Origin of the sequence: Vibrio fortis (genome assembly GCF_024347475.1) — a bacterium.
Lineage (GTDB): Bacteria > Pseudomonadota > Gammaproteobacteria > Enterobacterales > Vibrionaceae > Vibrio > Vibrio fortis.
The window spans coordinates 3,169,470-3,262,072 of sequence record NZ_AP025487.1; the positions used below are offsets into that span (position 1 = coordinate 3,169,470).

General features: G+C 46.8%; 84 protein-coding genes, 6 tRNA genes, 3 rRNA genes and 1 riboswitch (1 of these 94 only partly in view). Of the genes, 33 read left to right on the plus strand and 60 right to left on the minus strand.

Annotated elements, in window-relative coordinates; genetic code table 11:
• On the plus strand, positions 1–875 hold the 3' portion of the coding sequence (rhlB, locus tag OCV50_RS14130; protein WP_239843133.1) for an ATP-dependent RNA helicase RhlB. It extends 436 nt beyond the left edge of the window; only the last 875 of its 1,311 coding nucleotides appear in the window; the start codon falls outside the window, past its left edge; it ends in the stop codon at positions 873–875.
• 6 nt (positions 876–881) lie between these two features.
• The gene (gppA, locus tag OCV50_RS14135; protein ID WP_261903322.1) at positions 882–2,375 is read left to right on the plus strand and encodes a guanosine-5'-triphosphate,3'-diphosphate diphosphatase; all 1,494 of its coding nucleotides are present in this window, start codon (positions 882–884) and stop codon (positions 2,373–2,375) included.
• Positions 2,376–2,457: 82 nt separating this feature from the next.
• Here the strand turns inward: gppA and OCV50_RS14140 are convergent, their stop codons facing one another.
• The 3 genes from OCV50_RS14140 to recQ all read right to left on the minus strand — a co-directional run bounded on the left by OCV50_RS14140 (position 2,458) and on the right by recQ (position 5,518).
• On the minus strand, positions 2,458–3,129 hold the full coding sequence (locus OCV50_RS14140) for a 7-cyano-7-deazaguanine/7-aminomethyl-7-deazaguanine transporter (RefSeq protein ID WP_239843131.1): 672 nt from the start codon (positions 3,127–3,129) through the stop codon (positions 2,458–2,460).
• 231 nt (positions 3,130–3,360) lie between these two features.
• Complete coding sequence (locus OCV50_RS14145) at positions 3,361–3,660, minus strand: DUF3630 family protein (RefSeq protein ID WP_261903323.1); 300 nt, start codon at positions 3,658–3,660, stop codon at positions 3,361–3,363.
• 19 nt (positions 3,661–3,679) lie between these two features.
• Positions 3,680–5,518, minus strand: a complete 1,839-nt coding sequence (gene recQ / locus OCV50_RS14150) for an ATP-dependent DNA helicase RecQ (RefSeq protein WP_261903324.1) — start codon at positions 5,516–5,518, stop codon at positions 3,680–3,682.
• Positions 5,519–5,698: 180 nt separating this feature from the next.
• On the opposite strand from recQ, the gene rarD reads away from it, so the two are divergent.
• From rarD to ggt, 4 genes are all read left to right on the plus strand, one after another.
• Positions 5,699–6,607 (plus strand): EamA family transporter RarD, encoded by a 909-nt coding sequence (gene rarD, locus OCV50_RS14155; RefSeq protein ID WP_261903325.1) that lies wholly within the window; start codon positions 5,699–5,701, stop codon positions 6,605–6,607.
• Between the two features lie 85 nt (positions 6,608–6,692).
• On the plus strand, positions 6,693–7,487 hold the full coding sequence (locus OCV50_RS14160; RefSeq protein WP_261903326.1) for a helix-turn-helix transcriptional regulator: 795 nt from the start codon (positions 6,693–6,695) through the stop codon (positions 7,485–7,487).
• 98 nt (positions 7,488–7,585) lie between these two features.
• Positions 7,586–8,248, plus strand: coding sequence for a LysE family translocator (locus OCV50_RS14165; protein WP_239843126.1), 663 nt, complete (start codon positions 7,586–7,588; stop codon positions 8,246–8,248).
• 91 nt (positions 8,249–8,339) lie between these two features.
• Positions 8,340–10,097: a gamma-glutamyltransferase gene (gene ggt / locus OCV50_RS14170; protein WP_261903327.1), complete on the plus strand. Its 1,758-nt coding sequence runs from the start codon at positions 8,340–8,342 to the stop codon at positions 10,095–10,097.
• Positions 10,098–10,835: 738 nt separating this feature from the next.
• Here ggt and uvrD read toward each other — a convergent pair.
• Complete coding sequence (gene uvrD / locus OCV50_RS14175) at positions 10,836–13,013, minus strand: DNA helicase II (RefSeq protein WP_032552259.1); 2,178 nt, start codon at positions 13,011–13,013, stop codon at positions 10,836–10,838.
• Positions 13,014–13,278: 265 nt separating this feature from the next.
• Here uvrD and OCV50_RS14180 point away from each other — a divergent pair, with 265 nt between their 5' ends.
• From OCV50_RS14180 to OCV50_RS14195, 4 genes are all read left to right on the plus strand, one after another.
• Positions 13,279–13,539 carry a BufA1 family periplasmic bufferin-type metallophore gene (locus OCV50_RS14180; RefSeq protein ID WP_032552258.1) on the plus strand — a complete coding sequence of 87 codons (261 nt, stop codon included), beginning with the start codon at positions 13,279–13,281 and terminating at the stop codon, positions 13,537–13,539.
• Positions 13,540–13,611: 72 nt separating this feature from the next.
• Positions 13,612–14,475, plus strand: a complete 864-nt coding sequence (bufB, locus tag OCV50_RS14185; protein ID WP_261903328.1) for an MNIO family bufferin maturase — start codon at positions 13,612–13,614, stop codon at positions 14,473–14,475.
• Positions 14,469–15,230, plus strand: a complete 762-nt coding sequence (locus tag OCV50_RS14190) for an HvfC/BufC N-terminal domain-containing protein (protein WP_261904164.1) — start codon at positions 14,469–14,471, stop codon at positions 15,228–15,230. Before bufB ends, OCV50_RS14190 begins: the two co-directional genes overlap by 7 nt.
• A gap of 10 nt (positions 15,231–15,240) precedes the next feature.
• Positions 15,241–15,699, plus strand: a complete 459-nt coding sequence (locus OCV50_RS14195) for a DoxX family protein (protein WP_261903329.1) — start codon at positions 15,241–15,243, stop codon at positions 15,697–15,699.
• A 69-nt stretch (positions 15,700–15,768) separates the two neighbouring features.
• Here the strand turns inward: OCV50_RS14195 and tsrA are convergent, their stop codons facing one another.
• On the minus strand, positions 15,769–16,050 hold the full coding sequence (gene tsrA, locus OCV50_RS14200; protein WP_032552254.1) for an H-NS-like global regulator TsrA: 282 nt from the start codon (positions 16,048–16,050) through the stop codon (positions 15,769–15,771).
• A 104-nt stretch (positions 16,051–16,154) separates the two neighbouring features.
• Entirely contained in the window at positions 16,155–17,300 is a 1,146-nt protein-coding gene (locus OCV50_RS14205; RefSeq protein ID WP_261904165.1) for a multidrug effflux MFS transporter, read from the minus strand.
• 151 nt (positions 17,301–17,451) lie between these two features.
• Between OCV50_RS14205 and OCV50_RS14210 the strand changes: the two genes are divergently transcribed.
• Positions 17,452–18,393 (plus strand): LysR substrate-binding domain-containing protein, encoded by a 942-nt coding sequence (locus tag OCV50_RS14210; protein ID WP_239843122.1) that lies wholly within the window; start codon positions 17,452–17,454, stop codon positions 18,391–18,393.
• Between the two features lie 204 nt (positions 18,394–18,597).
• Positions 18,598–20,388 carry an aminopeptidase P family protein gene (locus tag OCV50_RS14215; RefSeq protein WP_261903330.1) on the plus strand — a complete coding sequence of 597 codons (1,791 nt, stop codon included), beginning with the start codon at positions 18,598–18,600 and terminating at the stop codon, positions 20,386–20,388.
• A gap of 125 nt (positions 20,389–20,513) precedes the next feature.
• On the opposite strand, the gene thiH is transcribed toward OCV50_RS14215, so the two are convergent.
• The 18 genes from thiH to OCV50_RS14305 all read right to left on the minus strand — a co-directional run bounded on the left by thiH (position 20,514) and on the right by OCV50_RS14305 (position 37,199).
• Complete coding sequence (thiH, locus tag OCV50_RS14220; RefSeq protein ID WP_261903331.1) at positions 20,514–21,626, minus strand: 2-iminoacetate synthase ThiH; 1,113 nt, start codon at positions 21,624–21,626, stop codon at positions 20,514–20,516.
• Positions 21,627–21,646: 20 nt separating this feature from the next.
• Positions 21,647–22,414, minus strand: coding sequence for a thiazole synthase (locus tag OCV50_RS14225; protein WP_261903332.1), 768 nt, complete (start codon positions 22,412–22,414; stop codon positions 21,647–21,649).
• Positions 22,415–22,418: 4 nt separating this feature from the next.
• Entirely contained in the window at positions 22,419–22,673 is a 255-nt protein-coding gene (thiS, locus tag OCV50_RS14230) for a sulfur carrier protein ThiS (protein ID WP_261903333.1), read from the minus strand.
• 35 nt (positions 22,674–22,708) lie between these two features.
• Positions 22,709–23,464, minus strand: coding sequence for a HesA/MoeB/ThiF family protein (locus tag OCV50_RS14235; RefSeq protein ID WP_261904166.1), 756 nt, complete (start codon positions 23,462–23,464; stop codon positions 22,709–22,711).
• Complete coding sequence (locus OCV50_RS14240) at positions 23,454–24,836, minus strand: thiamine phosphate synthase (RefSeq protein WP_261903334.1); 1,383 nt, start codon at positions 24,834–24,836, stop codon at positions 23,454–23,456. Before OCV50_RS14240 ends, OCV50_RS14235 begins: the two co-directional genes overlap by 11 nt.
• A complete protein-coding gene (gene thiC, locus OCV50_RS14245; protein ID WP_261903335.1) occupies positions 24,836–26,776 on the minus strand; it encodes a phosphomethylpyrimidine synthase ThiC in 1,941 nt (646 codons plus the stop codon). The genes OCV50_RS14240 and thiC overlap by 1 nt, the downstream gene beginning before the upstream one ends.
• Positions 26,777–26,934: 158 nt before the next feature.
• A riboswitch (TPP riboswitch) is annotated at positions 26,935–27,033 on the minus strand.
• A gap of 66 nt (positions 27,034–27,099) precedes the next feature.
• Complete coding sequence (gene crcB, locus OCV50_RS14250) at positions 27,100–27,483, minus strand: fluoride efflux transporter CrcB (RefSeq protein ID WP_032552243.1); 384 nt, start codon at positions 27,481–27,483, stop codon at positions 27,100–27,102.
• A 109-nt stretch (positions 27,484–27,592) separates the two neighbouring features.
• Positions 27,593–28,975, minus strand: coding sequence for a multicopper oxidase family protein (locus OCV50_RS14255; protein ID WP_261903336.1), 1,383 nt, complete (start codon positions 28,973–28,975; stop codon positions 27,593–27,595).
• A 175-nt stretch (positions 28,976–29,150) separates the two neighbouring features.
• Positions 29,151–31,064 (minus strand): methyl-accepting chemotaxis protein, encoded by a 1,914-nt coding sequence (locus OCV50_RS14260; RefSeq protein WP_261903337.1) that lies wholly within the window; start codon positions 31,062–31,064, stop codon positions 29,151–29,153.
• Positions 31,065–31,489: 425 nt separating this feature from the next.
• A tRNA-Trp gene (locus OCV50_RS14265) sits at positions 31,490–31,566 on the minus strand.
• A gap of 58 nt (positions 31,567–31,624) precedes the next feature.
• Positions 31,625–31,701, minus strand: a tRNA-Asp gene (locus tag OCV50_RS14270).
• A 41-nt stretch (positions 31,702–31,742) separates the two neighbouring features.
• Positions 31,743–31,858, minus strand: a 5S ribosomal RNA gene (gene rrf / locus OCV50_RS14275).
• Between the two features lie 119 nt (positions 31,859–31,977).
• Positions 31,978–34,869, minus strand: a 23S ribosomal RNA gene (locus OCV50_RS14280).
• A gap of 313 nt (positions 34,870–35,182) precedes the next feature.
• Positions 35,183–35,258: transfer RNA gene (locus tag OCV50_RS14285), tRNA-Val, on the minus strand.
• A 41-nt stretch (positions 35,259–35,299) separates the two neighbouring features.
• Positions 35,300–35,375 (minus strand) — tRNA-Ala (locus tag OCV50_RS14290).
• Between the two features lie 29 nt (positions 35,376–35,404).
• Positions 35,405–35,480: transfer RNA gene (locus OCV50_RS14295), tRNA-Lys, on the minus strand.
• 2 nt (positions 35,481–35,482) lie between these two features.
• Positions 35,483–35,558 (minus strand) — tRNA-Glu (locus tag OCV50_RS14300).
• 88 nt (positions 35,559–35,646) lie between these two features.
• Positions 35,647–37,199: ribosomal RNA gene (locus OCV50_RS14305) — 16S ribosomal RNA — on the minus strand.
• The 16S, 23S and 5S rRNA genes sit together here with 6 tRNA genes alongside, the layout of an rRNA operon.
• 503 nt (positions 37,200–37,702) lie before the next feature.
• On the opposite strand from OCV50_RS14305, the gene OCV50_RS14310 reads away from it, so the two are divergent.
• A complete protein-coding gene (locus tag OCV50_RS14310) occupies positions 37,703–38,248 on the plus strand; it encodes a gamma carbonic anhydrase family protein (RefSeq protein WP_261903338.1) in 546 nt (181 codons plus the stop codon).
• Here the strand turns inward: OCV50_RS14310 and OCV50_RS14315 are convergent.
• The 4 genes from OCV50_RS14315 to OCV50_RS14330 all read right to left on the minus strand — a co-directional run bounded on the left by OCV50_RS14315 (position 38,245) and on the right by OCV50_RS14330 (position 40,917).
• Entirely contained in the window at positions 38,245–38,511 is a 267-nt protein-coding gene (locus OCV50_RS14315; protein ID WP_032548677.1) for a DUF1488 family protein, read from the minus strand. The genes OCV50_RS14310 and OCV50_RS14315 overlap by 4 nt on opposite strands.
• A 2-nt stretch (positions 38,512–38,513) precedes the next feature.
• Positions 38,514–39,344, minus strand: coding sequence for a shikimate dehydrogenase (aroE, locus tag OCV50_RS14320; protein ID WP_261903339.1), 831 nt, complete (start codon positions 39,342–39,344; stop codon positions 38,514–38,516).
• A gap of 76 nt (positions 39,345–39,420) precedes the next feature.
• Positions 39,421–40,338, minus strand: coding sequence for an oxygen-dependent coproporphyrinogen oxidase (gene hemF / locus OCV50_RS14325; protein ID WP_261903340.1), 918 nt, complete (start codon positions 40,336–40,338; stop codon positions 39,421–39,423).
• 21 nt (positions 40,339–40,359) lie between these two features.
• A complete protein-coding gene (locus OCV50_RS14330; RefSeq protein ID WP_261903341.1) occupies positions 40,360–40,917 on the minus strand; it encodes an L-threonylcarbamoyladenylate synthase in 558 nt (185 codons plus the stop codon).
• A 198-nt stretch (positions 40,918–41,115) separates the two neighbouring features.
• On the opposite strand from OCV50_RS14330, the gene purE reads away from it, so the two are divergent.
• Positions 41,116–41,601: a 5-(carboxyamino)imidazole ribonucleotide mutase gene (gene purE, locus OCV50_RS14335; protein ID WP_004739348.1), complete on the plus strand. Its 486-nt coding sequence runs from the start codon at positions 41,116–41,118 to the stop codon at positions 41,599–41,601.
• A 5-nt stretch (positions 41,602–41,606) separates the two neighbouring features.
• A complete protein-coding gene (locus OCV50_RS14340) occupies positions 41,607–42,737 on the plus strand; it encodes a 5-(carboxyamino)imidazole ribonucleotide synthase (RefSeq protein ID WP_261903342.1) in 1,131 nt (376 codons plus the stop codon).
• A 41-nt stretch (positions 42,738–42,778) separates the two neighbouring features.
• Here the strand turns inward: OCV50_RS14340 and OCV50_RS14345 are convergent, their stop codons facing one another.
• From OCV50_RS14345 to OCV50_RS14360, 4 genes are read right to left on the minus strand one after another with little or no spacing between them, the layout of a single operon-like run.
• Positions 42,779–43,351, minus strand: coding sequence for a DNA topoisomerase family protein (locus OCV50_RS14345; RefSeq protein ID WP_261903343.1), 573 nt, complete (start codon positions 43,349–43,351; stop codon positions 42,779–42,781).
• A 12-nt stretch (positions 43,352–43,363) separates the two neighbouring features.
• Complete coding sequence (locus OCV50_RS14350; RefSeq protein ID WP_275665802.1) at positions 43,364–43,840, minus strand: DUF494 family protein; 477 nt, start codon at positions 43,838–43,840, stop codon at positions 43,364–43,366.
• A gap of 2 nt (positions 43,841–43,842) precedes the next feature.
• A complete protein-coding gene (dprA, locus tag OCV50_RS14355; RefSeq protein WP_261903344.1) occupies positions 43,843–44,955 on the minus strand; it encodes a DNA-processing protein DprA in 1,113 nt (370 codons plus the stop codon).
• 9 nt (positions 44,956–44,964) lie between these two features.
• Positions 44,965–46,041: a LysM peptidoglycan-binding domain-containing protein gene (locus tag OCV50_RS14360; RefSeq protein ID WP_261903345.1), complete on the minus strand. Its 1,077-nt coding sequence runs from the start codon at positions 46,039–46,041 to the stop codon at positions 44,965–44,967.
• 140 nt (positions 46,042–46,181) lie between these two features.
• Between OCV50_RS14360 and def the strand changes: the two genes are divergently transcribed.
• The 6 genes from def (at position 46,182) to OCV50_RS14390 (ending at position 52,569) form a co-directional block, all read left to right on the plus strand.
• Positions 46,182–46,697, plus strand: coding sequence for a peptide deformylase (gene def / locus OCV50_RS14365; protein ID WP_032548665.1), 516 nt, complete (start codon positions 46,182–46,184; stop codon positions 46,695–46,697).
• 33 nt (positions 46,698–46,730) lie between these two features.
• Positions 46,731–47,678: a methionyl-tRNA formyltransferase gene (fmt, locus tag OCV50_RS14370; RefSeq protein ID WP_261903346.1), complete on the plus strand. Its 948-nt coding sequence runs from the start codon at positions 46,731–46,733 to the stop codon at positions 47,676–47,678.
• 88 nt (positions 47,679–47,766) lie between these two features.
• Positions 47,767–49,047, plus strand: a complete 1,281-nt coding sequence (gene rsmB, locus OCV50_RS14375) for a 16S rRNA (cytosine(967)-C(5))-methyltransferase RsmB (RefSeq protein ID WP_261903347.1) — start codon at positions 47,767–47,769, stop codon at positions 49,045–49,047.
• Between the two features lie 91 nt (positions 49,048–49,138).
• Positions 49,139–50,515, plus strand: a complete 1,377-nt coding sequence (gene trkA, locus OCV50_RS14380; RefSeq protein ID WP_032548662.1) for a Trk system potassium transporter TrkA — start codon at positions 49,139–49,141, stop codon at positions 50,513–50,515.
• 20 nt (positions 50,516–50,535) lie between these two features.
• Positions 50,536–51,981, plus strand: a complete 1,446-nt coding sequence (locus OCV50_RS14385; protein ID WP_261903348.1) for a TrkH family potassium uptake protein — start codon at positions 50,536–50,538, stop codon at positions 51,979–51,981.
• A 24-nt stretch (positions 51,982–52,005) separates the two neighbouring features.
• Entirely contained in the window at positions 52,006–52,569 is a 564-nt protein-coding gene (locus tag OCV50_RS14390) for a DUF3157 family protein (protein ID WP_261903349.1), read from the plus strand.
• On the opposite strand, the gene trhA is transcribed toward OCV50_RS14390, so the two are convergent.
• Both trhA and OCV50_RS14400 read right to left on the minus strand, forming a co-directional pair.
• Entirely contained in the window at positions 52,566–53,219 is a 654-nt protein-coding gene (gene trhA, locus OCV50_RS14395) for a PAQR family membrane homeostasis protein TrhA (RefSeq protein ID WP_261903350.1), read from the minus strand. The two genes, OCV50_RS14390 and trhA, sit on opposite strands and share 4 nt — an antisense overlap.
• Positions 53,220–53,323: 104 nt before the next feature.
• Entirely contained in the window at positions 53,324–54,115 is a 792-nt protein-coding gene (locus tag OCV50_RS14400) for a sporulation protein (RefSeq protein WP_261903351.1), read from the minus strand.
• 282 nt (positions 54,116–54,397) lie between these two features.
• On the opposite strand from OCV50_RS14400, the gene OCV50_RS14405 reads away from it, so the two are divergent.
• From OCV50_RS14405 to OCV50_RS14430, 6 genes are all read left to right on the plus strand, one after another.
• Positions 54,398–54,565 (plus strand): hypothetical protein, encoded by a 168-nt coding sequence (locus OCV50_RS14405; protein ID WP_239842978.1) that lies wholly within the window; start codon positions 54,398–54,400, stop codon positions 54,563–54,565.
• 109 nt (positions 54,566–54,674) lie between these two features.
• Positions 54,675–54,938 (plus strand): YihD family protein, encoded by a 264-nt coding sequence (locus OCV50_RS14410; RefSeq protein ID WP_032548658.1) that lies wholly within the window; start codon positions 54,675–54,677, stop codon positions 54,936–54,938.
• Positions 54,939–55,245: 307 nt separating this feature from the next.
• Positions 55,246–56,664, plus strand: a complete 1,419-nt coding sequence (gene ccoG / locus OCV50_RS14415) for a cytochrome c oxidase accessory protein CcoG (protein ID WP_261903352.1) — start codon at positions 55,246–55,248, stop codon at positions 56,662–56,664.
• Between the two features lie 74 nt (positions 56,665–56,738).
• Complete coding sequence (locus tag OCV50_RS14420) at positions 56,739–57,725, plus strand: serine/threonine protein kinase (RefSeq protein WP_261903353.1); 987 nt, start codon at positions 56,739–56,741, stop codon at positions 57,723–57,725.
• A 50-nt stretch (positions 57,726–57,775) separates the two neighbouring features.
• On the plus strand, positions 57,776–58,375 hold the full coding sequence (locus tag OCV50_RS14425) for a thiol:disulfide interchange protein DsbA/DsbL (protein WP_032548655.1): 600 nt from the start codon (positions 57,776–57,778) through the stop codon (positions 58,373–58,375).
• Between the two features lie 147 nt (positions 58,376–58,522).
• Complete coding sequence (locus OCV50_RS14430) at positions 58,523–59,479, plus strand: DUF2860 domain-containing protein (protein ID WP_261903354.1); 957 nt, start codon at positions 58,523–58,525, stop codon at positions 59,477–59,479.
• A 31-nt stretch (positions 59,480–59,510) separates the two neighbouring features.
• Here OCV50_RS14430 and OCV50_RS14435 read toward each other — a convergent pair whose 3' ends face one another.
• Entirely contained in the window at positions 59,511–61,034 is a 1,524-nt protein-coding gene (locus tag OCV50_RS14435) for a YifB family Mg chelatase-like AAA ATPase (RefSeq protein ID WP_261903355.1), read from the minus strand.
• A gap of 471 nt (positions 61,035–61,505) precedes the next feature.
• On the opposite strand from OCV50_RS14435, the gene ilvG reads away from it, so the two are divergent.
• From ilvG to ilvA, 5 genes are read left to right on the plus strand one after another with little or no spacing between them, the layout of a single operon-like run.
• Positions 61,506–63,152, plus strand: a complete 1,647-nt coding sequence (ilvG, locus tag OCV50_RS14440; RefSeq protein WP_261903356.1) for an acetolactate synthase 2 catalytic subunit — start codon at positions 61,506–61,508, stop codon at positions 63,150–63,152.
• A 1-nt stretch (position 63,153) separates the two neighbouring features.
• The gene (gene ilvM / locus OCV50_RS14445; RefSeq protein WP_032548651.1) at positions 63,154–63,438 is read left to right on the plus strand and encodes an acetolactate synthase 2 small subunit; all 285 of its coding nucleotides are present in this window, start codon (positions 63,154–63,156) and stop codon (positions 63,436–63,438) included.
• Between the two features lie 12 nt (positions 63,439–63,450).
• Positions 63,451–64,401: a branched-chain amino acid transaminase gene (locus tag OCV50_RS14450; protein ID WP_239842984.1), complete on the plus strand. Its 951-nt coding sequence runs from the start codon at positions 63,451–63,453 to the stop codon at positions 64,399–64,401.
• Between the two features lie 18 nt (positions 64,402–64,419).
• On the plus strand, positions 64,420–66,276 hold the full coding sequence (ilvD, locus tag OCV50_RS14455) for a dihydroxy-acid dehydratase (protein WP_239842985.1): 1,857 nt from the start codon (positions 64,420–64,422) through the stop codon (positions 66,274–66,276).
• A gap of 3 nt (positions 66,277–66,279) precedes the next feature.
• Positions 66,280–67,824: a threonine ammonia-lyase, biosynthetic gene (gene ilvA, locus OCV50_RS14460; RefSeq protein ID WP_239842986.1), complete on the plus strand. Its 1,545-nt coding sequence runs from the start codon at positions 66,280–66,282 to the stop codon at positions 67,822–67,824.
• Between the two features lie 72 nt (positions 67,825–67,896).
• Here the strand turns inward: ilvA and punR are convergent, their stop codons facing one another.
• On the minus strand, positions 67,897–68,811 hold the full coding sequence (gene punR / locus OCV50_RS14465) for a DNA-binding transcriptional activator PunR (protein WP_239842987.1): 915 nt from the start codon (positions 68,809–68,811) through the stop codon (positions 67,897–67,899).
• A 162-nt stretch (positions 68,812–68,973) separates the two neighbouring features.
• On the opposite strand from punR, the gene punC reads away from it, so the two are divergent.
• Entirely contained in the window at positions 68,974–70,185 is a 1,212-nt protein-coding gene (gene punC, locus OCV50_RS14470) for a purine nucleoside transporter PunC (RefSeq protein WP_239842988.1), read from the plus strand.
• A gap of 92 nt (positions 70,186–70,277) precedes the next feature.
• On the opposite strand, the gene OCV50_RS14475 is transcribed toward punC, so the two are convergent.
• The 24 genes from OCV50_RS14475 to OCV50_RS14590 form a co-directional block, all read right to left on the minus strand.
• Positions 70,278–71,888 carry a diguanylate cyclase gene (locus OCV50_RS14475; protein WP_261904167.1) on the minus strand — a complete coding sequence of 537 codons (1,611 nt, stop codon included), beginning with the start codon at positions 71,886–71,888 and terminating at the stop codon, positions 70,278–70,280.
• A 224-nt stretch (positions 71,889–72,112) separates the two neighbouring features.
• Entirely contained in the window at positions 72,113–73,474 is a 1,362-nt protein-coding gene (glmU, locus tag OCV50_RS14480; RefSeq protein WP_261903357.1) for a bifunctional UDP-N-acetylglucosamine diphosphorylase/glucosamine-1-phosphate N-acetyltransferase GlmU, read from the minus strand.
• 160 nt (positions 73,475–73,634) lie between these two features.
• A complete protein-coding gene (locus tag OCV50_RS14485; RefSeq protein ID WP_032548643.1) occupies positions 73,635–74,057 on the minus strand; it encodes a F0F1 ATP synthase subunit epsilon in 423 nt (140 codons plus the stop codon).
• An 18-nt stretch (positions 74,058–74,075) separates the two neighbouring features.
• On the minus strand, positions 74,076–75,479 hold the full coding sequence (gene atpD / locus OCV50_RS14490) for a F0F1 ATP synthase subunit beta (RefSeq protein WP_150870625.1): 1,404 nt from the start codon (positions 75,477–75,479) through the stop codon (positions 74,076–74,078).
• A 51-nt stretch (positions 75,480–75,530) separates the two neighbouring features.
• Positions 75,531–76,397, minus strand: a complete 867-nt coding sequence (atpG, locus tag OCV50_RS14495) for a F0F1 ATP synthase subunit gamma (RefSeq protein ID WP_032548641.1) — start codon at positions 76,395–76,397, stop codon at positions 75,531–75,533.
• Between the two features lie 48 nt (positions 76,398–76,445).
• Positions 76,446–77,987: a F0F1 ATP synthase subunit alpha gene (gene atpA / locus OCV50_RS14500; protein ID WP_032548640.1), complete on the minus strand. Its 1,542-nt coding sequence runs from the start codon at positions 77,985–77,987 to the stop codon at positions 76,446–76,448.
• Between the two features lie 13 nt (positions 77,988–78,000).
• Positions 78,001–78,534: a F0F1 ATP synthase subunit delta gene (atpH, locus tag OCV50_RS14505; protein WP_261903358.1), complete on the minus strand. Its 534-nt coding sequence runs from the start codon at positions 78,532–78,534 to the stop codon at positions 78,001–78,003.
• Positions 78,535–78,549: 15 nt separating this feature from the next.
• A complete protein-coding gene (gene atpF, locus OCV50_RS14510) occupies positions 78,550–79,020 on the minus strand; it encodes a F0F1 ATP synthase subunit B (RefSeq protein ID WP_239842990.1) in 471 nt (156 codons plus the stop codon).
• Between the two features lie 71 nt (positions 79,021–79,091).
• The gene (gene atpE, locus OCV50_RS14515) at positions 79,092–79,346 is read right to left on the minus strand and encodes a F0F1 ATP synthase subunit C (protein ID WP_010319963.1); all 255 of its coding nucleotides are present in this window, start codon (positions 79,344–79,346) and stop codon (positions 79,092–79,094) included.
• Positions 79,347–79,397: 51 nt separating this feature from the next.
• Positions 79,398–80,195: a F0F1 ATP synthase subunit A gene (gene atpB / locus OCV50_RS14520; protein WP_032548636.1), complete on the minus strand. Its 798-nt coding sequence runs from the start codon at positions 80,193–80,195 to the stop codon at positions 79,398–79,400.
• Between the two features lie 8 nt (positions 80,196–80,203).
• Positions 80,204–80,593, minus strand: a complete 390-nt coding sequence (locus tag OCV50_RS14525) for a F0F1 ATP synthase subunit I (protein WP_032548635.1) — start codon at positions 80,591–80,593, stop codon at positions 80,204–80,206.
• A gap of 190 nt (positions 80,594–80,783) precedes the next feature.
• Positions 80,784–81,665 carry a ParB/RepB/Spo0J family partition protein gene (locus tag OCV50_RS14530; RefSeq protein WP_261903359.1) on the minus strand — a complete coding sequence of 294 codons (882 nt, stop codon included), beginning with the start codon at positions 81,663–81,665 and terminating at the stop codon, positions 80,784–80,786.
• Positions 81,666–81,688: 23 nt separating this feature from the next.
• Positions 81,689–82,462 (minus strand): ParA family protein, encoded by a 774-nt coding sequence (locus tag OCV50_RS14535; protein WP_239842992.1) that lies wholly within the window; start codon positions 82,460–82,462, stop codon positions 81,689–81,691.
• Positions 82,463–82,476: 14 nt separating this feature from the next.
• The gene (rsmG, locus tag OCV50_RS14540; protein ID WP_239842993.1) at positions 82,477–83,109 is read right to left on the minus strand and encodes a 16S rRNA (guanine(527)-N(7))-methyltransferase RsmG; all 633 of its coding nucleotides are present in this window, start codon (positions 83,107–83,109) and stop codon (positions 82,477–82,479) included.
• The gene (gene mnmG, locus OCV50_RS14545) at positions 83,109–85,004 is read right to left on the minus strand and encodes a tRNA uridine-5-carboxymethylaminomethyl(34) synthesis enzyme MnmG (RefSeq protein ID WP_261903360.1); all 1,896 of its coding nucleotides are present in this window, start codon (positions 85,002–85,004) and stop codon (positions 83,109–83,111) included. Before mnmG ends, rsmG begins: the two co-directional genes overlap by 1 nt.
• Positions 85,005–85,486: 482 nt before the next feature.
• Positions 85,487–85,921: an FMN-binding protein MioC gene (gene mioC / locus OCV50_RS14550; protein WP_261903361.1), complete on the minus strand. Its 435-nt coding sequence runs from the start codon at positions 85,919–85,921 to the stop codon at positions 85,487–85,489.
• Between the two features lie 44 nt (positions 85,922–85,965).
• Positions 85,966–87,327, minus strand: a complete 1,362-nt coding sequence (mnmE, locus tag OCV50_RS14555; protein WP_239842996.1) for a tRNA uridine-5-carboxymethylaminomethyl(34) synthesis GTPase MnmE — start codon at positions 87,325–87,327, stop codon at positions 85,966–85,968.
• Between the two features lie 138 nt (positions 87,328–87,465).
• Positions 87,466–89,085: a membrane protein insertase YidC gene (gene yidC / locus OCV50_RS14560; protein WP_239842997.1), complete on the minus strand. Its 1,620-nt coding sequence runs from the start codon at positions 89,083–89,085 to the stop codon at positions 87,466–87,468.
• Between the two features lie 2 nt (positions 89,086–89,087).
• Positions 89,088–89,345: a membrane protein insertion efficiency factor YidD gene (gene yidD, locus OCV50_RS14565; protein WP_004735802.1), complete on the minus strand. Its 258-nt coding sequence runs from the start codon at positions 89,343–89,345 to the stop codon at positions 89,088–89,090.
• Positions 89,312–89,635, minus strand: coding sequence for a ribonuclease P protein component (gene rnpA / locus OCV50_RS14570; RefSeq protein WP_032548627.1), 324 nt, complete (start codon positions 89,633–89,635; stop codon positions 89,312–89,314). Before rnpA ends, yidD begins: the two co-directional genes overlap by 34 nt.
• A 45-nt stretch (positions 89,636–89,680) precedes the next feature.
• On the minus strand, positions 89,681–89,815 hold the full coding sequence (gene rpmH / locus OCV50_RS14575; RefSeq protein WP_004735800.1) for a 50S ribosomal protein L34: 135 nt from the start codon (positions 89,813–89,815) through the stop codon (positions 89,681–89,683).
• Between the two features lie 206 nt (positions 89,816–90,021).
• Positions 90,022–90,759: an amino acid ABC transporter ATP-binding protein gene (locus tag OCV50_RS14580; protein ID WP_239842998.1), complete on the minus strand. Its 738-nt coding sequence runs from the start codon at positions 90,757–90,759 to the stop codon at positions 90,022–90,024.
• Positions 90,756–91,427, minus strand: coding sequence for an amino acid ABC transporter permease (locus OCV50_RS14585; protein WP_004739268.1), 672 nt, complete (start codon positions 91,425–91,427; stop codon positions 90,756–90,758). The genes OCV50_RS14580 and OCV50_RS14585 overlap by 4 nt, the downstream gene beginning before the upstream one ends.
• Positions 91,428–91,546: 119 nt before the next feature.
• Entirely contained in the window at positions 91,547–92,293 is a 747-nt protein-coding gene (locus OCV50_RS14590; protein ID WP_239842999.1) for an amino acid ABC transporter substrate-binding protein, read from the minus strand.
• Positions 92,294–92,603 lie beyond the last annotated feature (310 nt).

Below are 92,603 nucleotides of genomic sequence, written 5' to 3' on the forward strand. Positions count from 1 at the left end.
TCGATTTCTACAAGCAGAAGGTATTTAACCTTAACCACATTCAAGCCGTTGTACTTGATGAAGCGGATCGTATGTTCGACCTTGGTTTCATTAAAGACATTCGTTTCTTGTTCCGTCGTATGCCTGAGCCAAAAGATCGCCTGAACATGCTGTTCTCTGCGACGCTGTCTTACCGCGTACAAGAATTGGCGTTTGAGCACATGCACAACCCTGAGCATGTTGTAGTTGAACCTGAGCGTAAAACCGGTCACCGCATCCAAGAAGAGTTGTTCTATCCATCAAACGAACACAAGATGGCTCTGCTACAAACTCTAATCGAAGAAGAATGGCCTGAGCGCGCTATCATCTTTGCTAACACTAAGCACAAATGTGAGTCAGTTTGGGGACACCTTGCTGCTGACGGACACCGCGTTGGCCTATTGACCGGTGATGTTCCGCAGAAGAAACGCGAGAAAATCCTTGAGCAATTCACTAAAGGTGAAGTTGATCTACTGGTTGCAACCGACGTTGCGGCACGTGGCCTACACATTCCTCAAGTAACCCACGTATTCAACTTCGACCTACCGGACGATTGTGAAGATTACGTTCACCGAATTGGTCGTACAGGCCGTGCTGGTGCAAGTGGTCACTCGATCAGCTTTGCTTGTGAAGATTACGCAATCAACCTTCCAACAATCGAAGAGTACATTGAGCACGCAATCCCAGTATCTGACTACGATGCTTCGGCACTTATTGAAGATCTGCCAGCGCCATTGCGCCTGCGCACGCGTAACCCGCAACAGCGCCGCTCAAACAACGGTGGTTCTCGTAACGGCAACCGTAAGCCGAACCAAAACCGTCGTCCACGCCAGCCGCGTCATAACAAGGAAGCTTAAACGCCTATGACTCAAACAGTGTCACCCCCGCTATACGCTGCTATCGACCTCGGGTCGAACAGTTTTCATATGCTCGTTGTGCGTCATATCGATGGCAGCGTCCAAACCATGGCCAAGATTAAGCGCAAAGTTCGTTTAGCTGCCGGCTTAGATGAAAATAATGCTCTTAGCTTAGAGGCTATGCAGCGAGGTTGGGATTGTTTGAGTCTCTTTGCTGAGCGACTTCAAGATATTCCTACTGAAAACATCCGCATTGTCGGTACAGCTACCCTGCGTACCGCAACCAATGTGGATATTTTCTTAGAGAAAGCGAACCAGATTCTTGGTCACGACATTAATGTTATCTCTGGTGAAGAAGAAGCTGCGACTATCTATAGAGGCGTAGCGCACACCTCGGGTGGCAGCGGCCGTCGTTTAGTGGTCGACATTGGTGGCGCAAGTACCGAGATGATCATCGGTGAAGGCTTCTCAGCCAAAGCACTAACCAGTCTGAAAATGGGTTGTGTGACTTGGCTAGAGCGCCACTTTAAAGATCGCCAACTAACGGCAAGCAACTTTGAGCACGCAATTGACGCTGCAAAAGCAACATTAGAGCCAATCCTAGAGAGCTACACCAAACTGGGTTGGGATGTTTGTGTTGGTGCGAGTGGCACAGTACAAGCACTTCAAGAGATCATGCTAGCGCAAGGTATGGATGAGGTTATCACCCATGCCAAACTTAAGCGTCTGCAAAAGCAAGCGATGATCGCCGAACGTTTAGAAGAGCTAGAGATCGAAGGGCTAACCCTAGAGCGCGCTTTGGTATTCCCAAGTGGCCTGTCGATTCTGATTGCAATTTTCGAGCTACTTGAGATCGACTCAATGACTCTAGCCGGTGGCGCACTGCGCGAAGGCTTAGCATATGAGATGGTAGATGAGCTGCGCCAAGATGATATTCGTGCGCGCACAATTGGTAGCGTTCAATCTCGCTACCAAATGGATACTCAGTACGCTGAGCAAGTCTCTCAGTTAGCTGAATCTCTCTATCAACAAGTTGGCAGTAGTGAGTGGATTTCAGAGCCACAAGCTCTTGTTATGCTGCAAACCGCCGCCAAGTTGCACGAGATTGGTCTCACTATCGACTTTAAAAAGGGTGGTGAGCATAGTGCTTACTTACTTCAGCACCTCGATTTGCCAGGTTTTACACGCGCGCAGAAGCACTTTCTTGGTGAGCTAAGCCGTCGTTACCGCGAACAGCTAACATCATTGCCAGAGCAACATGCCATTTCAGGCACAAGCGCCAAACGTGTACTGCGCTTGTTAAGACTTGCCATCCTGTTGACTCACCGTCGTAACCCAGACCTTGAGCCACAAGTGACGCTTTCTGCCGATGGCGACAACTTAACAGTAACTATCGATAAGCAATGGCTTGAGAGTAACCCTCTGACAGCTGCTGAGCTAGAGATTGAAGCCAACCGCCAAACGGATATCGGCTGGCCTTTACACATCATCGCAAGCTAGGCCCAAAGTTTCGCTTACAGAAAATAAAAAGGTCCCAAACAAGTGATTGTTTGGGACCTTTTCTATTCTTACTGATAGTGCGTTATGCGCTGACACCCGTCGCTTTAAAGTCAGGGTTTACTGCTGTCAGCTTTTTCACAATATAGTTAAGTAACACACCGTACATTGGTACGAACAAGCCAAGACTGATAACCAACTTAAAGCCATAGTCCACCAGCGCGATCTCAGTCCAGTGTTCTGCCATGAATGGATCTGGGCTTTGGTAGAAAGCAATCGCAAAGAAAGCGATAGTATCAATCGCATTACCAAACAACGTTGAGCATGTTGGTGCAATCCACCACTGCTTCAATTGGCGCAGACGGTTGAACACGTGGACATCAAGAATCTGACCTAACAGGTATGCCATAAAGCTCGCCGCCGCGATACGCGCAACAAACAAGTTAAACTCACCAAGCTGTGCAAAGCCTTGGAATTGGCCTTCAAAAAAGACAACCGATAAGAAATACGAGACTGCTAAAGCAGGCAACATCACTAAGAAGATGATCTTACGCGCCAACTGAGCACCAAAAATACGTACTGTCAGATCGGTCGCTAGGAAAATAAATGGGAAAGTGAACGCGCCCCATGTGGTATGCATACCGAAGATGGTGAAAGGCAGCTGAACAAGGTAGTTACTAGATGCAATAATGATCAGGTGGAATAGAACTAGCAGGGCTAGAGCTTTGCGCTGTTGCGCAGGCGTAAAGTTACTCATGCGGTACCTTTTTAGTTTGGTTTGGGGGTGAGGGAACCCAAATCGAGTGACTTATTCATTTATCATGAACAAGGCTCTTACCAATAATGTGAATAAAAAATCTGTTTTATTTTGCTCTATTGAGCGGCGGGCGATTATACATTAATCAATTTTGACTGCAATGAGAGGAATAAACGCAAACGTTTATCCCTAACATTTCTTTATTTCAATAACGATTCTGCGGGAGTTAAACTAGAAGCCGCGCTTAAACAGAGACGCGAGATAGTCGAACTCTTCACGACTCGCCTCAGGGCTCAGAGATTCAAACCACACTGACTCACTATAGTGCTCAGACTTCAGGAATAGCTGACACCCTTCAAAATCCACCAGCCAAGAGTGCATATCCGCATCCCACTGCTTTTCAACCACGCTAGCAGAAAGCAGTGCGACAAGCTTTTCTCCTAGCTCTGGAAAGGTATCAAAGTCAAAGCTTGGCGTGGTAATCAGCAGTCGACCTTCTTCAGCTAGGTACTCTCTTAGTCCAAATTCCATTTTACTTCTCTATTTATAATTAACCGTGGGTGGTAATGTGCTCTTGAATCAAGTCTAAGAACGGATCAGCATACTTATCGAGTTTGCGCTGACCTACCCCATTCACTGCCAGCATCTCACCGTAGGACGTTGGCAGAATTTCCGCCATGTCTATTAGGGTCGCATCACTGAAAACAACGTAAGGCGGTAAACCATCTTCATCAGCGATCGACTTACGCAGCTTACGTAACTTGGCAAACAGCTTCTTATCGTAGTTCTTGCTACTGAGCTTGTCGGACTTCGCGCTACGCGCCGCGGTATCCAGACGAGGCACGGCTAGCTCAAGCGTCATTTCACCACGCAGCAATGGGCGCGCTTCTTCAGTCAGCTGCAACGTCGAGTTACGGGTGATGTTTTGAAACAACAACCCTTTATGAATTAACTGACGGAAGATACTGATCCAGTAGTCATGGCTATGGTCACGGCCAATACCGTAGGTAGAAAGCTTGTCATGCCCGTTATCACGAACACGGATATTCTGCATACCGCGCATCACTTCTACTACATAACCCATACCAAAGGATTGGTTTACTCGATACACGCATGAAAGGGCTTTTTGCGCCTCTTCTGTAGCATCAAAGTGCTTTGGTGGATCAAGGCAGATATCGCAGTTGCCACATGGCTTTTCACGATACTCACCAAAGTAGTTAAGCAGTACCTGACGACGACAGGTTTGTGCCTCAGCAAAGGCACTCATCGCATTAAGCTTGTGGGTCTCTACCTGCTTTTGAGGACCGTCATCTTTATCATCGAGCATTCGACGCAGCCAGCCCATATCGGCTGGGTCATACAACATCATCGCTTCAGCAGGTAGACCATCACGCCCTGCTCGACCTGTCTCTTGATAGTAAGACTCGATGTTTCTTGGGATATCAAAGTGCACCACAAAACGCACGTTGGGCTTGTTGATACCCATACCAAACGCCACAGTTGCGACAACGATCTGAATATCATCGCGCTGAAATGCTTCTTGCACATAAGCACGCTCGTCTGTGTCCATGCCAGCGTGATAACCCGCAGCACGAATGCCGTTGTTACACAGCTTCTCGGTCACCATCTCCACTTTCTTTCGGCTACCACAATAGATGATGCCGCAGTTGCCACGTTGAGTTTCCAGGTAGCGCACCACTTGAGAAACCGGTTTGTGCTTCTCTACTAAGTTATAGCGAATGTTTGGACGGTCAAAACTGCCTAAGTAGGTGTGAGGATCCACCAGCTGCAAGCGCTGAATAATGTCTTTACGTGTCGCATCGTCAGCGGTTGCCGTCAACGCCATATAAGGGACATGCGGAAAATACTGCTTAAGCTGACCAAGGGATGCGTATTCTGGGCGGAAGTCATGACCCCATTGTGAGATACAGTGCGCTTCATCCACTGCGATCATCGACAGCGGCAAACCTTGCAGGCGCTCAATGAAATCACGCATCAACACGCGTTCAGGTGAAACGTAGACCATCTTTAATTGGCCTGAGTTCATACGATTGAAGACTGAAATCAGCTCTTCACGTGGCATTGAGGAGTTGATGCACTCCGCCGCCACACCATTGGCCTTAAGCTGATCGACTTGGTCTTTCATGAGCGAAATCAGTGGCGAGATAACTAATGTGAGCCCCTCACGCACTAACGCCGGAATTTGATAACAAAGCGACTTACCACCGCCAGTTGGCATGATCACCAGGCTATCTTGCCCGGACACAGCCATATCGATCACCTCTTGCTGACCATCTCTGAACTCTTGATAGCCGAACACCTCCTCAAGCACGCTTTGAGCGCTGATGGTGGTATTGGTGGTTTGTTCTGCAATCAAAGTAGCGGTCATTGGGTATCCTAATCGCGGGGTTAAATAAGCTCGCTCAGCAGTAAAGCGAGGCGACACATTGTAGAGGGGAATGGTGGTGAATAAAACCGCAAATTATTAGGTGAAACGGTCTAACGCTCCTATACTGACCAACTCTCTTTATAAATCTTATTCATAAGCACTCTGTGCCAGAGATAATTCATGACACCAGAACAACAACAGCGTACACGCCAAGGTATTTTGCTTGCAGTTGGGGCGTATACGATGTGGGGTATTGCGCCCATCTATTTCAAGTCGTTAAGTGAGGTTTCTCCGTTAGAGATCCTGAGTCACCGTGTAGTTTGGTCCTTTTTCTTACTTGCTTTCCTACTACACCTTGGCCGCAGCTGGCGAAATGTTCGCGACACACTGACTTCCAAGCCTAAAATGACTTACTTAGTTGCCACCTCTCTGTTAGTTGGTGCTAATTGGCTAATCTTTATCTGGGCGGTCAACGCTAACCACATGCTCGATGCCAGTCTAGGGTATTACATCAACCCGTTAATTAATGTGGTACTTGGTATGATCTTTCTAGGCGAGCGTCTCAGAAAACTGCAGTGGTTTGCAGTTGGCTTAGCCGCAATTGGTGTGCTGATTCAGATTGTCGCGTTCGGTTCCATCCCGGTAGTGGCGATTGCCCTCGCATTCTCATTTGGTTTCTATGGCTTGTTAAGAAAGAAGGTCAGCCTTGAAGCGCAGACAGGCCTATTTATTGAGACCTTAGTAATGTTGCCTGCTGCAGCCATCTACCTACTGTTTATCGCAGATAGCGCCACATCGGACTTGGCGGCGAACCCAATGTCGCTCAACCTTCTGCTGATCGCGGCAGGTATCGTTACCACCCTACCTCTGCTGTGCTTTACTGGTGCGGCAACGCGACTCAAGCTGTCGACATTAGGGTTCTTCCAATACATTGGCCCAAGCCTAATGTTCTTATTAGCGGTTCTCATTTATGGCGAAGCCTTTACGACAGATAAAGCCGTTACCTTTGCCTTTATTTGGGGCGCACTGGTGATCTTCAGCTTTGATGGACTGCGCCACAACAAAAAAAGCAAACGCACTCAGCAGTAATGTGATCGTTTTTTACAAGACAATTTAGAAAGACAGAGATAAGCTTGGTTAGATTGACGATAATTTAACCAAGCTTTTTTATACCATGGATAAAGTCCACTACTACTCAACGCCCACTGAAGATATCAGCCTGATCCAAGCTCAATACCAAGAGTTTGCTTTTCAGCGCCACTATCATTTGGACTTTCACATTGGTTTGATTACCCAAGGGCAGCAAAAATTCGTCTACAAAGGCACTAGCCACCATGTTGGCGCAGGTCAGGTCGTGATTATGCCACCGGATGAGCTGCATGATGGCCACTCAAAACTGGATTCAGGCTACCAGGTAAGCGTGTTCTCTGTATCTCCTCAATGGTTTCAAGATCTTGCGGATCCCGAGCAAAACGGTCACACAATGAGCTTTTCGGAGCTGATCCTCTCTGATCACGCCGCTTTTTCACAACTGCGCAACCTACATGGCTCGCTCATCAGTCAAAATATCAGCCAACTCGCCCAAGACTGCCTTCCTTTTGAAGGATTTTCGACGATTGTGGATCGTTACGCTAAGTTTGGATCCAAAACCGAGACTCAGCTAGGTAATCAATCTATCGAAACACTGAAAGAGTATTTAATGGCAAACCTTGACCAGCCAGTACGTTTAGAACAGCTCTCTGAACTTTGTGACCTATCAACCACTCAGTTCCAGCGCCACTTTAAGAACAAAATGGGCATAACACCTTACGCTTGGCTAAGTCGTCTACGTATGGAGCAGAGCATGAGACTCATCAAATCAGGCGTGTGTGGTACTGACGTTGCGCATCAAGTTGGTTTCTACGATCAAGCGCATTTCTCAAAGGCGTTCAAAACAACCTTTGGCGTCCCGCCCTCACAAATCAACTAAGTGTTGATTATTTACAATTGCTCTGTGTGAGATCTAGGTAAGCTACCCCTTATACCAACACCAGTTAGAATATAGCTAAGCGTTATCGAGATTAGACAATGAACGAAATCACCATCCTTATCACCCTAGCCTCTATCCATTTTATCGCCTTAATGAGCCCCGGCCCTGACTTTGCGCTCGTGGTCCAAAACGCCACTCGTCACGGAAGACAAACAGGCCTATACATCGCGCTAGGTTTATCGTGTGGGATCTTACTTCACTCATTACTGAGTTTGACGGGCATCAGCTACCTGGTCCACCAGCAACCAACCCTATTTGCGATAATCCAGTTAGCCGGTGGTAGCTACTTACTTTACTTGGGCTATGGTGCGCTTAAAGCAACGTGGGCAACGATTCAAAGCCATGATGACGACAATCAAGCACTCAACGCTAAAGATCTTATTCTGAGCAACAAACGTGAGGCTTTCTCTAAAGGCTTTGCAACCAACATCCTCAATCCAAAGGCGTTAGTGTTCTTTATCAGCTTGATGTCGAGCTTAGTCCCTGCAGATATGTCTCTGTCGGGCAAAGGCTTTGCGCTACTTATCCTGTTTGGTCTCTCGCTATTTTGGTTCTCACTACTGGCTTGGATGCTTTCAACCAAAACACTTCAGAAAAAACTGCATGAAGCGACCGTTTATATCGATGGCTTGTGTGGCGCGCTGTTTAGCATGATAGGTTTAAGTATCTTATGGCAATCGGCTTCATCATTGATCGCCTAAATTAGAATCAAGATTACAATTCGTTAACAACGTACTGGCTAAATGTTCCTTCCACTGCCAATCTAACTCTGCATATGAAAAGGAGAAGATCATGCAGTGGAAAACAAAACTAACAACCCTTGCCACTTCTACCCTACTTTTTGCCTCTCATGTCAGTTGGGCAAATCAAGCTGCCGATTCCGTCGCTCCAGAACAAAGTAGTGGTTTAGAAGCTAAGCAACTCGTCAAAGCCAGTGATTGGATGGTCACAGCAGCCAACCCATTAGCAACGCAGGCAGGCGCTGACGTACTTGCACGTGGCGGTAATGCCATTGACGCCATGGTTGCGGTGCAGCTAATGCTTGGCTTGGTTGAACCACAATCATCTGGTATTGGCGGCGGTGCCTTCCTTGTCTATTTCGATAATGAAGCCAAACAGCTAAAGACCTACGATGGACGCGAGACAGCACCACTTGACGCGACACCTCGCCTGTTCCAAGACGAAAACGGAAAGCCACTTAAGTTCTACGATGCCGTAGTTGGTGGGCGTTCAGTTGGTACTCCAGGTACCGTTCAATTGCTATGGGATACTCATCAGAAATACGGAAAGTTAGACTGGGCATCTCTGATAAAACCCGTAGCTCAACTCGCTAAAGATGGCTTTACCATCAGCCCGCGATTGGCAACATTGATTGCCAATGATCAACAGCGCCTTAGTCGCTTTGCCACCACTAAAGCCTACTTCTTTAATACTGACGGCAGCCCAAAAGCCGCAGGGACTCTTCTTAAAAACCCTGAGTACGCAGCAACACTGGAGGCGATTGCTAAAGACGGTGCTATAGCCTTTTATCAGGGTGAGATCTCCACTGATATCATCAACACCGTACAAACCGCTAAGGGCAACCCCGGTGTCTTGGCGCAAAAAGACTTCGATGCTTACTCAATCAAGCAACGTCAGCCTGTATGTTCCGCTTACGAAAGCTACGATATCTGTGGCATGGGACCACCAAGCTCGGGCGCACTCACTGTCGGTCAAATCTTAGCGATGACCGAGCAGTTTGATCTCAAATCCTGGGGGCCAAGCGATGCAAAATCTTGGCAGGTGTTAGCAGACGCTTCTCGTCTAGCCTTTGCAGACCGTGGTATGTACATGGCAGACCAAGATTACGTACCAATGCCAACACAAGGGTTAGTAAACACTGACTACCTTAAAGAGCGAACGCAGCTTATTACTGCAGGAAAGGCATTGGAAAGCGCGCCATCAGGAACCCCACCTTGGGATCACGCGATGCAAAGGAGCCAAGATATCTCGATTGAGCTCCCTTCCACCAGCCACTTCAATATTGTCGATGGCGATGGCAATGTCGTATCCATGACCACCACGATTGAGAATGCGTTTGGCTCGCGCTTGATGGTGAGAGGCTTCCTGCTTAATAATGAACTCACCGATTTCTCATTCAAAACTCATAACGATGGTAAGCCTATTGCTAACCGCCTAGAGCCGGGCAAACGTCCACGCTCTTCTATGGCTCCAACCATCATCATGCAAGACGACAAACCTTACATGGCGATTGGCTCTCCGGGTGGTAGTCGCATCATTGGTTATGTCGCACAGGCAATCATCGCTCATACACAATGGGATATGGATATTCAGCAAGCGATCAACCAACCACACTTCCTAAATCGATTTGGTACCTTGGACCTAGAAAAAGGCACCTCAGCCGAAACCTTCAAACCTGAGCTAGAAAAGATGGGATTTGAGGTCAATATTCGCGATCTTAACTCGGGTTTACATGCCATTCGCATCACTAAAGATGGCTTAGAGGGCGCTGCAGACCCTCGTCGCGAAGGTGCAGCGATAGGTAAATAGTCGATTGTCGTGCCTTTTTACTCACTGCCTTGTGAGAGATCTCTTACAAAGCAGTGAGTATATATCGATATTTAACTAAGAAAACTAGCAACAAGACAACCTAAACCATTGAAATAAAACAACACGTCTATTTTGACACCAATATTACTGTGAGAAATTTGAGTTTCGGCCATTGCTGATAAATTGGGGTTCGGTAATATGAATGGTGTCGGAAGGATGCTGACACGGAACAGGAAAACACCAAGGACTTGGTTATCTTCAGGATGAAGATTCGATTACTCAGGATGAATAATCGGCACGGATAGCGAAATTGGACATTGAATGGACGCAATAGTAACTAGGATGGTTGCTACTAAGGAAAGACAATGGACACCTCTGGATGAGGAAAGGACTGAACATCAGGATGATGTAAGGGACACCGCTCAAGGAACAAGTGACGCGCGCTAACGAGGATTGTTGGCAGATCAGGATAAGATCAAGGACACCGCTAGGAAGGCGACGAAAGGAATACGCTGAAGGATAACAGCACACTATCATGGATTAGATGCATGGAGCACACTTAGTAGCCGGATTGCTGCGAGTAAGACTATAGACCCCGATGAGCGCAAGCTCTCGGGGTTTTTCTTTATCTGCTGTTTATAACGTTTCTAGGTATTTCACCTGGGTATCACCCAACAAAAAAGCCGCCCGGAGGCAGCTTTTCATTAAATCTTTCAAGTCACTCTAGCTTTCTAGCGCTTAACCTAGCTTCTCTAAACGAGCGTAAGCAGTCACCAACCATTTGATGCCCTCCCCATTGAAGGCCACCTGAACTCGGCTCTGTGGACCACTGCCCTCAAAGTTGATAATGGTACCTTCACCAAACTTAGGGTGCTTAACGCGTGAGCCTAAACTGAAGCCGGTTTCATTAAAGTTCTCTTTAACTGCAGTTTGTCCAAAGCGACCGCTACTTGCCGGACGACTTACTTGTGCTTTCATTCGTACTTCGTCGAGACAGGTTTCTGGCAGCTCACGAATAAATCGTGATGGCTTGTGGTACTTATCTTGGCCATATAGACGACGCATTTCTGCGTAGGTGATGTAGAGCTTCTCCATCGCACGCGTCATACCTACGTAACAAAGACGACGTTCCTCTTCCAGGCGCATTGCATCTTCGGCAGACATCTGGCTCGGGAACATTCCCTCTTCGACACCAACCATGAACACCATTGGGAATTCGAGACCTTTGGCACTGTGCAGAGTCATCAATTGAACAGCATCATCAAACTCATCCGCCTGACCTTCACCCGCTTCTAGCGCGGCGTGAGTCAAGAATGCGGTTAACAGGCTCATCTCTTCGGCTTCTTCCGGCTTCTCGAATTGACGAGTCGCCGTCACTAGCTCTTCCAAGTTTTCAATACGTGCCTTCGACTTCTCGCCTTTTTCTTGCTCATACATAGCAAACAAGCCAGACGACTTAATAACATGGTCGGTCTGTTCATGCAGGCTCATCTCATGGGTATCATCTTCGAGTGCGTTGATAAGCTCGATAAATCGACTCAATGCACCCGCAGCTCTGCCTGCTAACACCTGTTCTTCAAGAAGCGCAATACTTGCCTGCCACATCGTGGCACCACGATCGCGTGCTGCAAAGCGGATTGTCTCTAGGGTCTTGTCACCCATTCCACGGGTTGGCGTATTCACCACACGTTCAAAAGCGGCATCATCATTGCGGTTAGACATCAATCGCAGATAGCTCAACGCATCTTTAATCTCCTGACGTTCGAAGAATCGCATGCCACCGTAGATACGGTAAGGCAGTCCACCTTGAATCAAAGCTTCTTCGAGTACACGAGACTGGGCATTATTACGATACAGCATCGCCGTATCATTCAGAGCACCGCCCTTATCTTGCCACTCTTTGATTTTGCTCACCGTAAAGCGCGCTTCGTCGAGCTCGTTGTAAGCCGAATAAACAGAGATAGGCTCACCGTCATTACCGTCCGTCCACAGCTCTTTGCCCATACGCTCAGTGTTATTTGAGATCAGTTCGTTTGATGCTTGCAGAATGGTCTTGGTTGAACGGTAGTTCTGCTCCAAACGAATGGTGGATGCACCCGGGAACTCATCTAAGAACTTTTGGATATTCTCAATTTTAGCGCCACGCCAGCCATAGATTGATTGGTCATCATCGCCTACGATCATCACTCGACAATCAGGGCCGGCCATCATGCGTAGCCATGCGTATTGAATGTTATTGGTATCTTGGAATTCGTCGACCAAGATATGCTTAAAGCGCGCTTGGTAGTGTTCGCGAATGTGCTTTTTATCACGCAGGAGTTCATGACAACGCAGTAAGATTTCTGCAAAGTCGACCAAGCCCGCGCGATCACACGCCTCTTGATAGGCGGCGTAGATCTTAAGCCAGGTCTTAGTAACTGGGTCATTGTAGGTATCGATGTGGCTTGGACGTAACCCTTCATCTTTTTTGCCATTGATCCACCAAGACGCCTGTTTCGCTGGCCACTGCTTCTCATCTAGGTTTTGTGCTTTAATCAAGCGACGCAATAGACGAATTTGATCATCAGAATCAATGATCTGGAAATCTTCTGGCAATTTCGCATCTAAGTAGTGAGCGCGTAAAACACGGTGACAAATACCGTGAAAGGTGCCGTTCCACATACCTGAAGAGCTACCCATCATCAGCTCATCAATACGACCGCGCATTTCAGCAGCCGCTTTGTTGGTAAAGGTTACAGACATGATAGAGAACGGCGAAGCCTGCTCTACGGTTTGTAGCCATGCGATACGGTGAACCAGTACTCGCGTTTTACCACTGCCTGCTCCCGCTAAGATCAGCAAGTTTTCTAAGGGTGCAGCCACTGCCTCACGCTGCTTGTCGTTGAGGCCATCGAGTAAAAGCGAAGGATCAATCATTTGGGTTTGCTCACTACTGGGTATTTATACATAAAAGTTGATTATAACCTAAACACAGAGCTCAGTTTAGGAGAATAAGAAGAAAAAATATCCAAAAATAAATTATTAATAATCATAACCTTACGTATCGATATATCATTTATTTCTATAAATCTTCAGTTCTTTTGAAATTATTTCTTAGTTCTTCCTATCCTTTTTACTAAGCAAGTTAACAAAACCTTAACCTGCTCAATGTAAATAACAATTAAGTCTAGAGGGAATGACTATGAAAAATTCTAATCTTGCTGTAACTGCTGCAATCACAAGTGTACTAGCGTTTGGTGGTACTGTTCTAACTTCGGCTCCTGCAGAAGCGGCAGCAAAAGAAAAGTGTTATGGCGTGTCTAAAGCTGGCCAAAACGACTGTGCAACTAAAACAAGCTCATGTGCTGGTACAGCAAAAGAAGATAACCAAAGTGATGCATTCGTTGTCGTACCTAAAGGCCTTTGTGGCAAGCTTACTGGCGGTAGCACTCAATCTTCATAATATCCGCAGTAAACCAGGTGAGCATGCCTATCAGCTCACCTGGATTGTTCCACCCATCGAAGGAGAATAATTGTGGCTCATCCTCTACACCCGCTGGCAGGCGTGGGTTTAAGAACACCTCACTTAGATTATTTTAGCCACAACTCTAATAAGGTCGACTGGTTAGAGATCCACAGTGAGAATTACTTCTCCCCACACGCAAAAGCAACGGAACAACTTAGAGCAATTCGACAAGACCATGAGATTAGCTGTCACGGCGTAGGTTTATCACTGGGTTCTGTGGAGCGTATCAGTCAAGAGCACTTGTTCCAGCTCAAACGCCTCATTAGCGACATTCAGCCGTTTTTGGTATCAGACCATCTAAGTTGGAGTCAAACTGGCGGGCACCATTTCAATGACCTGTTGCCACTGCCTTATACCGAAGAGGCGCTCGAGGTATTTTGTCGCAATGTACTGGAAGTTCAGGATGCCCTGCAAAGACCACTATTGATCGAAAACCCGTCGAGTTACCTCGCATTCAAACACTCGACTATTCCAGAATGGCAATTCCTTGCAGAAGTTCAAAAACGGACTGAGTGCCGATTATTGTTGGACTTCAATAATATTTTTGTCTCTTCATTCAATCATCAATTCAGTTGTGATGACTACCTAGAGGGAATCCCGGCCGATGCAGTAGACGAGATCCACCTTGCTGGTTTTACTAAAAAGCAACTAGAAGATGGTGAAATCTGGATAGACACCCACAGTAAACCAGTTTGTGATGAAGTGTGGCAGCTCTATACGCAGTGGCTTATGACACACGGCGCGCGGCACACACTGATTGAATGGGACTTAGACATCCCAGAACCTGAGGTGTTACTTAACGAAGCTGAAAAAGCCAGTCATCTACTGCATCAACATCAAAATGCAGAGGTATTGCGAGGCCAAGCATCATGAGTTCTTTAGCAGAAATACAACAAGCATTTGGTGATGCGCTCCGTTATCAGGGTGATGATTCACTCTGTCAGGTCGTTAGCGGTCACTTCTCCGATAGTCAGAGGTTACAAATCTATCGCAATAACTTTGTGATTAGCGTTAGTGATGTACTTGCCGCGACTTACCCACTTGCTCAAGCTCTAGTCGGTGAAGAGTGCTTCGCCCAATTGGCGCGTCATCATGTACTGACTACACCGCCTCAGTCTGGAGATATTACAGAGTACGGAGAAGGTTTTGATAAGGCCATTGAACACTTTCCTGCTGTGGTAGAAGCCGCTCCCTATTTGGCGAGCATGATTCAATACGAGTGGCACAAAGATGCACTAATGCGTGCCGAGCCAAAGCCAATGATGACAGAACAGTATCCACTGGCTGCACTCTCTTCGATTCCAGAGCATCAACATGGTGAGTTGGTCTTTCACTTGCTTCCAGACCTTGTCTTGCTCAACTTTGATTATCAGGTGCTGACTTTAGAACAAGCCATCATCAATAACCAACTCGACGGACTTAATATTGCCCAAGCTGAGTTTGGTGCCTTACAGAAAATAAATAACCATGCCTTGGAGCCTCATATCGTGACGCCAGAAGTCTTTCAACTTCTGCAAGCCTTCCAAGCCCAACAAATGCTCGCTGATATCGACCCAACGCTGCTAGCCCATCTTAATGATGTCTTGGCGCTCAATATCATCTCTGGATTTTCTATTAGCGGCGAATAGGAGAAATAAAATGGATAACAATACCGTGACCAACATGATGGCTCAGTACGATAACCTCGTTGATAAGTTCCAGGCCCTGTTTGTACCAGCGCTACTGCTGTTTTGTCGTTTATGGGTTGCTTGGGTTTTCTTCAACTCGGGACTGACCAAGATAGCGACTTGGGACAGCACACTCTTTCTATTCGAGCTTGAATATCAAGTCCCGCTTATCCCATGGGAAATGGCGGCTTATATGGGCACAGCCGCTGAATTGATTCTGCCGGTGTTTATTGCATTGGGCTTGTTGAGTCGACCTATGGCTGTGGTCTTGTTCGCCTTCAACGTGATAGCCGTTGTCTCTTACCCAGTGCTTTGGGAACAAGGTTTCTACGATCACCAACTTTGGGGATTAATGATACTGATTGTGATTGTGTGGGGGGCTGGCCCTTTCTCACTTGACCATATCCTAAAACGACAATTCCGAGGCTAACCACTACTTCTCAAGATCAAAAAAACCACTCATTCGAGTGGTTTTTATTTACCAAGTAACATCACACCATTACTTGTTTAGAAATGCCTGTAGATCTTCTGCAGAAATGCCTTGCTCTACCATCTCTTTTGCTAACAATTGAACTTGCTCACCTTTACGGTCTTCAATCACGCTTTGAAATTGAAAAACAATATCGCGTAGTGTGTTAATTGGAACCTGCTTTGCGGCACTGCGAATGCGCTCGCCACTTTGGTTACCAAGCTCGTTCAGCAATTTTCCAAACATGACCTTTTCAGGAGCGTCTTCCATTTGTTCTAAGACGCGTGCCATTTCGTAGGTTGTTAATGACATTACAGTATTATCCGTTGTGATGTTCACATATTAATGAACGACAAATATACCATGTTTTAACGACGGAAAAACTGTCCATCTGTATAATTTGTCACCCAGTTGACTTATGCCTGCTTAAGAACGCCATGCCAGGATTTTCCAGCCTTACCAAACAGTACAAATAGTGCTGGAACAATCAGGAACATCTGCAATGCGATCATCACTTGCGGCTCTAGTTGTAGGCGCTGCATAGTACCAACCAACAAACCTGAGCCACTCATTTGGAACAGGCCTAATAGTGCAGCAGCTGTACCCGCTCGGTCACCAAATGGCTCTAGCGCTTTACCAGCAGATGCACCCAGAATCCACGCAAAACCAACGGAAGATAAGAAGATTGGGAACATGAACGCTAGTGCTGTTGCTTGGTTCACCAGCACCAACATAAGTGCACCCGCTAAACCCAGCAGTAGAATACCAACGACTAATGTCTTGTAAGTACCAAAGCGATCCATGAACTTAGGTGCCGTGAATGCAGCAACGATATTGAAAGCTGCGTTAATACCAAACCAGAAAGTAAACTCATTCATGCTCAAGCCGAGATTTTCCATCAGTACCACTGGAGCCGAGGTTACATAAGCTAATATGACTGCCATTGCCATCAAACACAGCGATGCGTGGAAGATAAAAGATGGCGTTTTCAGTACCGACCAGTAACGCTCCAACTTAAATACCGCAACCTTCTCTGTTGCAGGGTTGGTCTCTTTCATTTGGAAAAACAAGATTGCGCCAACAATCACAGCAAACCCAGCCATGAAGCTGAAGTTCGAGCGCCAACCAAACTCTTGAGTTAGCCAACTACCTAAAATAGGTGCCAGCGCTGGGATGAAACAGATCGCACCATTGAGGTAGCTGATCATCTTGCCACTTTTTTCGGGACCAAATAGATCGCGAACTGTTGCGAACGCAGCAACGGATGTTGCACACGCTCCTAATCCTTGAAGCAGTCGAGCCATCAACATCATATCAATCGATTGAGCGGCCCACGCCAAGCAAGCGCTCACTGCATAGATGCTGATACCGCCAAGGGCAACAGTTCGGCGACCTAATTTGTCCGCTAGAGGGCCAGCAAATAGTTGGCCGACACCCATCGCGAATAGAAACCAGGTGATGGTGTCTTGCGCTAATGCATGTTCCACGTGGAACGTCTCAGAGATTTGAGGCAAAGCTGGTAAGTAGATATCGATTGCTAATGGGCTAAATAGAACAAGCATTGCCAATAATGCTACTTGCAACTTACTCGGGGATGAATGCACAGACACACGACTTTCCTAGTTGATAAATGATGTTGCGAATCATAACCAACTAAAGATATGAACAAAAATGGCTTATACTCATTACCATTATTCCCATATGGAAAATCTCATGAATCTCGAAAAATTATCTCGAATCGACCTCAATTTGTTGGTCTGCTTGCAGGTTCTCCTTGAAGAGCTCAGTGTCACTCGTACAGCCCATAGACTCTGCTTGAGCCAGTCGGCAGTGAGTAAGTCGTTGGCAAAACTTAGGGAGCAATTTGATGACCCCCTGTTCACAAGGAGTGCTCATGGTTTGCGACCAACGCCTAAAGCCGTATTCCTCAAACCAAGGTTAGAAAATTTAATTAACCAACTTGAAGTGCTGACACAGCCGGAAACATTCACGCCTTACAATAGTGATCACAGCTTCCACATTGCTGCCGTTGAGAGTGTTTATCCACTTATCCTACCGCACTTTCTGCCTGCGATTTTCCAGCAAGCACCGCACGTCAATATCAATACTCACGCGTGGTCGGAGCAAACCTTTAAAAAGCTGCAACTTGGTGAGATCGATATCGGTTTAACCGGCAAAGACATCGATATCAATGATGCACGTCTTACCATGTTGCCCCCTGACGATATCTGCGAACAAGAGATCTACCGAGACGCACAAATGTGTGTGTTAAGACGCAATCACCCCGCCCTCGAACGCAACTGGGATTTAGAGACATACCTGTCACAGCGACATGTTCAAGTGAGATGCGACGGCAACGACCGCTGGTTACTCGACTATAAGCTTGCTGACATAGGTAGACAGCGTGATATCGCCATTTCGGTGCCTGATTTCAATAGTGCTGCGAGCTTATGTACCTACACCGATTTTGTGTTCACTGCGCCAAGTCATTTTACTTATCTTGTTGCAAAACAGATGGATCTCGTTGTTGTACCTTTGCCGCTGGAATTCCCACCGATGGCATACACTCTGTTCTGGCATAGAGACAGAGAGAATGACCCAGCACTGACATGGTTGCGAGATATCATCAAAGAAAAAACCCTACACCTTAGATAAAAATGACGTACGCCGTTTGCTCTCTTGCGATAAAATGAGTAGCTTAACTGTCGATAGTCCTTTTTGGCTCATCTATGGCCAGTTGTATTCCAGCTCAATTGAAATATCGTCCTTGTTCAGTTGACCCATATCTAGCTTTAAGCAGATGGACACAGCGCCCACACCTGAGCATCAAGGAGCGGTAATTTGAAGGAATAAACACAGATGCATAACGATACTCAAAGCCGCGTGAATGCAATTCGCGAATGGCTAGCACAACACAATATTGATGCCCTACTTGTCCCACACGAAGACGAGTACTTGGGCGAATACGTACCGGCTCACAATGAGCGTCTACATTGGTTAACAGGCTTCACTGGTTCAGCCGGAGCTGCTGTGATCACTAAAGACAAAGCAGCAATGTTTGTCGATGGCCGCTACACAGTCCAAGTGACCAAACAGGTGCCAGCGGAGCTTTTCGAATATCGTCACCTGATTGAAGAGCCAGCTCTTGATTGGATCAAAGAGCACCTTGCTCAGGGTGCATCTGTTGCTATCGACCCTCGTATGCACAATTCAGCGTGGCTAGACGTTGCACACGCAAAACTTACGGGTGACATTGAACTTAAGATCTTAGAAAGCAACCCTATCGATGAGTTGTGGAGCGACCGCCCTGCACCTGTTGTTTCCGACGTGCGCCTAATGCCAACAGACGCTGTTGGTCAATCAAGCGAAAGTAAACGTCAAGAGATCGCGGAGCTTGTTAAAAAGGCTGGCGCTGATAGCGCAGTTATCACTGCGTTAGATTCTGTTTGTTGGCTGCTCAATGTACGTGGTTTAGATGTGTCACGTTTACCTGTTCTGCTCTCTCACGCAATTCTGCATTCAGACTCTAGCGTTGAGTTCTTCTTAGACCCAGCACGCATCCCTGCTCAGTTTGATGCACACGTTGGTGCTGGTGTTACTGTTCATCACCCAGAAGCACTTCAATCTCGTTTAGAAGTGCTTACTGGTAAAAACGTACTTGTGGATCCTGCAACCAGCAACGCATGGTTTAAACTAGTGCTGCAAAATTCAGGCGCGAACGTAGTCAGCAAAGCAGACCCGTGTCTTATGCCAAAAGCGGCGAAAAATGCTATCGAAATTGCAGGTATGAAGGCGTGTCATGTTCGCGATGGTGTAGCGATGACTCAGTTCTTATGTTGGTTAGATGCTGAAGTTACAGCAGGTAACCTACACGATGAAGCGACACTATCTGATAAGTTAGAAGCTTTCCGTCAGCAAGACCCAACACTCATGGACCTTAGCTTTGATACTATTTCTGCCGCCGGTGGTAACGCAGCAATGTGTCACTACAACCATGAGAATCAACCTGAGCCAGGTAAGCTTGAGCTTAATACCCTTTACCTTGTCGATTCAGGCGGTCAGTACCTAGATGGTACAACTGATATCACTCGTACCATTGCGATTGGCCAACCATCACAAGAGATGATCAAACAGTTCACCTTAGCACTGAAAGGTCACATTGGTGTTGCTCGTGCTCGTTTCCCAAAAGGCACACGTGGTTACCAGATCGATACCCTAGCTCGTCAGCACCTTTGGGCTGAAGGCTACGACTACGATCACGGCACAGGTCACGGCGTAGGTCACTTCCTAAGTGTTCATGAAGGCCCTGCGAGTATTTCTAAAAAGCAAATTGATGTACCGCTAACCGAAGGTATGGTGCTATCTAATGAGCCTGGTTACTACCGAGCGGATGCCTTTGGTATTCGTATCGAGAACCTAGAGCTTGTAGTTGAAACATCAACACAAGGTGACTTCCCTGTTCTGTCATTTGAATCACTCACACGCTGTCCAATCGACAAACGCAACATCAATGTTGATATGCTAACGCGTCCGGAGCTAGCATGGCTAAACGACTACCACCAGAAAGTATGGAATGACATCAGTCCGTTAGTTGAAGGTGATGTTAAAGAGTGGCTACGTGCAGCGACCCTGCCAGTAGCACACTCATAAACAGCTAACACCACCGTTGCTAAATATATAAAAAGGCTCTCCGTTGGAGAGCTTTTTTTTTGGGGTAACCTAACAAATTTTGTTTGTTCTGATTTATGTTTCACGTGAAACACTATCAGCATTGATTAACCAGAATAAGCTGAGTGCCAATCACGCCACACAGGGTCAAATCCCTTAGCACGGATCATATCCTCTATCGATGCAGCACTGCGCTCATCACTAATCTCAAACTGCTCCAGTTCAACATCCTCCATCGCATAGCCCCCGGGTTGAGTTTTCGATGCGGCAGACATTGACGTAATACCTAGCGGTAACACGTTATCCCTAAACGCCGGCGATTCTCGTGTCGATAACGATAGTTCAACCTCAGGGTTCAGCAAGCGATAAGCACAAATCAACTGCACTAGCTGCTTATCCGTCATCACTGACTTAGGTTGTAAAGCTCCTTCACATGGGCGTAAACGTGGAAATGAGATCGAGTAACGCGTTTGCCAATACGTTCGCTCAAGGTAATCCAAATGCGCAGCAACAAAGAAACAGTCAGTGCGCCACTCCTCCAACCCTATCAAAGCTCCGATACCAATTTTGTCGATGCCCGCTTTGGCCAAACGATCAGGTGTATCTAGGCGATACTCAAAGTCTGTTTTATTGCCACGCAGGTGGTGTTCGCCATAGGTGGATGGATGATAGGTTTCTTGGTAAACCATTACAGCATCGAGACCTAGCGTTTTAAGTTCTGCATATTGCTCTTGGTCGAGAGGCTGCACTTCCATCGCAAGGTAGTTAAACTGTTCCTTAATCATCGGAACCATTTCACGGAAGTATTTCATCCCGACTTTAGTTTCATGCTCACCGGTCACCAGCAACACGCTATCAAACTTCATCGCCTTAATAGCATTGATTTCAGCAGTAATCTCATTACGGTCAAGTGTTTTGCGCTTAATTCGATTCTCCATCGAAAAGCCACAATAGGTACACGCATTGGCACATAGGTTTGACAGATACAGTGGTATGTACAAAGACATCGTATTGCCAAAACGCTTACGTGTCAGTGAATACGACAGCTGTGCCATCTGCTCAAGATAAGGCTCTGCAGCAGGAGAAATGAGAGCCTTAAAATCTTCCAAGTCGCGCTTGGGTTTGTTCAACGCACGTTCAACATCACTCGCTGTTTTGGCATAGATCGACATCGAAATGTCATCCCAATTGAGCTTGTTAAACTGATCCACAAAACTCATGGTTAGTCCTCGTCGATTCCTTAAAGCTCATCTAAGAAAGAAGTGAGCGGACTTGAAGCCACAGCATGCGACACCTTGCCAGCTAAACCAGCCTCGTAAGCCATTCGACCAGATTCAACAGCCAGTTTGAATGCTCTCGCCATCGCAACCGGATTGCTCGATGCAGCGATTGCCGTATTGACTAGTACTGCATCGGCTCCCATCTCCATAGCACGGGCCGCGTGAGAAGGTGCACCGATACCAGCATCAACCACAACTGGTACGTTTGCTTGGTCGATAATAATCTCTAAGAAGTCATGAGATACAATCCCTTTATTAGAACCAATTGGAGCACCAAGCGGCATCACTGCAGCACAACCAACCTCTTCGAGTCGCTTGCACAATACTGGGTCGGCGTGGCAATAAGGCAGAACAATAAAGCCTTCACGTACCAGTTGTTCAGCAGCTGCCAGTGTTTCAATAGGATCAGGCATCAGGTATTTTGGGTCTGGGTGAATCTCTAGTTTTAACCAATTAGTACCTAATGCCTCACGAGCTAACTGCGCAGCAAACACAGCATCTTTCGCATTCTTCGCCCCTGAAGTGTTTGGCAATAAACTGACTCCAGCTTCAACCAAGGGTTTTAAGATGTCGTCTTGCTGGTCGTTTACATCTACACGCTTGAGGGCCATAGTCGCTAGTTGAGAGCCAGAGACTTGTATCGCTTCAGCCATTAACTGGCTGTTGGCGAACTTCCCAGTACCTGTAAATAGCCTTGATTCAAATTGTTTATCTCCGATATTTAGCATCTCATTATCCCCCTGCTATTGCTTGAAATAGGGAGATGCTATCCCCCTCACTAAGTAAAGTGCTGCCCCATTCACTGCGAGGTATCACTGTATTATTGATAGCAAAAACACAGCCCATTTCAGGTAACTCAAATTGATGGATGATTTGCTGAAGATCGCTTTGATTTGCAATTTGTTGCGGCTGTTCATTGATGACGATTTTTATCATTTCATCACGTTCAGCTACGCCCTGTTTGCTTATTTGTTCTAATAATGTCATTGCTCTTAATTCTCTATATTGCGTATAACCCAGTCCTAACTGCAAACCTGACAACTGTTATCTTTTGTAATCGCTAACGTCTGCCACTTCATCTTTAAACCGTCAAAGAGGTGCAGCTCTCCTGCCTTAACGTAGAACTTACCCGTCGCCAGCTTTTGAATGGCAGCCAAGGCTTGGTAATTTCCCATTGTCCCGACAACGGGGCCGACAACACCAGACTCGCTGCATTTTTGTGTCTGTTTTAGTTCATCAAATGGATACAAGCATCGATAACAAGCAGCTGACTGTTGTGACGCTTGGTTTTCAAATACGGCAAACTGACCCTGCCACCCAATAGCGGCAGCCGATACAAGTGGGGTGTTTTGCTCGAAGCAGGTTTGGTTTATCAGCTGCCTTGTCGGCATGTTGTCGCTGCAATCCAAAACCACATCAGCCAACATAACCTCAAGTGAAAGCTGACCGGGATCTAAACGCTTATTGATGGTACGTACCTGCACCATAGGATTGAGCTGCGCTAACTGCTTTGCTGTCGCACTGGTTTTAGGCGTGCCTAGGTCTCGTTCTCGGTATATGACTTGTCTTTGTAGGTTACTGCTCTCAACGGCATCATCATCCACAACCACAAGCTTGCCGATGCCTGCTGATGCTAAATACAAACAAGCAGCACTGCCTAAGCCTCCACAACCAATCACCAAAACATGAGATTGGCCAAGCTGAACTTGCCCATTCTCACCCACTTCAGGTAATGAAACCTGACGTTGATAACGTAGGAACTCTTTATCATTCAGCACAGACTGCCCTCTGCTCATTCCGATTTTTTCTAACAAGCACGTCCTGGCTTGCCCCCATCAAGTTGGCAAAGAAATCAATCACCAACTGTGGGTCACTGGATAAAGTAATCGCTCGAACAACCGCGAGGCTCGATACACCACACTGCCAAACCTGGTCAGCATTACTTTGATCAATGCCGCCGATTGCAACGGTTGGAAAGCCTAATTGTTGGTTGTTGCTGCTTTTAGTTATGCCATATGGAATGGTATCGATAAGCTTCTGATACAGAGCTAACCGAACCAACCCTTGTGGCTTGGAGGGCATCTCTTTGGTAGTCGTTGGGAAGATATGCCCTAAGGCAATATAGCTTGGATGAATCTGTACGATTCTCAGCAACTCGTAATAACCGTGCGTCGACAAACCAAGATGTACCCCTGCTTTACTTAACTGCGCAAGGTTTGACTCTTCGATGTCTTCTTGGCCAAGGTGAACACCATAAGCACCATGCTTAATGGCAAGTTGCCAGTAATCGTTAATGAAGACTTGCGCATCGTATTGATGCCCCAATTCGATCGCTTTCTCTATTTGTTGCTCTAGATCGCTTTGTTGTGGGTTTTTAATCCGAAGCTGAATGGTTTTAATACCCATCGGCAATAGACGTTCAATCCACGATACATCATCGACAACCGGATAAAGCCCGAGACTAGCCTTGGCTAATGTTGGAAAACCGACGCTCTCACCATTAGCAGACCAGCCAACTTGTATGCCTAAGCGGTCATCCTCAAGAACAGGAGTAGGAAAAGCACTAAACTCGAATGCCCACACCTTCAAAACATGATTTGACGATATTGTGCGAATATCAAAAGCCGATGTTTCACGTGAAACACTCCCTGTTGGCGACATCATCGCTCGTGCTAAAGTTAGTACATCCTCGATCGGAAAATCGAGTATCGACAGAGTCACGAACCAAGCCAAATGCAATTCTGGATACAAATGCTTGGCTAGGTGTGGAGCAACAGAAAGCGCTCTGGCTTCATTATTTATAGGGTGACGCCAGATATCTAACTGAGAGGAATTTGGAGCCTCGTTCAACGGTCGGTCTGGAATACCAATGAAGATGTCGGTTGGCTCTTGATGGCGACACTCTCCAACGCTCAATTCTGAACGATAGTGGAGTATGTAATCCGAACCTTGAGAACAATCAATACTAGAGAGAATATCGGTCGATAGGCTTGTGATATGTTGGTCGTGAATGAGCTGTATCGATTGAGTTGGGCTCACACCCAACTCAACATTTTCGATAATAAAACCCTGCTCTTTCGCCAACAACAAACATTGTTGAACCAAGCCAGTTAGCTCAATCAATGATGACGGAATAAGGATTTTATTCATTAATCAGCCGCCTCTATGGTAGCAGCCGGATGATAGAGCTCAGATCCCGTTTCACGGAACTCTTGCGATTTTTGACGCATCCCCTCTAGTGGATCATCAAGCATTTTGATCGATATCGCTTGGTCAGCAGCAACCTGCTCTGTGTCTTTGGCGTATTCGCGCACCTCTTGCGAGATCTTCATTGAACAGAATTTAGGTCCACACATAGAGCAGAAGTGAGCAACCTTACCTGACTCTTGTGGCAAGGTTTCATCATGGAAAGCTCGGGCCGTTTCAGGATCAAGAGAAAGGTTGAATTGGTCTTCCCAACGGAACTCAAAACGCGCTTTTGATAGAGCGTTATCACGTACTTGCGCACCAGGGTGACCTTTCGCTAAATCGCCTGCATGAGCAGCAAGCTTGTAGGTAATCAGGCCGGTTTTAACGTCTTCTTTGTTGGGCAAACCAAGGTGCTCTTTTGGTGTTACGTAACAGAGCATCGCACAGCCGTACCAACCGATCATCGCAGCACCTATTCCTGAGGTAATATGGTCATAGCCGGGTGCAATATCTGTTGTGAGTGGGCCTAGCGTATAAAACGGCGCTTCATGACAATGTTCAAGCTGCTCGTCCATATTCTTTTTGATCATATGCATAGGCACGTGACCAGGACCTTCAATAATCACCTGAACATCATATTCCCAAGCAATCTTAGTCAACTCACCCAGTGTGCGAAGTTCGGCAAACTGAGCTTCATCATTAGCGTCAGCGACAGAACCTGGACGTAAACCATCACCTAGTGATAGAGCGACATCGTACTTAGCACAGATCTCACAGATCTCTCTGAAGTTCGTATATAGGAAGCTTTCTTGGTGATGAGCCAAACACCACTTAGCGATGATTGAACCGCCTCGCGAAACGATACCCGTCACACGCTTCGCCGTCATCGGCACATAACGAAGTAATAAGCCTGCATGGATCGTAAAGTAGTCAACGCCCTGCTCAGCTTGCTCAATCAAGGTGTCTCGCATCACTTCCCAGTTTAGGTTCTCAGCAACGCCATTAACCTTCTCTAGTGCTTGATACATAGGAACCGTACCGATCGGCACTGGGCTATTGCGCAAGATCCATTCGCGTGTCTCATGGATATTACGCCCAGTAGATAGATCCATTACTGTGTCGCCGCCCCAGCGAGTTGCCCATACCAACTTTTCAACTTCCTCTTCAATAGAAGATGACACGGAAGAGTTACCGATATTTGCGTTAACCTTTACAAGGAAATTTCGGCCAATAATCATTGGTTCCGATTCTGGGTGGTTAATATTGGAAGGGATAATCGCGCGCCCCTCAGCGACCTCTTTGCGAACAAATTCTGGTGTAATGTCTTTAGGCAGGTTAGCCCCAAAACTCTGGCCTGGGTGCTGCTGTGTGAGCACTTCGTCGCGATACTGGGCTCTACCCATATTTTCACGCAGGGCAATGTATTCCATTTCTGGAGTAATGACTCCCTGACGAGCATAGTGCATTTGAGTTACACATTGGCCATCTCTAGCACGTCGAATACGTGGTAGATTGCCGTAACGAAGCTCATCTAAGGTTTCATCTTCAAGGCGTTCTTTGGTGTAAACCGAACTCACGTCATCGAGTAGTTCGGTATCTGAACGTTCCTCAATCCAACTCTCTCGCAGCTTCGGTAAGCCGTGATGAAGATCGATTTCATGTTGTGGGTCAGTGTAAACACCCGATGTGTCATAAACGCGAATAGGCTCATTTGGCTCAAAGATTGGCGCTTCTTTGGTACCACCGATCAAGCTATCCGCAAGAGATATCTCACGCATTGGAACACGAATATCGGCTCGAGAGCCTTCAACGTAAACCTTGGTTGAATTTGGATACGGTTGTACCGAGAGAGTTTCTATAAACTGTTTTGCTTCCAGTCTCGCTTGCTTGCGATTCGACATAGCATTTTTCCTTGCTTCGTTATTCTAGATAATAAATTCGGATAAAAATGCTTGGCGGAAAGATGCGACAAGAGGAGCTGAACATAGGTATACCCAGGGCGGGCAAAAACGGCCTAATGCTTAGCTTAATGATAGGTCTGCTAGAGAGAATTCCAGCAAGGATATCTTCTCTTGTTCCCTTCGCAGGTATTAACCTGATCAGGTTCAACGGATCCCGAATGAACGGTCTCAGCCTTATGGCACTCCGACAAGTGAATTCAGTATATAAAATCGGCTTGGTTAAACCAAGCCGACCTGTGTGATTTTGATACGAATCTAGAGAACTAACTCTTAATTAGCAACTGAAAACCAATCCAGGCTGCCGAAATGCTCAATACCACATTAAGTAGCACGTTGAGTCCCATCTTGAAAAAAGCACCCTGCTGCATCAATAACACGTTATCCATAGAGAAAGTGGAAAACGTTGTTAATGCACCTAAAAAGCCTAACCCAATGATCTGACGCCACGGTTCAGTTGCGAGCATCTCATTTTCGAATGCGGCGATGAGTAGACCCATAATAAACGAACCGACGACATTCACCGTCAGGGTGCCATATGGAAAACCACGACCCAATAACACAACACATAACTCAGAAATTAGATAACGAGAGCACGCACCAAATGCACCGCCGATGGCAATAAACCCCAAAATTGAAAACTGACCCATAATTCCCCCACATAAGACTTAAGGATATTCTAGCCTTACTCGATTTTTTTTCGAGATAATTAGTGAATAAATTACTTGGATAAATTTCAAGATTAAAAAGTTACAGGTGTCACTTTACTTCGATATAACCCATCAAGCCCGTCTTCATGTGTTCAATCACATGACAGTGGTACATCCAACGGCCAGGATTATCAGCAACAAACGCTGCTTTCGCACTGCCATTCTTACCAAGCAGAACCGTATCAGTATGGAATGGCTCTTCAACTTTCTTTCCATCCAGCTCAAGTACAGTGAATGTATGACCATGGATATGGATCGGATGGTGATACTGAGTTACGTTTTTGAGATCGAATATATATGTCTTTCCTAGCTCTAATGTCGCAAGCGGTTGAGGAATATTATCCTTACTCATCCCTTCCCATGCGCGCTTGTTCGTCAGCCAGAATTTTGGCATCGACTTGCCATCTTTTCCTGTCGGACTGATCGCCCCCTCCCACTCAAATAGAAAATCGATCTCGGTGGCATTTTCGAGGTCTAGATTAGGAACCGGGTTGAGTGGTAAAGCAGGTAATGTCTGCTCAGATGGCAAGTTTGAGTCCACGACTTCTAATGAACATAATGAGAATGGAAAGCGTCCTTTCATCTGTAAGACATTTATAGTGGTGCCCTTAGTCGGAGCCACAAATCCAATATCCACTCGCATGCCCGGGCCAATCTTATGTTGTGTTAGTCGATAAGGGGTTTTGACAGGGTTACCATCGATAGCAATAACCCAAGCCTCTACCCCCTCGACCGCAATAGGATAGGTAATCGTATTATCGACATTTGCGATTCGCAGGCGTGTTGTCGCATATTGCTTAATCTGGTAGTTCGGTTCATGAACACCATTTACGCTGCTCCACTCGCCAGGAGTACCCATACGAGCACTCATTCGTGGAATCATCAGGTCCTTCCACTGCCCTTGCTTATCAAGATGCCAATGTTTAAGCATCAGCGGTAACTCTTCATCAAAAGCAACGGGCTGAGACTCTTCAACAATGATCAGCCCTACTAACCCCATTCCTAACTGCTTAACGCTATTCATATGTGGGTGATACCAGAAAGTACCCGCATCTGGTGGAGTAAACTCATAAACAAAGGTCTCTCCAGGCATGATAGGAGGCTGACTTAGGAACGGCACGCCATCCATTTCGATTGGGATTCTTAAGCCATGCCAGTGGATTGTGGTTGGCTCTGCGAGCTTATTAGTAAAACGGATGACAACCTTCTCACCTTGACGACAGCGAATGGTAGGTGCAGGTATTTGCCCATCAAAACCAAGTACTTTAGTCGTGTATCCTGGTACTAACTCGGCTGTGGCCGGCTCAGCCGTTAGGTCGTATACGTATCGTCCTTTTTCATCGACAGATTGAGTAACACTACAAGCGGGTAAAATGGACAGTGCTGATATAGCAATAGAAGACTTAATAAACTGACGACGAGAAATATCCATACTGTTCTACTCTTAAATTAACCTGCTTAAAATGTAACAGATTATTAATAACAATTCTCATTACGGATCTAATTTTTAGTCTTAGGTAGCCTTGAGCAGATCGCTTTTTCTTTGAATGGTGCAAATAAAAAGGAGACGTCTCCGTCTCCTTTACAAGCAACAATCGAGTTATAAGTTATTGAAGCTTAAAGCGACCAACAATCGCGAGCAGCTGCTTGTTGCTATTGGTCAATTGAACGGTGCCTGCTGTAGCTTGAGCACCATTATCTGTAAGTTCATTCACCATCCCCTGAATCGTTGTCATGTTACGACTAACCTCATCAGTTACTGCACTTTGTTGGCTCGCTGCCGTAGCGATCTCAAGGCCAAGATCATTAATCCGCACAATCGAGTTAACCATTACGTCTAAGCTCTGATTAACATTTTCTGTGGTGTGTGCTGTTTCTTCACAGCGCACTTTGGTGTCATCCATGGCTTTAACAACGGTCTTAGTTCCCTCATTTAAGTTCGCCAACATGCTGTTGATCTCTGAAGTACTTTGCTGAGTTCTCGCAGCAAGCGCACGAACTTCATCAGCAACCACCGCAAAGCCACGCCCTTGCTCTCCTGCTCGCGCTGCTTCAATCGCTGCATTGAGTGCGAGTAAGTTAGTTTGGTCTGCAATCTCACCAATAACCGTTAGAACAGAGCCAATCTTTTGCGAGTCTTCGTTCATCGATTGAATGCTATGAGCCATAGCTTCAACCTCATCAACTAATTCAGCTACGCTACGAACAGCGCTTGCAACAACCTCTTTGGACTGACTAGCCTCATCATTAGTCATCTTAGTAAATTCAGCTGTCTTAGAAGCGCTCTCAGCGACACTATCAGCCGTTGAACTCATCTCTGTCATAGCAGTGACTACCTGTGTAGTCTCCATTGCATGATTGGTCAGTACGGCTTCATTATTATGAGTTTGCTCTTCGAGTAAATGGATGTTTTGCGATATCTGGTTTGAAGCACTGGTCACTTCAAGCATCATTGCCTGTAGGTTACTAATAAACGTATTTACTGCCTCTGCTATCTGACCAAGGTCATCCTGAGAATGAACCTCTAATCGACGTGTCAGGTCACCATGTCCTTGTGATAAATCTAATATCGTACTCTTCAACGCTAGGATTGGTCGGTATGCGTAGTTGAGAATCACTAGGAAAATCGCACAAGAGATCGTAAGTAGAATAATGGCAGAATAGAGGGCTGCTTCTAATGCTTCATCCATCTCGGCATAGGCGATAGATTTGTCGACGCCTACAAGTAAATGCCAAGTCACTCCATCATCAATTCGGATCGTTTGGAAGAAAGCCACTTTGTCCACTCCTCCCAGGCTATAGTCTTGCATACCAGATGGAATAGACAACAGAGAATCAGTCAGTGGCTTGAGATCGGCAAAGTCATAGAGTTTTGTCTCACCTGGAACATCAACTTCTCCATTAGAGGCAATCGTTAGACTGGTCTGGTCATATAGGCCCATCATAGCCCCAGGGAAAGGCGCTTTTCTTACCAGTTCATCAAGCAGAGTAAGCTCGATATCTGCAAGCAATACACCTTGTAGTTGACCTTGTGCATAAAACGGTTCTGCAATGCTGACCATTAAACTCTTCGTCAACGCATCACTGTAAATATCTGTCACGATAGTGCTGCGCTTAGCAACTGCCTGTTTATACCAATCTCGTGTTCTTGGGTCATACTGTGACAGGTCGCGTTTGCCACTATTGTTCCCGTAAGAACGCCCATCTTCATAACCAACCAAAATATCAGAAGCTGGAGAAGTATTCGCGATCTGTCTGATCATCAATAAAATTTGCTGGTCATTATCAACAGAAACGAAGTCAGGTGCATTCGATACTAAGCCCGATTTAATGGTATCTAACCAAGTGGTAATAGTGTCGCTCGTGGTCTCAATCTTCAGCATCGAATATTCATTAATCCGTTCTTCAATAGACGCTGAAAGTTGTTGATAGGATAGGTAACTAGATACCGTTAATGACATTGTAATTAAGAGAATGACAACGGTAACCACTCTTCCCTTAAAGCTACTTAACACATTCATTTTTAAGCTCTATTTTATAAATTTGAACAAATGTATCATTATTGAGACTTAACTTAATTACATTGCAATAAAGTTAATATATCGATCACACTTTTATTGCACAAAATGCATTCACCCAATAAATGCGATCAGTATTAAACCTATAATTAGATTGATTAAATAGTGGAAGGGTTTAGTTGTGTACAGGAAGATGGTAGTTGTCGGCTAAGCCTAGCAGTGCATGGTTGAGGTTCCAAAGATCGGCAACGTTGGTAAGTCGGTTCCAAATACGTTTGGACCTATTTCGGCGACATTAGCGATGAGACAGACACTGCAGTATAACGTAAAGGCTCATATTGAAAGACACGAGCCTTTGAATAACAACTTTGCTTCGCAGAAGCAATAGACGCAAAAAAGCCCCAGCATTTCTGCTGAGGCTTCATATATGGCAGGGGTGGAGAGATTCGAACTCCCAACACGCGGATTTGGAATCCGCTGCTCTGCCAATTGGAGCTACACCCCTAAAATTTCAATACTGTAGATTCGAAAAAACCTCGCACTAGGCGAGGCTCTCGAATAAGTGGCGGAGTGGACGGGACTCGAACCCGCGACCCCCGGCGTGACAGGCCGGTATTCTAACCAACTGAACTACCACTCCGCAGTGGTAAACACGTCTTTAGACGTGGTTCCAAAATTAAAGCCTGGCGATGTCCTACTCTCACATGGGGAAGCCCCACACTACCATCGGCGCTATTGCGTTTCACTTCTGAGTTCGGCATGGAATCAGGTGGGTCCACAACGCTATGGTCGCCAAGCAAATTCTTAAAATTCGGAAAGCTGTTTATTCTCTAAACTCATTCAAGTGCTCTTGTTTGCCTCTGCTTTTTAAAGCGGAAACAATGTTTTGAGTCCATCAAAACCCCTTGGGTGTTGTATGGTTAAGCCTCACGGGCAATTAGTACAGGTTAGCTCAACGCCTCACAGCGCTTACACACCCTGCCTATCAACGTTCTAGTCTTGAACAACCCTTTAGGACGCTTAAAGCGCCAGGGAAGACTCATCTCAGGGCTCGCTTCCCGCTTAGATGCTTTCAGCGGTTATCGATTCCGAACTTAGCTACCGGGCAATGCCATTGGCATGACAACCCGAACACCAGAGGTTCGTCCACTCCGGTCCTCTCGTACTAGGAGCAGCCCCCTTCAATCTTCCAACGCCCACGGCAGATAGGGACCGAACTGTCTCACGACGTTCTAAACCCAGCTCGCGTACCACTTTAAATGGCGAACAGCCATACCCTTGGGACCGACTTCAGCCCCAGGATGTGATGAGCCGACATCGAGGTGCCAAACACCGCCGTCGATATGAACTCTTGGGCGGTATCAGCCTGTTATCCCCGGAGTACCTTTTATCCGTTGAGCGATGGCCCTTCCATTCAGAACCACCGGATCACTATGACCTGCTTTCGCACCTGCTCGAATTGTCATTCTCGCAGTCAAGCGGGCTTATGCCATTGCACTAACCTCACGATGTCCAACCGTGATTAGCCCACCTTCGTGCTCCTCCGTTACTCTTTGGGAGGAGACCGCCCCAGTCAAACTACCCACCAGGCACTGTCCGTAATCCCGATTCAGGGACCAACGTTAGAACATCAACACTACAAGGGTGGTATTTCAAGGACGACTCCACCACATCTAGCGACGCGGTTTCAAAGTCTCCCACCTATCCTACACATGTAGGGTCAATGTTCAGTGCCAAGCTGTAGTAAAGGTTCACGGGGTCTTTCCGTCTAGCCGCGGGTACACTGCATCTTCACAGCGATTTCAATTTCACTGAGTCTCGGGTGGAGACAGCGTGGCCATCATTACGCCATTCGTGCAGGTCGGAACTTACCCGACAAGGAATTTCGCTACCTTAGGACCGTTATAGTTACGGCCGCCGTTTACCGGGGCTTCGATCAAGAGCTTCGACCGAAGTCTAACCCCATCAATTAACCTTCCGGCACCGGGCAGGCGTCACACCGTATACGTCATCTTACGATTTTGCACAGTGCTGTGTTTTTAATAAACAGTTGCAGCCACCTGGTATCTGCGACTCTCGTCAGCTCCATCCGCGAGGGACTTCACCGATAAGAGCGTACCTTCTCCCGAAGTTACGGTACCATTTTGCCTAGTTCCTTCACCCGAGTTCTCTCAAGCGCCTTGGTATTCTCTACCCGACCACCTGTGTCGGTTTGGGGTACGATTCCTTACAATCTGAAGCTTAGAGGCTTTTCCTGGAAGCATGGCATCAATGACTTCACCACCGTAGTGGCTCGACATCGTATCTCAGCGTTAAGAAAGTCCGGATTTACCTAAACTTTCCGCCTACGTACTTGAACCTGGACAACCGTCGCCAGGCCCACCTAGCCTTCTCCGTCCCCCCATCGCAATTGTAAGAAGTACGGGAATATTAACCCGTTTCCCATCGACTACGCCTTTCGGCCTCGCCTTAGGGGTCGACTTACCCTGCCCCGATTAACGTTGGACAGGAACCCTTGGTCTTCCGGCGAGGGAGTTTTTCACTCCCTTTATCGTTACTCATGTCAGCATTCGCACTTCTGATACCTCCAGCAGCCCTTACAGACCACCTTCAACGGCTTACAGAACGCTCCCCTACCCCGCACACTAAAGTGTGCAGCCGCAGCTTCGGTGTATAGCTTAGCCCCGTTACATCTTCCGCGCAGGCCGACTCGACCAGTGAGCTATTACGCTTTCTTTAAATGATGGCTGCTTCTAAGCCAACATCCTGGCTGTCTGAGCCTTCCCACATCGTTTCCCACTTAGCTATACTTTGGGACCTTAGCTGGCGGTCTGGGTTGTTTCCCTCTCCACGACGGACGTTAGCACCCGCCGTGTGTCTCCCGGATAGTACTTACTGGTATTCGGAGTTTGCAAAGGGTTGGTAAGTCGGGATGACCCCCTAGCCTTAACAGTGCTCTACCCCCAGTAGTATTCGTCCGAGGCGCTACCTAAATAGCTTTCGGGGAGAACCAGCTATCTCCAGGTTTGATTGGCCTTTCACCCCTAGCCACAAGTCATCCGCTAATTTTTCAACATTAGTCGGTTCGGTCCTCCAGTTGATGTTACTCAACCTTCAACCTGCCCATGGCTAGATCACCTGGTTTCGGGTCTATATCCAGAGACTGAACGCCCAGTTAAGACTCGGTTTCCCTACGGCTCCCCTAAACGGTTAACCTTGCCACTGAATATAAGTCGCTGACCCATTATACAAAAGGTACGCAGTCACGGGACAATGCCCGCTCCTACTGCTTGTACGTACACGGTTTCAGGTTCTATTTCACTCCCCTCACAGGGGTTCTTTTCGCCTTTCCCTCACGGTACTGGTTCACTATCGGTCAGTCAGTAGTATTTAGCCTTGGAGGATGGTCCCCCCATATTCAGACAGGATATCACGTGTCCCGCCCTACTCGATTTCACTGATTATGATGTGTCGGTTACGGGGCTATCACCCTTTATTGCGAGACTTTCCAGACTCTTCACCTGCATCATTAAAAGCTTAAGGGCTAATCCAATTTCGCTCGCCGCTACTTTCGGAATCTCGGTTGATTTCTCTTCCTCGGGGTACTTAGATGTTTCAGTTCCCCCGGTTTGCCTCTTGCTGCTATGTATTCACAACAAGATACTTACTTATGTAAGTGGGTTTCCCCATTCGGAAATCCCAGACTCAAAAGGTTTTTACTACCTAATCTGGGCTTATCGCAAGTTAATACGTCCTTCATCGCCTCTGACTGCCAAGGCATCCACCGTGTACGCTTAGTCACTTAACCATACAACCCGAAAGGGTCTTAGTGTATGGCAACTAACCAAGGTTTTTGGTTGTAATAAGAAGGGTTAGTTCTTATTACGTGTTTGCCGGACTCAATGGTGAATCAAACTAAGTTTGATTCGAATACAAGACACTTGAATGTGTTTGTGTTGTGTTTATCCAAAGGATAAACATTGAGAACTTTTAATTTGATTTAAATAACTGTGTTATTTAAATCAGTCAGCTTTCCAAATTGTTAAAGAGCAAGTTTCTTTCGCTAATGACTAGCTAATGAAAACCATTTTTAAAAGCACTATTGCTAATGCGCTTAAAGATGGTGGGCGATACCGGGCTCGAACCAGTGACCCCCTGCTTGTAAGGCAGGTGCTCTCCCAACTGAGCTAATCGCCCACATTAGTTTTAATTCCTCGTGGAGAAGAATTTCTCAAGAATGGTGGAGCTAAGCAGGATCGAACTGCTGACCTCCTGCGTGCAAGGCAGGCGCTCTCCCAGCTGAGCTATAGCCCCATCTTGAGAGTCATTTCTAAAAGAAGAAATGGTGGGTCGTGCAGGATTCGAACCTGCGACCAATTGATTAAAAGTCAACTGCTCTACCAACTGAGCTAACGACCCAATGGTATCCCGTAGGGGAGTCGAACCCCTGTTACCGCCGTGAAAGGGCGGTGTCCTAGGCCTCTAGACGAACGGGACACTGCATGAAGATATTGGGATATCTTCGTCTCTTTTACTTTCTAAACCGTATCAATCTGTGTGGACACTTATCGTGAATATCTTCGTATAAGGAGGTGATCCAGCCCCAGGTTCCCCTAGGGCTACCTTGTTACGACTTCACCCCAGTCATGAACCACAAAGTGGTGAGCGTCCTCCCGAAGGTTAAACTACCCACTTCTTTTGCAGCCCACTCCCATGGTGTGACGGGCGGTGTGTACAAGGCCCGGGAACGTATTCACCGTAGCATTCTGATCTACGATTACTAGCGATTCCGACTTCATGGAGTCGAGTTGCAGACTCCAATCCGGACTACGACGCACTTTTTGGGATTCGCTCACTCTCGCGAGTTGGCCGCCCTCTGTATGCGCCATTGTAGCACGTGTGTAGCCCTACTCGTAAGGGCCATGATGACTTGACGTCGTCCCCACCTTCCTCCGGTTTATCACCGGCAGTCTCCCTGGAGTTCCCGACATTACTCGCTGGCAAACAAGGATAAGGGTTGCGCTCGTTGCGGGACTTAACCCAACATTTCACAACACGAGCTGACGACAGCCATGCAGCACCTGTCTCAGAGTTCCCGAAGGCACCAAAGCATCTCTGCTAAGTTCTCTGGATGTCAAGAGTAGGTAAGGTTCTTCGCGTTGCATCGAATTAAACCACATGCTCCACCGCTTGTGCGGGCCCCCGTCAATTCATTTGAGTTTTAATCTTGCGACCGTACTCCCCAGGCGGTCTACTTAACGCGTTAGCTCCGAAAGCCACGGCTCAAGGCCACAACCTCCAAGTAGACATCGTTTACGGCGTGGACTACCAGGGTATCTAATCCTGTTTGCTCCCCACGCTTTCGCATCTGAGTGTCAGTATCTGTCCAGGGGGCCGCCTTCGCCACTGGTATTCCTTCAGATCTCTACGCATTTCACCGCTACACCTGAAATTCTACCCCCCTCTACAGTACTCTAGTTTGCCAGTTTCAAATGCAGTTCCGAGGTTGAGCCCCGGGCTTTCACATCTGACTTAACAAACCACCTGCATGCGCTTTACGCCCAGTAATTCCGATTAACGCTCGCACCCTCCGTATTACCGCGGCTGCTGGCACGGAGTTAGCCGGTGCTTCTTCTGCAGCTAACGTCAAGAGATGCCGCTATTAACGACACCCCCTTCCTCACTGCTGAAAGTACTTTACAACCCGAAGGCCTTCTTCATACACGCGGCATGGCTGCATCAGGCTTGCGCCCATTGTGCAATATTCCCCACTGCTGCCTCCCGTAGGAGTCTGGACCGTGTCTCAGTTCCAGTGTGGCTGATCATCCTCTCAGACCAGCTAGGGATCGTCGCCTTGGTGAGCCATTACCTCACCAACTAGCTAATCCCACCTAGGCATATCTTGACGCGAGAGGCCCGAAGGTCCCCCTCTTTGGCCCGTAGGCATTATGCGGTATTAGCCATCGTTTCCAATGGTTATCCCCCACATCAAGGCAATTTCCTAGGCATTACTCACCCGTCCGCCGCTCGACGCCGTTATCGTTCCCCGAAGGTTCAGATAACTCGTTTCCGCTCGACTTGCATGTGTTAGGCCTGCCGCCAGCGTTCAATCTGAGCCATGATCAAACTCTTCAATTTAAGATTTTGTGACTCAACGAATACTGATTACATTCCCTATTCTTACGAATAGTGAATGTGAATTGACTGTGCCGAATCTTACGATTCGAATTGGTCACTCAGTTCATTGAAATCAAGTTGAAACCGAAGTTTCATTTTTGATATTCATCAACGAGTGCCCACACAGATTGATAGGTTTAAATTGTTAAAGAGCTTTCCTTTTTGAGCTTCGCTCAAATCGGACGGCCATTTTAGCGATTTAAGTTTTAGTGTCAACCACTTTTTTCAAAACTTTTTTCAAGCGCTTAGCTTGGCTAATTTGGCTTGCTGATTCGTTTTGGTTTCCTAAGAAGCCATCCCGTGTCAGCGAGGTGGCATTATAGAGATTGCGATCACATTGGCAAGCCCTTTTTTACGTTTTTTTTAGTTTTTTGATTGTTCGGATAAAAAACACCCAAAAACGGCCATTTATCCTAGTCAGAGACCCAATAATACTCTTAAGCTAGCTATATAAAGGAGGATTTATGAGTTCTATACGCAGTTATAAAGGTATCGCACCGGAAATAGGCCAAGGTGTCTATATAGATGAAACCGCAGTATTAGTTGGTGATATCAAGATTGGTGACGACTCTAGCGTTTGGCCTTTAGTTGCCGCAAGAGGTGATGTCAATCATATCCATATAGGTCAACGCACAAACATCCAAGATGGTTCAGTTCTTCATGTCACCCATAAGAACAAGGAGAACCCTGAAGGCTACCCTTTGATTATTGGTGATGATGTCACAATTGGCCATAAGGTAATGCTGCATGGTTGTACCATTCAGGATCGGGTATTGGTTGGAATGGGAGCGATCATTCTAGACAATGTTATTGTCGAGCAAGAGGTGATGATAGGCGCAGGCAGCTTAGTTCCGCCAAACAAGGTTTTGGAGAGTGGTTATTTATATGTGGGAAGCCCAGTAAAACAAGCACGCCCTTTAACGAATAAAGAGCTCGCGTTTCTCCAGAAGTCTGCCGACAACTATGTGCAGAACAAAAATGACTATTTAGATTCAGTTCGCCCTGTTTAAGACGCTTGAATCTCAATTTGACCAGAGGAGTTAAACTCCTCTTCTTCTATTAGCTCTTCTGCTAGTTCTTCTAAGTCAAAACGCAGCTCACTGAACACCTCAATAGCTTGTTCATTTGTTACTTCACGTCCTGCTAGTTTTCCTAGCTCTTCTAAAGTAATAGTGCACTCGATGAGTGCGCCACTTTGTTGAGCCGGGAAAACGACGCATTGATTCTCTGCATCCCAGGTTTGGATGTCAGGAAACAAAATTGACTGATTCATTATTAAGCCTCTAGGTTCTTTCTCAATTCTCTGAGGATTTGCTTTGTACCCGGTCTTAGACCTCGCCACAACATAAAGCTTTCAGCCGCCTGACCCACTAGCATGCCTAGGCCATCATAAGCAGCGTGGACACCATTATCCAATGCCCAGCGATTAAAGACCGTGTGTCCCGAACCATAGACCATGTCATAAACGGTACTTGTTGGTGTGAATATCTCGGCGGACACTTTTGGAAGTTCACCGCTCAACCCTGAAGAAGTAGAGTTAATGATCACATCAAAGCCTTCATTCACCTCATCAAGCCCAATGCCTGAGAGATGACCAAAGGAAGTAAACATTTCTGCAAGTAGTTGTGCTTTAGAGGCTGTACGGTTGGCAATCACTAACTGGCGAGGAGTGTGGTCAAGCAATGGCTTAATCACACCTCTTGCTGCACCGCCAGCTCCAAGCAGTAAAATACGAGCGTCTTTTAATACCACTTGGTGTTGCAATAAATCTTGGACAAGCCCCTCACCATCGGTGTTATCACCAATGATCTCACCGTCATCAAGCTTTTTAAGGGTGTTCACGGCGCCAGCTAGTTGAGCTCGCTCGGTTAGGCGATCCGCAAATTGGTATGCGTCTTCTTTAAATGGTGCTGTGACGTTACAGCCTTTACCACCATTGCCAAAGAAATCTTTCGCCGCAATGAGAAAATCACCAGGCTCAGGCTGTTGAGATGTATAGGTAAGTTGCTGGTTCGTTTGGCGGGCAAATAGCGTATGAATAAATGGTGATTTACTTTGACTAATTGGGTTTCCAAAAACGGCATAGCGATCTATGTACTGTGTCATATCCTTACCTAACAGAGCTTATGAAAAAGGGTCATCGAATAACGACCCTATCACTATACCTATAAGGAAGGAAGTCTTACCAAACTCTAGGTTTTAAATAGTCTGTATACAGTAACGCCTCTGGTGAACCCTCTTGAGGTTCGTATCGATACTCCCATCGTGCCAGTGGTGGCATCGACATCAAGATCGACTCAGTACGCCCACCACTTTGTAAACCAAATAGGGTGCCACGGTCATAGACTAGATTGAACTCTACGTAGCGACCACGACGATAGAGCTGGAAATCACGCTCGCGCTCACCGTAAGGGGTTTCTTTACGTCGCTCAACAATTGGTAAATAAGCTTGTGCGTAACCTTCACCAACCGCTTGCATGTAAGCGAAACTCTTCTCAAAGCCCCACTCATTTAAATCATCAAAGAACAAGCCGCCTACACCACGAGTTTCATCACGATGAGGCAAGTAGAAATACTTATCACACCACTCTTTATGTTGCTGATAAACATCATCGCCAAATGGAGCACATAGATCTTTCGCTGTTTGGTGCCAAGATTGGCAATCTTCAGCAAATGGGTAGAACGGGGTCAAGTCGAAGCCACCACCAAACCACCAGATAGGCGCTTCACCCTCTTTCTCTGCAATGAAAAATCGTACATTGGCATGAGAGGTTGGGATATATGGGTTCTTAGGATGGATCACCAAGGAAACACCCATAGCCTCAAATTTTCGGCCGGCAAGCTCTGGTCGATGTGCAGTCGCTGATGCTGGCATCTCTTTGCCTGCGACGTGGGAAAAGTTCACTCCACCCTGTTCAAATACGGCACCATTAGTCATAACACGCGTACGCCCACCACCGCCAAGACGCTCACCAGGCTCACGTTGCCATGCGTCTTCTTCAAACGCCGCAACACCATCGGCTTGTTCTAGCTGTTGGCAAATCGAATCTTGTAAGTTGAGCAAGAACTGCTTTACCGCATCTTTATCAATTGCTGACATGTTTCTTCCTTTGTGCAGGGTTTAGCCCTGTCTTAATATTTGAGAAGTCTTGGCATCACGGATTTCACTTGGCTTATCACGGCCTCCCGTTTCACCCTCAAGTATTGCCACCAGCTTATGACCAAGCTGTTGTTTCACTTCTTCTGTGGTCATACACGGCGGCTCACCCGACAGGTTTGCGCTGGTAGAGGTTAACGGCTTTCCAAGCGCATTACACATCTTCTGTACCAAAGGGTGATCGGTTACACGTACCGCTATTGAATCGAATTGACCACTCACCCAATCCGTCACTTGGCTACTAGCTGGCATGATCCAAGTAACTGGCCCTGGCCATGTCGCTTTCACACTGGCCAGTTGTTCGGCTGTGAGTTGGCTTTCATCTATATAGGGAAGCAGCTGTTCATAGCTAGCAGCAATCAAGATAAGACCCTTTTCCACCGGGCGCTGTTTAAGTTCAAGTAATTTTTGGATGGCTTGCGGGTTATCAGGGTCGCAGCCCACACCAAATACACCTTCAGTTGGGTAAGCGATGACTTCACCTTGTTGTAATGCCTGTAAAGTATTCTGAAAGTTGTCCACGGGTTGCCTCACCTATTTCTGCTATTAAACTCGTTAAGTGTACAAATAATCACTAACTGTGACTAAAGCTATTTGTTTATAAAATGTATCAAATGGCAACTTTGACTGACGCAAACGTTTTCCTTAAGCAATTTTCCCCGTATAATGCGCGCAAATTATCTAAATCACTTAATCAAATCGTACCTGAAGGAGTTTGAGATGACTGTCGGTATTATCATGGGTTCTAAATCTGATTGGCCAACAATGAAGCTAGCAGCAGATATGTTGGATCAATTTGGCGTAGCGTACGAAACAAAAGTGGTTTCTGCTCACCGCACTCCTCAACTATTAGCAGATTACGCAACTAGCGCAAAAGAGCGTGGTATTAAGGTGATCATTGCAGGTGCGGGCGGTGCAGCTCATCTACCAGGTATGGCTGCGGCGTTTACGAGTGTTCCAGTTCTTGGTGTACCTGTTCAGTCGAAGGCGCTGAAGGGTATGGATTCTCTGCTTTCTATCGTGCAAATGCCAAAAGGTATCGCGGTAGGCACGCTAGCTATCGGTGAAGCAGGTGCAGCGAACGCGGGTATTCTAGCGGCACAAATCATTGGTACACACAATGAAGAAGTAATGGCAAAAGTAGAAGCATTCCGCTCTGAACAAACAGAAACGGTACTTGCTAATCCAAACCCTGCAGAGGACTAATTCCCATGCATGTTCTTGTGTTAGGCGCGGGCCAGCTTGCTCGTATGATGTCCCTAGCTGGGGCACCGCTGAATATTGAAATTTCTGCTTTTGATGTTGGCAGCAAAAATATTGTTCATCCATTAACGCAAGCGATTCTAGGTAACGGCTTAGAAAATGCGATAGAGCGCGCGGACGTCATTACTGCTGAGTTCGAACACATCCCTCATGATGTACTTGAAGTGTGTGAGCGCAGTGGCAAGTTCCTACCGACAACCGAAGCGATCAAAGCGGGCGGCGATCGTCGTCTTGAAAAAGCTCTGCTCGACCAAGCAGGTGTGAAGAACGCTAAATACGCGGTGATCAACGCTCGCGAAGACTTTGACCAAGCGATCTCGCATGTTGGCCTACCTATGGTGCTTAAAAGCACACTAGGTGGCTACGATGGCAAAGGCCAATGGCGTCTTAAATCATTAGACGCAGTGGAAAGTGTTTGGGCGGAGATGGCAGAGTGCATCGCGGCGACCGACAACCAAGCGATTGTTGCAGAAGAGTTTGTCCCATTTGATCGTGAGGTTTCTTTAATTGGTGCTCGTGGTAAAGATGGCGAAATTCAGGTTTACCCATTGGCTGAAAACGTTCATACCAATGGAGTGCTGAGTCTATCGACAGCGATTGATGACATTGAGCTACAGGAACAAGCTAAGACGATGTTCACTGCGGTTGCTGAGCGCTTGGATTACGTTGGTGTGCTAGCGCTTGAGTTCTTTGATGTTCAAGGTGCACTACTCGTTAACGAGATTGCGCCACGTGTTCATAACTCTGGTCACTGGACGCAACAAGGTGCTGAGACTTGTCAGTTTGAGAATCACCTTCGTGCCGTATGTGGTATGCCGTTAGGTAGCACTAAGCTGATTCGCCCGACTGCAATGATCAATATCCTTGGTGAAGACACACTACCAAATGAGATCCTAGCGCAAGCAGGGTGCCACGTTCACTGGTATGGCAAAGAAAAACGTGCAGGTCGTAAGATGGGTCACATCAACGTCAGTGCTGACTACACTGCAGAACTGCAACGCACGCTTTGCGGTCTAGCGAATATTCTGGATAAAGCAGCCTACCCTGCAATCCATGATTTTGCCGAGCAGATGCAGTAAGTTAAAATCAATTAAAAACGGCGCTCAATGAGCGCCGTTTTTTATGCTTGTTCTTGAATGTGGTGACACTTTCGATCAGCACACTGCTTTTTAACGCCATGTGCTGTTTTCTTCTCGACCAACAATGGGAATCGGCAAACTTCACAACGACCAATAATCGGTGGCTGATTTACTGCAAACTTGCACTTTGGGTAGTTATCACATGCAAAGAACAGTTTTCCGTAGCGAGACTTACGCTCAACAAGATGGCCTTTTCCACACTCTGGGCAGGCGACTTGTGGCGCTTGCGTCTGTTCTTCTTTCGGTTGATCGAGTGACTCTATGTGATGGCACTCTGGATAGCTGCTGCAGCCGATAAACATACCGTAGCGCCCCTGTCTTAATACCAACTCACTTTGGCATTTAGGACAAGGCACACCGAGCTCTTTGACGATATGTCCATCGTTTTGATGCAGCGGCTTGATGTAGTCGCATGCTGGGTAATGAGTACACCCCATAAACGGGCCGTGCTTACCGTGACGAAGCTGTAACTCACCATCACACTGAGGACACGCTTCATGTTCGAGCGCATGCTCATGGGCGGAAAAAAGCTGATGATCGATCTTACTACTCATGACAAGCCTGTATTAATGCAAGATACCTTGCTCTTTGGTGTACAACAGCTCTTCCATTTGCGTGTAAGCACTCTCATTACCTGGTACGTTAAACAGCACCATTAAGATAATCCATTTGAGATCATCCAACTCAAACTCATTGGTTTCTAACCCCATCACTCGGTCGATCACCATCTCACGAATTTCAGTGGTCAGCACATTAATTTGCTCTAAGAATAGAAGAAAGCCGCGACACTCTAGATTGATTCGTGCCATTTCTCGCTTGGTATACACACGCATGGAGGTATTCGAAGAGACCGAAATCGCCGCTTGGCTGTCGGTTTCTTGCAATGCAGCGAGATCTTCTAACCAGTGAAGCGCCTTATAAATATCGTCTTGGTGAAACCCTGCTCGAAGTAATTCTTCTTCAAGCTCGTCTTGATCCACCTGCAATTCAGAATCGCTATGGATGTAGGTTTCAAACAGGTACATCAGAATGTCCATCATCATAGCTAGCCTCTCCCCTTTCGAATATAGCCACCAGAAACTGCAACAACATGCCCTAAAAGTTCTAACTCTAAGAGCTGCATCATGACCTCATGCACAGGTATATGGGTTCGCTGTGCCAAAATATCAACGGGTGTCGCCTCTAACCCTACGTTAGCTAACAGATGTGGAAATGGCAATTGTTCATTTGCATTGTCAGTTGTTGGCGCATCAAACAGACTGGGTTGTACTTCAATAGACCAATCTAATAGGCTTTTTATTTCAACAAGGACATCTTGAGCACTCTGCACTAGGCAAGCGCCCGACTTGATTAAACTGTTTCCTCCACGACTGGTAGGGCTGTGTATTGAACCTGGCAAAGCAAAGACTTCACGCCCTTGTTCTAATGCGTAGCGAGCCGTAATCAAGGAACCGCTCTTTTCCGCCGCTTCAACCACCAATGTACCTAGCGACAAGCCACTAATAATGCGATTACGACGCGGGAAGTTTTCAGGACGCGGCTTAGCAGAAGGGCGAAACTCAGAGATTAACGCCCCTTGTTCTGCGACTCGTTCCGCGAGTTTACGATGACGAGCCGGATAAACCGCATTCAACCCAGAGCCTAATACAGCAAAGGTTTCTCCTCCACCCGACAAGGCTCCATCATGGGCATAACCATCAATACCGAGCGCCAGGCCACTAGTAACAATCAAACCACTCTGGGCGAATTCTCGAGCGAAGGCTTTGGCTGTTTGCAAGCCTTCCAAGCTCGCATTGCGACTGCCGACCATCGCGATCTGAGGGTCACTCAGTGTTTTAATATTGCCGCGCACAAATAAGGCGCTCGGCGCACTGGCTATCTGTCGCAAGCAAGGTGGATACGCTGCACATTGGTGAGTAACGATATGATGTGTCGAATCTTGTGCTTGCCATGCTAAGCACTCTTCAATTAGAGGCTCAGTTTTGAATTTGAGGTAGGTTATTTGCGAATCTGAAAAACCAAGAGCCGACAGCTGTTCGTGGGTGTAATCAACAAGATTTTGAGGTGAATCGATAGCCAGCAAGCGCTTAAGACGCTTCATACCCAACTTAGGGACAAAACTTAACCTCAACCACGCCGCTAGCTCTTGCTCTGTCATGAGAGAACCCTACTCGCCTGAGCCATCACTTAGGAGCGGTGACACAGCCAAGGTGTCCTGACTAATAGGTTTACTGCTTTGAGTGACTAAAGCCAAACTGAAATACTGATAGGGCCTTATTACCATCAGATTCCCTATCTCAGTATTTGGCAATTGGATCTTATCGCCCAATGTCTCACTGTCGTAACTGTAGTCACCCTGCTGACCATAGACCACAGCGCCAGACTGACTAAGTGAAAACATCGAACCTTGGCGAAGGTTGTCGTGTGTACCTCTATCAATCACCACCACCTGATTCTTGGCACTGAATTTCCCGCCCTCCAAGGACCCTACGATATGTGCAAACTGCCCTGCAGCAGTCGGAGTCGGGTAAAAGGTCGTCGTCAGTGTGGCTTGATCGATATTCAATACAGGCAGCACTACATCATTCACTAAAATCTCTTGCTGCTGAGAATCGACCTGCAAACTACTAAAAGAGGTTTCTACGGAATGAAGGCGAGCATTAGCCACTAAACGCAGCGATATCATCGAAGACTGAGGGTTACTGCGTTGATACTCCGCAACCGCTCGGTAAATACCCCACTTTTGATGTTGCTGTTGTCCTGAGATAAACAGTCGATCTTGAGCCGTTAAAAACTTGCGCCCATCGCTGGTTCCCAATACACGCTCAGCTGCGTCGACCTCCGATTGAGTCACGAGTCGGTCCGATTGAAGATACGGAAGAACAAGCCCCTCATCGACCGTCGGTACTGCTTTTTTGTCTCTAACTCGAATCTTAGGGCTCAATTTAATAACGGGTTTAAGGCTTAAGACGGGCTGGCCATTCAACCAAACTAGGGAGAGCTTATCCCCTGGATAAATCAGATGGGGATTATCTATCTCTGGGTTCACCTGCCATAAACGCGGCCATAACCAAGGGCTGTCGAGGTACATCTCTGAAATATCCCACAAGGTATCACCTTTCTCCACGATGTACGTCTTGGGCGCGTCTTGTTTTATGTTCAGAGGAGTTGGGGGTTGCTGGGCCAGTGTCGCGGCTGAAAATGGTAGAAAAACTAGCGATAACCTTGTTAAAAAATGGCGCATGACCTCGGTTCCTTGGTCTGGATATATGACATCTAATCGTAGAATTACCTTCAGGATGCTGTCATTTGGCCTATAAAATGTCTAGAATTGAGCCAACAAGGTTTAAGCTGTTTCGGCACAGTTCAATATTTCGAGTGTATATGTCTGTATTACAAGTATTAACATTACCAGATGATCGTCTACGTACCGTGGCGAAACCGGTAAAAGAAGTTACCCCAGAGATTCAAAAGTTCGTTGATGACATGATTGAAACCATGTACGACGAAGAGGGCATTGGCCTTGCAGCAACGCAGGTTGATTTCCACCAACGTATTGTAGTTATCGATATTTCAGAGACACGTGATGAGCCAATGGTGCTGATCAACCCTGAAATCATCGAGAAGCGCGGTGAAGATGGCATCGAAGAAGGTTGTCTATCTGTTCCTGGTGCTCGCGCACTTGTGCCTCGTGCGGCAGAAGTTACCGTGAAAGCACTAGACCGCGATGGTAAAGAGTACACCTTCGACGCTGACGACCTACTGGCTATCTGTGTTCAACATGAGCTTGATCACCTAGAAGGTAAGTTGTTTGTTGATTACCTATCGCCACTAAAGCGCAAACGTATTCAAGATAAACTAGCTAAGATCAAACGTTTCAACGAGAAACAAGCAAAATAAGCGCTAGTTAAACTAATTAGAAGGAAGCCTACCTTGAGTCAGTCTTTAAGAATTGTCTTCGCAGGTACTCCGGATTTCGCCGCCCGTCACTTGGCGGCGTTGTTGTCTTCGGAGCATGAAGTTATTGCGGTTTACACCCAACCGGATCGCCCTGCAGGTCGTGGTAAGAAGCTAACGGCAAGCCCAGTTAAAAACATCGCCCTTGAACATGATATTCCGGTTTACCAACCTGAGAACTTCAAGTCAGACGAAGCGAAGCAAGAGTTGGCTGATCTTAATGCCGACATCATGGTTGTAGTCGCTTATGGCCTGCTGCTACCTCAAGTGGTGCTAGACACTCCTCGCTTGGGTTGTATCAATGTTCACGGCTCTATCCTACCGCGCTGGCGTGGTGCTGCGCCTATCCAACGCTCTATCTGGGCAGGTGATGCAGAGACAGGCGTAACTATCATGCAGATGGATATCGGCTTAGATACGGGTGATATGCTCAGCATTGCTACGCTACCAATCGAAGCAACCGACACCAGTGCTTCAATGTACGAGAAGCTCGCTGGTCTTGGCCCTGATGCTCTTGTTGAGTGTTTAGCTGACATCGCTGCAGGTAAAGCTGTTGCAGAGAAGCAAGACGACGAACTTGCTAACTACGCGAAGAAGCTGAGCAAAGAAGAGGCGCGCATCAACTGGAGTGACGACGCAGCACATATTGAGCGCTGTGTTCGCGCCTTCAACCCATGGCCAATGAGTCACTTTGAAGCCGCAGAAAACAGCATCAAGGTATGGCAAAGCCGTGTGGCAGAGCAAACCACTGATAAGCCAGCAGGTACCATTCTGCAAGCGGATAAAACCGGCATCTATGTAGCAACCGGACAAGGTGTCCTTGTTCTTGAACAACTACAAGTACCGGGCAAAAAAGCGATGTCAGTACAAGATATCTTGAACTCTCGCGCAAGTTGGTTTGAGGTGGGCACGCAGCTCATCTAACCCTTGCAAGACTGCACTCAATGTAGTCTATAACCTTTACGAGGGCAGAGATGTCCTCATGTATTCAATATAATAGTCGGTACTCCCCATGAATGTTCGCGCTGCTGCTGCCAATGTCCTGTTTCAAGTTGTCGATAAAGGCCACTCTCTTTCACACGCACTACCTGCGGCTCAAAAAACGATCCGCCCACGTGACCATGCTCTACTGCAAGAGATCTGTTATGGCGCTCTGCGCTACTTGCCTCGCCTAGAATCTATCGCCAACCAATTAATGGACAACCCGTTAAAAGGCAAGAAACGTGTTTTCCATCACCTGATCCTGGTTGGTATTTACCAACTGAGCTTCATGCGTATCCCTTCGCACGCAGCCGTCGGTGAGACAGTAGAAGCGACCAAAACGCTGCGCGGGCAGAACCTAAGTGGCTTAATCAACGCGGTACTACGCAATTACCTACGCGATCAAGAAGCTCTGGATGAGGCTGCGGTAAGTCACAACGCTGGCAAGTACGGCCACCCAAGCTGGATCCTAAAAATGCTACAAGAAAGCTACCCAGATCAATGGGAGCAACTTGTCGAAGCGAATAACAGCAAGGCACCAATGTGGCTGCGCGTGAACCGCCAGCATCACACCCGTGATGAATACGCTGAGCTACTTAAAAACGAAAACATTGAATACAGTCTGCACTCACAAGCTGCAGATGCCATAAAATTAGCTGCGCCGTGCGATGTCACTCTGCTTCCAGGCTTTGATAAAGGTTGGATTTCGGTACAAGATGCTGCTGCACAATTGTCGGTTGATTACTTGACGCCAAAAGATGGCGAACTGATTCTGGATTGCTGTGCCGCTCCGGGTGGTAAAACTGCACATATCCTTGAGCACACTAACGACACAGAAGTGGTTGCGATCGATGCAGACCCGAAACGTCTAGACCGCGTCTATGACAACCTAGAGCGCCTCCAATTGCGTGCTGATGTCATTTGTGGTGATGCTCGATACCCACAAGAGTGGTGGAGTGGTGAACAATTTGATCGTATTCTGCTTGATGCCCCTTGTTCGGCAACTGGTGTAATTCGCCGCCACCCAGACATCAAGTGGTTACGCCGAGCGTCAGACATTCAAGCACTCGCAGAGCTGCAAAGCGAAATCATGGACGCAATGTGGGGACAATTAAAAGCTGGCGGCACTATGGTGTATGCGACCTGCTCTATCACACCACAAGAGAACGTACTTCAAGTGAAAGCGTTCCTTGAGCGTACGACGGATGCAACACTTGTCGGCTCCGATATCGAACAACCAGGTCGTCAAATATTACCTGGTGAAGAAGATATGGATGGTTTCTACTACGCAGTGTTAGTGAAACAAGCATAATTATACAGCGGCTAAGAAGGGGTTCTTAGCCGCTGTTTCGTTGTGGTGAATATCACCAAGGCGTTAAATAACAAAAAATAAGAGATAGGCTATGAAGATCATTATCCTAGGTGCTGGACAAGTAGGCGGTACCCTTGCTGAGAACTTGGTAGGTGAAAACAATGACATCACTATTGTCGATCGCGATGGCGACCGACTGCGTGAACTTCAGGACAAATATGACCTTAGGGTAGTCAATGGCTATGCCAGCCACCCGAATACACTGCGCGAAGCCGGTGCTCAAGATGCCGATATGTTGGTTGCGGTAACCAATATGGATGAGACAAACATGGCCGCGTGTCAGGTCGCCTTTTCTCTGTTTAATACTCCGAACCGAATTGCCCGTATTCGCTCTCCTGAATACTTGGAAGAGAAAGAAGCACTGTTCAAGTCTGGTGCTATCCCTGTTGACCACCTTATTGCTCCAGAAGAGCTGGTGACCAGCTACATTGAACGCCTAATCCAATACCCGGGCGCACTTCAAGTCGTCAGCTTCGCTGAGCAAAAAGTAAGCCTAGTAGCGGTAAAAGCCTACTATGGTGGCCCACTAGTGGGTAACGCACTGTCAGCGCTGCGCGAGCACATGCCACACATCGATACCCGCGTAGCTGCTATTTTCCGTCAAGGTCGTCCAATTCGACCACAAGGTACTACCATCATTGAAGCCGATGATGAGGTGTTCTTCGTTGCGGCAAGTAACCATATCCGCTCTGTCATGAGTGAGCTACAACGCCTTGAGAAGCCTTATCGCCGCGTCATGATTGTTGGTGGTGGTAACATCGGTGCCAGCTTAGCGAAGCGCCTAGAGCAGAGCTACAGCATCAAGCTGATTGAACGCAGCTACACCCGTGCCGAGAAGTTGTCTGAAGAGCTTGAAAACACCATCGTCTTCTGTGGTGATGCGGCAGACCAAGAACTACTGACCGAAGAAAATATCGACCAAGTAGACGTGTTCATCGCGCTCACCAATGAAGACGAAACCAACATCATGTCAGCAATGTTGGCGAAACGAATGGGTGCTAAGAAGGTAATGGTGCTGATTCAGCGCGGTGCTTACGTCGACCTAGTACAAGGTGGTGTGATTGATATTGCGATATCTCCACAGCAAGCCACAATTTCTGCGCTACTGACGCACGTTCGTCGTGCCGATATCGTCAACGTATCATCTCTACGTCGCGGTGCTGCCGAGGCAATCGAAGCCATTGCTCACGGTGACGAAACCACTTCAAAGGTTGTCGGCCGAGCGATTGGCGACATAAAACTGCCACCAGGTACCACTATTGGTGCGATTGTGCGTGGTGAAGAGGTTCTTATCGCGCACGATAGAACTGTGATCGAACAAGATGACCACGTTGTGATGTTCTTGGTTGATAAAAAATACGTCCCGGACGTTGAGTCGCTATTCCAACCGAGTCCGTTCTTCCTATAAGAACGCACCAGTAAAACATCATGGTTAACTTACGCCCCATTCTATTGGTTATTGGGTTGGTGCTCTCCAAGCTCGCCCTGTTCATGTATGTGCCAACTCTGGTGGCATTCTTTACGGGAACGGGTGGCTTTCTAGAGTTTGGTCAATCGGTGGTGATCACCCATGTGATCGCCTTTATCTGCCTGAGCTTAGGCCGAACCGCACACTTCCGCCTTGGGGTCAGGGACATGTTCCTTATTACCTCACTAGTTTGGACCATCGCCAGCGCCTTTGCCGCATTGCCATTTGTGTTCATCAACCATATTAGCTTTACCGATGCCTACTTTGAGACCATGTCCGGTATCACCACTACCGGTTCTACCGTTCTCAGTGGTCTAGATAACATGGCGCCTAGTATCCTGCTGTGGCGCTCTATCTTGCAGTGGCTAGGTGGGGTCGGCTTCATTGTGATGGCGGTAGCCGTACTACCAATGCTCAATGTTGGTGGTATGCGCTTATTCCAAACCGAATCGTCGGATTGGTCTGATAAAAGTAGTCCACGCGCTAAAACGGTAGCCAAGAACATTGTTGCCGTGTATCTGGTACTAACAGGGCTGTGCTTTATCAGCTATCTGTTTGCCGGTATGGGGATGTTTGATGCCATCAACCACGCCTTTACTACGCTCTCTACAGGCGGTTACTCCACCTCTGATGGCTCGATGAACCACTTCTCCAACAGTGCGCACTGGGTTGGCACCCTATTTATGTTCCTAGGTGGACTACCTTTCCTACTGTTTGTTAGCGCCCTGCGCGGACGTAAACTCGCCCCGCTTTACAAAGACGCTCAGGTTCGAGGTTTCACTTACCTCTTTCTCGCCTCAAGTGTTGTGATTTCAATGTGGTTAGTGATACGCGACGGCTACTCCGTAATGGATGCTCTGCGTGTGTCGATGTTTAATATCGTCTCTGTGGTCACCACCACAGGGTTTGGCTTAGAAGACTTCACCGCTTGGGGGGCTCTGCCAACAACTCTGTTTGCATTCTTGATGATGGCAGGAGCATGTTCAGGCTCAACCTCTGGTGGCATCAAAATATTCCGTTTCCAGATCGCAATGACCATGCTGCACAAACAGATGATGAAACTGATTCACCCTTCAGGCGTATTTGTTCAGCGTTACAACCAACGGCCAGTCAACGACGACATCGTTCGCTCTTTAGTGGCCTTTGGTTTGATGTTCTTTATTACTATTATCTTAATTGCAGGTGGCTTAAGTGCGATGGGACTCGATCCAATCACCAGCATTTCCGGTGCAATCACCGCGGTGGCCAACGTGGGCCCAGGCATGGGTAGTGTGATTGGTCCAACAGGAAACTTTGCACCACTTCCAGATGCAGCAAAATGGTTGCTAAGTTTTGGTATGCTGATGGGAAGGCTTGAGATCTTGACCCTGTTGGTACTGTTCTTCCCAGCCTTCTGGCGTCGTTAATTAAGCATTAAAAAGGAAACCATTATGCGATCTTACCTATTGATGGCTAGCGTACTACTCAGCGGTACTGCATTCGCTGATCAACTGATCACCCTACCTGATGGCAAACAGGTCAATCTCAAAGATGACTTTACATGGGAGTACGTAACGACCAAAGCTGAATCGGAAGTCACTACTTCGGATGCATCAGCGAAGCCAAGCATCGCTGCGATTCCTGTTGCGACAGCCATTACAGGTACCACGATTAAGCTTAACGATACTAAGCCGAGCTTGCAGTTGTCGAAGTCTGGTGTAGATATTCTACTTGGCGCTGCAAGCTATCAAGATGGTGAACTCATCATTCCAACAGCAATCACTAACCAAGGCACTCAGCCAATCATCTTGGTTTCACTGAAGGTTAAAGTGCTCTCGACAGACGGTAAGGTGCTCGCAGAACAACAGGTTGATACTTGGAAATCCATCAAACGTATGGCTGATACCTACCTTCGCCCACAAAGCAGCGCCGAAGGTAAGTCGATTAAGCTAGCACTGGATAAACAAGACAAGTACCAACTCCAAGCTGAAGTGATTGAGGTTTTGGCTCGCTAAACTGGCGTAACGTATAGATAGATAGCAAAGAAATGACAAGCGCATCCCGCCAATACAAACAGGTGCCAAATAGCATGGTTGTATGGGATGCGTTTTGCGACATAGAAAATCACACCCAGAGAATAGATAACTCCGCCCGCAGCCAGCAAGATCAAGCCGCCTAAATCCACACTCTTCGCCAGTTGATAAATCACTATCAATGATAGCCACCCCATTGCTAGATACGTAACTAAAGACAAGCGCTTAAAGCGATACACAAAGGCAATTTTCATGACGATACCGACCAAGGCTATCGCCCAAATCACGCCCATTAACCCAAAAGCCAACGGCGTTCTCAAGCTGACCAATAAGAACGGGGTGTAGCTGCCAGCGATCAACAAATAGATCGCACAGTGATCGAGGGTTTTCAGTAACCGCTTAGTTTTTTCGGTGGTAATCGAATGATAGAGAGTGGAAGCCAAAAACAACAAGATAATACTGCTGCCGTAGGTCGCCATACTTGCCACGGTAAGTAAATCCGCATTGAACTGATCGGCTTTGATGAGCAGTAAGATTAAACCAACAACACCCAACACCACCCCAAGGCCGTGTGTGATCGCATTGGCTCGCTCTTCTATTTCACTATATTCACTGACGTTGGCTTCAGACATGGGCATCCTACTAGAGTAATCGAACAATTACTCTAGTATTACACATTAAGCTTACACGTGTAAGCTTAAATTTTTATGCACCGTATCATAGTCGGATTAAGGAGCTAAGAGACGCTCTCCAAATACTCTATCACCATCTCACCGGCTTGCTGTGGTGAGGTATCAAGAGGAATGCTTAGCTGGCGTTTGAGTTTGCCGACACCAAGTAGGCTCGCCAACATACCTTTAGCACCATCACGATTGCGGTCGATCTCAAACCACATCTTTAGCTCTTGCTCATCTCTATGGGCCACGACCTCTAACTCACGCCAACGGCCATGATAGGGCCCAGTCGTTGGTACAAACTCAAACTCTTGAACAAACGGTAACTCAAAGCCATCTACCGCTTCACACTCAACTTGTCGAATGCGTAAGCCTTGGGCTTCAAGCTTGTTAAAGATGCCATCAAGCAACTCGTCAGGACGAACCGTGAGCACATCTTTATCAGATGGGTCGATTGCCATCGCGATGTCTAATCCGGTTTCCAACCACACTTTCGCATCACCAATGGTGACCGGCGTATTGAGTGGAACATCAAACTCGCACTCGAAATCACGCGTTTCGCCCGGCTCAATCGTGAAGGCATAAGGCAGGCTCCACTTCGCCAGTGAGTATGTTTGATGAACGCGACGCGTCTGACCTCGATCTTGCTTATCGGGGTTAATAGGAACTTCCTTGATGTAACGGCAGCACAAGTTGAGGTCGATGTTATCGATCTCTTGAGGTTGAGAGCCACCGTAAACGTGCACAATAATGTTGGCTTTACGGCCAGGGTAAAGCACTTCTTGCTGCAGTACTGAATCTACTTTCGCCGATCCAATACCAAAACTTGCTAGCGTTTTCTTTAAGAACGACATATGCACCTCCTTTAAAGCACCATCTTAAGCCTGAAAGAGGTTCAAACTCAAATATACTGCTCACACAATTTTAGCTGTTATTGGCGGGTATTTTTCCAACAAGCATCGATCGTTCAACCAGATGATGATAATCTGTTATTGATATGCACGCATATCATTATCCTGATTCATGATTGGATTGGCGAAAGCCAGACGAGCCTAACTTTAAGCAATTAAAGCGCAGCTCATTTTGGATCAGGCCATTAAATTGGCAATGGATATGCCTGACCGTTAGGTAACTCAATGCGACCAACAGCTGTCAGGTTTTCGCACACCAACCGTAGTGCGATGCGTCGTCGTAGTGGCTTTGTAGCTGCTCCAACGGCAAAGAAAGTGGCACCAACAATGACTCTTGTCGAGAAGACTGCTCTGCTTACGTCTAGCTCTGCAAAAGTAATTAAAGCCGCATAACAAAAAGCGCAGTTTTTACTGCGCTTTTTTCTTGCCTGTTGGATTGGTATTCCGTATCCGATTTGATACCTTTACTGCAAATCATTATAAAATTTGTGGAGAATAAAAAATGAAATGCCATCGCATTGAAGAGCTGATCGAGCTAATGGAGCCTGAGTGGCAAAAAGACCAAGAGCTAAACCTGCTCGAATTCATTATTAAGCTATCTAAAGAAGCAGGCTACGAAGGTAAATTGGAAGATCTCACCGATGACGTACTGATCTACCACCTTAAGATGCGCAACAGCCAAAAAGACGAGATGATCCCTGGCCTGAAAAAAGACCAAGAAGACGATTTCAAAACTGCAATCCTAAAAGCACGCGGCATCATCTAGTTCCACTCAGTTTCAGCTCAACTCATTTAAAGGCGACCATTCGGTCGCTTTTTTGTTTCTGTTCGCTATTTTTTCGTCACAACTGTTATGAGTTTTGTTGCTAAAGGTTGATAGCGTTAAAGAAATGAGAACAGTATTGTCGCTATAATCGCCTCCCATAAGAATCTTCTAAAATAAGAGTAGCGTGTATAGGGTCCAGTGATATACCAAAGCTACGGTATGCAAGATTCTCCCGCAGAGTTATTAAAGCAATGTCATAAAGTGCCCACACCAAGAAAGGGTACCTATACCATCAAAAGGATAGTCCATGAGTCAGGATAAAATCGATATCAAAGATGTGACTCCTAAAACCTTTAATCCCAAGACACATAAAGGTAATGGAGATCGATTTAACCCCAATAACCGCATCTACGTGCGTGAAAGCAAGGGTAAGTTCCAACAACTGCGCCGCTATGGTGGCTGGTTCCTACTGCTATTGTTTGCGCTGATCCCGTGGATACCGTTTGGAGAGCGACAAGCCATACTGCTCGATATTGGTAATCAGCAGTTTAATTTCTTTGGTACCACGCTCTACCCTCAGGACCTCACCCTGCTGGCGATTCTATTCATGATCGCGGCCTTCGGCCTGTTCTTTATTACCACCTTTTTAGGCCGGGTTTGGTGTGGCTATTTGTGTCCGCAAACCGTTTGGACCTTTATGTACATCTGGTTTGAAGAGAAACTCGAGGGTTCTGCCAACAAACGTAAGAAGCAAGACTCAGGCAAACTCACACCGAATCTAATGATGCGTAAGACCATTAAGCACATCGCTTGGTGGGCAATTGCCTTAGCAACAGGTCTCACCTTTGTTGGTTACTTTATTCCTGTTAAAGAACTAGTCGTTGGTTTCTTCACCTTTGACGCTTCGTTCTGGCCTGTATTTTGGGTGCTGTTCTTCGCTGGCTGTACCTACGCCAATGCGGGTTGGATGCGTTCAATCGTATGTCTACACATGTGTCCGTATGCTCGTTTCCAATCTGCGATGTTTGATAAAGATACCTTTATCGTTGGCTATGACACAGAGCGTGGTGAAAGCCGTGGCCCTCGTTCACGCAAAGCCGACCCTAAAGCACTGGGCTTGGGTGACTGTATCGACTGTAACTTGTGTGTTCAGGTATGTCCGACTGGTATCGATATCCGTGATGGCCTGCAATATGAGTGTATTAACTGTGGCGCTTGTATCGATGCCTGTGACCAAACTATGGATCGCATGGGATATGAGAAAGGGCTGATCAACTACACGACAGAACACCGCCTGGAAGGTCACAATACTAAAGTAATGCGACCGAAACTATTGGGTTACGGTGGCGTGCTACTACTGATGATTGGTTTGTTCTTTGTTCAGGTCGCAAGTGTCGATCCAGCTGGTTTAACTGTGCTTCGTGACCGCAACCAACTATTCAGAATCAACACTCAAGGCTTTGTTGAGAACACCTACACGCTCAAAATCATCAACAAAACCCAACAGGTTCAAGAGTACGATTTAAGTGTTAGCGGGTTACCTGAAGCTATCTGGTATGGTAAGCAGACTGTTGCTGTCGACCCAGGCGAAGTATTGAACCTGCCAATCAGCTTGGGAGCCGATCCAGAAAAACTCAGCTCACCAGTTTCGACAATTCAGTTTATACTCTCGGATAATGAAGAGTTTACGATGGAAGTTGAAAGCCGCTTTATCAAGAAGCTCTAATATCTAGTGGGTGACCACTCGGTATTTCAACCAATCAATGGAAAAAGGCTCAGTAATGAGCCTTTTTTATTTTTATGACCGAACAAGCTTTTAACTTTGACAACCTGACGCCTGATTTCATGTGGTACGCCCTCGAAAGTATTGGAGTTCGTGCCGAGTCAGGCCTATTGGCGCTCAATAGCTACGAAAACCGCGTCTATCAATTTAGCGATGAAGACCGTAAGCGCTATGTTGTGAAGTTCTACCGCCCACAACGCTGGACTAAAGAGCAGATCCAAGAAGAGCATGATTTCGCGCTCGATCTCATTGAACAGGAGATCCCTGTCGCACCACCGATTAAGATCAACGGTCAAACCCTGCATGAGTATCAAGGCTATCTGTTTGCGTTGTTTGATAGTGTCGGAGGGCGTCAATACGAAGTGGATAACCTGGATCAGTTGGAAGGCGTAGGTCGCTTTCTCGGGCGTATCCATAAAGCGAGTTCTGAAAAGCTATTTCAACACCGGCCAACCATCAGCCTCAAGGAATACCTACATCAACCACGCAAGATCTTAGAGAATTCACGCTTTATCCCAACACACATCGAATCGGCTTTCTTCAATGATCTCGACATGTTGATTAAGGCACTCGAAGAACAGTGGTCTGACTCAAGTAAAATTATTCGCCTACATGGCGATTGTCATCCAGGCAATATTTTATGGCGTGATGGGCCGATGTTTGTCGATCTTGACGATGCGCGTAATGGTCCAGCGGTTCAAGACCTATGGATGCTCCTCAGTGGTGAACGCCAAGATAAACTGATGCAGCTCGATATTCTTTTAGAGGCTTATCAAGAGTTCTGCGACTTTAACAGCGCAGAATTGAAACTTATTGAACCACTGCGCGGTCTACGTATGGTGCATTACATGGCATGGCTAGCTAAGCGGTGGGACGATCCAGCGTTTCCTCTGGCCTTCCCATGGTTTAACGACCCGAAATACTGGGAGCAACAAGTACTTGCTTGTAAAGAGCAGATTGCTACCCTACAGGAGCCACCACTTTCGTTAATGCCTCAGTGGTAAGGCAACACTGATAGCAAACAAAAAATTCAAACATAATGGAGATTGAATAAATGAAAAAGCTATTCGCATTTTTCTCATTAGTTATGCTGAGCTTATCAGCTCATGCAGCGCAGTTTAACGAAGGTGAGCACTACAAAGTTCTAGATCTAGAGCCTTCAAAAAAACCTGTGGTTACTGAGTTTTTCTCATTCTACTGCCCACACTGTAATAGCTTCGAACCAATTATTCAGCAGCTAAAAAAACAGCTGCCTGAAGGCGTTAAGCTTCAGAAGAACCACGTATCCTTTATGGGTGGTGCGATGGGTAAACCAATGAGTAAAGCATACGCGACTATGATTGCTCTAAAAGTTGAAGACAAAATGGTCCCAGTGATGTTTAACCGCATCCACAACATGAACAAAGCACCGCGTGATGAAGAAGAGTTGCGTCAAATCTTCCTAGACGAAGGTGTTGATGCGAAGAAATTTGATGCTGCATATAAAGGCTTCGCCGTTGACTCTATGGTTCGTCGCTTTGACAAAGCATTCAAAGACAGCGGCCTATCGGGTGTACCAGCAGTCGTGGTTAACAACCGCTACCTAGTCGATGCGCAAGGTATCAACTCTTTAGATGAGTACTTTGCATTGGTTAACTTCTTATTGAAGAAGTAAATCATTGATAAAAGGGAGCTTCGGCTTCCTTTTTTTTGCTATGCTCAAAAAGCATCATTGATAAAAAATTAATCAGGAACCTTTTAGTATTTGGGTTATCTATAGCTTTTCACTACACACTAACAGGTTGGGCAAGGAGCCCCGCGAATGAAATTCAAGATTACGTTAATAGCGTTGAGCATTGCAGCAACCCCTGCTTTTGCCAAATTGGCCGATGAACAAGGCTTCAGCGGTGAAGTCTCCATCAATGCCGGAGTTACCTCGTCTACTTCAAACTTTAATACCGATGGCGATAGCACTATCACCTCGAATACACAAGAAGCCTCCTCTGAAAGCTCCTTCTTGGTGGCACCACTGGGCAACATTGCTTACACCTTTGGTGAACGCCTAAATCATCAAGTTTATACAGGTACTGCGCGAGATGACGTAGCGACAGGTACCGTTGTACTCGAAGTCGGCTATAAATATCAGCTGCAATCGGGAATGGTGATTGATGCTTCAGTTCTGCCAACCATAATGTCCGGAGAAACCTGGGCTAACCCTTATGACACCAATGTATCTCGTACTGAAACCGATGAGACAGGTAACGCCTTTCGTCTGAAACTAAGCAGTATTGCCGGCTCACCATTTTCACTGGATATGGCCTACGCGACCAGGGATGTTAAGCAAGATAACGTGTCTGATGAGCTCAAACGTGATGGCAATGCTCTCTACTTAAAAGGTCAGTATCGACAACCTCTTAGTCGCAGCCTAATGCTTGTTCCATCCATCATCTACCAAACCCGAGATGCTGATGGTAGTGCTGAGTCTTATGATCAAATTGGTGCTGAGGTTAGCCTATTTGGCGTAGCAGGACGCCATCAATACGTACTTACAGCAGGCTATAACCAACGAGATTACGACGGTGGTAATTCCCTGTACAACAACACCGTCCGTAGTGACGACAACATCAACCTGTTTGCTGCTTATGAATACGAAAAATTCATGAACTGGGACAACTGGTCATTCATTTCATTGGCAGGCTATGGCACCAGTGATTCCAACATTACTTTCTACGATGAGTCTCAATACATCGTTTCTGTTGGTATGAACTACAAGTTCTAATCCATGTACTTCGGTATAGCCAATTTAGTGGCTATACCGCTTGTGCCGTCAACTGCTTCAACAACCTATCCATCGCTCGATACCCCAGCGCCTCTGAAAGGTGCTTCTTGTGAATTTGTTCGCTCCCTTCAAGATCCGCTATTGTACGCGCGACTTTGATGATGCGATGGTAAGCACGAATCGATAAACCCAGCCGATGCAGCGCCGTCTCCAAAAATTGAGCATCTTGTTTATCGAGCGGGCAATGCTTTTCAATTTCTCGACTGCCCAGCAATGCATTGGGTTTTCCCCCTCGCGCTACCATCACTGACCTTGCCTGAACCACACGCTGCTTAACAACCTGTGTCCCTTCACCTCGTTCGCCTCCCTCAGCGAGCATACCTTTGGGCAAAAGCGGGATCTCCAACGACATGTCGAAACGGTCTAAGAGCGGACCAGAGAGCCGATTCAAATAACGCAAAATAATCTGTGGATTCGCTCGTGCTTGATTACCTTCATAGTATCCCGTCGGGCTTGGATTCAACGCGCCAACTAGCTGAAAACGCGCAGGGAAACGAGTCTTTCCCGCCGCACGTGAGATGATGATCTCTCCCGACTCCAATGGCTCTCGCAATGAATCAAGGACCTTTCGCTCAAACTCCGGCATCTCATCAAGGAACAACAACCCATTATGCGCCAGCGAGATCTCTCCCGGCCTTGGGACCGAGCCGCCTCCTACTAAAGCTGCCATAGAGCTGGAGTGATGAGGGGAACGAAACGGGCGCAGCTTCCAGTTGTGCTGATTGATCTCTTGTTGGGTAAGTGACGCCACCGAAGCCGTCTCCATTGCCTCATCATCACTCATCTCAGGCAACAAATCACACAGGCGTGAAGCAAGCATGGTTTTCCCCGTGCCGGGTGGGCCTAAAAACAGTAAGTTATGATTGCCAGCAGCCGCAATCTCTAGAGCTCGCTTCCCTTGTTGTTGACCAATAATATCTTGCAGATCTCGAGTCATGTGCTTTTGAGATCGAGGCTCAGATACATCATTTAAGTTCAATGTGCTTTGACCACAAAGATAACCACACACCTCCAGTAATGTTTGAGCTGACTTGTGTTCCCCTTGCCCAACCAAAGCTGCTTGCTCACCGTTATCATGGGGCACCACCAGCGCACGACTCGCCTTATCGCACGCCAATGTTGCGGGCAGTACTCCTTTAACCCTACGCAATTCACCAGACAAGGCGAGCTCTCCTATGAACTCATGGCTCAATACTTTGGTTTCAGGCAACTGCTCAGAGGCGACTAAAATACCCAACGCAATTGGCAAGTCAAACCGCCCTCCCTCTTTGGGCAGATCAGCGGGAGCAAGATTGACTGTGATACGCTTTGCTGGAAATTCGAACCGTGAGTTGATGATCGCACTGCGTACACGGTCTTTAGACTCTTTCACCGTGGTCTCTGGTAATCCCACTAAAGAGAACCCCGGCATTCCGTTACTAATATGTACCTCAACAGTGACCGCAGGCGCTTCCACTCCTACGCTGGCGCGACTATGAATAATTGCGAGTCCCATAGCTTTCCTTTGTTATTGATTTAAAAGTATTCAGCTTGGGTATTAGTTCCTCACCAAAGCTATAAGGATGTTATATAGCTTGGTGGAATGAGTTTTTAATGTGAAAAAAGAATGACATTTTGCTTGTCATGAAACAGTTTTATGTGATAACACTAGAGATAGATGGTTTTACATACGACAATCGACGAGAAAGCTCGGATTTTATGACACTAAACACACGCCTTTACGCACTGATTAACCTGATTATCGTGGTCATTATTATGACGACGCGGGGGCGTGTGGATAAAAAATAGCCACAAATTTTTAAAACCCCCGCACTGACAAGTCCGGGGGTTTTTTCTAATTTATAGATTCGATTTTTATATTTTGAAGCATTTTCGGCTACGCCGATAGACAGGAAGAATGGGAGCACACGATGTGCAGCAACAAAAGAAATAGTTACCAAAATACCGGTAACCAGGGGGATTTACGATGAAAGGTGCAGAATTAGTCGTATCCGCTTTGAAGCAGCAAGGTATAGACACGGTATTTGGTTATCCAGGCGGTGCCATAATGCCAATCTACGATGCATTGTACGACGGTGGAGTGGAACACATCCTATGTCGTCACGAGCAAGGTGCTGCAATGGCTGCCATAGGAATGGCAAGAGCCACTCAGGATGTTGCAGTATGTATGGCGACCTCTGGTCCAGGCGCCACTAACCTAGTCACCGGCCTTGCCGATGCATTTATGGACTCAATCCCCCTCGTCGCCATTACTGGCCAAGTCGCTAGCTCCCACATTGGTACTGATGCCTTCCAAGAAATGGATGTGATTGGTATGTCTCTCTCTTGTACCAAGCACAGCTACCTCGTTACCGATATTGAAGACCTAGCCCCAACCTTGGCAGAGGCCTTTGAAGTGGCGAAAACTGGTCGTCCTGGTCCAGTTATCGTTGATATCGCTAAAGATGTACAACTTGCTGAAGCGCCAGTCGAAATTCTCCCTTCTTTCACGCCACCAGCAATACCAGTAGCGCCACAAGAAGCAATCGAGACCGCACAACAAGTACTTTCTCAAGCGACCCGCCCTGTACTTTACGTAGGTGGTGGCGTTCAGCTGGCAAAAGCAACCGACTCCGTTCGTGAGTTCTTGCGCCTTAATCCAATGCCAGCAGTGAGTACACTGAAAGGCTTGGGGACTATTGAGCGCAATGACCCACACTATTTAGGCATGCTAGGCATGCACGGCACCAAAGCGGCAAACTTAGTCGTTCAAGAATCCGACCTACTTATCGTAGTCGGTGCACGCTTTGATGATCGAGTAACAGGCAAGCTGGATACCTTTGCACCGCATGCTAAGGTGATTCACATCGATATCGATGCGGCAGAGATCCATAAGCTGCGTCATGCACACGCACCACTGCGCGGTGACATCAACACCATTCTTCCACAGTTAGAGTTAACTCAAGACATCAGCCCTTGGGTTCATCACTCAGAGAGCTTACGCAGTACATTCAAATGGCGCTATGACCATCCAGGCGATCCAATCTTCGCACCACTGCTACTTAAACAGCTTTCCGATATGATGCCAGATAGCTCAATTGTCTCGACCGACGTTGGTCAGCACCAGATGTGGGCGGCTCAGCACATTCAACCGCGTGACCCACAGAACTTCATCACCTCAGCGGGCTTAGGCACAATGGGCTTTGGCCTACCTGCAGCGATGGGAGCAGCCGTTGCTCGGCCTGATGACCAATCGATTCTGATCTCTGGTGATGGTTCATTCATGATGAACGTTCAGGAGCTAGGTACGCTTAAACGCCGTCAGATCCCAGTGAAGATGGTGCTACTCAACAACTCGCGTCTCGGTATGGTACGTCAGTGGCAATCCCTGTTCTTTGATGGTCGCCACAGTGAAACCATTCTTGATGACAACCCAGATTTCGTAATGCTAGCGAAAGCCTTCGATATTCCGGGCAAAACCATCACCAAAAAGGAAGAGGTTGAGCCTGCGATTAAAGAGATGCTTGAGAGCAAAACCGCTTACCTTCTGCATGTCCTGATCGACGAAGAAGAAAACGTATGGCCACTTGTACCACCTGGTGCATCAAATAGTGATATGTTGGAGAACACGTAACATGGAAAGATATTTACTAGACATCAAAGCCGACGATAAACCGGTACTGTTAGAGCGTGTTCTTCGTGTCATTCGCCACCGCGGCTTCATTGTTAAGCAGGTTGCAGGTACGCAAAACCACGAAAGCAAAATCGCGAGCGTTGAGATCATCGTAGATAGCGACCGCCCTATCTCTTTCTTGGTTAATCAGATTGAAAAGCTATGGGATGTACGCACGGTAGATGTGATTTCCATTAGCCGTAACGAACTACCAAACAACAATTTACAACAAAAGATTGGTGCATAAGGAAGCGCAAACATGACAGCAAAAACAGCAGACTACATTTGGTTTAATGGCGAGATGGTTCCTTGGGCTGAGGCGAACGTTCACGTCTTAACTCATGCTATGCACTACGGTACTTCAGTATTTGAAGGCGTTCGTTGCTACAACACACCAAATGGCCCAATCATTTTCCGTCACCCAGAGCACGCTAAGCGACTAAAAGACTCGGCGAAGATCTACCGCTTCCCAATTCCTTACACGGAAGAGCAGATCATGGAAGCAACACGCGAAACACTGCGTCAGAACAAACTAGAATCTGCCTACATCCGCCCTCTTGGCTTTGTCGGTAACGTTGGCCTAGGCGTATGTCCACCAGAAAACACGGAAATGGACCTCATCATCGCGGCCTTCCCATGGGGGTCATACCTAGGCGAAGAAGCACTAGAAAACGGCGTAGATGCGATGATTTCAAGCTGGAATCGTGCAGCGCCTAACACCATCCCAACAGCAGCAAAAGCGGGCGGTAACTACCTATCATCACTACTGGTTGGTGGTGAAGCTCGTCGCCACGGCTACGATGAGGGTATCGCACTGAGTGTTGATGGTTACCTTTCAGAAGGTGCCGGTGAGAACATCTTTGTCGTGAAAGATGGCGTGATCACAACGCCACCAGCGACCAGCGCGATCCTGCCTGGTATTACACGCGACAGCATCATGACTCTAGCACGCGATCGCGGCTATGAAGTTCGTGAAGCAAATATTGCACGTGAAGCGCTTTACCTAGCGGATGAAATATTCATGACGGGTACAGCAGCTGAAATCGTGCCAGTACGTACAGTTGATAAGATTGAAGTCGGTTGTGGTAAACGCGGCCCAATCACTAAAGTAATGCAAGACCTTTACTTTGGCCTATTCAACGGCACCACCGAAGATAAGTGGGGCTGGTTGGATTACGTTTACCCAGAACAAGCACCTTCAGCTCAATAATTTATAAGGAAGTAGCAAATGTCTTCGGCTCCAAAAATCAAATATCGCAGCGCAACTACCACTCACGGCCGCAACATGGCGGGTGCTCGTGCCCTTTGGCGTGCAACGGGTGTAAAAGATGATGACTTCGGTAAGCCAATCATCGCGGTTGTAAACTCATTCACTCAATTTGTTCCAGGCCACGTTCACCTAAAAGACATGGGTCAGCTGGTCGCGGGTGAAATCGAAAAAGCGGGCGGTATCGCTAAAGAATTCAATACCATTGCGGTTGATGACGGCATCGCGATGGGTCACGGCGGCATGCTTTACTCACTGCCTTCACGTGAATTGATCGCGGACTCTGTAGAGTACATGGTTAATGCACACTGTGCCGATGCGATGGTATGTATCTCTAACTGTGACAAAATCACGCCGGGAATGATGATGGCTGCTATGCGCCTCAACATCCCTGTAATCTTTGTTTCAGGAGGCCCAATGGAAGCAGGTAAAACCAAGCTTTCTGATCAGATCATCAAGCTAGACCTTGTTGATGCGATGATCCAAGGTGCCGATCCAACGGTTTCAGATGAGCAGAGCGAACAGATCGAGCGTTCGGCTTGTCCAACTTGTGGCTCTTGTTCGGGCATGTTCACAGCAAACTCAATGAACTGTCTAACTGAAGCTCTAGGTCTCTCTCAGCCAGGTAACGGCTCAATGCTAGCCACCCACGCTGACCGTGAGCAGCTGTTCATCAACGCGGGTAAGCGTGTTGTTGAACTGACTAAGCGCTACTACGATCAAGGCGACGAATCAGCACTGCCGCGCAATATCGCTAACCGTGCAGCCTTTGAAAACGCGATGGCACTAGATATCGCTATGGGTGGCTCTAGTAACACGGTTCTCCACCTTCTCGCAGCAGCGCAAGAAGGCGAAGTCGACTTTGATATGAACGATATCGATGAAATGTCACGTCGCGTTCCTCACCTATGTAAAGTGGCGCCATCAACGCAGAAATACCACATGGAAGACGTACACCGCGCAGGTGGTGTGATGGCGATTCTGGGTGAGCTAGACCGTGCAGGCCTACTCAATGGTTCAACAAGTACTGTTCTTGGTATGACAATGCAAGAGCAGTTGGCTGAATACGACATCATGCAAACCGAGAATGAAGACGTTCTTAAATTCTTCCGTGCGGGCCCTGCAGGTATCCGTACAACCCAAGCCTTCTCTCAAGATTGCCGCTGGGATCGCCTTGATGACGATCGCACCGATGGTTGTATCCGTTCAAAAGAGAACGCATTTAGCCAAGAGGGTGGCCTAGCCGTTCTTTCAGGTAACATCGCGGTTGACGGCTGTATCGTTAAAACAGCAGGTGTCGATGAAGAAAACCTCAAGTTCCAGGGTCCAGCTATCGTATTCGAAAGCCAAGATACTGCGGTAGAAGGCATCCTAGGTGGCAAAGTGAAAGCCGGTGAAGTGGTTGTTATCCGCTACGAAGGCCCTAAAGGTGGCCCAGGTATGCAAGAGATGCTATACCCAACGACTTACCTGAAGTCTATGGGTCTAGGCAAGTCTTGTGCACTGCTAACGGACGGTCGTTTCTCTGGTGGTACGTCTGGTCTATCTATTGGTCACGCCTCTCCGGAAGCCGCAAGTGGCGGTACCATCGGCCTTGTCCAAGATGGCGACATCATCACGATCGATATCCCTAGCCGTTCAATCTCATTAGACGTGTCAGAAGAAGAACTTGCTGCTCGTCGTGCGAAACAGGATGAACTAGGTTGGAAACCAGCCGATCGCCAACGTGAAGTGTCATTCGCACTTAAAGCATACGCAAGCATGGCAACCAGTGCAGACAAAGGCGCAGTGCGCGATAAGTCGAAGCTTGAGGGCTAATCTATGAGTGATGACACCTCAACGCCCCATCTACAATCTGGTGCAGACTATCTGCGCCAGATATTAAGAGCGCCGGTTTATGAAGCGGCTATCGTTACTCCGCTGCAAGAGATGCCACGCCTGAGTGCGCGTATTGGTAATCAGGTTCAGCTTAAGCGTGAAGACCGCCAGCCGGTACACTCATTCAAGCTACGCGGTGCCTATAACATGGTATCTAGCCTGTCGGAGCAGCAGAAAGCCTCTGGCGTGATTGCAGCCTCGGCGGGTAACCACGCTCAAGGTATGGCGCTATCTGGCTCTAAGCTAGGTATCCAGACCACGATTGTGATGCCAAAAACCACCCCAGACATTAAGGTCGATGCGGTACGTGGTTTCGGTGGCAACGTGGTTCTGCACGGCAGCAACTTTGACGAAGCTAAAGCAGAAGCAGAACGCCTTTCCGCTGAACATGGCTATACCTTTGTGCCTCCATTCGATCACCCGTTGGTGATCGCGGGACAAGGCACTATGGGCATGGAGATGCTGCAGCAGAATGGTCACCTAGATTACATCTTTGTACCTGTCGGTGGTGGTGGTCTAGCGGCAGGTGTTGCTGTGCTGGTTAAACAGCTAATGCCAGAGATTAAAGTTATCGCAGTAGAACCAGAAGACTCTTCTTGTCTCAAAGCAGCACTAGATGCCGGTGAACCCGTGGTACTGGATCAAGTTAGCATGTTTGCCGATGGCGTTGCGGTTAAACGTATTGGTGAAGAGACCTTCCGTCTGTGCCAGCAATACATCGATGGCCACATTGCTGTTTCTAGTGATGAGATCTGCTCTGCGGTAAAAGACATCTTTGAAGACACGCGTGCGATTGCCGAACCCTCAGGTGCATTGGCACTGGCAGGTTTGAAGAAGTTTGCTGAACAGAACCAATTGCAAGACAAACAGTTGGCGACGGTACTGTCTGGCGCTAACACCAACTTCCATGGTCTACGTTACGTGTCGGAGCGTTGTGAGCTAGGTGAGAAGCGAGAAGGCTTGCTTGCCGTGACCATACCTGAACGCCAAGGTGCATTCCTAGAGTTCTGTAATATTATTGGTGGCCGCGCTGTCACTGAGTTCAACTACCGTCATAACGATGACAGCCTAGCCAATATCTTCGTAGGTGTTCGTCTCAATGGCGGACAGGAAGAGCTGGATAATATCATCTCAGATCTTCGTGAAGGGGGTTACCCAGTGGTTGACCTTTCTGATGATGAGATGGCGAAACTGCATATCCGTTATATGATTGGTGGTAAGCCCTCAAAACCAATAAAAGAACGCTTGTATAGCTTTGAATTCCCGGAATACCCAGGCGCTCTGATCAAGTTCCTAGATACGCTTGGGACACACTGGAACATCAGCCTGTTCAACTACCGTAACCACGGTGCTGATTACGGTCGCGTTCTATGTGGGTTTGAGTTGAGTGATGACGACCTCGCACAATTCTCAACTCATCTGCGTGAGTTAGGCTACCAATGCAAAGACGAGACAGATAACCCTTCATACAAGTTCTTCTTGTCCTAATTGGTTGTTATCGAATAGAAAAGAGCGAGTATTCACTCGCTCTTTTTGATCTTACCTAGAAAGATCCTTTCACTAGATCGCCTTACGATGATCCAGCCAATCTCGATGCAGTTGATCACTGGATCCTAAGTAATTGACCATCCACTCGATCAACTTATGGTTATCATCTTTTCGCCATACCAGACAGCACTGACTTAGAGGGCTAGGCTCAGGCAAAATCTTTTCCACCAGCAATCCTTGCTCAATGATAGGGGCTGCAATGTGACGTGGCATATAGCCCACCCCTACTCCATTCTTGAGGCATTCAATGGCACTGTACCAGTTGGGGAGCAGCAAGCGCCTCTGGTTTGCGTAATGACCCGTATGACGCTTTGGCAATACACTCGAGGTATCGTCTAAACAGATAGCGGGGAACTGACTGACAAAGGCCTCATCAAGGTACTGTTCTCGCACACATGGGTGGCTGGGCGACATAACAAATGCCCAATCGAGCGGTCCCATCTCTTTAACCTCAAAGTCACCGCCAACAGGGATCGCAGAGGTTGCGCCAATCACAATATCGGCACGACCTTGGGCTATGGCTTCCCAAGAGCCATTGAACACCTCCATATTGATCTGCAATTCTGCAAAATCAAAAGTCTCATAGAACTCTTCAATCATCGGCTTCATTTTGTCGAGCTTAACCACGTTATCTAAGGTTAAGCGCAAGGTCTTTTTCCACCCTCGAGCCGCTCGCTTAGTCTGGGCACTAACCTCTTCCATCTGGCGCAACAGAGATCGAGCTTCGTCGATAAATACCTCTCCTGCAGGTGTCAACTCAACCTTTCTTGGTAAGCGCTTAAACAGCAGTACGCCAAGTTCTTGCTCTATCTGGCGAACCCCGTAGCTGATCGCCGATGGCACCTTGTGCAATTGCTCAGCAGCAGCAGTGAAGCTCCCTAGCCTCGCTACTGTATCAAGCATTTCTAACGATGATTTTGAGAACATAAGCCTTCAAATTTTTTGATTGATAACTACATATTTTAGCGTTTTATTTTAACAGAACAGAAAAATAGAATGTCAGCGTACATAAAACGGGCATGACGTCACCCAACAACTAACAATAATTTTGATGATAAATACATCACTACAACAGCTTAATGGCATTTTATGAATATTTCTAAGTTTCAGCTGACCTACCTTGCGGTTCTATCCATGCTAGGTTTTATTGCGACCGATATGTATCTACCTGCATTTAAGGCAATGGAGATCGACTTTGCAACCGGTCCAGAGCAGATTGCTCTATCTCTAACGGTATTCCTTGGCGGCATGGCTATGGGTCAGCTTCTTTGGGGTCTTGCGAGTGATAAGTATGGCCACCGCAACACACTGGCTGTCGGTCTCGTTCTGTTTACGGCAGCCTCATTTGGTTTGGCGTTCAGTACCGAGGTTTGGCAGCTACTGACACTGCGCTTTATCCAAGCAATCGGGGTGTGTGCACCTGCTGTGATCTGGCAAGCAATGGTTATCAAGCGCTACTCACAAAGCAGCAGCCAACAAATTTTTGCCACCATCATGCCTTTAGTGGCGCTATCTCCAGCGCTGGCGCCTCAACTGGGTGTGCTTCTAGCGGATAACTTTGGTTGGCACAGCATCTTCATTACTCTAACTCTAATGGGCGCGCTATTGGTTGCAACCACCATGGCTCAACCAAAAGAGCAACCTGAGGTAAAACAGACCTCTGTGAAGTCTGATATTAAGGCGTTGGTGAAATCAAAACCTTACATGGGTAACGTATTGATGTTTGCTTCGGCATCGGCAGCCTTCTTTGCTTACCTTACAGGTATGCCAGAGATCATGTCTCAATTAGGCTATGAAGCTAAAGACATTGGCTTGAGCTTTATCCCACAGACGATTGCATTCATGGCAGGTGGTTACTTTGGTAAACAAGCGGTGAAGAAATACGGTGATGGTGTTGTGTTGCGTAATCTAGTGGGTCTGTTCAGCGTTGCGGCAATGCTGATCTTTATTGCCTCACAATGGGAGCTCACATCAATTTGGCCTCTACTAGCACCATTCTGTCTGATTGCTGTAGCGAACGGCGCGATGTACCCGATTGTAGTCAACCGCGCCCTATCCAGTGCTAAACAGAGCCCTGCAACCGCAGCTGGTCTGCAGAACAGCCTTCAAATCTGCATCAGTAGTTTAGCAAGTGCATTGGTTGCAGCAATGGCAAGCCAAGCACTGAGCGTGACTGGCGTGGCGATTGTTATCTGTTTGGGTAGTCTATGGTTTGGTTATATCTACTCAAACAAAGAGTTATCTCAGCACTTCTCTGCGCCAGATAACTCTCGTGTGGTTGCGGAAGAGAATCAAGACTAGTCAGAGACTCTATTTGTAATCCTCAAATAGTCTCTGTAAAACCCAAAAGAGCGAGTATTGAACTCGCTCTTTTATCATCTAACTAAATTCTATTAGCGCTCATTCTCAACCACTTCCAGTGCCGGTGCTTTATGTCGGCTGTACTCTTCATAGTTAATCACTCGACTGCGCCCCATATCTTTGGCCATGTACAGTGCGTTATCTGCCATCTTAACTAGAGATTCAGTATCTGAAGCTGGCTTAGGATAAGTCGCCACACCAATAGAAACCCCTAACTGACCTAAAGATAAACCTTTGTGTTCAAGGTGCATCGAGCGCACTGCATCACATAGGACTTGGGCGAACTCTGTGGCTTGTTCCATTGAGTAATGTGGCAGCAGAACGGCGAGCTCTTCTCCACCGAGACGACATGCAATCTCATCTTCACTGACACTCTGCTTCAGCAGTGCACTGATCTCTTTTAATACAAAATCACCCGCATCATGACCAAAGTTGTCGTTAAAGCGTTTGAAGTGATCCAAATCGAGCATTAACAATGATAAGGGCTGCTCGCTGGTGGCTGAATTCATCGAGTGCTCTTCCAATTTCTGCTCGAAGAAACGACGATTGAATAGACCGGTGAGTGGATCGCTTAAGGCCTGCGAGCGCAGCTTCTCTTGCAGGCTGAGGTTAGCCAGAGCCAAGCCTAGGTGTTCTGAAACACTAAAAGCAAGCTGCTCGGTGATAGGGTCAATCTTGATATGACCTTGACCAAAATAGAGGTGCATGATGCCAATGGTATTGCCGTGAGCAGTTAATGGGATGCACAAGGTTTGATTGTTTTCCATATCGTGCATGTGTCCGCAGGTTAACGAGTGGAAATCATCATTAGATTGATGCGGACGTCCCTTACGTAGCGACCAACACTCCTCTGGCGCAAAGCTGGAGCTCCCCGGCCAGGTATCTCCCCAGTCTAACTGAGTAATCAATTGGTTACGTGAGGCACGCATCAATGAAACACTACCGTTAATTTTACCAAGAATTCTTGGCAGGATATCCGAAACGATCTGCTGCGCTTCGACCATGTTGTTACACGCTGCCAGCATATTTGCTAGACGGTGCATCAATTCTATTTCATGAGTACGCTGACGAATGCGTTCATCCTGCTTCTTCTGCTCTTCTTCCACACGATGAGTGATCTGGCGGTTGCTGACATAAGAAGTACCAATCAAAAAGCTCAAACTCAGCAACACCATACCAATCAGAATTCCCATCAACTGGAAGTTCATCTGTTTAAGCTGATGCATTGGTGAGGAGATCACCACCACAAAGTCTTTGCCCCGCACACTCTCTTTCTGTGAGTAGTAGATTCGGTCAATAGAGGTAACGGTGCTAAAACGCACATCACTGCCATTTCCATGCTTGAGAGCCTGCTGAAACTCGGGGCGATCGCTATGGTTTTCAACCCGAGCAAGTGCATGATCAGAAAGGTCGGTATCACCAATCACAACCCCCTGTGGGTCGATGACTTGAATCCTCAGTCGCGTATTGGCTTGGGTGAGATCACCAATGTAGTCATCGATATCGGTATCAGCGGTAAACGAGTCGCTATCCTCGCGAATCTCATAGATTACATCTGACATTAACGAGACCAAATGCTCGCGCTCGTTCTCAACCACCAGCTTTTCCAACGTTACGTAAAAGCCGTACAGCCCAATCAGCATTGAAAAAGATAAGATGATGATCGGCATGGTCTGCCATTTTTTCTCAACCAATCTCATTGTCTCTGTTTTACCTTTATTTTACAGAACCCCAACCCGAATAATAACAATACAACAACAAAATACAATTAGAGCGCTGATGAATTTATTAGCAACGCACAATAAAAAGAGCCAGCTACTCGCGTAACTGGCTCTTGCATATCATTATAATTCAGTAATCAGTGTGATTATTTTTTCTTTACTGGACGCTGCCAGTTAGCAATCTTGCGCTCTTTTGCACGACTGATCACTAGCTCACTCTCAGCAACATCACGAGTCACCGTTGAGCCAGCACCAACCGTTGCACCATTAGCAATCGTCACAGGAGCAATCAATTGACTGTCAGAGCCGACAAACACGTCATCGCCAATGATAGTCTTAAATTTGTTCGCACCGTCGTAATTACAAGTGATAGCACCTGCACCAACGTTAACGCGCTGACCAATCTCTGCATCGCCAAGATACGTTAGGTGGTTTGCCTTAGAGCCTTCACCTAGACGCGTATTCTTCACTTCCACGAAGTTACCTACGTGTGAGTCATTACGCATGTCTGCACCCGGGCGCAGACGCGTGAAAGGACCAACTGTACAGTCTTCACCAACGGTTGCACCTTCAATAACGCTGTATGGACGAATCACTGTGTTGTCATCGATTTCACAATCTTTAAGTACACAACCAGCGCCGATCGTCACGTTATCACCAATGCTTACGCTACCTTCGATGATCACGTTAACATCGATCTCTACGTCTATACCACATTGCAGTTCACCACGTAGGTCAAAACGGCTTGGGTCACGTAGCATAACACCCTGCTTCAACAGTTTGTCTGCTTGTTCTGCTTGGTACGCGCGCTCTAGACGAGCCAGTTGAGAGCGATCGTTAACGCCTTCAACTTCAATTGGGCTGTTTGGGTGTACCGCTTCTACCGCACGACCTTCATCGTGAGCTGCAGCAATAACATCTGTTAGGTAGTATTCGCCCTGTGCGTTGTCATTGCTTAAGCCAGACAACCAACGCTTAAGATCACCACCTGTCGCAACCATAACGCCAGTGTTGATCTCTTTAATCAGTTTCTGTTCGTCTGTCGCATCTTTTTGCTCAACGATTGCCACTACAGGACCGTTACGACGAATAATACGGCCATAACCTGTTGGGTTATCTAGCACAACAGTCAACAGCGCAATACCGCCTGTTGGTTGTGCGTCTAATAGATTTTCAATGGTTTCAGCTGAGATCAGTGGAACATCACCGTACAGAATCAGCACTTTCTCATCATCAGCAAAGTGCGCTGACGCTTGGTCAACCGCGTGACCTGTGCCTAACTGCTCCGCTTGCAGCGCCCAGTTTACCGATTCTTCAGCCAAAGTAGCCTTCATCTGATCGCCACCGTGGCCGTATACAAGGTGGATGTTTTGTGCACCCAAACCGTTACAGGTATCGATAACGTGTTTCACCATCGGCTTACCAGCAAGCGTGTGCAGCACCTTTGGTGTGTTTGAGTACATGCGAGTGCCTTTACCCGCCGCGAGGATAACCGCGCTGAAATTCATGGAACAACCTATCTGACGTTATTTTAGTTAAGACGATATTGTAACCGTTTTTGGCTAACAAATTAAATAATCTGATGATTTAACGCATATGCTTTATCCAAAAATGCAAAAAGGCGACCCTTAGGTCGCCTTTATCTCAGTATCGATAATTTCTATAAAATTAACGACGCTGTTTTGTCAGTTCGATAACTCGTAACTGAGCAATGGCTTTAGCCAGTTCACCGGCCGCTTGTGCGAAGTCCATGTCGCCATGCTGATTTTGGATATTCTCCACAGCCTTGCGCTTAGCTTCTTCCGCCTTTGCTGCGTCTAGCTCTTCACCACGGATAGCTGTATCAGCCAGTACAGTCGCTGTACCAGGCTGAACTTCTACCATACCACCAGAAACATAAATGATTTCTTCGTGGCCGTGCTGCTTAACAATACGCACCATACCAGGCTTGATAGCGGTCAGCAGCGGTGTGTGACCATGGAAAATACCAAGTTCACCTTCGCTACCGGTCACCTGAAACGTCTCAACAAGACCAGAGAAAAGCTTTTTCTCTGCGCTTACTACGTCTAGGTGAAAGGTTATTGCTGCCATATCGCCTCCTAGTTAGCCTTATAGCTTCTTAGCATTCTCAATAGCTTCGTCGATAGTACCGCAGTACATGAACGCTTGCTCTGGAATGTCATCGTATTCACCGTCTAGTAGACCTTTGAAGCCACGTAGAGTCTCTTTAAGAGGTACGTAAACGCCTGGGTCACCTGTAAATACTTCCGCTACGTGGTAAGGCTGAGTTAGGAACTTCTCAATCTTACGAGCACGAGATACAACTTGCTTATCTTCTTCAGATAGCTCGTCCATACCTAGAATAGCAATGATGTCTTTAAGCTCTTTGTAGCGCTGAAGTGTACGTTGTACACCTTGAGCGATATCGTAGTGCTCTTGACCAACTACTAGTGGATCTAGTTGACGTGAAGTTGAATCTAGCGGGTCGATCGCTGGGTATAGACCCATAGCTGCGATGTTACGGTTAAGTACAACCGTTGCATCCAAGTGCGCGAACGTTGTTGCTGGAGATGGGTCAGTCAAGTCATCCGCAGGTACGTATACCGCCTGTACAGACGTGATAGAGCCTTGCTTAGTTGACGTGATACGCTCTTGTAGAACACCCATTTCTTCCGCTAGCGTAGGTTGGTAACCTACCGCAGAAGGCATACGGCCTAGAAGTGCTGATACCTCAGTACCTGCAAGCGTGTAACGGTAGATGTTATCTACGAATAGTAGAACGTCACGACCTTCGTCACGGAAACGCTCTGCCATTGTTAGACCAGTCAGTGCAACACGTAGACGGTTACCTGGTGGCTCGTTCATCTGACCGTAAACCATCGCTACTTTAGATTCTTCAGGTTTTTCGACGTTTACAACGCCTGCTTCCTGCATCTCAAAGTAGAAATCGTTACCTTCACGAGTACGCTCACCTACACCTGCAAATACAGATAGGCCAGAGTGCTGAAGTGCGATGTTGTTGATAAGTTCCATCATGTTAACGGTCTTACCTACACCTGCACCACCGAATAGACCGATTTTACCACCCTTAGCGAATGGACAAACCAAGTCGATTACTTTAACGCCAGTCTCTAGAAGTGCTGTCTCGTTAGACTGCTCTTCGTAACTAGGCGCTTCGCGGTGAATTGCGTAGTGCTCTTCTGCACCGATTTCACCACACTCATCAATCGCGTCACCTAGAACGTTCATGATACGACCTAGGGTCTTAGTACCTACTGGTACTGAGATTGGCGCGCCAGTATTTTCTACTGTCAAACCACGACGTAAACCATCAGAGCTACCCATTACGATTGCGCGAACTACGCCACCGCCAAGTTGTTGCTGAACTTCAAGAACTAGACGTTCTTTAGCTTCAGTAACGTTCAGAGCGTCGTATACACGTGGTACTTCACCCTGTGGGAACTCTACGTCGACTACTGCACCGATGATCTGTACGATCTTACCTGTAGCCATCGTTAATCCTCTAACTATTTAGTTTTACCTAAGCTTTAACCGAAAAAGCGATTAAACCGCTGATGCGCCTGAAACGATCTCAGAAAGTTCTTGTGTGATTGCCGCTTGACGGGCTTTGTTATACACAAGTTCTAAGTCATCAATTAGGTCGCTAGCGTTGTCTGTTGCAGCTTTCATAGCAATCATTCGAGCCGCTTGCTCACAAGCAAGGTTCTCTACCACACCTTGGTACACTTGAGATTCGACGTAACGAACCAATAGTGCATCTAGTAGTGGTTTTGGCTCAGGCTCATAAATGTAGTCCCAAGCATGATTGCGCTGCATGTCTTCGCTATCCGATTTTGGCAAAGGAAGTAATTGATCGATCGTTGGTTCTTGTACCATAGTGTTTTCAAACTTGTTGAACACTACGAACAGGCGATCCAATTCACCTTCATCATATTTCTTCAGCATTACGCTTACAGAACCGATCAAGTCTTCAAGGCTTGGGCTATCGCCTAGGCCAGAAACTTGAGCTGCTACTTTCGCGCCGCTGTTGTTGAAAAATGCTGTTGCTTTTGAACCGATAATTGCCAGTTCAACGTCAGCACCTTTCTCAGACCAGTCTTTCATGTCTAACATAGCTTTCTTGAACAAGTTAATGTTCAAGCCGCCACATAGACCGCGGTCTGTAGAAACGATGATGTAACCAACACGTTTGGCTTCACGTTCCTCAAGATAAGGATGCTTATACTCAAGGCTACCGTTAGCCAAATGACCGATCACTTTACGCATTGTTTCTGCATATGGACGAGTAGCTTCCATTGCGTCTTGAGAACGACGCATTTTTGAAGCTGCTACCATTTCCATTGCTTTCGTAATCTTCTGTGTGCTTTTAACACTACCGATTTTATTACGTATCTCTTTTGCGCCGGCCATCGTTACTCTCCGTTAATGGTATGAGGTGACCCTAAGGCCACCCACCAATTACCAGGTCTGGGTTGCTTTGAAATCATCAGCAAGCTTCTTCAGCTCAGCTTCGATATCATTGTTGTACACACCCGTTTTGTCGATCTGCGTTGCAAGATCGGCATAGTGACTGCGAGCATACGATAGTAAAGCAGCTTCAAAGTCTAGAAGCTTAGAAAGCTCTACGTCTTGAAGGTAACCACGCTCTGCAGCGAAGATTACTAGTGCTTGGTCAAATACAGACATTGGAGCGTACTGCTTCTGCTTCATTAGTTCTGTAACTTTTTGACCGTGGTCTAGCTGCTTCTTAGTCGCTTCATCAAGGTCAGACGAGAACTGTGCGAATGCCGCAAGTTCACGGTACTGTGCTAGAGCTGTACGGATACCGCCAGATAGCTTCTTGATGATTTTCGTCTGCGCTGAACCACCTACACGAGATACTGAGATACCTGGGTCAACAGCTGGACGTACGCCCGCGTTGAATAGCTCAGTTTGTAGGAAGATCTGACCATCGGTAATCGAGATTACGTTCGTCGGTACGAATGCAGATACGTCACCAGCTTGTGTTTCGATGATAGGAAGAGCAGTTAGAGAACCTGTCTTACCTTTCACTTCACCGTTAGTGAACTTTTCTACGTACTCTTCGCTTACACGAGCAGCACGCTCTAGTAGACGAGAGTGAAGGTAGAATACATCACCCGGGAATGCTTCACGGCCTGGTGGACGCTTAAGTAGTAGCGAGATCTGACGGTAAGCTACCGCTTGCTTAGATAGATCATCATAAACAATCAGTGCATCTTCACCGCGATCACGGAAGTATTCACCCATCGCACAACCTGCGTATGGCGCTAGGTATTGTAGCGCTGCAGATTCAGAAGCAGATGCAACAACAACGATAGTGTTTTCTAGCGCGCCGTGCTCTTCTAGTTTGCGAACCACGTTAGCGATAGTCGATGCTTTCTGACCGATTGCTACGTAGATAGAGAAAATACCAGAATCTTTTTGGTTGATAATCGCATCGATCGCCATCGCTGTTTTACCAGTCTGACGGTCACCGATTACTAGCTCACGCTGACCACGACCGATTGGGATCATAGAGTCAACAGACTTGTAACCAGTTTGTACAGGTTGGTCTACCGATTTACGGTCGATTACACCTGGTGCAATTACTTCTACAGGCGAAGTCAGTTTCGCTTCGATAGGACCTTTACCATCAATTGGCTCACCTAGTGTGTTTACAACACGACCAAGTAGTTCTGGACCTACTGGCACTTCAAGAATGCGGCCAGTACCTGTAACTTTCATGCCTTCCTGAAGGTCAGCATATGGGCCCATTACAACAGCACCAACCGAATCACGGTTCAAGTTAAGTGCTAGTGCGTAGCGGCCACCCGGTAGTTCAATCATTTCACCTTGCATCACGTCCGTTAGGCCGTGAATGCTAAGAATACCATCGCTTACCGATACGATAGTACCCTCGTTGCGAGCTTCACTAACAACGTCGAAAGATTCGATACGTTGTTTAATTAGATCGCTAATTTCCGTGGAATTAAGTTGCATGCTCCAATCCCCATTAAGACTGCAATGCATCGCTCAGGCGGTCTAGTCGACCACGAGCTGAGTTATCGATGACTAGGTCTCCGGCTCGAATAATAACTCCACTAAGTAGAGTCTCATCTATACTGCAATTCAGCTGAACTTTGCGCTCTAGGCGCTGTTCCAATTTGCTGCTGATGTCTGCCAGTTGTTCTTTAGAAAGTTCTACTGCTGAAATTACTTCAACGTCGATCTCTTTCTCGTGCTCTTTTTTCAGAGCGAAGAACTCGTGACATACATCTGGAAGAGCCTTAAGTCGGCCATTCTCTGCCATCACTTTGATAAAGTTTTGGCCATGTGCATCAAATTGTTCGCCGCAGATTACAATGAAAATTTCAGCTAGCTTGCTGGCAGTTGTTGAACTGTTCAGTAGGCTAACAATATCATCGTTTTGTGCGACCTCGGCTGCGAAAGTAAGCATTTGACCCCATTGGTCTAGCTCGCCCTTCTCAACCGCAAAGTCAAAGGCTGCTTTAGCATAGGGGCGTGCGATTGTAGTCAAATCAGACATATTCAGCCCCTTGCATTAAAGTTTTGCAGTAATGTTGTCAAGAACATCTTTGTGTACATCTTGGTCGATAGTACGTTCAAGGATTTTCTCAGCACCAGCAATTGCCAGAGTTGCGACTTGTTTGCGCAGGTCATCACGTGCACGTTTACGTTCAGCTTCAAGTTCAGCTTCTGCTTGAGCAAGAATCTTCTGGCGTTCTGCCTGAGCTTCTTCACGAGCTTCGTCTAGAATTTGTGCTTTACGCTTATTTGCCTGATCAATAACCTCAGTTGCAGTGCGCTTCGCTTCTTTCAGTTGTTCAGAAGCGTTGGCTTGTGCCAGGTTCAAATCTTTAGCAGCACGTTCAGCTGCTTGTAGACCGTCAGCAATTTTCTTCTGACGCTCTTCAATTGCTTGCATGATTGGTGGCCATACATATTTCATGCAGAACCAAACAAACATAGAAAAAGCAATCGCTTGACCTAGCAGAGTTGCGTTCATATTCACAACAGCTACCCCTCTATTCGGACTTAGTGTTAATCAATGACAAACCTGAGTTTGTCTGAAGTTAAAAGTGATTAACCTAGTTGACCAACGAATGGGTTTGCGAAAGTGAATAGAAGTGCGATTACGATACCGATCATTGGAACCGCATCCAGTAGACCCGCGATGATGAACATCTTAACTTGAAGCATAGGAGCCATTTCAGGTTGACGTGCAGCACCTTCTAGGAATTTACCACCAAGAATTGCAAAACCAATTGCAGTACCTACGGCACAAAGACCAACAATAATAGCAACAGCAATTGCTGAAAAACTTAGTACAGTTTCCATTTACGTTCTCCGATTAACATTAATAGTTAGAATAAAGCTTAAAAATTTTTTTTAGTGATCACTATCTTCATGGGCCATTGATAGGTAAACAATTGTCAACATCATGAAAACAAATGCTTGAATCAAAATAACCAAGATGTGGAAGATAGCCCAAGGTAGAGCACCTACCCATTGTAAGTACCACGGTAGCATCGCTGCGATAAGAATGAATACAACCTCACCCGCAAACATGTTACCAAACAAACGCATACCTAGAGATAGTGGCTTCGCTAGTAACGAAATTACCTCAAGTACCAAGTTGAATGGAATCATAATTGGGTGATTGAATGGGTGTAATGCCAATTCTTTAGCAAACCCGCCAAGCCCTTTCACTTTGATGCTGTAGTAGATCATCAGAGCGAAAACGCCCAAAGCCATTGCCATGGTGATGTTAACATCAGCTGTAGGAACCACTTTCAAGTAAGGGATACCTAGCCAATGCTCTGCAGGATATGGTAAGAAATCAATAGGCACTAGGTCCATCAAGTTCATTAAGATAATCCAGCAGAATATAGTCAGTGCTAGTGGAGCGATCAGCGGGTTGCGACCATGGAAAGTTTCTTTAACGTTGTCACCAACGAATTCCACTACCATTTCGACAAAACACTGAAGCTTACCAGGTACACCTGCTGTTGCTTGCTTTGCTACTGAGCGAAATACCCAAAGGAATAACGCACCAGTTAGTACAGAGAAGAACAGACTGTCTATATGTACGTTCCAGAAACTTGTCTCCTCTACAAAACCTAGCTTGGCTAAAGACAGGTTCTGTAAGTGGTGTTCAATGTATCCGGATGCTGTTGCCGCAGCCATAACTCGTCCTATTTCTTATTGTTAATGAAAAGCACTGGCGCAAAGATATTAATACCGAGAGCCAGTAAATAGGTCAGTTTGAGGGGAATTAATTCCACCTGCATATACATGTAGACAATAGAGAATAGTAAAACTGTGATTAAGATTTTTAATGCTTCGCCTGCATAGAACGACGCTGCAACCAGTTTCGTTGCACGCGCCCCACAAAAAAGAAAAGCACACACACAAAACACCACATTGGCAATGACAAAAATACCGCCACCCACCAGTGAAGCAAAACCCCAATCAGGATTAACAGCTAAACCTAACCCCACCGCCACTAATATAACCGCGCTAAGCTCGATCAATAACATTTGCTTTGCAAGCACTCGTCCTGGTCTTGCTAACGCCGCTACCATGTATTCGTTCCTCTTTTAAGCCCACTTACCACCGCTTAAAAGCGTGCTGAGAAATTGGCGAAAATTATACGTTCAGCCAAACTGATTGCAATAAAAACGCAGCAATCATTTACATTTTTGTATACAAACCGACAACTTTCGTACGAAAATTATTGTTTATTACATTATTGACCTATGTCAATTATCTCATTTAGTCCTCTAGCTTGGCAATAAGTTGCTCTAATTTGTGAGGCTCATCAAGTGTAATCGTCACTTTTGACTTTCCTGTACCAGTTCGGACAATTGTAACGTTTGCTTGCAATTTTTCCGTCAGTCTTCGTGAAAGTTCGATGGCTTCTTGGTCTTGCGGCTGAGTTTCCGCTTCAAACTCTGGTTTTAGACACTTTTTGACAAGTTGTTCTGTCTGGCGAACCGTCAGCTGCTTGCGTGCAGCGGTATTCGCTGTCTCTACTTGCAGCTCACCTTCGAGCGCCAATAATGCGCGAGCGTGACCCATTTCAAGTTGTTTAGTCACCACCAACTCTTTGACTGGTGCAGCGAGCTGATTGAGACGTAGAAGGTTACTCACGGTAGTACGTGACTTACCAATCACTTCAGCGACCTTCTGATGCGTCAACTCAAACTCGTTCTGAAGGCGCTCTAAAGCTTGCGCTTCTTCAATCACGTTCAAGTCTTCACGTTGAATGTTCTCAATCAAAGCCATCGCAATTGCCGCGCGATCCTCAACCTTTTTAACCAAACATGGCACCTGTTTTAGGCCAGCTTGGCGAGCCGCACGCCAACGACGTTCACCGGCGATGATCTCATAGTGATCTTGCGACAATGGGCGAACAACAATCGGCTGGATAATGCCTTGAGATTGGATCGACGCCGCTAACTCTTCAAGCGCGTCTGGCGCCATGTCTTTACGTGGCTGATAAACACCTGGCTTCAAGCTACCAATCGCAAGCTCGGTTAACTCACCGTCGGCCGATAGTGCCTGACTATGAGAAGCGACTTGCTGTTTTTCACGAGCCATTGAGCTAGTTGCAAGTAATGCATCTAGCCCTTTTCCTAAACCACGTTTAGACATTGAGCGAATTCCTTTGGTTTGATTTAAACTGGGACTTCTTCACGACGTAACATTTCACCCGCGAGTGCCAAATAGGCTTTCGCTCCGGCGGAGTATTTGTCGTAGTACATCGCTGGTTTGCCGTGGCTTGGAGCCTCAGCAAGACGTACATTTCTAGGGATCACAGTTCGGTAGACCTTGCTACCAAAATGCTTCTTGAGTTGATCAGATACTTCATTCGACAAGCGGTTGCGAGGATCATACATAGTACGAAGTAGGCCTTCGATCTTCAGATTCTCATTCACAACTGCTGCCAATTTGCTGATGGTATCCATCAAGGCAGTTAAACCCTCTAACGCAAAGTATTCACACTGCATCGGAACCAAAACAGAATCCGCCGCAGCCATCGCATTAATTGTAAGAAGGTTTAGAGAAGGGGGGCAATCAATAAAGATGAAATCATAGTTATCGCGAACTGATGCGAGAGCGTTTTTAAGCCTCACTTCACGAGCAAACACTTCCATCAGCTTGATTTCAGCCGCGGTAACATCACCGTTGGCTGCGATGAGATCGTAATTTCCCGACGTACTTCGGCAAACTACCTCATCAAAAGGTGTGTCTTCAACCAGTAAATCGTAAGCAGTTGCTTCAACCTGATATTTATCGACACCGCTTGCCATAGTGGCATTACCCTGTGGATCGAGATCGACAACCAAAATCTTGCGCTTTGTCGCGGCCATAGAGGCTGCTAAATTAATGCAAGTTGTTGTTTTTCCTACACCACCTTTCTGGTTGGCAATTGCTACAATTCTACCCACTATGGCCTCGCTGATTATCCCTGACGCGATAACGTTACTAGATGACGTTCTCCATCAAGCTCTGGAACTTGCAAAACTTTGATGTCAGTTACTGAACACCAGTTCGGTAACTGGTCCATTTCGTCTCTAGGATGTTGTCCTTTAAGAGCCAAAAATACACCGGATTGCTCTTTAGGTAAATGATGACACCACTCAACCATGTCTGTCATTGATGCAAATGCACGACTGAGCACAGCGTCAAACTTTTCTTCTGGTTGGAACTCTTCAACACGACTTTGAACAGGTGTCACGTTGTCGATACCCAACTCATGTACGACTTGTTTGATGAAACGAATACGCTTTCCAAGGCTATCCAACAAGAAAAACTCACAATCAGGATTCATAATTGAGAGCGGGATACCAGGAAGGCCAGGGCCGGTACCTACATCAATAAAACGCTTACCCTGTAAGTGAGTGCTGACAATGATACTATCTAAGATATGTTTCACCATCATGTCCATAGGATCGCGAACTGAGGTCAGGTTATAGGCCTTGTTCCACTTGTTGAGCAATTCAACGTAGCCAACCAATTGGCCACGTTGTTTATCTGATACTTCTAGGTCTGTCTGGCTGATCAGGTGATCCAGTTTTTCGCGTAGTGCGCTCATTATGCTTCCTCACCTTTTTTCAGTAGGCCATGTTTCTTCAAGTAAACCAGTAGGATAGAGATTGCAGCTGGTGTGATGCCAGAGATTCGAGAGGCAATACCAATAGACTCTGGTTTCGCAGTCGACAGCTTAAGTACGACTTCGTTTGATAGGCCTTTCACTTGGCTGTAATCAAGATCAACAGGTAGCTTGGTGTTTTCGTGGCGTAGCGATTTTTCGATCTCATCTTGCTGACGCTGGATGTAACCCTCGTATTTCACTTGGATTTCTACCTGTTCTGCCGCTTGTTGATCGTCCAGTGCCGGAGCAAAACGATCCAGAGCAGTCAGCTGTGAATACGTAATCTCTGGACGACGCAGAAGATCCTCACCGCTCGCTTCACGCGACATTGGTGTTTTTAGGATCTGGTTAAGCGCATCAATGTCTTCAGATTTCGGGTTAATCCAAGTCTCTTTCAGACGCTGACGCTCTTTTTCCATGTTCTCGATTTTCTCGTTGAAGCGAGCCCAGCGTGCATCGTCAATTAGACCAAGTTCACGAGACTTCTCCGTCAAACGAATATCAGCGTTGTCCTCACGCAGTAACAGACGATACTCAGCACGAGAGGTGAACATGCGGTACGGTTCTTTAGTACCCATGGTTGATAGGTCGTCAATCAATACGCCCATGTATGCCTGATCGCGACGTGGGCTCCAACCCTCTTTACCCTGAGTAAACAGACTCGCGTTCAAACCCGCCATCAAACCTTGTGCTGCCGCTTCTTCGTAACCGGTTGTACCGTTGATTTGACCCGCAAAGAACAAGCCCTTGATGAACTTAGTCTCGTAAGTCTGCTTCAAATCACGAGGATCAAAGAAATCGTACTCAATCGCGTAACCTGGACGAACGATATGCGCATTCTCGAAGCCTTTCATTGAACGAACAATCTGAACCTGTACATCGAATGGCAAGCTGGTAGAGATACCATTTGGGTATAGCTCGTGTGTGGTTAGGCCTTCTGGCTCAATGAATATCTGGTGGCTGTTCTTATCAGCAAAGCGCATCACCTTGTCTTCGATTGAAGGACAGTAACGAGGACCAATACCTTCAATCACGCCAGCGTACATTGGGCTGCGATCAAGGTTATTACGAATGACTTCATGAGTAGATTCGTTAGTGTGCGTGATGTAACACGGGATTTGACGCGGCTGTTGCGCACGGTTACCCATGAATGAGAAAACCGGTGTTGGGTTATCACCGTGCTGAACCTCAAGTTCAGAAAAATCAACACTACGCGCATCGATACGTGGTGGAGTACCTGTTTTTAGGCGATCAACACGGAATGGAAGATCACGAAGACGCTGAGCCAATGCGATCGATGGTGGATCACCTGCGCGGCCACCCGAAGAGCTTTCCATACCAATGTGGATCTTACCGCCTAGGAAGGTTCCAACTGTCAATACCACAGCCTTCGCATGGAATTTCAGTCCCATTTGCGTCACAACACCCACGACTTGATCCTGCTCTACGATCAAATCATCAACCGATTGTTGGAACAGGGTTAAGTTTGGTGTGTTTTCTAAGGCGCTGCGAACGTACGCTTTGTACAGGGCACGGTCAGCTTGAGCACGAGTGGCACGAACCGCTGGTCCCTTAGAAGCATTAAGAGTACGGAATTGAATACCTGCATGATCAATGGCTTGAGCCATCAATCCACCCATTGCATCGACTTCTTTTACTAAGTGTCCCTTACCAATACCACCAATTGCTGGGTTACAAGACATTTGTCCCAAGGTATCGATATTGTGAGTAAGGAGTAACGTACTTTGACCAGTACGCGCAGATGCGAGTGCGGCTTCCGTTCCTGCATGGCCGCCACCGACTACGATGACGTCAAATTTTTCGTGATAAAGCATGAACCGACCTCAGGTATTCAAACGATTTCTAGACAGATAAAAAGGAGCGATATTCTACCTGTTTTCATAGCGTGAGAAAACGTTTTTGGAATTTTTCAGAAGCGCTATTTTTAATTAATATAGATAAGATCTTTAAAGAGATCTTTTATTGGATCTATTATTAGGATCGAGAGGTTCTGTGGATAACTCAAAAATGATCAACAAGATCATGGATCTTTTTTGGATCAAATGGTGTGATCTAATTTTGATCAGGATGAGGATTAGCTGGGATCAAAAAGGCTACTTATACACACCCATAAAAGTGATCTTAAGTTGTTATTTGGATAACTATAGGTTAATCACTGTATTTCTATGATCTTATCCACAAAAGAAATGGCAATAAATGAGTAAATAATGCCATTTCATTGAAAAAAGTTATTCACAGCTGGTGGATTTTGGCACAAAAAAAGCGGCTTTCGCCGCTCTTTGTTGAGAATTAACGCTTAAAATTGGTCACTGTGATCGTGAAACCACTCCTCTGCAGCGTCTTCTGGTACCGGAGTTTCCAATACATCGATGGTAAAACAGTCAGAAATCGCTTGTGCACCGAGCTTTGTTAATAACTCATGCGCAGTGTGGCCTGCCGCGCAGAAGGTGTCGTAACTTGAATCACCAATCGCAATTACAGCGAAGCGAACCTTATCGAGCTGAGGTGTTTGTTCGCCAAGTTGAGCTATGAATGGCTTAATATTGTCTGGGAATTCACCGGCACCATGAGTTGATGTCACGATCAACCAAGTATCTTGCTGCGGGATCGACTGATACTCAGGTTGGTTGTGAAGTGTGATCGCTTGACCTTGTTCTTCGAGTAGATCATTTAAGTGATCGCCAACGTATTCGGCCCCACCGAGTGTACTGCCCGTAATAATGTGGATCATGGATATTTCCTTGTAAAAAGGGCGAGCTATGCTCACCCTTGTTTTTATTTACCAATACAGAAAGAAGAGAAGATGCGACCGAGTAGGTCATCTGAACTGAATTCACCGGTAATCTCGTTAAGATGCTGCTGAGTAATGCGCAGCTCTTCTGCCAAGATTTCACCCGCCATATAACCTTCAAGTTGTTGCTGGCCAATATCCAAGTGCTCTGACGCTCGTTCAAGTGCATCAAGGTGACGTCGGCGTGCCATAAAGCCGCCCTCATGGCCACCAGCAAAGCCCATACACTCTTTTAGATGGTTGCGAAGGGAGTCAATGCCTTGGCCTGTTTTCGCCGATAGACGGATAAGAGTAGGGTCGTTCACATGACAGATCCCCAGCTCTTCGCCAGTTTGGTCTGCTTTATTTCGGATTACCGTCATACCGATTTTTGCGGGTAGGCGATCAACAAAATCAGGCCAGATGTCTTTCGGGTCGGTTGCGTCGGTCGTTGTACCATCCACCATAAATAGCACACGGTCAGCCTGTTCAATCTCTTCCCAAGCGCGCTCAATACCGATTTTTTCGACTTCGTCAGAGGCATCACGCAGACCTGCGGTATCGATGATGTGCAGTGGCATGCCATCAATGTGGATATGTTCACGCAGTACGTCACGTGTGGTACCAGCAATGTCAGTCACGATAGCGGATTCTTTACCAGATAGTGCGTTGAGTAGGCTAGATTTGCCGGCATTAGGACGACCTGCAATCACCACCTTCATACCTTCTCGCATGATCGCGCCTTGGTTAGCTTCTTGGCGAACCGCTTCCAAATTGTCGATGATTGCCTGTAAGTCAGCACTTACTTTGCCGTCGGCTAGGAAGTCGATCTCTTCTTCTGGAAAGTCAATTGCAGCCTCAACGTAGATACGTAAGTGGATCAGTGACTCCACCAGCGTATTGATGCGCTTTGAGAATTCACCCTGCAATGATTGTAGCGCCGACTTCGCGGCTTCTTCTGAACTCGCATCAATGAGGTCAGCAATCGCTTCTGCTTGGGTTAAGTCCATCTTGTCGTTCAAAAATGCACGCTCTGAGAACTCGCCTGGACGTGCAGCACGTACGCCCGAGATGGTAAGGATACGCTTGATCAACATGTCCATAACCACAGGACCACCGTGACCTTGAAGCTCAAGAACATCTTCGCCAGTGAAGGAGTGTGGGTTAGGGAAGTAAAGGGCAATACCTTGGTCCAACTCAATACCATCATGAGATTTGAATGGCAGGTATTCAGCGTAACGAGGTTTCAAAACCTTACCTGTAACCTCTAGAGCAACCTGTGCTGCCTGTGGGCCTGAAACGCGGATAATACCGACACCACCACGCCCGGGCGCGGTCGCTTGAGCAACAATCGTATCTGTAGTCATAGTTGTGCCTGCTAGCAAGTAAACGTCAAAAGGACGCTCACGATTAATCAATTAGCTGAATTGTAATCAGCCCAAAACAAAAAGGCGACCTTTTGGCCGCCTTTCTTTTAACTCTTAGTCTTACCGACTGCGTAATGCTTACTTAGAGTGTAAGCCTTTCTTCTCCAGCTGCTTGTAGATAAGCGTTTGCTGAATCAGAGTTACGATGTTCGATACTAGCCAGTAAAGAACCAGACCTGATGGGAAGAACAGGAAGAAGAATGTGAACATAACCGGCATGAAGGTCATGATCTTCTGCTGCATTGGATCCGTTACAGTTGTTGGGCTCATCTTCTGAATTAGGAACATTGAAGCACCCATTAGAAGTGGCAAGATGTAGTAAGGGTCTTGTGCTGAAAGGTCAGTAATCCAACCGAAGAACGGTGAGTGACGCAGTTCAACAGACTCCATTAGTGCCCAGTATAGAGAAATGAAGATAGGCATCTGTAGAAGGATAGGTAGACAGCCGCCTAGCGGGTTTACTTTCTCTTTCTTGTACAGTTCCATCATCTCTTGGCTCATGCGTTGACGGTCGTCGCCAATACGCTCACGCATTGCAGTCAGCTTAGGCTGAAGCATACGCATTTTCGCCATAGACGTGTACTGAGCTTTCGTTAGTGGGTACATAGCACCACGAACGATGAAGGTTAGGATGATGATCGCTACACCCCAGTTCGATACAAAGCCTTGGATGAACGAAAGCAGAGTATGAAGTGGTTTCGCGATGAACCATAGCCAGCCGTAGTCGACTACTAGGTCTAGGTTAGGTGCAACTTCAGCCATTTGGTCTTGAAGTTTTGGACCAACCCACAGTGTTGCTGTGAAGTTTGCTTGGTCGCCATTTGCAATCGTCTTGTTCGGCATGCGAACACCGATGTCGCCAAGGTTGCCAATCACACGAGTGTATAGGTTGCTGCCTGCTTCGTCGCGTGGGATCCAAGCACTTGCAAAGTAGTGTTGAATCATCGCTGCCCAACCTTGACCGTTTGCTAGGTTAAGTGACAGGTTGCGATCTTGCATGTCGTCGAAGCTGTATTTTTTGTAACGCGTATCTTCCGTAGAGTAAGCACCACCACGGTAAGTCGGCATTGTTAGGCTACCACCGTCATCCATTACGTTTTGACGTAGGTGAGCGTACATACCAAATGTTGCGTTGTTGCCTGAGTTGTTCACGACATCGTATTCAACATCAATCGCGTAGCTGCCGCGCTTAAGGATGAATGTTTTCGTGTAATCAAGGCCATTCGCTTGGTAAGTCATTGGAATGCGCAGTTCATCTTGACCGTCCGCCAGTGTGAAGCTGTCAGCTGAAACTGTGTAGCTTGGGCGGTTAGTGCTGCTTAGGTCGATACCTTGTGGGCCAACAAGACCACTTTGAGCGATGAACTGGTGACCAGGTTCGTTCTTAAGTAGAACAAAGCTGTCATCTGAATCGTATTCAGCAGAGTAGTCATTAAGACTTGCTGATACCACGTCGCCACCAACCGTATCAATTGACAGAGTCAGTACATCAGTGGTTACTGTGATAGCTTTTGCTGAAGCAACTTGACCCGGAGCTGGATCTAGGTCGTCTGCATAAGATGGCGCTGGTAGAGTGCTGCCAGATTGTGCCTGCTCAACCGCTTGTGGTGCTGGATTCTTCGCTACGTTCCACTGTTGGAAAAGTAAGAAAGATACCAAAGCCAGTGCGATTAACAGGATATTACGTTGAGAATCCATCGTTATTTATCTCTGTCTTGTTTTTGGACTGGTGGAACGGGGTCAAAGCCCCCTTCGTTCAAAGGATGGCATTTTAATAGACGTTTGCCTGATAACCAACACCCTTTTACAAAACCGTGAGCTTTCAACGCTTCTATCGCATATAAAGAGCAGGTTGGAGTAAATCGGCAGCGAGGGCCAATGAGTGGACTAATGAACCATCTATAAAAATAGATAGGTATTAGCGCTATCCACGCGAAGGGCGAGACAGGCGAAGCCATAATTTGTCTAATAATTTGAACATTTCTTCATTGCTCAAATCTTGCGCGCTCTTTTTAGCAATAACAACAAAATCTTTGTTAGGAAGTTTATGTTGATTGTTACGAAAGCTTTCACGGCATAGACGCTTAAATTTATTGCGACCAACGGCGGTTTTAATCTGCTTTTTCGGAACGGCTAATCCAAGACGAGGATTTGAAAGAGAGTTTTTACGAGCAATGATGGTGAAATGAGGGGAGCCAGCTCGATGAGCTTGCTTGAAGACATTTTGATAATGTTCGGGAGTTAACAAGCGTAACTCCCGACCGAAGGCTAGCTTTTTCAAAATAATCAAAGATTACTTAGAAAGACGCTTACGGCCTTTTGCACGACGTGCATTGATTGTTGCGCGACCGTTCTTAGTAGCCATGCGAGCACGGAAACCGTGAGTACGCTTACGCTTTAGAACTGTAGGTTGAAAAGTGCGTTTCATTGTAATTACCTTACTGATCAGTAGTTTTAGGTTTTTGTTAAACCCGGCGTGGGCATTGTTTCCCTCTTTATATAAAGAAAGGAGAACCGACGCCTCTCAACAAAGAGGCGGAATTGTAATCACTGTCACAAAAAGTGTCAATGATTGGGTTAACTAAAATTCCGGTCGGGGGATTATACGTAGAATCTCCAAAATCTCAAGGATCCTTACTCGATCCCAACCTTATTTAAGAATTTTTTTAATTTAGGATCTTGTGGATTACCAAAAATATCCTGTGGAGATCCTTGCTCGACAATATGGCCATCTGCCATGAAGATCACGCGATCCGCGACCTCTCTTGCGAACTGCATTTCATGGGTAACCACCAGCATGGTTTGATGCTGATTTGCCAATTTTTTCATTAGGTTAAGCACTTCTCCCACCCATTCAGGATCGAGCGCTGAAGTGGGCTCATCGAACAAAAGTAGCTCAGGTTGAAGGGCCATAGCGCGGCCAATACCAACACGTTGCTGCTGGCCGCCTGATAGCGCTGCTGGGTAGCTATCAGCCTTATCGCCAAGGCCAATATCATCCAGTATTTGTTGCGCCTTTTCATAGGCTTGCTGCTTCTTCCAACCACGTACCGTGATCAAACCTTCGGCGATGTTTTGCTTGGCGGTTTGGTGAGCAAAGAGTGCGTAATTTTGAAATACAAAACCAGTCTTACGGCGCAGTGCGAGTACCTCAGCTTTAGTGTGGTTCTGTACATCTACCTTGATGTCATCAATCGCAATCGAGCCTTGATCGGCATGCTCTAGAAAGTTCACACAGCGTAGTAGGGTAGACTTACCAGTACCGCTTGAACCTATGATAACGATAATCTCACCTTGTTGGATTTCTAGGTCGATCCCTTTAAGAACTTCGGTGTCACCGAACTGCTTGTGGATATTTTCTAATTTGATCATCGTACGTACGCCTTATTCAGTTTCACTTCGGCCCAAATTTGAATGCGAGTTAGAATCACCACCACACCCCAGTAGATAAGTGCGACGGCAAGGAAAGCCTCAAAGAAGCGGAAGCTTGAAGAGGCCTCCATTTGCGCTTTAGCCATAATCTCAGCCACACCAAGTGTGAAGGCGAGAGACGTCGACTTAATCATATCAATGAAGTAGTTCATCAATGATGGTAGAGCCACTCGTGTTGCTTGTGGAAGAATCACACGACGCATTGCCTGACTGGTCGTCATACCTACCGAGAGGCTCGCTTCCATCTGGCTGCGATCAATACCAATAATCGCGGCACGAATACTTTCCGCCATGTAGGCTGCAAAGTGAAGGGTTAGGCCAATCACGGCAGCGCTGAATGCATCTAGCCCTACCATCCATGGGAATACCTGGGGTAAGCCGTAATAAAGGAGGAACAGCTGAACCAGCAGCGGTGTGCCACGGAAGAAACTAATATAAAGCTGGCTGAGTTGGTCGAGTACTGGGATTTTGAATACACGAATGTTTGCCAGTATTACAGACAGGATCAAGGCAAAAAATAGACCCCAGATAGCCATCTCCATGGTCGTGCCCAGATACTTCAGTAGTATCGGTAGCAGCTCCAGCATGTAATTAAAGTCGAATCCCATAATCTATCTCGTTTGTTTATGTCAGGCGTTGGGTAATGTGTCGTAGTTATTGAATGGTAAAAAAGAAAAACCCACTGCAGAAAAAAGCAGTGGGTTATGGTGTCTAGAGTGAGTGATTACTATTTAGTAATGTCAGCACCGAACCATTTCTCAGAGATTTTCTCTAGCGTACCGTCTGCACGCATTGCTGCAAGTGCTGCGTTTACTTCAGCTTGAAGTTTTTTACCATTGTCGTTGTCAACGAACGGCCATGCGTTTTCGATGGTTTCGAAAGGTTGACCAGCCAGTTGTAATGGTAGACCTGTTTTCTTGATCAGCTCTAGTGCTGATAGGCGATCCATAACAAACGCGTCAGCGCGACCCAGTGCAACATCGTGCTCAATACCAGTGTCGTAAGTCTTTACGTTGATCTTGCCGTCTTTGTCGTAGTTACGTAGCAATTGTTCAAAGTTTGAGCCTAGGTTAACTGCAACCGTTTTGCCTTCTAGGTCTTCAATACCTTTAATGCTGTCGTTACCTTTGCGTACAGTAATTTGTGCGCCATCAACCACGTACGGGTCAGCAAATAGGTATTTTGCCTTACGTGCGTCTGTCATTGTGATTTGGTTTGAGATCGTATCAATACGACCTGTTTCAAGAAGACCGAATAGACCAGAGAAGTTCGCTGTAACGTACTCCACTTTGTAGTCATTGCGTTTACCAATTTCATCCCACAGGTCCACTTCAAAGCCTTGTAGCTTATCTTGCTTCACAAACGTGAACGGGAAATAACGGCCAGACATGCCTACTTTAACTTCAGTAGCAGCTTGAACAGTAGCAGCAGATAGTGCGATAGCCGCAATTGCAGCTTTAACCCAGTTTTTCATTTGGTAACTCCTTATCATTATGGGGTGAGATGTTACTGGGAAAACAGTCAATAGAATAAATAACCAGATGTTATTAACCATAACCAGATTGAATTCTGAATTTGGGGATAACTAGACAAGATCCGGGCATAAGTGGATCATTATGTGAGTAAATTTGGGGCAATTTGTGTGGATCCAGACATTTTGGCTAAAATTATTGTGAATAACTTGGATCTTATTCACTGGATCCGCGATCAATTGCTGGCGATCTGATTTATCAACAGGTAAAATTGCCCGTCATTTCAAATAACTTAAATAGAGTGGGGGCACC

Excerpts from the sequence above, each read along its gene's own strand:
- gppA (WP_261903322.1), top strand. The coding sequence starts at position 882 with ATGACTCAAACAGTGTCACCCCCGCTATACGCTGCTATCGACCTCGGG.
- OCV50_RS14140 (WP_239843131.1), bottom strand. The coding sequence starts at position 3,129 with ATGAGTAACTTTACGCCTGCGCAACAGCGCAAAGCTCTAGCCCTGCTA.
- OCV50_RS14145 (WP_261903323.1), bottom strand. The coding sequence starts at position 3,660 with ATGGAATTTGGACTAAGAGAGTACCTAGCTGAAGAAGGTCGACTGCTG.
- recQ (WP_261903324.1), bottom strand. The coding sequence starts at position 5,518 with ATGACCGCTACTTTGATTGCAGAACAAACCACCAATACCACCATCAGC.
- rarD (WP_261903325.1), top strand. The coding sequence starts at position 5,699 with ATGACACCAGAACAACAACAGCGTACACGCCAAGGTATTTTGCTTGCA.
- OCV50_RS14160 (WP_261903326.1), top strand. The coding sequence starts at position 6,693 with ATGGATAAAGTCCACTACTACTCAACGCCCACTGAAGATATCAGCCTG.
- OCV50_RS14165 (WP_239843126.1), top strand. The coding sequence starts at position 7,586 with ATGAACGAAATCACCATCCTTATCACCCTAGCCTCTATCCATTTTATC.
- ggt (WP_261903327.1), top strand. The coding sequence starts at position 8,340 with ATGCAGTGGAAAACAAAACTAACAACCCTTGCCACTTCTACCCTACTT.
- uvrD (WP_032552259.1), bottom strand. The coding sequence starts at position 13,013 with ATGATTGATCCTTCGCTTTTACTCGATGGCCTCAACGACAAGCAGCGT.
- OCV50_RS14180 (WP_032552258.1), top strand. The coding sequence starts at position 13,279 with ATGAAAAATTCTAATCTTGCTGTAACTGCTGCAATCACAAGTGTACTA.
- OCV50_RS14195 (WP_261903329.1), top strand. The coding sequence starts at position 15,241 with ATGGATAACAATACCGTGACCAACATGATGGCTCAGTACGATAACCTC.
- tsrA (WP_032552254.1), bottom strand. The coding sequence starts at position 16,050 with ATGTCATTAACAACCTACGAAATGGCACGCGTCTTAGAACAAATGGAA.
- OCV50_RS14205 (WP_261904165.1), bottom strand. The coding sequence starts at position 17,300 with ATGCTTGTTCTATTTAGCCCATTAGCAATCGATATCTACTTACCAGCT.
- OCV50_RS14210 (WP_239843122.1), top strand. The coding sequence starts at position 17,452 with ATGAATCTCGAAAAATTATCTCGAATCGACCTCAATTTGTTGGTCTGC.
- OCV50_RS14215 (WP_261903330.1), top strand. The coding sequence starts at position 18,598 with ATGCATAACGATACTCAAAGCCGCGTGAATGCAATTCGCGAATGGCTA.
- thiH (WP_261903331.1), bottom strand. The coding sequence starts at position 21,626 with ATGAGTTTTGTGGATCAGTTTAACAAGCTCAATTGGGATGACATTTCG.
- OCV50_RS14225 (WP_261903332.1), bottom strand. The coding sequence starts at position 22,414 with ATGCTAAATATCGGAGATAAACAATTTGAATCAAGGCTATTTACAGGT.
- thiS (WP_261903333.1), bottom strand. The coding sequence starts at position 22,673 with ATGACATTATTAGAACAAATAAGCAAACAGGGCGTAGCTGAACGTGAT.
- OCV50_RS14240 (WP_261903334.1), bottom strand. The coding sequence starts at position 24,836 with ATGAATAAAATCCTTATTCCGTCATCATTGATTGAGCTAACTGGCTTG.
- thiC (WP_261903335.1), bottom strand. The coding sequence starts at position 26,776 with ATGTCGAATCGCAAGCAAGCGAGACTGGAAGCAAAACAGTTTATAGAA.
- crcB (WP_032552243.1), bottom strand. The coding sequence starts at position 27,483 with ATGGGTCAGTTTTCAATTTTGGGGTTTATTGCCATCGGCGGTGCATTT.
- OCV50_RS14255 (WP_261903336.1), bottom strand. The coding sequence starts at position 28,975 with ATGGATATTTCTCGTCGTCAGTTTATTAAGTCTTCTATTGCTATATCA.
- OCV50_RS14260 (WP_261903337.1), bottom strand. The coding sequence starts at position 31,064 with ATGAATGTGTTAAGTAGCTTTAAGGGAAGAGTGGTTACCGTTGTCATT.
- OCV50_RS14310 (WP_261903338.1), top strand. The coding sequence starts at position 37,703 with ATGAGTTCTATACGCAGTTATAAAGGTATCGCACCGGAAATAGGCCAA.
- OCV50_RS14315 (WP_032548677.1), bottom strand. The coding sequence starts at position 38,511 with ATGAATCAGTCAATTTTGTTTCCTGACATCCAAACCTGGGATGCAGAG.
- aroE (WP_261903339.1), bottom strand. The coding sequence starts at position 39,344 with ATGACACAGTACATAGATCGCTATGCCGTTTTTGGAAACCCAATTAGT.
- hemF (WP_261903340.1), bottom strand. The coding sequence starts at position 40,338 with ATGTCAGCAATTGATAAAGATGCGGTAAAGCAGTTCTTGCTCAACTTA.
- purE (WP_004739348.1), top strand. The coding sequence starts at position 41,116 with ATGACTGTCGGTATTATCATGGGTTCTAAATCTGATTGGCCAACAATG.
- OCV50_RS14340 (WP_261903342.1), top strand. The coding sequence starts at position 41,607 with ATGCATGTTCTTGTGTTAGGCGCGGGCCAGCTTGCTCGTATGATGTCC.
- OCV50_RS14345 (WP_261903343.1), bottom strand. The coding sequence starts at position 43,351 with ATGAGTAGTAAGATCGATCATCAGCTTTTTTCCGCCCATGAGCATGCG.
- OCV50_RS14350 (WP_275665802.1), bottom strand. The coding sequence starts at position 43,840 with ATGATGATGGACATTCTGATGTACCTGTTTGAAACCTACATCCATAGC.
- dprA (WP_261903344.1), bottom strand. The coding sequence starts at position 44,955 with ATGACAGAGCAAGAGCTAGCGGCGTGGTTGAGGTTAAGTTTTGTCCCT.
- OCV50_RS14360 (WP_261903345.1), bottom strand. The coding sequence starts at position 46,041 with ATGCGCCATTTTTTAACAAGGTTATCGCTAGTTTTTCTACCATTTTCA.
- def (WP_032548665.1), top strand. The coding sequence starts at position 46,182 with ATGTCTGTATTACAAGTATTAACATTACCAGATGATCGTCTACGTACC.
- rsmB (WP_261903347.1), top strand. The coding sequence starts at position 47,767 with ATGAATGTTCGCGCTGCTGCTGCCAATGTCCTGTTTCAAGTTGTCGAT.
- trkA (WP_032548662.1), top strand. The coding sequence starts at position 49,139 with ATGAAGATCATTATCCTAGGTGCTGGACAAGTAGGCGGTACCCTTGCT.
- OCV50_RS14385 (WP_261903348.1), top strand. The coding sequence starts at position 50,536 with ATGGTTAACTTACGCCCCATTCTATTGGTTATTGGGTTGGTGCTCTCC.
- OCV50_RS14390 (WP_261903349.1), top strand. The coding sequence starts at position 52,006 with ATGCGATCTTACCTATTGATGGCTAGCGTACTACTCAGCGGTACTGCA.
- trhA (WP_261903350.1), bottom strand. The coding sequence starts at position 53,219 with ATGTCTGAAGCCAACGTCAGTGAATATAGTGAAATAGAAGAGCGAGCC.
- OCV50_RS14400 (WP_261903351.1), bottom strand. The coding sequence starts at position 54,115 with ATGTCGTTCTTAAAGAAAACGCTAGCAAGTTTTGGTATTGGATCGGCG.
- OCV50_RS14405 (WP_239842978.1), top strand. The coding sequence starts at position 54,398 with ATGCGACCAACAGCTGTCAGGTTTTCGCACACCAACCGTAGTGCGATG.
- OCV50_RS14410 (WP_032548658.1), top strand. The coding sequence starts at position 54,675 with ATGAAATGCCATCGCATTGAAGAGCTGATCGAGCTAATGGAGCCTGAG.
- ccoG (WP_261903352.1), top strand. The coding sequence starts at position 55,246 with ATGAGTCAGGATAAAATCGATATCAAAGATGTGACTCCTAAAACCTTT.
- OCV50_RS14420 (WP_261903353.1), top strand. The coding sequence starts at position 56,739 with ATGACCGAACAAGCTTTTAACTTTGACAACCTGACGCCTGATTTCATG.
- OCV50_RS14425 (WP_032548655.1), top strand. The coding sequence starts at position 57,776 with ATGAAAAAGCTATTCGCATTTTTCTCATTAGTTATGCTGAGCTTATCA.
- OCV50_RS14430 (WP_261903354.1), top strand. The coding sequence starts at position 58,523 with ATGAAATTCAAGATTACGTTAATAGCGTTGAGCATTGCAGCAACCCCT.
- OCV50_RS14435 (WP_261903355.1), bottom strand. The coding sequence starts at position 61,034 with ATGGGACTCGCAATTATTCATAGTCGCGCCAGCGTAGGAGTGGAAGCG.
- ilvG (WP_261903356.1), top strand. The coding sequence starts at position 61,506 with ATGAAAGGTGCAGAATTAGTCGTATCCGCTTTGAAGCAGCAAGGTATA.
- ilvM (WP_032548651.1), top strand. The coding sequence starts at position 63,154 with ATGGAAAGATATTTACTAGACATCAAAGCCGACGATAAACCGGTACTG.
- OCV50_RS14450 (WP_239842984.1), top strand. The coding sequence starts at position 63,451 with ATGACAGCAAAAACAGCAGACTACATTTGGTTTAATGGCGAGATGGTT.
- ilvD (WP_239842985.1), top strand. The coding sequence starts at position 64,420 with ATGTCTTCGGCTCCAAAAATCAAATATCGCAGCGCAACTACCACTCAC.
- ilvA (WP_239842986.1), top strand. The coding sequence starts at position 66,280 with ATGAGTGATGACACCTCAACGCCCCATCTACAATCTGGTGCAGACTAT.
- punR (WP_239842987.1), bottom strand. The coding sequence starts at position 68,811 with ATGTTCTCAAAATCATCGTTAGAAATGCTTGATACAGTAGCGAGGCTA.
- punC (WP_239842988.1), top strand. The coding sequence starts at position 68,974 with ATGAATATTTCTAAGTTTCAGCTGACCTACCTTGCGGTTCTATCCATG.
- OCV50_RS14475 (WP_261904167.1), bottom strand. The coding sequence starts at position 71,888 with ATGCTGATTGGGCTGTACGGCTTTTACGTAACGTTGGAAAAGCTGGTG.
- glmU (WP_261903357.1), bottom strand. The coding sequence starts at position 73,474 with ATGAATTTCAGCGCGGTTATCCTCGCGGCGGGTAAAGGCACTCGCATG.
- OCV50_RS14485 (WP_032548643.1), bottom strand. The coding sequence starts at position 74,057 with ATGGCAGCAATAACCTTTCACCTAGACGTAGTAAGCGCAGAGAAAAAG.
- atpD (WP_150870625.1), bottom strand. The coding sequence starts at position 75,479 with ATGGCTACAGGTAAGATCGTACAGATCATCGGTGCAGTAGTCGACGTA.
- atpG (WP_032548641.1), bottom strand. The coding sequence starts at position 76,397 with ATGGCCGGCGCAAAAGAGATACGTAATAAAATCGGTAGTGTTAAAAGC.
- atpA (WP_032548640.1), bottom strand. The coding sequence starts at position 77,987 with ATGCAACTTAATTCCACGGAAATTAGCGATCTAATTAAACAACGTATC.
- atpH (WP_261903358.1), bottom strand. The coding sequence starts at position 78,534 with ATGTCTGATTTGACTACAATCGCACGCCCCTATGCTAAAGCAGCCTTT.
- atpE (WP_010319963.1), bottom strand. The coding sequence starts at position 79,346 with ATGGAAACTGTACTAAGTTTTTCAGCAATTGCTGTTGCTATTATTGTT.
- atpB (WP_032548636.1), bottom strand. The coding sequence starts at position 80,195 with ATGGCTGCGGCAACAGCATCCGGATACATTGAACACCACTTACAGAAC.
- OCV50_RS14525 (WP_032548635.1), bottom strand. The coding sequence starts at position 80,593 with ATGGTAGCGGCGTTAGCAAGACCAGGACGAGTGCTTGCAAAGCAAATG.
- OCV50_RS14530 (WP_261903359.1), bottom strand. The coding sequence starts at position 81,665 with ATGTCTAAACGTGGTTTAGGAAAAGGGCTAGATGCATTACTTGCAACT.
- rsmG (WP_239842993.1), bottom strand. The coding sequence starts at position 83,109 with ATGAGCGCACTACGCGAAAAACTGGATCACCTGATCAGCCAGACAGAC.
- mnmG (WP_261903360.1), bottom strand. The coding sequence starts at position 85,004 with ATGCTTTATCACGAAAAATTTGACGTCATCGTAGTCGGTGGCGGCCAT.
- mioC (WP_261903361.1), bottom strand. The coding sequence starts at position 85,921 with ATGATCCACATTATTACGGGCAGTACACTCGGTGGGGCCGAATACGTT.
- mnmE (WP_239842996.1), bottom strand. The coding sequence starts at position 87,327 with ATGACTACAGATACGATTGTTGCTCAAGCGACCGCGCCCGGGCGTGGT.
- yidC (WP_239842997.1), bottom strand. The coding sequence starts at position 89,085 with ATGGATTCTCAACGTAATATCCTGTTAATCGCACTGGCTTTGGTATCT.
- yidD (WP_004735802.1), bottom strand. The coding sequence starts at position 89,345 with ATGGCTTCGCCTGTCTCGCCCTTCGCGTGGATAGCGCTAATACCTATC.
- rpmH (WP_004735800.1), bottom strand. The coding sequence starts at position 89,815 with ATGAAACGCACTTTTCAACCTACAGTTCTAAAGCGTAAGCGTACTCAC.
- OCV50_RS14580 (WP_239842998.1), bottom strand. The coding sequence starts at position 90,759 with ATGATCAAATTAGAAAATATCCACAAGCAGTTCGGTGACACCGAAGTT.
- OCV50_RS14585 (WP_004739268.1), bottom strand. The coding sequence starts at position 91,427 with ATGGGATTCGACTTTAATTACATGCTGGAGCTGCTACCGATACTACTG.
- OCV50_RS14590 (WP_239842999.1), bottom strand. The coding sequence starts at position 92,293 with ATGAAAAACTGGGTTAAAGCTGCAATTGCGGCTATCGCACTATCTGCT.